108 protein-coding genes (1 of these 108 running past the window's edge) are annotated in these 114,379 nt (G+C 63.0%); 87 read left to right on the forward strand and 21 right to left on the reverse strand.

Annotated elements, in window-relative coordinates; genetic code table 11:
- Positions 1-174: 174 nt before the first annotated feature.
- Positions 175-588 (forward strand): alternative ribosome rescue aminoacyl-tRNA hydrolase ArfB, encoded by a 414-nt coding sequence (gene arfB, locus KCG88_RS27650; protein ID WP_011059943.1) that lies wholly within the window; start codon positions 175-177, stop codon positions 586-588.
- Here arfB and KCG88_RS27655 read toward each other — a convergent pair.
- From KCG88_RS27655 to KCG88_RS27670, 5 genes are all read right to left on the reverse strand, one after another.
- Positions 585-1,784 (reverse strand): MFS transporter, encoded by a 1,200-nt coding sequence (locus KCG88_RS27655; protein WP_047284463.1) that lies wholly within the window; start codon positions 1,782-1,784, stop codon positions 585-587. The genes arfB and KCG88_RS27655 overlap by 4 nt on opposite strands.
- Positions 1,785-1,900: 116 nt before the next feature.
- On the reverse strand, positions 1,901-2,083 hold the full coding sequence (locus tag KCG88_RS27660) for a hypothetical protein (RefSeq protein ID WP_210713565.1): 183 nt from the start codon (positions 2,081-2,083) through the stop codon (positions 1,901-1,903).
- A gap of 82 nt (positions 2,084-2,165) precedes the next feature.
- Positions 2,166-2,297, reverse strand: a complete 132-nt coding sequence (locus KCG88_RS31170; protein WP_015634613.1) for a hypothetical protein — start codon at positions 2,295-2,297, stop codon at positions 2,166-2,168.
- A 228-nt stretch (positions 2,298-2,525) separates the two neighbouring features.
- Complete coding sequence (locus KCG88_RS27665) at positions 2,526-2,843, reverse strand: cupredoxin family copper-binding protein (RefSeq protein ID WP_047284470.1); 318 nt, start codon at positions 2,841-2,843, stop codon at positions 2,526-2,528.
- A 12-nt stretch (positions 2,844-2,855) separates the two neighbouring features.
- Positions 2,856-3,827, reverse strand: a complete 972-nt coding sequence (locus KCG88_RS27670; protein WP_210713566.1) for a metallophosphoesterase — start codon at positions 3,825-3,827, stop codon at positions 2,856-2,858.
- A 148-nt stretch (positions 3,828-3,975) separates the two neighbouring features.
- Between KCG88_RS27670 and KCG88_RS27675 the strand changes: the two genes are divergently transcribed.
- Positions 3,976-4,482 (forward strand): sigma-70 family RNA polymerase sigma factor, encoded by a 507-nt coding sequence (locus KCG88_RS27675; protein ID WP_210713567.1) that lies wholly within the window; start codon positions 3,976-3,978, stop codon positions 4,480-4,482.
- Positions 4,482-5,252 carry an anti-sigma factor gene (locus tag KCG88_RS27680; protein WP_210713632.1) on the forward strand — a complete coding sequence of 257 codons (771 nt, stop codon included), beginning with the start codon at positions 4,482-4,484 and terminating at the stop codon, positions 5,250-5,252. The genes KCG88_RS27675 and KCG88_RS27680 overlap by 1 nt, the downstream gene beginning before the upstream one ends.
- 105 nt (positions 5,253-5,357) lie before the next feature.
- Here the strand turns inward: KCG88_RS27680 and KCG88_RS27685 are convergent, their stop codons facing one another.
- From KCG88_RS27685 to phhA, 3 genes are all read right to left on the reverse strand, one after another.
- Positions 5,358-6,554, reverse strand: coding sequence for an amino acid aminotransferase (locus tag KCG88_RS27685; RefSeq protein ID WP_210713568.1), 1,197 nt, complete (start codon positions 6,552-6,554; stop codon positions 5,358-5,360).
- Entirely contained in the window at positions 6,554-6,910 is a 357-nt protein-coding gene (locus KCG88_RS27690; protein ID WP_007930096.1) for a 4a-hydroxytetrahydrobiopterin dehydratase, read from the reverse strand. The genes KCG88_RS27685 and KCG88_RS27690 overlap by 1 nt, the downstream gene beginning before the upstream one ends.
- 70 nt (positions 6,911-6,980) lie before the next feature.
- A complete protein-coding gene (gene phhA / locus KCG88_RS27695; RefSeq protein WP_011059947.1) occupies positions 6,981-7,772 on the reverse strand; it encodes a phenylalanine 4-monooxygenase in 792 nt (263 codons plus the stop codon).
- Positions 7,773-8,079: 307 nt separating this feature from the next.
- On the opposite strand from phhA, the gene KCG88_RS27700 reads away from it, so the two are divergent.
- From KCG88_RS27700 to KCG88_RS28020, 65 genes are all read left to right on the forward strand, one after another.
- On the forward strand, positions 8,080-9,648 hold the full coding sequence (locus KCG88_RS27700) for a sigma-54-dependent phenylalanine hydroxylase transcriptional regulator PhhR (RefSeq protein WP_047284476.1): 1,569 nt from the start codon (positions 8,080-8,082) through the stop codon (positions 9,646-9,648).
- A gap of 204 nt (positions 9,649-9,852) precedes the next feature.
- A complete protein-coding gene (gene flgF, locus KCG88_RS27705; RefSeq protein ID WP_041116646.1) occupies positions 9,853-10,593 on the forward strand; it encodes a flagellar basal-body rod protein FlgF in 741 nt (246 codons plus the stop codon).
- Between the two features lie 45 nt (positions 10,594-10,638).
- Positions 10,639-11,424, forward strand: coding sequence for a flagellar basal-body rod protein FlgG (flgG, locus tag KCG88_RS27710; RefSeq protein ID WP_047284479.1), 786 nt, complete (start codon positions 10,639-10,641; stop codon positions 11,422-11,424).
- A 61-nt stretch (positions 11,425-11,485) separates the two neighbouring features.
- Positions 11,486-12,181: a flagellar basal body L-ring protein FlgH gene (flgH, locus tag KCG88_RS27715; RefSeq protein WP_047284481.1), complete on the forward strand. Its 696-nt coding sequence runs from the start codon at positions 11,486-11,488 to the stop codon at positions 12,179-12,181.
- 15 nt (positions 12,182-12,196) lie between these two features.
- The gene (locus tag KCG88_RS27720; RefSeq protein ID WP_011059952.1) at positions 12,197-13,306 is read left to right on the forward strand and encodes a flagellar basal body P-ring protein FlgI; all 1,110 of its coding nucleotides are present in this window, start codon (positions 12,197-12,199) and stop codon (positions 13,304-13,306) included.
- Between the two features lie 10 nt (positions 13,307-13,316).
- Positions 13,317-14,579 (forward strand): flagellar assembly peptidoglycan hydrolase FlgJ, encoded by a 1,263-nt coding sequence (flgJ, locus tag KCG88_RS27725; protein WP_047284483.1) that lies wholly within the window; start codon positions 13,317-13,319, stop codon positions 14,577-14,579.
- Positions 14,580-14,589: 10 nt separating this feature from the next.
- Positions 14,590-16,641, forward strand: a complete 2,052-nt coding sequence (flgK, locus tag KCG88_RS27730; RefSeq protein ID WP_047284484.1) for a flagellar hook-associated protein FlgK — start codon at positions 14,590-14,592, stop codon at positions 16,639-16,641.
- A 13-nt stretch (positions 16,642-16,654) separates the two neighbouring features.
- Positions 16,655-18,223, forward strand: a complete 1,569-nt coding sequence (locus KCG88_RS27735) for a flagellar hook-associated protein 3 (protein ID WP_047284486.1) — start codon at positions 16,655-16,657, stop codon at positions 18,221-18,223.
- A gap of 121 nt (positions 18,224-18,344) precedes the next feature.
- A complete protein-coding gene (locus KCG88_RS27740; protein ID WP_210713569.1) occupies positions 18,345-21,923 on the forward strand; it encodes a glycosyltransferase in 3,579 nt (1,192 codons plus the stop codon).
- Positions 21,924-22,189: 266 nt separating this feature from the next.
- On the forward strand, positions 22,190-22,963 hold the full coding sequence (gene rfbF, locus KCG88_RS27745; RefSeq protein WP_047284490.1) for a glucose-1-phosphate cytidylyltransferase: 774 nt from the start codon (positions 22,190-22,192) through the stop codon (positions 22,961-22,963).
- Positions 22,945-24,027, forward strand: a complete 1,083-nt coding sequence (gene rfbG / locus KCG88_RS27750) for a CDP-glucose 4,6-dehydratase (protein ID WP_047284493.1) — start codon at positions 22,945-22,947, stop codon at positions 24,025-24,027. The genes rfbF and rfbG overlap by 19 nt, the downstream gene beginning before the upstream one ends.
- Complete coding sequence (gene rfbC, locus KCG88_RS27755; RefSeq protein WP_047284495.1) at positions 24,024-24,584, forward strand: dTDP-4-dehydrorhamnose 3,5-epimerase; 561 nt, start codon at positions 24,024-24,026, stop codon at positions 24,582-24,584. Before rfbG ends, rfbC begins: the two co-directional genes overlap by 4 nt.
- On the forward strand, positions 24,581-25,807 hold the full coding sequence (locus KCG88_RS27760) for a class I SAM-dependent methyltransferase (RefSeq protein WP_210713570.1): 1,227 nt from the start codon (positions 24,581-24,583) through the stop codon (positions 25,805-25,807). Before rfbC ends, KCG88_RS27760 begins: the two co-directional genes overlap by 4 nt.
- 5 nt (positions 25,808-25,812) lie before the next feature.
- Positions 25,813-26,670, forward strand: a complete 858-nt coding sequence (locus tag KCG88_RS27765; RefSeq protein WP_047284677.1) for an NAD(P)-dependent oxidoreductase — start codon at positions 25,813-25,815, stop codon at positions 26,668-26,670.
- A complete protein-coding gene (locus KCG88_RS27770) occupies positions 26,660-27,730 on the forward strand; it encodes a class I SAM-dependent methyltransferase (RefSeq protein WP_047284500.1) in 1,071 nt (356 codons plus the stop codon). Before KCG88_RS27765 ends, KCG88_RS27770 begins: the two co-directional genes overlap by 11 nt.
- Positions 27,731-27,750: 20 nt before the next feature.
- On the forward strand, positions 27,751-28,488 hold the full coding sequence (locus KCG88_RS27775) for a cephalosporin hydroxylase family protein (protein ID WP_210713571.1): 738 nt from the start codon (positions 27,751-27,753) through the stop codon (positions 28,486-28,488).
- 51 nt (positions 28,489-28,539) lie between these two features.
- Positions 28,540-31,476, forward strand: a complete 2,937-nt coding sequence (locus KCG88_RS27780) for a TIGR00180 family glycosyltransferase (protein WP_210713572.1) — start codon at positions 28,540-28,542, stop codon at positions 31,474-31,476.
- Positions 31,477-31,486: 10 nt separating this feature from the next.
- Positions 31,487-32,488 (forward strand): UDP-N-acetylglucosamine 4,6-dehydratase (inverting), encoded by a 1,002-nt coding sequence (gene pseB / locus KCG88_RS27785; protein ID WP_047284508.1) that lies wholly within the window; start codon positions 31,487-31,489, stop codon positions 32,486-32,488.
- Entirely contained in the window at positions 32,485-33,648 is a 1,164-nt protein-coding gene (gene pseC, locus KCG88_RS27790) for a UDP-4-amino-4,6-dideoxy-N-acetyl-beta-L-altrosamine transaminase (protein ID WP_210713573.1), read from the forward strand. The genes pseB and pseC overlap by 4 nt, the downstream gene beginning before the upstream one ends.
- A 4-nt stretch (positions 33,649-33,652) precedes the next feature.
- On the forward strand, positions 33,653-34,360 hold the full coding sequence (pseF, locus tag KCG88_RS27795) for a pseudaminic acid cytidylyltransferase (RefSeq protein WP_210713574.1): 708 nt from the start codon (positions 33,653-33,655) through the stop codon (positions 34,358-34,360).
- Complete coding sequence (gene pseG / locus KCG88_RS27800; RefSeq protein ID WP_210713575.1) at positions 34,357-35,862, forward strand: UDP-2,4-diacetamido-2,4,6-trideoxy-beta-L-altropyranose hydrolase; 1,506 nt, start codon at positions 34,357-34,359, stop codon at positions 35,860-35,862. Before pseF ends, pseG begins: the two co-directional genes overlap by 4 nt.
- A complete protein-coding gene (gene pseI, locus KCG88_RS27805; protein ID WP_047284516.1) occupies positions 35,855-36,907 on the forward strand; it encodes a pseudaminic acid synthase in 1,053 nt (350 codons plus the stop codon). Before pseG ends, pseI begins: the two co-directional genes overlap by 8 nt.
- 232 nt (positions 36,908-37,139) lie before the next feature.
- Positions 37,140-38,066, forward strand: coding sequence for a ketoacyl-ACP synthase III (locus KCG88_RS27810; RefSeq protein ID WP_047284517.1), 927 nt, complete (start codon positions 37,140-37,142; stop codon positions 38,064-38,066).
- An 82-nt stretch (positions 38,067-38,148) separates the two neighbouring features.
- Positions 38,149-39,438, forward strand: coding sequence for a 6-hydroxymethylpterin diphosphokinase MptE-like protein (locus KCG88_RS27815; protein ID WP_210713576.1), 1,290 nt, complete (start codon positions 38,149-38,151; stop codon positions 39,436-39,438).
- A complete protein-coding gene (locus KCG88_RS27820) occupies positions 39,435-39,704 on the forward strand; it encodes a hypothetical protein (protein WP_047284522.1) in 270 nt (89 codons plus the stop codon). Before KCG88_RS27815 ends, KCG88_RS27820 begins: the two co-directional genes overlap by 4 nt.
- Before the next feature lie 238 nt (positions 39,705-39,942).
- The gene (locus KCG88_RS27825) at positions 39,943-40,794 is read left to right on the forward strand and encodes a flagellin domain-containing protein (RefSeq protein ID WP_047284524.1); all 852 of its coding nucleotides are present in this window, start codon (positions 39,943-39,945) and stop codon (positions 40,792-40,794) included.
- 73 nt (positions 40,795-40,867) lie between these two features.
- Positions 40,868-41,239 (forward strand): flagellar protein FlaG, encoded by a 372-nt coding sequence (locus KCG88_RS27830; RefSeq protein ID WP_047284526.1) that lies wholly within the window; start codon positions 40,868-40,870, stop codon positions 41,237-41,239.
- Positions 41,240-41,321: 82 nt separating this feature from the next.
- Positions 41,322-42,782, forward strand: a complete 1,461-nt coding sequence (gene fliD, locus KCG88_RS27835) for a flagellar filament capping protein FliD (RefSeq protein WP_047284528.1) — start codon at positions 41,322-41,324, stop codon at positions 42,780-42,782.
- A 128-nt stretch (positions 42,783-42,910) separates the two neighbouring features.
- On the forward strand, positions 42,911-43,306 hold the full coding sequence (gene fliS, locus KCG88_RS27840) for a flagellar export chaperone FliS (protein WP_210713577.1): 396 nt from the start codon (positions 42,911-42,913) through the stop codon (positions 43,304-43,306).
- 11 nt (positions 43,307-43,317) lie between these two features.
- On the forward strand, positions 43,318-43,614 hold the full coding sequence (locus tag KCG88_RS27845; protein WP_011059969.1) for a hypothetical protein: 297 nt from the start codon (positions 43,318-43,320) through the stop codon (positions 43,612-43,614).
- Positions 43,615-43,785: 171 nt separating this feature from the next.
- Complete coding sequence (locus tag KCG88_RS27850; RefSeq protein ID WP_011059970.1) at positions 43,786-45,261, forward strand: sigma-54 dependent transcriptional regulator; 1,476 nt, start codon at positions 43,786-43,788, stop codon at positions 45,259-45,261.
- 128 nt (positions 45,262-45,389) lie between these two features.
- Positions 45,390-46,583: an ATP-binding protein gene (locus KCG88_RS27855; RefSeq protein WP_161467054.1), complete on the forward strand. Its 1,194-nt coding sequence runs from the start codon at positions 45,390-45,392 to the stop codon at positions 46,581-46,583.
- Positions 46,584-46,588: 5 nt separating this feature from the next.
- Positions 46,589-47,995, forward strand: coding sequence for a sigma-54 dependent transcriptional regulator (locus KCG88_RS27860; RefSeq protein WP_210713578.1), 1,407 nt, complete (start codon positions 46,589-46,591; stop codon positions 47,993-47,995).
- A 128-nt stretch (positions 47,996-48,123) separates the two neighbouring features.
- Positions 48,124-48,450, forward strand: a complete 327-nt coding sequence (gene fliE, locus KCG88_RS27865) for a flagellar hook-basal body complex protein FliE (RefSeq protein ID WP_047284537.1) — start codon at positions 48,124-48,126, stop codon at positions 48,448-48,450.
- A gap of 15 nt (positions 48,451-48,465) precedes the next feature.
- Positions 48,466-50,253, forward strand: coding sequence for a flagellar basal-body MS-ring/collar protein FliF (gene fliF / locus KCG88_RS27870; RefSeq protein WP_047284539.1), 1,788 nt, complete (start codon positions 48,466-48,468; stop codon positions 50,251-50,253).
- On the forward strand, positions 50,246-51,265 hold the full coding sequence (gene fliG / locus KCG88_RS27875) for a flagellar motor switch protein FliG (protein WP_011059975.1): 1,020 nt from the start codon (positions 50,246-50,248) through the stop codon (positions 51,263-51,265). The genes fliF and fliG overlap by 8 nt, the downstream gene beginning before the upstream one ends.
- Before the next feature lie 9 nt (positions 51,266-51,274).
- A complete protein-coding gene (gene fliH, locus KCG88_RS27880; protein ID WP_047284541.1) occupies positions 51,275-52,120 on the forward strand; it encodes a flagellar assembly protein FliH in 846 nt (281 codons plus the stop codon).
- Positions 52,110-53,468 carry a flagellar protein export ATPase FliI gene (gene fliI / locus KCG88_RS27885; RefSeq protein WP_047284543.1) on the forward strand — a complete coding sequence of 453 codons (1,359 nt, stop codon included), beginning with the start codon at positions 52,110-52,112 and terminating at the stop codon, positions 53,466-53,468. The genes fliH and fliI overlap by 11 nt, the downstream gene beginning before the upstream one ends.
- A gap of 6 nt (positions 53,469-53,474) precedes the next feature.
- Positions 53,475-53,924 (forward strand): flagellar export protein FliJ, encoded by a 450-nt coding sequence (gene fliJ / locus KCG88_RS27890; RefSeq protein WP_011059978.1) that lies wholly within the window; start codon positions 53,475-53,477, stop codon positions 53,922-53,924.
- A gap of 87 nt (positions 53,925-54,011) precedes the next feature.
- Positions 54,012-54,317 carry an STAS domain-containing protein gene (locus KCG88_RS27895; RefSeq protein ID WP_011059979.1) on the forward strand — a complete coding sequence of 102 codons (306 nt, stop codon included), beginning with the start codon at positions 54,012-54,014 and terminating at the stop codon, positions 54,315-54,317.
- Positions 54,318-54,322: 5 nt separating this feature from the next.
- On the forward strand, positions 54,323-56,026 hold the full coding sequence (locus tag KCG88_RS27900; RefSeq protein WP_047284547.1) for a fused response regulator/phosphatase: 1,704 nt from the start codon (positions 54,323-54,325) through the stop codon (positions 56,024-56,026).
- A gap of 30 nt (positions 56,027-56,056) precedes the next feature.
- On the forward strand, positions 56,057-56,401 hold the full coding sequence (locus KCG88_RS27905; protein WP_210713579.1) for an Hpt domain-containing protein: 345 nt from the start codon (positions 56,057-56,059) through the stop codon (positions 56,399-56,401).
- A 98-nt stretch (positions 56,402-56,499) separates the two neighbouring features.
- Entirely contained in the window at positions 56,500-57,894 is a 1,395-nt protein-coding gene (locus KCG88_RS27910) for a flagellar hook-length control protein FliK (protein WP_210713580.1), read from the forward strand.
- Positions 57,895-58,084: 190 nt separating this feature from the next.
- Positions 58,085-58,585 (forward strand): flagellar basal body-associated protein FliL, encoded by a 501-nt coding sequence (gene fliL, locus KCG88_RS27915; RefSeq protein ID WP_047336048.1) that lies wholly within the window; start codon positions 58,085-58,087, stop codon positions 58,583-58,585.
- A gap of 9 nt (positions 58,586-58,594) precedes the next feature.
- Positions 58,595-59,563 carry a flagellar motor switch protein FliM gene (gene fliM / locus KCG88_RS27920; RefSeq protein WP_011059984.1) on the forward strand — a complete coding sequence of 323 codons (969 nt, stop codon included), beginning with the start codon at positions 58,595-58,597 and terminating at the stop codon, positions 59,561-59,563.
- Between the two features lie 55 nt (positions 59,564-59,618).
- Entirely contained in the window at positions 59,619-60,080 is a 462-nt protein-coding gene (gene fliN, locus KCG88_RS27925; protein WP_042940599.1) for a flagellar motor switch protein FliN, read from the forward strand.
- Positions 60,081-60,524 (forward strand): flagellar biosynthetic protein FliO, encoded by a 444-nt coding sequence (gene fliO, locus KCG88_RS27930; protein WP_011059986.1) that lies wholly within the window; start codon positions 60,081-60,083, stop codon positions 60,522-60,524. It begins immediately after the preceding gene.
- The gene (gene fliP, locus KCG88_RS27935) at positions 60,524-61,273 is read left to right on the forward strand and encodes a flagellar type III secretion system pore protein FliP (RefSeq protein WP_011059987.1); all 750 of its coding nucleotides are present in this window, start codon (positions 60,524-60,526) and stop codon (positions 61,271-61,273) included. Before fliO ends, fliP begins: the two co-directional genes overlap by 1 nt.
- Before the next feature lie 24 nt (positions 61,274-61,297).
- On the forward strand, positions 61,298-61,567 hold the full coding sequence (gene fliQ / locus KCG88_RS27940; protein ID WP_011059988.1) for a flagellar biosynthesis protein FliQ: 270 nt from the start codon (positions 61,298-61,300) through the stop codon (positions 61,565-61,567).
- Positions 61,568-61,571: 4 nt separating this feature from the next.
- The gene (fliR, locus tag KCG88_RS27945) at positions 61,572-62,354 is read left to right on the forward strand and encodes a flagellar biosynthetic protein FliR (protein WP_011059989.1); all 783 of its coding nucleotides are present in this window, start codon (positions 61,572-61,574) and stop codon (positions 62,352-62,354) included.
- 3 nt (positions 62,355-62,357) lie between these two features.
- Complete coding sequence (gene flhB, locus KCG88_RS27950; RefSeq protein ID WP_065363383.1) at positions 62,358-63,533, forward strand: flagellar biosynthesis protein FlhB; 1,176 nt, start codon at positions 62,358-62,360, stop codon at positions 63,531-63,533.
- Positions 63,534-63,749: 216 nt separating this feature from the next.
- The gene (gene flhA / locus KCG88_RS27955; protein WP_047284559.1) at positions 63,750-65,879 is read left to right on the forward strand and encodes a flagellar biosynthesis protein FlhA; all 2,130 of its coding nucleotides are present in this window, start codon (positions 63,750-63,752) and stop codon (positions 65,877-65,879) included.
- Between the two features lie 11 nt (positions 65,880-65,890).
- Positions 65,891-67,213, forward strand: a complete 1,323-nt coding sequence (gene flhF, locus KCG88_RS27960) for a flagellar biosynthesis protein FlhF (RefSeq protein WP_047284562.1) — start codon at positions 65,891-65,893, stop codon at positions 67,211-67,213.
- Between the two features lie 118 nt (positions 67,214-67,331).
- On the forward strand, positions 67,332-68,162 hold the full coding sequence (fleN, locus tag KCG88_RS27965) for a flagellar synthesis regulator FleN (RefSeq protein WP_016963180.1): 831 nt from the start codon (positions 67,332-67,334) through the stop codon (positions 68,160-68,162).
- Positions 68,159-68,899, forward strand: a complete 741-nt coding sequence (gene fliA / locus KCG88_RS27970; RefSeq protein WP_011060003.1) for an RNA polymerase sigma factor FliA — start codon at positions 68,159-68,161, stop codon at positions 68,897-68,899. Before fleN ends, fliA begins: the two co-directional genes overlap by 4 nt.
- Before the next feature lie 165 nt (positions 68,900-69,064).
- The gene (locus tag KCG88_RS27975) at positions 69,065-69,436 is read left to right on the forward strand and encodes a chemotaxis response regulator CheY (protein WP_003183998.1); all 372 of its coding nucleotides are present in this window, start codon (positions 69,065-69,067) and stop codon (positions 69,434-69,436) included.
- A gap of 30 nt (positions 69,437-69,466) precedes the next feature.
- Positions 69,467-70,255 carry a protein phosphatase CheZ gene (locus KCG88_RS27980; protein WP_047284566.1) on the forward strand — a complete coding sequence of 263 codons (789 nt, stop codon included), beginning with the start codon at positions 69,467-69,469 and terminating at the stop codon, positions 70,253-70,255.
- Positions 70,256-70,267: 12 nt separating this feature from the next.
- Positions 70,268-72,544 (forward strand): chemotaxis protein CheA, encoded by a 2,277-nt coding sequence (locus KCG88_RS27985; protein ID WP_210713581.1) that lies wholly within the window; start codon positions 70,268-70,270, stop codon positions 72,542-72,544.
- Between the two features lie 47 nt (positions 72,545-72,591).
- Positions 72,592-73,713: a chemotaxis response regulator protein-glutamate methylesterase gene (locus KCG88_RS27990; protein WP_011060006.1), complete on the forward strand. Its 1,122-nt coding sequence runs from the start codon at positions 72,592-72,594 to the stop codon at positions 73,711-73,713.
- Complete coding sequence (locus tag KCG88_RS27995; RefSeq protein ID WP_011060007.1) at positions 73,713-74,453, forward strand: flagellar motor protein; 741 nt, start codon at positions 73,713-73,715, stop codon at positions 74,451-74,453. The genes KCG88_RS27990 and KCG88_RS27995 overlap by 1 nt, the downstream gene beginning before the upstream one ends.
- Before the next feature lie 2 nt (positions 74,454-74,455).
- Positions 74,456-75,340 (forward strand): flagellar motor protein MotD, encoded by an 885-nt coding sequence (motD, locus tag KCG88_RS28000; RefSeq protein WP_011060008.1) that lies wholly within the window; start codon positions 74,456-74,458, stop codon positions 75,338-75,340.
- Between the two features lie 50 nt (positions 75,341-75,390).
- Positions 75,391-76,179, forward strand: coding sequence for a ParA family protein (locus KCG88_RS28005; protein WP_011060009.1), 789 nt, complete (start codon positions 75,391-75,393; stop codon positions 76,177-76,179).
- A gap of 84 nt (positions 76,180-76,263) precedes the next feature.
- The gene (locus KCG88_RS28010) at positions 76,264-77,142 is read left to right on the forward strand and encodes a CheW domain-containing protein (protein ID WP_047284573.1); all 879 of its coding nucleotides are present in this window, start codon (positions 76,264-76,266) and stop codon (positions 77,140-77,142) included.
- A 79-nt stretch (positions 77,143-77,221) separates the two neighbouring features.
- Positions 77,222-77,704, forward strand: coding sequence for a chemotaxis protein CheW (locus KCG88_RS28015; protein WP_011060011.1), 483 nt, complete (start codon positions 77,222-77,224; stop codon positions 77,702-77,704).
- Positions 77,705-78,097, forward strand: a complete 393-nt coding sequence (locus KCG88_RS28020; RefSeq protein ID WP_047284576.1) for a DUF2802 domain-containing protein — start codon at positions 77,705-77,707, stop codon at positions 78,095-78,097.
- 59 nt (positions 78,098-78,156) lie between these two features.
- Here the strand turns inward: KCG88_RS28020 and KCG88_RS28025 are convergent, their stop codons facing one another.
- Entirely contained in the window at positions 78,157-78,486 is a 330-nt protein-coding gene (locus tag KCG88_RS28025; protein ID WP_210713582.1) for an EscU/YscU/HrcU family type III secretion system export apparatus switch protein, read from the reverse strand.
- The gene (locus KCG88_RS28030) at positions 78,483-80,066 is read right to left on the reverse strand and encodes a flagellar hook-length control protein FliK (protein ID WP_210713583.1); all 1,584 of its coding nucleotides are present in this window, start codon (positions 80,064-80,066) and stop codon (positions 78,483-78,485) included. Before KCG88_RS28030 ends, KCG88_RS28025 begins: the two co-directional genes overlap by 4 nt.
- Positions 80,067-80,262: 196 nt before the next feature.
- Here KCG88_RS28030 and ccmA point away from each other — a divergent pair, with 196 nt between their 5' ends.
- The 11 genes from ccmA to KCG88_RS28085 all read left to right on the forward strand — a co-directional run bounded on the left by ccmA (position 80,263) and on the right by KCG88_RS28085 (position 88,897).
- Positions 80,263-80,898, forward strand: coding sequence for a cytochrome c biogenesis heme-transporting ATPase CcmA (gene ccmA, locus KCG88_RS28035; protein WP_047336053.1), 636 nt, complete (start codon positions 80,263-80,265; stop codon positions 80,896-80,898).
- The gene (ccmB, locus tag KCG88_RS28040) at positions 80,895-81,563 is read left to right on the forward strand and encodes a heme exporter protein CcmB (protein ID WP_210713584.1); all 669 of its coding nucleotides are present in this window, start codon (positions 80,895-80,897) and stop codon (positions 81,561-81,563) included. Before ccmA ends, ccmB begins: the two co-directional genes overlap by 4 nt.
- A gap of 78 nt (positions 81,564-81,641) precedes the next feature.
- On the forward strand, positions 81,642-82,397 hold the full coding sequence (locus KCG88_RS28045; protein ID WP_016965419.1) for a heme ABC transporter permease: 756 nt from the start codon (positions 81,642-81,644) through the stop codon (positions 82,395-82,397).
- The gene (gene ccmD, locus KCG88_RS28050) at positions 82,394-82,570 is read left to right on the forward strand and encodes a heme exporter protein CcmD (protein WP_016965418.1); all 177 of its coding nucleotides are present in this window, start codon (positions 82,394-82,396) and stop codon (positions 82,568-82,570) included. Before KCG88_RS28045 ends, ccmD begins: the two co-directional genes overlap by 4 nt.
- The gene (ccmE, locus tag KCG88_RS28055; protein WP_011060019.1) at positions 82,567-83,022 is read left to right on the forward strand and encodes a cytochrome c maturation protein CcmE; all 456 of its coding nucleotides are present in this window, start codon (positions 82,567-82,569) and stop codon (positions 83,020-83,022) included. Before ccmD ends, ccmE begins: the two co-directional genes overlap by 4 nt.
- 3 nt (positions 83,023-83,025) lie before the next feature.
- Positions 83,026-85,014 (forward strand): heme lyase CcmF/NrfE family subunit, encoded by a 1,989-nt coding sequence (locus KCG88_RS28060; protein ID WP_047284587.1) that lies wholly within the window; start codon positions 83,026-83,028, stop codon positions 85,012-85,014.
- On the forward strand, positions 85,011-85,547 hold the full coding sequence (locus tag KCG88_RS28065; protein ID WP_011060021.1) for a DsbE family thiol:disulfide interchange protein: 537 nt from the start codon (positions 85,011-85,013) through the stop codon (positions 85,545-85,547). Before KCG88_RS28060 ends, KCG88_RS28065 begins: the two co-directional genes overlap by 4 nt.
- On the forward strand, positions 85,544-86,014 hold the full coding sequence (locus tag KCG88_RS28070; protein ID WP_210713585.1) for a cytochrome c-type biogenesis protein: 471 nt from the start codon (positions 85,544-85,546) through the stop codon (positions 86,012-86,014). The genes KCG88_RS28065 and KCG88_RS28070 overlap by 4 nt, the downstream gene beginning before the upstream one ends.
- Positions 86,011-87,222, forward strand: coding sequence for a c-type cytochrome biogenesis protein CcmI (ccmI, locus tag KCG88_RS28075; RefSeq protein WP_015634649.1), 1,212 nt, complete (start codon positions 86,011-86,013; stop codon positions 87,220-87,222). The genes KCG88_RS28070 and ccmI overlap by 4 nt, the downstream gene beginning before the upstream one ends.
- A 14-nt stretch (positions 87,223-87,236) precedes the next feature.
- The gene (locus tag KCG88_RS28080) at positions 87,237-87,635 is read left to right on the forward strand and encodes a hypothetical protein (RefSeq protein WP_047284594.1); all 399 of its coding nucleotides are present in this window, start codon (positions 87,237-87,239) and stop codon (positions 87,633-87,635) included.
- A gap of 119 nt (positions 87,636-87,754) precedes the next feature.
- Positions 87,755-88,897 (forward strand): hypothetical protein, encoded by a 1,143-nt coding sequence (locus KCG88_RS28085; protein WP_210713586.1) that lies wholly within the window; start codon positions 87,755-87,757, stop codon positions 88,895-88,897.
- A gap of 79 nt (positions 88,898-88,976) precedes the next feature.
- Here the strand turns inward: KCG88_RS28085 and KCG88_RS28090 are convergent, their stop codons facing one another.
- Positions 88,977-90,185 carry an MFS transporter gene (locus KCG88_RS28090; RefSeq protein WP_047336058.1) on the reverse strand — a complete coding sequence of 403 codons (1,209 nt, stop codon included), beginning with the start codon at positions 90,183-90,185 and terminating at the stop codon, positions 88,977-88,979.
- A 245-nt stretch (positions 90,186-90,430) separates the two neighbouring features.
- On the opposite strand from KCG88_RS28090, the gene KCG88_RS28095 reads away from it, so the two are divergent.
- Positions 90,431-91,060, forward strand: coding sequence for a hypothetical protein (locus KCG88_RS28095; protein WP_011060026.1), 630 nt, complete (start codon positions 90,431-90,433; stop codon positions 91,058-91,060).
- Between the two features lie 134 nt (positions 91,061-91,194).
- On the forward strand, positions 91,195-91,644 hold the full coding sequence (locus KCG88_RS28100) for a Rid family hydrolase (RefSeq protein ID WP_210713587.1): 450 nt from the start codon (positions 91,195-91,197) through the stop codon (positions 91,642-91,644).
- Positions 91,645-91,709: 65 nt separating this feature from the next.
- Here the strand turns inward: KCG88_RS28100 and KCG88_RS28105 are convergent, their stop codons facing one another.
- The 8 genes from KCG88_RS28105 to gcl form a co-directional block, all read right to left on the reverse strand.
- A complete protein-coding gene (locus KCG88_RS28105; RefSeq protein ID WP_011060028.1) occupies positions 91,710-92,711 on the reverse strand; it encodes a sulfate ABC transporter substrate-binding protein in 1,002 nt (333 codons plus the stop codon).
- 90 nt (positions 92,712-92,801) lie between these two features.
- Positions 92,802-93,626, reverse strand: coding sequence for an ion transporter (locus KCG88_RS28110; RefSeq protein ID WP_047284604.1), 825 nt, complete (start codon positions 93,624-93,626; stop codon positions 92,802-92,804).
- Between the two features lie 21 nt (positions 93,627-93,647).
- Positions 93,648-94,568 carry an urea transporter gene (locus tag KCG88_RS28115; RefSeq protein WP_210713588.1) on the reverse strand — a complete coding sequence of 307 codons (921 nt, stop codon included), beginning with the start codon at positions 94,566-94,568 and terminating at the stop codon, positions 93,648-93,650.
- A gap of 103 nt (positions 94,569-94,671) precedes the next feature.
- The gene (gene pyk / locus KCG88_RS28120) at positions 94,672-96,087 is read right to left on the reverse strand and encodes a pyruvate kinase (protein WP_047284607.1); all 1,416 of its coding nucleotides are present in this window, start codon (positions 96,085-96,087) and stop codon (positions 94,672-94,674) included.
- Positions 96,077-97,357: a glycerate kinase gene (locus KCG88_RS28125; protein ID WP_210713589.1), complete on the reverse strand. Its 1,281-nt coding sequence runs from the start codon at positions 97,355-97,357 to the stop codon at positions 96,077-96,079. Before KCG88_RS28125 ends, pyk begins: the two co-directional genes overlap by 11 nt.
- Positions 97,358-97,510: 153 nt before the next feature.
- Complete coding sequence (locus KCG88_RS28130) at positions 97,511-98,404, reverse strand: 2-hydroxy-3-oxopropionate reductase (RefSeq protein WP_011060033.1); 894 nt, start codon at positions 98,402-98,404, stop codon at positions 97,511-97,513.
- Positions 98,405-98,509: 105 nt separating this feature from the next.
- Positions 98,510-99,292 (reverse strand): hydroxypyruvate isomerase, encoded by a 783-nt coding sequence (hyi, locus tag KCG88_RS28135; RefSeq protein WP_210713590.1) that lies wholly within the window; start codon positions 99,290-99,292, stop codon positions 98,510-98,512.
- Between the two features lie 117 nt (positions 99,293-99,409).
- Positions 99,410-101,185 carry a glyoxylate carboligase gene (gene gcl / locus KCG88_RS28140; protein WP_047336062.1) on the reverse strand — a complete coding sequence of 592 codons (1,776 nt, stop codon included), beginning with the start codon at positions 101,183-101,185 and terminating at the stop codon, positions 99,410-99,412.
- A gap of 268 nt (positions 101,186-101,453) precedes the next feature.
- Between gcl and KCG88_RS28145 the strand changes: the two genes are divergently transcribed.
- Positions 101,454-101,894 carry a heme-binding protein gene (locus tag KCG88_RS28145; RefSeq protein ID WP_011060036.1) on the forward strand — a complete coding sequence of 147 codons (441 nt, stop codon included), beginning with the start codon at positions 101,454-101,456 and terminating at the stop codon, positions 101,892-101,894.
- A 131-nt stretch (positions 101,895-102,025) separates the two neighbouring features.
- Here the strand turns inward: KCG88_RS28145 and KCG88_RS28150 are convergent, their stop codons facing one another.
- A complete protein-coding gene (locus KCG88_RS28150) occupies positions 102,026-102,634 on the reverse strand; it encodes a TetR/AcrR family transcriptional regulator (protein WP_041116727.1) in 609 nt (202 codons plus the stop codon).
- A gap of 274 nt (positions 102,635-102,908) precedes the next feature.
- Here KCG88_RS28150 and KCG88_RS28155 point away from each other — a divergent pair, with 274 nt between their 5' ends.
- The 5 genes from KCG88_RS28155 (at position 102,909) to KCG88_RS28175 (ending at position 112,719) form a co-directional block, all read left to right on the forward strand.
- Positions 102,909-104,039 carry an efflux RND transporter periplasmic adaptor subunit gene (locus KCG88_RS28155; RefSeq protein WP_047284615.1) on the forward strand — a complete coding sequence of 377 codons (1,131 nt, stop codon included), beginning with the start codon at positions 102,909-102,911 and terminating at the stop codon, positions 104,037-104,039.
- Positions 104,040-104,049: 10 nt separating this feature from the next.
- Complete coding sequence (locus KCG88_RS28160; protein ID WP_210713591.1) at positions 104,050-107,151, forward strand: efflux RND transporter permease subunit; 3,102 nt, start codon at positions 104,050-104,052, stop codon at positions 107,149-107,151.
- Positions 107,141-110,266, forward strand: coding sequence for an efflux RND transporter permease subunit (locus KCG88_RS28165; protein WP_210713592.1), 3,126 nt, complete (start codon positions 107,141-107,143; stop codon positions 110,264-110,266). Before KCG88_RS28160 ends, KCG88_RS28165 begins: the two co-directional genes overlap by 11 nt.
- A gap of 2 nt (positions 110,267-110,268) precedes the next feature.
- Positions 110,269-111,720 carry an efflux transporter outer membrane subunit gene (locus KCG88_RS28170; protein WP_210713593.1) on the forward strand — a complete coding sequence of 484 codons (1,452 nt, stop codon included), beginning with the start codon at positions 110,269-110,271 and terminating at the stop codon, positions 111,718-111,720.
- 75 nt (positions 111,721-111,795) lie between these two features.
- Complete coding sequence (locus KCG88_RS28175) at positions 111,796-112,719, forward strand: DUF808 domain-containing protein (protein ID WP_210713594.1); 924 nt, start codon at positions 111,796-111,798, stop codon at positions 112,717-112,719.
- Positions 112,720-112,726: 7 nt separating this feature from the next.
- Here the strand turns inward: KCG88_RS28175 and KCG88_RS28180 are convergent, their stop codons facing one another.
- A protein-coding gene (locus KCG88_RS28180; protein WP_210713595.1) for an FUSC family protein crosses the window boundary here: on the reverse strand, positions 112,727-114,379 show its 3' portion. 381 nt of this gene lie beyond the right edge of the window; the window shows 1,653 of its 2,034 coding nt (coding positions 382-2,034); the start codon falls outside the window, past its right edge; the stop codon is at positions 112,727-112,729.

A 114,379-nucleotide genomic window follows, 5' to 3' on the forward strand; every position in this document is an offset into this window, starting at 1 on the left:
CGGCCGGGTTTTTCATGGCCGGGATTTTTGTCGGGGGCTGAGATCGCTTTCGCCGGCAAGCCGGCTCCTACGGTGTGCCTGCCCGCTTTAGTGGGCTGGCTTGCTGGCGAAGAGGCCCGCAAGAGCGTAGGGAATGGGGGTATCCTATGCGCCCTGAAGACGGATTCCTGTTCCATGCTGGTGATTTCCAACAATGTGCATCTGCCGGATGCCGAGATCGAGCTGACCGCCATCCGCGCCCAAGGCGCCGGTGGGCAGAACGTCAACAAGGTGTCCAGCGCGGTGCATCTGCGCTTCGACATTCCGGCTTCGTCCCTGCCGCCGTTCTACAAGGAGCGCCTGCTGGCGCTGCGCGACAGCCGCATCACCAGTGACGGCGTGATCATCCTCAAGGCCCAGCAGTACCGCACCCAGGAGCAGAACCGCGCCGATGCCCTGGAGCGCCTCACCGAGCTGATTCTCAGCGCCATCAAGGTGGAGAAGAAGCGCCGCCCGACCAAGCCGACCCTGGGTTCGAAGAAGCGCCGTCTGGAAACCAAGGCCAAGCGCGGCAGCATCAAGGCCGGGCGCGGCAAAGTGGATTTCTAGCGCGCCTCGCGTTCCTGGCGCAGCTTGGGCGCCTGGTGGTACAGGTACAGGCTCAGCACCAGGCCCGCGCAGGCAGCGATGGCGGCGAACAGGAAGATCGAGGCAAAGCCGAAACCAGCAGCAATCGCCCCCGCCAGCGGGCCGGTGATGCCCAGCGACAGGTCGATGAACAGCGAGTAGGCCCCCACTGCCGCGCCGCGGCTGGAGGCTGGCACCAGGTTCACCGCTTCCACCCCCAGGGCCGGGAACACCAGGGAGAAGCCGAAGCCGCTCAAGGCCGCGCCGGCCAGTGCCCAATTGGCATCCGGTGCCAGCCACAGCAGCAACAGGCCGAGGGTTTCCACCGACAGGCAGGCAATTGCCACGCGAAAGCCGCCTAGGCGGTTGATCAGGTTGCCGAACAGCAGTCGCGCGCCGATGAAGCTGGCGCCGAACAGGCTCAGGCACAGTACGGCGTTGTCCCAGTGCCGGGTGGCGTAGTACAGGGTGATGAAGGTGGCGATGGTGCCAAAGCCGATGGAGCCCAGGGCCAGGCCGCAGCCGTGGGGAAACACCTTGCCCAGCACGTGGATGAATGGCAAGCGCTCGCCGGCAACGATCGGCGCGGCGAGTTTCGGCCAGGCCAGCAGTAGGCCGAGCAGCGCCAGCAGGATGATGCTCGCTCCCATGCTCCACAGCCCCAGCCGGCTTACCAGCCACACCCCCAGTGGCGCGCCGATGGCCAGGGCGCCGTAGCTGGCGATGCCGTTCCAGGAAATCACCTTGGCGGTGTTCTGCGCCCCGACCCGGCCGATGCCCCAGCCGATGGAACCCGAGCCCACCAGGCTTTCCGCGCTGCCCAGGACCAGGCGGCCGATCAGCAGGCTGATCAGGCTCAGGGTCGGCAGGTTGTGCAGCCAGGCCGAAAACAGCATGAACACCCCGCTCAAGCCGCAGCCGGCCAGGCCGTACATCACCGCGCGCTTGCTGCCCAGATTGTCGATGATGCGCCCGGCATAGGGTCGGCTGAGCAGGGTGGCCAGGTATTGCACGCTGATCACCAGGCCGGCGATCACCGCGCCAAAGCCCAGGTCGCTGTGCACGTAGCCCGGCAGTACTGCCAGCGGAATGCCGATATTCAGGTAGCCGATAAAGGTGAACAGGACGATGGAGACGACTTGCAGCGTGACCGTCAAGGGGCGCTGGGTATCTGGCATGGGAAGGGGACCACTGCGACAGCTCAATAGATAGGCTGCTTATGATACCGATGTGCAGGGAGGGGTTGTGGGAGAAATCGATGTGTAGTTCAGATTTTTACCTGACCGGAGTCCGTTCAGGCGTCATTGTTGCCCAGCAGCCGGGTGGTGACCAAGGCGGCCAGGGCATTTTCCTGGGTGCCGAAGCGGGCCAGCAGAGCGGCCTGTTTTTCTTCGCTGAGGCGATTCCACACGTCGATCATCTGTTCGGCAGTGCCGATCAGTACGCTGGCTTGGCTTTCGCTGAAGGATTCGGTCATGGTGCGGCGGGGCTCGGGAGAGGGTTTCAGGCGGTGTGGAAAGCGCTTGAGTAGCGCTTTCCACACGGTCTGGTTACAGCTTTCAGTCTTCGCTGTCGGCCTTGCGGCTGTCGGCGGCTTCTTGCACTACAGGCTTGTCGGCACTGGCTTGTGGCGGAGTTGTCTGCTCAGTTTCGTGCAGGCTTGGGAAGGGGAGATTCGGGATCTCATGCATGTCGTTGCTCCTCGCAAAGTCTGTTTTTTAAATCGCTGGGTAGATCCGCGCTTTTAAAAAGCCTGGGCAGGATACAGCAGTACAAATGACAGAAAGATTTTTATTTCCCCTGGGTCGAGGGTTATTCGTCAGGTTCTGGGTGCTTTGGCCGCGCATGAAACGGCATGGGCGGGCCGGCGATGGCGGCCCGGTGCAGCGCCGCATAAGGCGTTGCAACGGGCCTGTTGCCTAGGGTTGTGGCGGGTTGACGATGATCTTGCCGATCATCTGTGGGTGCAGCACACAGAAGTACTGGTAGGTGCCGGGGGTATCGAACTGGTAGGAAAAGCTGTCGTTGGTGTCCAGTGCGGCGGAACGGAACAGCTTGTGGGTCTCGGTCACCGTGTGCGGTATCTGGTCGTCATTGACCCAGGTGACCCGGGTGCCCGCGGTGATTTGCACATCCTGGGGGTTGTACATGAACGCGCGGATATCGATCTTCACCTCCTGGGCCCAGGCCGGCGTCGCCAGGCAACCCAGAAGCAGCAGCGTGAGCAATGTCTTCATCGCACGAGGACCTCAGACCAGAGTGGAATCGAGCAGCGCCAGGGGATGTTCACCCTGGGTTGCGCGAACATCGGTGATGCCCAGGTAATTGCGCAACTGGTCGGCAGCCACGGTCATCGGCCCGGGGTTGGCCGCAGCACCGGGAGCTGGTTGCGGGTAGGCCGTGCCGCGAGCGGTGTGGAAGGTGATGTTGCCCTCGACTTTCTGGATGACCTGGTGGATATGGCCGTTGAGGACGGTCACCGAGCCGAAGCGGCGCAGCAGGGCGATGGCCTGGTCGCCGTCCTCCGTGCCCCAGCCCCAGGGCTGGTAGATGGTCCACAACGGGATATGGGTGAAGACTACGATCGGCGTGCTGCTGGCCACTGCCCGCAGGTCGTCCGCCAGCCAGGTCAGTTGCTCGGCGCCCAGGGTGGCTTCATGGCCGGGTTGCAGGTTGAAGACATTCACCAGGGCAATGAAGTGCACACCCTGCTGGTCGAAGCTGTACCAGCCGTTACCCCGGGTGCCTTTGCCATAGCGCTGCAGATAGAGCTGGCCACCGCCTTCATCCAGGGTGTCATGCTCGCCCGGTACGTAGTGCACGGTGGATGGCAGGCCCTTGAGCAACTGGGCGGCCGTGTCGAACTCTTCGGCCCGGGACAGGTGGGTGATGTCCCCGGTATGGAGGATCAGTGCGGGCCGCTTGGGCAGGGCAATGACCTTGTCGATGGCCACTTGCAGGGTCTTCACCGGTTCCGGGTTGGCTTCCTTGTTGAAGCCGATATGCGAGTCGCTGATCTGTACGAAGTGAAAACTGCTGTTCAGTGCGGTGGGGTCGCTTGGCTGGCCTGCCTGGTCCAGGGCAAAGGCTCGCGGGATCCCTCCGCTCAAGGCCCAGATGACGCCGGCGCCGGCCCAGGCCGAGCACTTGAGCAAGGTGCGTCGGTCGGGGTTCTGCGGGCTGTCGGTGGCTCGGGTGTGCGATGTCGCATGGGTATCCATGGTGCGCCCTCGGTAGCGGTCTACAGTGATGGGTCTCACATCTGTAAAACCGTGCGGTGCGGGGCTTTATTCCAGGAAGGAAGTTTTTTATTTCGGGAATAAAACGCCGGCCTTCACCGTTATAGGGTGCAAAGGAAACGGAGCCACCATGACGCGATTCGAGGAACTGTTCCTGCCGCATCTGAATGCGGCCTATAACCTCGCGCGCTGGCTGACCGATAACGACAGCGCGGCCCAGGACGTGGTCCAGGAAAGCGCGTTTCGCGCAGTGAAGTTCCTCCATCGCTTTGACGGCGGTAATCCCAAGGCGTGGTTCCTGACCATAGTGCGCAACGAAAGCTACAACTGGCTCAAGGCATCGGCACGCCAGGGGGCGGTGGCTTTCGACGAGACTTGGGGCGAGGACGAGCCGGCCCTGGCCGATGGGTGCAACCCGGAATGGCAATTGATCCAGGGGCAAGAGGCGGCGCAGTTGCAACAGGCGCTGCAGGCCCTGGCTCCAGTGTTTCGTGAGGTGATAGTGCTCAAGGAGTTGGAAGACATGCCCTACAAGGACATTGCGAAGATCGTCGATATCCCCCTGGGGACGGTCATGTCGCGCCTGGCCAGGGCCCGCTCCATGCTCCGGCTGCAACTGCAGAAGTCCCGGCCATGATCAACGACATCGACTGCAAGACCTGTAGGGCGTGGCTGCATGGCTACCTCGACAACGAGTTGGAAACCAATGCCGCTGCCGAGGTGGCCGAGCACCTCGGCCACTGTGCCGAATGCGCCCGTGAGTATGCCGATGCCCGGCATCTGGTGGCACAGCTCAAGGCCCACATGCCCTATCACCAGGCGCCAGCAGGCTTGGTCCGGCACCTGCGGGCCAGTTTCGAGGCACCTGCCGCGCCTGCTGCAGGGTGGCTCCAGCGCTGGCTGGGAGGTGGCGGCTGGCGCTGGCTGGCCCCGGGGTTTTCGAGCCTGGCGCTGGCCCTGTCCCTGGTGTTCTACCTGGCAGCGCCCTCTGTCGAGCGGCCATGGCTGGATGAAGCGGTGTCCAGCCATGTGCGTTCGCTGATGGTCGATCACTTGAATGACGTGGTGTCCTCGGACCGGCACACGGTCAAGCCCTGGTTCACCGGCAAGCTGGATTTTGCCCCGCCGGTCTTCGACTTCAGTCAGCAGGGCTATCCGCTGCTGGGCGGGCGCCTGGACTACCTGCAGCAGCAAAGTACGGCAGCCCTGACCTATGGCCATGGGCGGCACTTGATCAATCTGTTCATCCTGCCCACGGCGGATGCCGACGCAGCCGCGCAAAACCTCTCCTTGCGTGGCTATAACCTGGTGGCATGGCGGCGCAATCACCTGCGTTTCATCCTGGTGTCCGACTTGGAGCAGGGCGAGCTGGCGGCGTTGGGGCAGTTGATCCGGAAAGATCTTTGAGGCGGGGGCGTTGTTGCGAGGGTGGGGCCAAGGCTTGCGAACTGGGGCAGCACGCCCGGCCCCGGCACCGCAGTGCAGAGGCCGGGCTTGCCGGCAGGGGAGGGATCAGCCCTTGCAGACGCTGGCGATGGCGCTAGCCAGCAAGTCCAGGCGCGTGGCGTCGATCCCGGCCACGTTGGCGCGGCCGGAACTGACCATGTACACGCTGTGCTGTTCACGCAGCGCCTGCACCTGAGCCGGGCTCAGGCCGGTGTAGGAGAACATCCCGCGTTGCACGCCGATATGGGCGAAGCGCTCGGCCAGGCCATGGGGTTGCAAGGCTTCCACCAGGCCGGCGCGCAGTTGCGCGATGCGCTGGCGCATGGCTTCCACTTCGTCGATCCACAGGCGCTTGAGTTCGGCATCGCCGAGGATGGTGGCGACCACCGCCGCGCCATGATCCGGTGGCGTGGACCACAGGTTGCGGGCGATATGGGCCAGTTGGCTGCGCACATCGAGCAGTTTCTCGGCATCCTGGGTGCAAACGATCAGGGCGCCGGTCCGGTCGCGGTACAGGCCGAAGTTCTTCGAACAGGAACTGGTGATCAGCACTTCCGGCAGTTCGGCGGCGAACAGCCGCACGGCCCAGGCATCCTGCTCCAGGCCGTCGCCGAAGCCCTGGTAGGCGAAGTCGATCAGCGGCAGCAGCTGGCGGCTGCGTACCACGTCCAGCACCCGCTGCCAGTCGGCGTGGCCGAGGTCGAAGCCGGTGGGGTTGTGGCAGCAGGCGTGCAGCAGCACCACGTCGCCCTCGGGCACCTGGTTCAGGGTCGCCAGCATGGCCTCGACGTCCAGGCGGTTGTCGCTGCCCACATAGGGGTAGTGACTGACCTTGACCCCGGCCGCGGCGAAGATCGTCTCGTGGATCGGCCAGGTCGGGTTGCTCAGCCACACGCCACGGCCCGGCAGGCAGTGGGCGATGAAGTCGGCGCTCAGGCGCAGGGCGCCAGTGCCGCCCGGGGTCTGGGTGGCGCCAGCGCGCTGGGTGGCGATCAGTTTCGAATCGCTGCCCAGCACCAGTTCATTGATCACCTTGCCGAAGGCCGCGTCGCCGTGGCCGCCGATGTAGATCTTGGTGTCCTGGCGATCCACCAGGCGCTGTTCGGCCAGCTTCACCGAGCGCGGGATCGGCGTCAGGCCCTGGGCGTCCTTGTAGACCCCCACGCCGAGGTCGAACTTGTTCGGGTTGGGATCGCTGGCGTAGGCCCCCATCAGGCCGAGAATCGGGTCGCCGGGAACCCGGCCGATGGCGTCGAAGTGCATTACTTGCGTCCTTCTGCGGTCTTGGCCACTTCATCGGTGCGGGCGGCCATGATGAAGTCGTTGCGGTGCAGGCCCTTGATCGAGTGGCTCCACCAGGTCACGGTCACCTTGCCCCACTCGGTGAGCAGGCCCGGGTGGTGGCCTTCGGCCTCGGAGATCTCGCCCATGGCGTTGGTGAAGGCCAGGGCGAACTTGAAGTTCTTGAACAGGAAGACTTTTTCCAGCTGCATCACACCATCGCGAACTTCGATGTTCCAGTCAGGGATCTGCTTGATCAGTACCGGCAGTTCTTCGTCGCTGACTTGAGGAGCATCGGCACGGCAGGCTTCGCAATGGGCTTGGTTCAGAGCGGTCATGGTGGGTTCCCAGGATTCAATTCTTGTTGGAAGTTACTATCTTTCGCAGCGGCTCGCGAGTGCGGGCCGCTCAGGCCGCCTTGGGTTTTGGCGGAAACTTGGGTGCATGCAGGCCCAGCTGCATGCCTTGGTGGACCAGGGCCATGATGTCTTCGTGGGCCAGGTCGAACAGGCGCTTGAGGTTGGGCAGGGTGAAATAGATCGGCTGCAGGATGTCGATGCGATACGGCGTGCGCATGGCTTCCAGCGGGTCGAAGGCCTGGTGTTCCGGCTCTTCGGACAGGCTGTACACGGTCTCCTTGGGCGAGGACAGGATGCCGCCGCCGTAGATGCGCCGCCCGGCCGGGGTGTCCACCAGGCCGAACTCGATGGTCATCCAGTACAGGCGCGCCAGGTACACCCGCTCTTCCTTGGTGGCTTGCAGGCCGAGCTTGCCATAGGTGTGGGTGAATTCGGCGAACCAGGGGTTGGTCAGCAGCGGGCAGTGGCCAAAGATCTCATGGAAGATATCCGGCTCTTGCAGGTAGTCGAGTTCTTCGCGGGTGCGAATGAAGGTCGCCACGGGAAAGCGCTTGCTGGCCAGCAGTTCGAAGAAGGTCTGGAAGGGGATCAGCGCCGGTACCCGGGCCACTTGCCAGCCGGTGGTTTCACCCAGGACCTTGTTGATTTCGCCCAGTTGCGGAATACGGTCGTGGGGCAATCCGAGCTTGTCGATGCCGTCCAGGTATTCCTGGCACGCACGCCCCTCGATCACTTTCAACTGGCGTGTGATCAAGGTGTTCCACACCGCGTGTTCTTCGGGTGGATAGTCGATAAAACCTTGCGCGTCGGGCTCGCGGGCCACGTACTGCGTCTGCTTCATGCTGCTCTCCTGCCAGGGGATGCGTTCTTGTTATGTGTGACCCCAGTGTTACCCGAGGGTGCGACGCTTTGCAGCAGGTAGCCGATGGCCACGGAAGGCCGTTGAGCGCATATTTGTAAAGTAATCGTTACGAAATAGCTGAAGGCTCCGCCCTGTTATGGGTTTTCAGGTTTGAAAAAGCCGTTTGCTGTCACATAATCTTGACGATTATCTGCGCCATGTCGCAGAAAGTTTGCAAAGGCCGATGCCATAAGCGTCGGTTTCCGGCGCTTATGCCTTTCACTGTCAGTCCCAGGGCCTTCCTTCTATGCGTATCAAAGTTCACTGCCAGAATCGCATCGGCATCCTGCGCGACATTCTCAACCTGCTGGTGGAATACGGGATCAACGTAGCCCGTGGCGAGGTGGGGGGCGAGCATGGCAATGCCATCTATCTGCACTGCCCGAACCTGATCAACCTGCAGTTCCAGGCGCTGCGCCCCAAGTTCGAGTCCATCGCCGGGGTGTTTGGCGTCAAGCGGGTCGGGTTGATGCCCAGCGAGCGCCGGCACATGGAGCTCAATGCGCTGTTGGGGGCCCTGGAGTTCCCGGTGCTCTCCATCGACATGGGCGGCTCCATCGTGGCGGCCAACCGCGCCGCAGCGCAGTTGCTGGGGGTGCGGGTGGACGAGGTGCCGGGCATTCCCCTGTCGCGCTACGCCGAAGACTTCGACTTGCCGGAACTGGTGCGGGCCAACCAGTCGCGGATCAACGGGCTGCGGGTCAAGGTCAGGGGCGATGTGTTCCTGGCGGACATCGCGCCGCTGCAATCGGAACATGACGACAGCGAAGCCATGGCCGGCGCGGTATTGACCTTGCACCGGGCGGATCGCGTTGGCGAGCGCATCTACAACGTGCGCAAGCAGGAGCTGCGGGGCTTCGACAGCATCTTCCAGAGTTCGAAGGTCATGGCGGCGGTGGTGCGTGAGGCCCGGCGCATGGCGCCGTTGGATGCGCCGCTGCTGATCGAGGGCGAGACCGGGACCGGCAAGGAGCTGCTGGCCCGTGCCTGTCACCTGGCCAGCCCGCGCGGGCAGTCGCCGCTGATGGCCCTGAACTGCGCCGGGTTGCCGGAGTCCATGGCCGAGACCGAACTGTTCGGCTACGGCCCCGGCGCCTTCGAGGGCGCTCGGGCAGAAGGCAAGCTGGGGCTGCTGGAGCTGACCGCCGGTGGCACCCTGTTTCTCGACGGGGTAGGGGAGATGAGCCCGCGCCTGCAGGTCAAGCTGCTGCGCTTTCTGCAGGATGGCTGCTTCCGTCGGGTCGGCAGCGATGAAGAGGTGTACCTGGATGTGCGGGTGATCTGCGCGACCCAGGTGGATCTTTCCGAGTTGTGCGCCAGGGGCGAGTTCCGCCAGGACCTCTATCACCGGCTGAATGTGCTGTCCCTGCACATTCCGCCGTTGCGCGAATGCCTCGATGGCCTGACCCCCCTGGTGGAGCATTTTCTCGACCAGGCCAGTCGGCAGATCGGTTGCCCGTTGCCGCGTCTGGCGCCGGCGGCCATGGAACGCCTCAGCCACTACCACTGGCCGGGCAATGTGCGGCAACTGGAGAACGTGCTGTTTCAGGCGGTTTCCCTGTGCGATGGCGGGACGGTGAAGACCGAACACATCCGGCTGCCGGACTACGGTGCGCGCCAGCCGCTTGGCGACTTTTCCCTGGAGGGGGGCCTGGAGCAGATTGTCGGGCGCTTTGAAAAGGCCGTGCTCGAGAGTCTGTACGCCGAACACCCCAGTAGCCGTCAGTTGGGCAAGCGGCTGGGGGTCTCCCACACCACCATCGCCAACAAACTGCGCGAATACGAGGTCGGCAAGAATGCCGGCGACAATCCCTAGGCTGTATCCGGGCCGTTACTTGCCGGTAGCGGCATAAGACCGCCGTTTTTCCGTCTTCTGTCAGCGCTGTTTTTTCCTCTGTAATCAGGCAAAGCCTTGCCCCGCCTGGGGATTAACGCTGCGTTAAAAAGTTGGTGCACTTATTGCTTATGGCTTCGCAGTACAGCGGTGGGCGGCAAACGTCCGGCAGACAGAGGAAAGACTGTGGACAAGTACCTTTATGTGGCAATGACCGGCGCCAGCCAGAATGCACTGGCGCAAAAGGCTCATGCCAACAATCTGGCGAACATCTCTACCAATGGTTTTCAGCGCGACCTGGAGCAGGCCCGTGCGATGCCGGTATTTGGTGACAGCTTTCCGGCGCGCGCCTTTGCCATGAGCGAGCGCCCGGCAACGGATTTCAGTGCCGGCTCGATGGTGGAGACCGGTCGTGACCTGGACGTGGCCGTCAGCGGCAACGGCTGGATCGCCGTGCAGAGCCCCGACGGCAGCGAAAGCTATGTGCGTACCGGCAGTTTGAATGTCGACGCCCTGGGTGTGCTGCGCGCCGGCAACGGCATGCCGGTGATGGGCAATGGCGGCCCGATCGCCGTGCCGCCCGAGCAGAAGATCGAAGTTGGCCAGGACGGCACCATCAGTATCCGTGCCATGGGCGAGGGCCCGCGGGTCATGGCCGAGGTCGACCGCATCAAGCTGGTCAACCCGGACATCAAGAACCTCACTAAAGGCCTGGACGGTTCGATCAAGACCAAGGACGGCCAGCCGGCACCCGCCGACGCTAACGTCCAGTTGGTCTCGGGTTTCCTTGAGTCGAGCAACGTCAACGCCGTGCAGGAAATGACCGCGGTGCTGGCCCTGTCCCGGCAGTTCGAATTGCACGTGAAGATGATGAACAGCGCCAAAGAAGACGACCAGGCCATGGCTCGGGTCTTGCAGATCAGCTAATTACCAGTATCTAGCGCCGTAAAACAGGCGCGAGAGGAGAATTGAATGCTTCCGGCTCTATGGGTTGCCAAAACCGGTCTGTCCGCCCAGGACACCAACCTGACCGTCATTTCCAACAACCTGGCGAACGTCTCGACCACAGGCTTCAAACGTGATCGCGCCGAGTTCCAGGACCTGCTGTACCAGATCAAGCGTCAGCCGGGGGCCCAGTCCACCCAGGACAGCGAGCTGCCAACCGGCCTGCAGGTCGGTACCGGTGTGCGCATTGTCGGCACCCAGAAGAACTTCACCGCCGGCAGTCTGCAGACCACCGAGCAGCCTCTGGACCTGGCCATCAACGGCCGCGGTTTCTTCCAGATCCTGCAGCCCGATGGCACCACGGCCTATACCCGTGACGGCACCTTCCACCTGAACTCCAATGGCCAGATCGTCACTGCCAGCGGTTTTGCCCTTGAGCCGGCGATTGTCGTGCCCAACGACGCGCAGACCTTCACCGTGGGCCAGGACGGCACCGTGTCTATCACCGTCGCCGGCAACCCGGCATCCCAGGTGATCGGCAACCTGCAAACCGCCGACTTCATCAACCCGGCCGGCTTGCAGGCCCAGGGTAACAACCTGTTCCTGGAAACCGCCTCCAGCGGCGCGCCGCAGATCGGTACCCCGGGCCTCAACGGTTTCGGCACCACGCTGCAGAACACCCTGGAAGCCTCCAACGTCAGCACCGTTGAGGAGATGGTCAACATGATCACTACTCAGCGCGCTTACGAGATGAACTCCAAGGTGATCTCCACCGCGGACCAGATGCTCTCGTTCATTACGCAGAAGCTGTAATCAAGTCTTGAGGTCGCCACGGGTCTGAAGTGGCGTACCGGCAACATCGTGAGGAAGGGTCATGAATCGGTTTATTTGTGTTCTAGCGCTGAGTGGGAGTGCCGTGCTCGCGGGCTGTGTCGCCCCGCCGCCCAAGCCCAATGACCCTTATTACGCGCCGGTGCTGCCGCGTACGCCGCTGCCTTCCGCGTCCAACAACGGTTCGATCTACCAGGCTGGCTTCGAGCAGAACCTGTACAGCGACCGCAAGGCGTTCCGGGTCGGTGACATCATCACCATCACCCTCAACGAGCGGACCAACGCCAGCAAGGGTGCCAACTCGGCACTGACCAAGACCAGTTCCAACAGCATTGGCCTGACCTCGTTGTTCGGTGCGGTACCCAACACCAACAACCCGCTGGGCAGCGGCGATCTGTCCTTGAATGCCGGCTACAATGGCAATCGCGCCACCAAGGGCGACAGCAAGGCAGCCCAGAGCAATAGCCTGACCGGTTCGATCACTGTGACCGTGGCCGACGTACTGCCCAATGGCATCATCGCGGTGCGTGGCGAGAAGTGGATGACCCTCAATACCGGCGATGAGCTGGTGCGGATTGCCGGCCTGGTGCGGGCGGACGACATCGCCACCGACAACACCGTGTCCTCGACCCGGGTCGCGGATGCGCGCATTACCTATTCGGGCACCGGTTCATTCGCCGATGCCAACCAGCCTGGCTGGTTCGACCGTTTCTTCCTCAGCCCGCTGTTCCCTTTCTAGGTGATGAAAAGACTCATGCTCAATTTCAAGCACCTGATGGCGGCGGCGTTGTTGCTGTCCACTTCCCTTGGCGTCCAGGCCGAGCGGTTGAAGGACATCGCCAGCATTTCCGGCGTGCGTTCCAACCAATTGATCGGCTATGGCCTGGTGGTCGGGCTTAACGGTACCGGCGACCAGACCACCCAGACGCCGTTCACCCTGCAGACCTTCAACAACATGCTGTCGCAGTTCGGCATCAAGGTGCCGGCCGGCTCCGGCAACGTGCAACTGAAGAACGTCGCGGCGGTGTCGGTGAGTGCCGATCTGCCGGCGTTCGCCAAGCCAGGCCAGCAGGTGGATATCACCGTGTCCTCCATTGGTAACTCCAAGAGCCTGCGCGGCGGCACCTTGCTGCTGACGCCGCTCAAGGGTATCGACGGCAACGTCTACGCCATCGCCCAGGGCAACCTGGTGGTCGGTGGTTTCGATGCCGAAGGGCGCGACGGTTCGAAGATCACCGTCAACGTACCGTCGGCCGGGCGGATTCCTGGTGGCGCCTCGGTCGAGCGTGCCGTGCCCAGTGGTTTCAACCAGGGCAACAGCCTGACCCTGAACCTCAACCGTTCGGATTTCACCACCGCCAAGCGCATCGTCGACAAGATCAACGACATGCTCGGCCCAGGCGTGGCCCAAGCCATCGACGGTGGCTCGATCCGGGTGACCGCGCCCCTGGACCCAAGCCAGCGTGTGGACTACCTGTCGATCCTGGAGAACCTGGAGATCGATCCGGGGCAGGCGGTGGCCAAGGTCATCATCAACTCCCGTACCGGCACCATCGTCATTGGCCAGAACGTCAAGGTCTCGCCGGCGGCGGTGACCCACGGCAGCCTGACCGTGACCATTACCGAAGACCCGATCGTCAGCCAGCCCGGCCCTCTGTCCAATGGCCAGACCGCGGTGGTGCCCCGCTCGCGGGTCAATGCTCAGCAGGAAGCCAAGCCGATGTTCAAGTTCGGCCCGGGCACCACTCTGGATGAGATCGTCCGGGCGGTGAACCAGGTGGGCGCGGCGCCAGGCGACTTGATGGCCATCCTCGAAGCCTTGAAACAGGCCGGCGCCTTGCAGGCCGACCTGATCGTGATTTGAGGTGAGCGCCATGGATATTCGTAAGAGCGGACTGATTGGCAGCGGCGACTCCGGGTCTTACTCGGACCTCAACCGCCTGCAGCAACTGAAGGTCGGCGACAAGGACGGCGAAGCCAACGTGCGCAAGGTGGCGCAGGAGTTCGAGTCGCTGTTTCTCAATGAAATGCTCAAGTCCATGCGCAAGGCCACTGACGTCATAGGCCAGGACAACCCGCTCAATACCCCGGCGGCCAAGCAGTACCAGGACATGTACGACCAGCAGTTGGCGGTGTCCCTGTCTCGCGAGGGGGGCGGTATCGGCTTGGCCAATGTGCTGATGCGCCAGATGATGAAGAACAAGCCGGCTCATCCGAATGCGGCCACCACGACTTTGCCGGCCGCGGCGCCGGTGGCGACTCCGACGCCGATCGCTGCCGGTACCACGGCCCAGGATGGTCCGTTGAGCCGGGTCAATGGCCAGCGCCCGATGTGGGCGTCGCGGGCCCACGATCCTTTGCGCACGAGCGTGGCGCATAACGACATGGTGCTGCTCAACCAGCGGCGTCTGTCCCTGCCCAGCAAACTCACCGATCGCCTGTTGACCGGCATCGTGCCGTCGGCCGGCGCCGTCGAGGGCGGTGTGCAGAACGCCGCGCCGACCCGCAACAGCCCGGCCGCCGATGCCGTGCTGCGGGGCGAGTGGCGGGTCAATCAGGGCTACGCCGCGTCCCAGGGCAAGATGCGGGTCTATGGCCGGGCCATGGCTCAGCCACCGCTGGCACCGGCCAAGCGTGCCTTCAGTTCCGCCGACGACTTCGTTGCCACCATGCTGCCGATGGCGCAGCAGGCGGCCCAGCGTATCGGGATCGATCCACGCTACCTGGTGGCCCAGGCCGCCCTGGAAACCGGTTGGGGCAAATCGGTGATGCGCCAGCAGGATGGCAGCAGCAGCCACAACCTGTTCGGCATCAAGGCCGGCAGCAGTTGGCAGGGGGCACAGGCCCGGGCGATCACCAGCGAGTTCCGCAACGGGCAGATGGTCAAGGAGACGGCGGCGTTCCGTTCCTACGATTCCTATCAGGACAGCTTCCACGATCTGGTGACCTTGTTGCAGAGCAACAATCGCTATCAAGAAGTGCTGAAGGTGGCCGATAAACCAGAACAGTTTGTTCGCGAGTTGCAAAAAGCCGGGTATGCAACGGACCCGGATTACGCAAGCAAGATTTCGCAGATAGCCAAGCAGATGAAGAATTACCAGAACTACGCTGCGGCTGGCGTTTCCACGAATTTATAAGGTCTGAATCATGAGTTTGCTCAATATCGGGATGTCGGGGCTGGCCGCCAGCCAAACGTCGTTGATGACCACGGGTAACAACATTGCCAACGCCGATACCGCCGGGTACTCGCGTCAGCAGACCGTGCAGGGCACCAAGGCCTCCAGCCAGAATGGCAATGTCTTCATCGGCACCGGCACCACCCTGGCGGACGTGCGCCGGGTCTATAACAGCTTCCTCGATGCCCAGTTGCGCACCGCCACCTCGCTCAACAGCGATGCCGCGGCGTTCCAGGGGCAGATCAGCCCGATCGACCAATTGCTCTCGGACAGCGGCACCGGCATGACCGGCGCCCTGACCAAGTTCTTCGCCTCGGTGCAGAACCTCAACGCCAAGCCTACCGACGAGGCTTCCCGGCAGTTGCTGCTCAGCGACACCCAGGCCCTGAGCAACCGTTTCAACTCGGTATCCAGCCAGCTCAACCAGCAGAACACCAATATCAACGGCAACCTGGCGAACATGGCGGACCAGGTCAACAAGCTGGCCAACACCGTGGCCCAGCTCAACCAGAAGATTTCCGAGCTGTCGACCAACGGCAATGGCATGCCCAACGACCTGCTCGATGCGCGTAATGAAACCGTGCGCCAGCTTTCGACCTTCATCGGCGTGCAGGTCTCGGAGCGTGGTTCCAGCGTCGATCTGTACCTGGGCAGCGGCCAGCCGCTGGTCATGGGTAACTCGGCCAATACCCTGGAAGTGGTGCAAGGCAAGAACGACCCTAGCCGCTCCGCGCTGCAGTTGAACCGGGGCTCGAGCAGCATCGACATCACCAACCTCACCACCGGTGGCGAGATCGGCGGCCTGCTGCGCTACCGCAGCGAAGTGCTGGATCCGGCGATGAACGAGCTGGGCCGCGTAGCCCTCGTGGTCGCCGACCAGATGAACAGCCTGATGGCTCAGGGCATCGACAAGAACGGTGATTTCGGCGGCAACCTGTTCAACGACATCAACAGTGCGCGGATGATCAGCCAACGCAGCATTGGCAGTGCCACCAACAGCGCAGGCTCGGGCAACTTCGATGTCACCATCAAGGACACCGGCAAGCTGAGCACCAGCGACTACACCGTGACCTTCAGCAGTGCCACCGACTACAGCGTCAAGCGCTCCGATGGCACCGACATGGGCAGCTTCAGCACCACCACCAGCCCGGCACCGGTGATCGACGGCTTCTCGCTGAAACTCAATGGTACGGTCGGTGCTGGCGACAGCTTCAAGATCACCCCGACCCGCAACGCCGCTACCACCATCCAGACCGAAATGACCGACCCCAAGCGCCTGGCCCTCGCGGCCCCGCTGAAGGCCGAGCTGGCCGCCGGGCTCAAGAGCTCCCTGAGCATTTCCGCGCAGCCTTCCTTGAGCGTGCCGATCGACAACTACGACGCCGCAGCCAAGCTTGAGATGCAGACCGCAATCAAGAACTCGGGTCCGGTCAAAGTGGTGTTCAATGCGCCGGCAGGCGGCAGCCAGAGCTACGACTATTTCGATGCCAAGGGCAACAAGATGGGCAGCGGCTCCATCGTGCCCGGGCAGACCAATACCCTCAATCTGCAGATCAACATGCTGGATGCCAACGGTGTGCCGATCACCGACGGCGGCACGCCACCGGTGACCAAGACGTTCGGCGTACAGATGACCGTGGCCGGCGCTCCCGCCGCCGGCGACAGCATGAACATCTCGGTGAATGGCGCCGGTTCTTCGGATAACCGCAACGGCCTGGCGCTGGCCGGTTTGCAGAGCAAGCAGACCGTCGATACAGGTTCTGCCAGCAAGGGCATCACCCTGGTGGATGCCTACGGCAAGCTGATCGAGAACGTCGGTGCCAAGGCCAGTCAGGGCAGCCTCGACAGCGCCGCTACCGGCACCATCCTGGCTAACGCCAAGGGCGCCCGGGACTCTCTGTCCGGGGTCAACCTGGATGATGAGACCGGCAACCTGGTCAAGTACCAGCAGTACTACACAGCGTCGTCGCAGATCATCAAGGCTGCGCAGGAAACCTTCAGCACGCTGATCAACAGCCTTTAAGGAGTCGTAGCCCATGCGCATTTCCACCTCCCAGTTTTACGAGTCCTCGGCTACCAACTACCAGAAGAACTTTTCCAAAGTGGTCCAGAGCAGCGAAGAGGCCAGCAGCCTGGTTCGCGTCAAGACCGCTGCCGACGATCCGGTAGGTGCCGCTCGCCTGCTGCAGCTGGGCCAACAGGCTTCGTTGCTGGACCAGTACAAGACCAATACCAACTCGATCAAGGCCTCCCTGGGCCAGACCGAATCGGTGATGACCAGCATCAACAACGTGCTGGCCCGCGCCAAGGAACTGGCCTCCGGTGCCGGCAACGCCGGTTACACCGACGCCGACCGCCAGGCCAATGCTTCGGAACTGGGGCAGATCGAAGAACAGTTGCTGAGCCTGATGAACTCCCAGGACGAAAACGGCAAGTACATCTTCGGTGGTTCCAAGGACGACGTTCCGCCGTTCAGCCGCAACTCCGATGGCACCTACAGCTACAACGGTGACCAGAGCAGCCTGCAACTGCCGGTGGGCGACACCATGATGATGGCCGCCAACAGCACCGGTTGGGACGTGTTCCAGCAGGCGCTGAACACCAGCCGCAGCCAGGTCACCATGACCGCGCCAGCCGTGGATGATGGGCGGATCTCCCTATCCAACGGCCAGGTGTCCAACAACGGTGCCTACAACAGCCAATTCCGCAGCGGCGAGCCTTACACCGTGTCCTTCGTGTCGGGCACCCAGCTGAAGATCGTCGACGGCAGTGGCAACGATGTAACGGCCGAGGCCAGCCAGGGCGGTGTTTTCGGCACTACACCGAACCAGACCGTGAGCTTCCGTGGGGTCGACCTGAGCCTGAACGTCAACCTCAAGTCCGGCGACGACGCCAACGCCGTGCTGCCTGGGCATACCTTCACCCTGGGCTCCAAGCCGGACACCTTCAACGTGGCGCGCTCGCCGGGCAACCCGAGCATGACTCAGGTCTCGAACACCAGCATTACCGACCCGGTGGCCTACAACTCCACCTTCCCCAGTGGTTCGGCGATCCTCAAGTTCACCAGCGCTACCAATTTCGATCTGTACGCTGCGCCACTGACCGCTGATAGCAAGCCGGTGTCCTCGGGCGTGGTCGGGCCGGGTAACGTCGCCACCGCGGCGGGCGTGAGCTTCACCCTGACCGGCGCGCCTTCTCCGGCGGCCAACGATCAGTTCAGTGTGTCGGTCAATACCCACGAGACCCAGAACATACTGGATACCGTGAGCCAGCTGAAAAACGCCTTGAACACGCCGACCGCCGGCAACACCCTGGCGACCCAGAAGCAACTGGCCGACCTCGCCTCGGGGATGGCCAACCTGGCCAGTGGCATCGACCAGTTGTCCATCGGTATCAGCTCAGTGGGTGGTCGTGGTTCGGCCCTGGACACCCAGAGCGAAATCAACGAAAGCCTGGCGGCTGCCAACACCAAGACCCGCTCGGCCATCAGCGACTCCGATCCGGCCGAAGTGATGACCCGCCTGACCCTGCAACAGACCATGCTGCAAGCCTCGCAGCTGGCCTTCAGCAAGATTGCCCAACTGGGGCTGTTCAACAAGGTCTGAGTGCGTGGCGTTCGGGCTGGCGCCCGGACGCCGCGATCTTCGAGCAGCCAGCCGTCTTTTTTAAGCGGTCTTGCAGCCCTGGCATCACTGGCCAGGGCTCGCCGCTCGAGAGTTTCCCGCCGTGAGCCAAGCCCCTCTAGTCAGCATCGTCATTCCCGCCTTCAACCCACGCTTCTTCAGCCAGGCTCTGGAAAGTGCCTTGGCGCAGACCTATCAGCCACTGGAGATCGTTGTTTGCGATGACAGTGCCGGCGATGAAATCCAGCAGATTGTCGAGAGCTTCGTCGAGCCGGTGCACCCTGTGCGTTATCTGCGCAATCCGCAGCGCCTTGGATTGCAGAAAAATATCCTGCGCTGCGTCGAGGAGGCTCGCGGTGAGCTGATCAAGGTCCTGTGTGACGACGATCGGCTGTTCGCTCCGAGTATCGCCCTGCAGGCTCCGGTGCTGCTCGATAACCCCGATGTCAGTCTGGTGTGCGCGCTGCGGGTGTTCAGTGATGCGGGGAATTTCATCCTGCCGTCGCGAGTCGATAACTGTCGCTTTACCCATGACAATGCGGTGCTCAAGGGCGATGACATGCTGGCGATTTTCGAGAGCACGCCGCGCAATTTCCTCGGTAACTTCAGTTCCGCGCTGATGCGTCGTGCCGATGTGCTGGAGCTGCTTCCGGCGTTGATCCAGGAAGGCGCCGGTTTTGTCGCGCTGCTGGATTTTGCCCTGTTCATCTGTCTGATGCGTCGCGGCAATCTGGCAGCGCAGGTGACGGTATTAGGTTGCGAGCGACTTTATTCTGGGCGTCTGAGTAATACGCCGGAAATGCTCAAACTGGCGAAGAATGAGTGGACCTGGTTGGTGCAGATGCTGGCCGCGCGCAGCGGTGAATCGGCGCCGGCGGCGGGGTGGGTGCGTTATGTCGATCTGTCGCGGGTAGCCGAGCAGCCGCGTAACTGGCAAGAGCTTTGCGTGACCCGTGTGCTGGGTAATCGCAGTACGGTGGTTGATGGTCGGGTCGGTGGCGAGTGCATCAGCTACGAGGGCTTCTATCGGGAATGGCTGTCAGTGCGCAAATTCTCGGCGGTGGAACAGCGGCTGATGCCTCAGCGCATCGACAGCTGGCCGCGACGGGTGCAGTTGGTAGTGGTGGTTCTTGATTTCGAAGGCGATAGCGAAGCGCTTGCGCGGACCCTGGACAGCATCGATGCTCAGTTGTACGCCCCTGCGGCGGTGCTGGTGTTGTCGAGGGGCGAAGCCCTAGTGGCAGAGCGAGAGCGAGTCCTGCTCCAGCCGTTGCGCGAGGACTGGGTGCAACAGCTTAATGAATTGATACCGCAGTTGGAGGGAGGGGATTGGTTTTATCTGCTGCAGGCCGGTGACCGATTGCAGCAGTCGGCCCTACTGATCCTTGCCGAGCGCATTGCCAATACTCCAGCCATGCTGTGTGCCTATAGCGACGAAGGTGCGCTGGTTGAAGGCGAGTCGTCGGAGCCGGTATTCAAGCCCGACTTCAACCTCGACCTGATGCGCTCCTATCCCTATGTCGGCCGCGCCCTGGCTTTTTCTCGCGCGCGCTTCATGGTCGAGGGCGGTTTTGATCCGGCCCGCGGTGAGCTGGCGCCCCATGATCTGCTGTGGCGGATGGTGGAGACCGCTGGGCCACAGACTATCGAGCATATTGCCGATATCCAGTTGGAGTCCGAGTTGAGCTTTGCCCAGTGGTTGTCACGGCCCCAGGTGATTGAGGGCAGTGAAGGGCTGGTGGCAGCGCATCTGCAGCGGATTGGCGTGGAGCACCGGATTGTTCATGATGATCTGCCCTTGCTCAATCGTATTGACTATCTGCATGGCAGCCGGCCACTGGTGTCGATTCTTCTGCCGTGCGGCGACTCTCTGGCGACGTTGCAGCGCTGTGTCGAAAGCCTGATCGAGCAGACTGCCTATAGCCACTACGAGATTGTGCTGGTGGATGCCGGCAGCCGAGATCCTGCGATGACGGATTGGTTGGCGGCCATGGCTCAGTTGGGCGGCGCAATGCTACGGGTTCTGCCTTATGCCGGTCCGAACAACCATGCAGCGCTGATCAACAGCGCGGCGAGCCAGGCTCGTGGCGACTACCTGTTGCTGCTTAATCCGAGGGCGTTGATCTGTAGCGGTGACTGGCTGGATGAGTTGCTCAATCAGGCCCAGCGTCCTGAGGTGGGGGTCGTTGGCGCGCGTCTGTTGGATGTCGACGGTTGCATTCTCCAGGCCGGTCAGGTGCTGGGGATGGCTGGGCCAGCAAGCTCGCCCTTTGTCGGTGAAGCCATGGGGGCCCGGGGTTACATGCAGCGGTTGCAGGTGGTGCAGAACTGGAGTGCGGTCAGTGGTGATTGCCTGATGGTACGCAAGGAGGTCTTCGATAGCCTGGGCGGTCTGGATAAGCAGGCATTCGCTGGCGAGCTCGGAGAAACCGATCTGTGCCTGCGGATCGACCGCAATGGCTATCTGGTGGTCTGGACGCCGTACGCCAGCCTGATTCTGACACCGGCCTCCGTCGTCAGTGATGACCGTGAACAGCAGCAGGCACGTGAGGTCGAGCAAGAGCGCTTCTATCGGCAGTGGATGCCCAAGGTTGCGCGCGATCCGGCCTATAACCCGGCTTTAAGCCTGGGCTACTCCAGCTTCAGCCTGGAGCCTTCGTTGCGCAACAACTGGAATCCGTTCTGCAGTCGGGCGTTGCCGTTGATCCTGGGTCTGCCAGTCAACAGTTCTGCAGTGGGGCATTACAGGGTGACGGGGCCGCTAACGGCGCTGGAGGAAGCGGGACGGGTAATTGGTCGAGTGGCCTACGAGTCGCCGTCCACGGTAGAGATCGAGCGTTTGTCGCCGGATACCATCATCCTGCAGTGTCGGTACAGCGATGGCGCGGCCAGTGACATTCTGCGGATGAAAAAGTACTCCAGTGCCCTGCGGGTTTTCGAACTCGACGACTACATCGTCAGTGCGCCGAAGAAGAACACCCATGCCCGTAACAAGCCTGTGAACACCGAGCAGATGCTGCGCGAGGGGATTGGCCTGTGCGATCGCGTAGTGGTGACTACCCAGCCTCTGGCTGATGCGTTGTCGAGTATGCACAGCGATATCCGCGTGGTGCCCAACATGCTGGCGCTCGACCCCTGGGCCAGCTTGACCAGTCGTCGTGGCACCTCCCGCAAGCCTCGGGTGGGCTGGGGCGGTGGCACCAGCCATACCGGAGACCTGGAGATCATTGCCGAGGTGGTGCGCGAGCTGGCCAACGAAGTTGAATGGGTATTCTTCGGTATGTGCCCCGATAATCTGCGTCCTTACGTGCACGAGTTTCATCCGGTCACCGGTCTGCAGAACTACCCGTTCAAGCTGGCGAGCCTGAACCTGGATCTGGCGCTGGCGCCCCTGGAGTTCCATATATTCAACGACTGCAAAAGCAACTTGCGGCTATTGGAGTACGGTGCCTGCGGTTATCCGGTGATCTGCACCGATACTGAGGCCTATCGCGGTTTCTTGCCTTGTACCAAGGTTCGCAGCAACAGCACCGAGGAGTGGTTGCAGGCTATCCGCATGCATTTGGCCGATCCGGTTGCCAGCTACCGCATGGGGGATGAGTTGCGCGAGGCGGTGCATCGCGACTTCATGCTGCGCGACGACAACCTGCGGCATTGGCTATGGGGATGGTTGGCGGATTGATCTGATCAGGGCTCGTGATCGCCTTGTCGCGAGCCGGTTTTCCCCATCGTCGCCCTGTCGGGGCTGCTGTATGTATCGTCCTCTGCCGTGCCCCAAGCGCCGCTTGCGTAATTGGCGCACTTCCTGCAGGTCCTCTTCATATCGCCATAAAACCTTCACTGCAACGTGGTGCAAGGTAGCCGTTGGCTGCGAATGAATATTTGCGTCTGGCGCTAAACCAGGCCTCAAGAGGGCTGATTCAGCCCACGAAGAGCAAGAGGACAGTGATGAAAGCAGTAATTCTGGCGGGTGGGCTGGGTACGCGAATCAGCGAGGAGTCTCACCTCAAGCCCAAACCCATGATCGAAATCGGTGGCAAGCCAATTCTTTGGCACATCATGAAGCAGTATTCCGCCCACGGGATTCATGACTTCGTGATTTGCCTCGGCTACAAGGGCTACGCGATCAAGGACTTCTTCGCCAACTACTTTCTGCACACCTCGGATGTGACCTTCGACATGCGTAACAACCGCATGGATGTGCATCAGAACTACAGCGAGCCCTGGAGCGTGACGCTGATCGACACCGGGGAGGAAACCATGACCGGTGGGCGCCTGCGCCGCGCCGGCCGCTACCTGCAGGATGAAGAGGCGTTCTGCTTTACCTACGGCGACGGTGTCTCCGACCTGAACATTGGAGCCCTGGTGGACTTCCACAAGGCCCACGGCAAGCTGGCCACCGTGACTGCGGTACAACCACCAGGCCGTTACGGGGCCCTGGAGCGTGATGGCGACCAGGTTCTGGGTTTCACCGAGAAGCCTCGTGGAGATGGTGGCTGGATCAACGGCGGGTTCTTCGTGCTCTCGCCCAAGGTGCTGTCTTATATCGCCGGCGACAGTACTACCTGGGAAGCCGACCCCCTGATTCAGTTGGCCAGGAACCAGCAATTACGCGCGTTCGAGCACAGTGGGTTCTGGCAGCCGATGGATACTCTGCGGGACAAGAATCATCTGGAACAGCTCTGGCAAAGCGGGGAGGCCCCGTGGAAGCAGTGGGACTGAGCTCGCAGTTCTGGCGTGGCAAACGTGTGCTGTTGACCGGGCATACCGGTTTCAAGGGCAGTTGGCTGAGCCTGTGGTTGCAGAGCTTGGGCGCCCAGGTCACGGGGTTTGCTCTGGACCCAGGCACCGACCCAAGCCTGTTCGATCTGGCGCGCGTCTACGAGGGCATGGATGACCAGCGCGGGGATCTGCGCGACCTGGGCCGCTTGTTGGAAGTACTGGCCCATGTACAACCGGAAATTGTCCTGCACCTGGCTGCCCAGCCACTGGTTCGCGAGGCTTACCGCGACCCCTTGGGTACCTATTCGAGCAATGTCATGGGCACCCTCAATCTGCTGGAGGCCATTCGCCAAGTGGGCGGAGTGCGTGCCTGCGTGCTGGTGACCACCGACAAGGTCTACGCCAACCAGGAGTGGTTGTGGCCCTATCGGGAAAATGAGCCCCTGGGTGGCCATGACCCCTATAGCAGCAGCAAAGCCTGCTGCGAGTTGTTGGCGCAATCCTATGCGTCCTCTTTCTTCGCAACTGGACGCTATGCCGAACACGGCCTGGCATTGGCCACGGCACGGGCGGGGAACGTCCTGGGTGGTGGCGACTTCGCCCCCGAGCGATTGATCCCCGATGTGCTCAAGGCCTGGTCCGCCGATGAACCGGTGACCTTGCGTTATCCCCAGGCTGTGCGCCCCTGGCAGCATGCCCTGGAGCCCCTGGCCGGTTATCTGCAACTGGCGGCTGGCCTGTACGAGCAAGGTCCGCAATACGCCGGGGCCTGGAACTTCGGTCCCGGCGAGCAGGACATGTGCAGCGTCGGTGACGTGGTGGAGTTGCTGGCCCGGCAATGGCCCGAAGCCCCGGGTTTGCGGATCGAGCCCAGTGAGTTGCACGAAGCCGGTCTGCTGCGCCTGGACAGCAGTCGCGCGCGACAGTTGCTCGGCTGGAAACCTCGCTGGAGTCTGGAGCAATGCCTGGCGCAGACCCTGGATTGGCACCTGGCCTGGAAGAGCGGCGCGGATATGCATGCGGTGACTCTGGGGCAGTTGAACCTGTATCGGGGGGCGCTGTGAGCGAATTCCGGGTACTGGCCCTGCCGTTGGCCGGCTTGTGCGAGGTGCGCCACAAACGCTTCGAGGATCAGCGTGGGCATTTCTCGCGCTTGTTCTGCGAAGGCAGCCTGAGCGCCTTTGGTCAGCCGTTTCATATTCGTCAGATCAACCATTCCTGCACACGTGAACGGGGCAGTGTGCGTGGCCTGCACTATCAGACGGCCGCGCGCCCCGAGGCCAAACTCATCACCTGTCTGCGGGGCGAGGTTTGGGATGTGGCGGTAGATCTGCGCCCCGAGTCGCCGACGTTCCTGCATTGGCACGCCGAGCACCTGAAAGCGGGCGACGGCCGCAGTTTGTTGCTGCCTGCAGGTTTTGCCCATGGTTTCCAGGCCCTGAGCGAGGATGCCGAACTGCTGTACCTGCACAGCGCCGACTATGCCCCGGAACATGAGGCCGGGTTATCGGTGCGGGACCCTCGGCTGGCAATCGACTGGCCGCTGCCTGTCAATAATCTGTCGAGCAGGGACGCCAACCACCCCTTGCTCGATGGCGCATTCGCTGGAGTGAAACTATGAATTGCCGCGGTTGTGGCGCTCGCCTGAGCCTGCCCTTGATCGACCTGGGCACCTCGCCGCCCTCCAACGCTTACGTGCGTGTAGAGCAATTGGACCAGGCGGAGCAATGGGTGCCGTTGAAGGTCCAGGTCTGCCAGCAATGCTGGCTGGTGCAGACCGAGGATTACACCCGAGCTGATCATCTGTTCGACGCTGATTACGCCTACTTCAGTTCGTTCTCCAGCACCTGGCTCAAGCATGCCCAGGATTATGTGGCGCGGATGGTCGAGCGCTTTGCCCTGGATGCCGGGAGCCGGGTGGTGGAAGTCGCGGCGAACGATGGTTATCTGCTGCAGTACGTGGCCCAGCGCGGCATTCCCTGCCTTGGAGTCGAGCCGACCCGCAGTACCGCACAGGCGGCGCGGGACAAGGGGCTGCTGATCCGTGAGTCGTTCTTCGGCCGTGATACCGCCGCGCAGTTGCTGGCAGAGGGCTGGGCCGCCGACCTGATGGCGGCCAACAATGTGCTGGCCCATGTGCCGGACATCAACGACTTCCTCTGTGGTTTTGCCGCCCTGCTCAAGCCCACTGGCGTGGCGACTTTCGAGTTTCCCCAACTGCTGACCCTGATGGCCGGCCAGCAGTTCGACACTCTGTACCACGAGCACTACTCCTACTTGTCGTTGACTGCGGTCCAGGGCTTGTGCCAGCGCAACGGCCTGGAAATCTTCGATGTCGAAACCTTGCCCACCCATGGCGGTTCGCTGCGGGTGTTTGTGCAGCGAGACGATGGCCAGCGCCGTCCCGTGCTGGACAGCGTGGCGCGTCAGTTAAGGCTGGAGCAGGAGGCCGGGGTGAGCACGCCCGACTACTACCAGACCCTGGCGCCGGCGGCAGAGCGGATCAAGCACGAACTGCTGCGTTTCCTGCTCCAGGCCAAGGCCGAAGGCAAGCGCGTGGTGGGTTACGGAGCGGCGGCCAAGGGCAATACCTTGCTCAATTACGCCGGGGTCAAGCCCGACCTCCTGGCCTGGGTTGCCGATGCCAGCCCGCACAAGCAGGGCAAGTACCTGCCGGGCAGCCGGATTCCAGTGGTCGCGCCTGAGCGTATCGATCTGGAGCGACCGGACTATGTGCTGGTACTGCCGTGGAACCTGCTCGGTGAAGTCAGTGAGCAATTGGCCCAGGTGCGGCAATGGGGCGGGCGCTTCGTGATCGCCGTGCCCGAGTTGAGGCTGCTGTGAAGGGGATGACGGTGCTGGTCACCGGCGCTACCGGTTTCGTCGGCCAGCATCTGGTTGCTGCCTTGCTGGCCCGGGGATGCCGCGTGCGCGCGGTGGCGCGGAATGCGGGTAAGGCGCGGCAGATGCCCTGGTTCGAGGCGGTGGAGTTTCGCGCCCTGGATGTGCACACCCCGCAGCTTGATGTTGCGGCCCTGGTAGAGGGAGTCGATGCCTTGGCTCATCTGGCCTGGCCCGGGTTGCCTGACTATCAGGCGCTGTTTCACCTCGAGCACAACCTGATGGCGGATTACCGCTTGATCAAGGCCGTGGTCGAGGCCGGGGTGAGCCAGGTGCTGGTCACCGGTACCTGCTTCGAGTACGGCCTGCAAAGCGGGCCTTTGAGTGAGGCGCTCGAGCCCCGTCCAAGCAATCCCTACGGATTGGCCAAGCACAGCCTGCATCTGTTTTTGCAAGCCCTGCAGCAGCAACTGCCCTTCAGTTTGCAGTGGGCACGGCTGTTCTATCTGCATGGCCCGGGACAGAACCCCAAGAGCCTGCTGGCGGCGCTGGATCGAGCGATCGATGCCGGTGACGAGGTTTTCAATATGTCGGGCGGCGAACAACTGCGGGACTACCTGGGCATCGAGGAGGCGGCTGGCTACCTGGCTGCGCTGCTCGGTCAGCGAGGATTTTCCGGAGTGGTCAATTGCTCCAGTGGCCAGCCGATCTCCGTGCGTTCCCTGGTGGAGCAGCGTATCGCTCAGCGCGGTGCTTCGATCCGCCTGAATCTGGGGCATTACCCGTACCCGGACTACGAACCCATGGCGTTCTGGGGCTTGAACCAGCGCCTGGAGCAAATAACAGGAGCCGAACATGGCGCATGAGTTGTATCGGGTCACCGATTTGCCGGTGCTGCAGAATCGCACCTTCGCCGATGCCCAGAGTGCCCGTGCCTCGGCGTCTGCGGATATCGTCCTGGTGCAGGACCTGCACAGCGGCCTGATCTTCAATCAGGCCTTCGATGCCGACAAGCTGAGCTACGACAGCGACTATCAGAACGAGCAGGCACACTCGGCGCAGTTCCAGCAGCATCTGAAGGATGTCGAGGGCATCATCGCCCGGCACTTCAAGGGGCGGGAACTGATCGAGGTCGGTTGCGGCAAGGGCTATTTCCTCGAACTGCTGCGCAGTGAGGGCTACGCGATCACAGGGATCGACCCGGCCTACGAAGGGACCAACCCCGAGGTGATCAAGGCGCCGTTCACCCGCGGTCTGGGGCTGGCTGCCGAAGCGATCGTACTGCGCCATGTGCTGGAGCATATCGCCGATCCCCTGGCCTTTCTGGCGGAGATCGCTGATGCCAACCAAGGCGGGCAGATCTACATCGAAGTGCCGTGTTTTGACTGGATTCTCGAACACCGTGCCTGGTTCGACGTGTTTTATGAACACGTCAATTACTTCCGTCTTGAAGACCTGCAGCGCATGTTCGGCATCGTGCATGAGGCCGGGCATCTGTTTGGCGGCCAGTACCTGTACGTGGTGGCGGACCTGGGCAGTTTGAAGTCGACCTTGTCGGCGCCGGCCCAGCCGTTGCGGATGCCGGCGGATTTCACCGCCAGCATCGAGTGTGCCAAACGCATTATCCAGTCGGCGCCGCAAACCGCAGCCGGCATCTGGGGCGCTTCCTCCAAGGGCGTGATCTATTCCCTGTTCCTGCAACGGGCAGGCGTAGCGGTAGATCAAGTGGTGGATATCAATCCGGCCAAGCAAGGCCGTTACTTGCCACTGAGCGGCATGCGAGTGTCATCACCGCAAGAGGCCATGGAAGCATTGCCCGTGGGCGCCAATCTGTTCGTGATGAACTCCAACTACCTCGAAGAAATCAAGCGCATGACCGATGGCCGTTATGTCTATCACGCCGTCGATAGCGCTTCATTCAGCTAATTTGTCAGTGAGAATCGAACATGACCGAGAAAAACGTCATCCAAGCGTTTGAAGAAGAATGCCAGGCACAGATCAGTGCCCAGGGCCAGGATGAGAAGCTCAAGGGCCTGGCCCGTGACTTTTTCAATGAGTCCGCGCAGCACAAATACAGCTATCACTTCTCCTGGATGGGGCGGCCGATCATTCAGTTGCCCCAGGACATGATGGCGATGCAGGAGATCATCTGGCGGGTCAAGCCGGACCTGGTGATCGAATGTGGTATCGCCCATGGCGGTTCGATCATCTACTACGCCTCGCTGCTGGAATTGCAGGGGCATGGTGAAGTGCTGGGCATCGACCTGGACATCCGCGCCCACAACCGTGAAGCCATCGAGCAGCATCCGATGAGCAAGCGCATTCGCATGATCGAAGGTTCGAGCATCGATCCGGTCATCGCCGAGCAGGTTCGCGCTGCCGCGCAGGGCAAGAAGGTCATCCTGGTCCTGGACTCCAACCACACTCACGATCACGTGCTCGAAGAGCTGCGTCTGTATGCGCCGTTGGTGTCGGTCGACAGCTATTGCGTGGTCATGGATACCGTGGTCGAGGACATGCCGCCGACCTTCTTCCCTGATCGCCCATGGGGGCCAGGGGACAACCCGAAAACAGCGGTCTGGGCCTATCTGAAAGAGAACGCTGACTTCGAGATCGACTACCAGATGCAGAACAAGTTGCTGATCACCGTGGCGCCGGATGGTTACCTGCGTCGGGTTCGCTGAATATCAATGGTTGCAGGTTCCGGGCGCTTGGCCGGTTGTGGGGAAGGGCATATGTGGGTTGAAGACAAAGCAATGAACAGTAGCGCAGCGCCGATGAGCGAACGTTTCACTCTGGTGGTGATGACCCACAATCGCAAGGCGTTCCTGCAACGCACCTTGCAGTACTACAGCACCTATCCCTGCTCGATCCTGGTTCTGGATTCTTCCCAGGAGGCGGACGAGTCTCTGGCCGAGCGCTATCCCGAGGTCGACTACCGGCATCTGCCGCAGTTCGGCTACAAGGGCCTGCAGGACAAGCTGACTTACGGTGTCAACCTGGTCAGCACGCCTTACATGGCGTTCGCTGCCGACGACGACTTCCTGATTCATGATGCCCTGAATGCATCGGTGGAGTTTCTTGAGGCCAATCCGGACTACGGTCTGTGCCATGGCTACGGGATGATGTACCTGGCCCGGGCAGCGGAAACCAACTACTACCGTCGAGATTGCCGGGTGATCGAGGATTATGCGTCCGACGATCCCCAGGATCGGGTCATGAGTTTCATGGGGCAGTTCCTGCCTCCGTTCTATGCCGTGACGCGCACCGACCTGCTGCGCCAGTGGTATAACCGGCTGCCGCCCGAAGTCAGTTTCGAGTGGCAGGAAATCGGCCACTGTTTCTATCTCCTGGCTTGTGCCAAGGCTCGGATCCTGCCGATTCCCTATGCCGTGCGCGAAGTCAATTATGGCGCTTCCGAGCACAATACCAACGTCTTGACGGTACTGACGTTCAAGGACGCCCGGTCGGTGCAGCAGCGTGAAGACTTTGCCGCGTTTCTCGCTACGCTGCCCAGCGGCTTCAGTGGCCGGGATCCGCAGCAGGTGAAGCAGATTGCCTTGGACAGTTTTGCGGCCATGGCCGAGTGCCTGCTTGCTGGACGCTCCCTCAGGGGGACGATGATTTTCCGTTCGGCCTGGGTCGAGGTGGGCGGTGAGCCGGTACGTTCCTTCGGTCCCGAGCAGTTTGTCGAAATGCCGTTCTACAACAAGCCGATGTTCGACCTTTTGACCCAGTTCGAATTTCTCATGCACGCCATGCCGGCGGGACGGGTCCAGCTCAAAGAGCTCGAAGGCGTGCTGTTGCGTCAGGAAGAGCTGATGCGGGTGCATTCCAACGACACTGTGCAGACCGTGCGCAGTCGTCTGTGGGAAGCCCTGACCTTGAACCTGTTCAACCGCGAGGTGGTCAAGCGCCTGGCCGAGTCGATGCGGGAGAGCGACGAGCCGGAGGAGGCCAGCAAGCTACAGGTCTGGGCCGAGCGGCTTGATTCGGTGCCTGGGCCGGACAGTCGTGCCCTGTTCAATGGCACGGAATCGGGACGTCTGCTCCGCTGGCTGGAGGCGCGTTCGCCGGAGCCGGCGCAGTTGAATGCCATCAATGCGCACCTGGCACGCCATGGCGGCGGTCCTCAAGTGCAGATCCTGCTGCTCGATCTCGACGCCGACATGGTCAAGCTGCAAGCCAGTCTTGACAGCCTGGTGGCTAGCCATTTCAAGGCTTTCAAGCTGGTGGTGCTGACCACCGGCGACTTGCCGGCCACCACCAGCGCTCAGGACGCCTTGCACTTCGTCAAGGTCACTGAGAGCAACTATGTAGAACGGATCAATCAGGCCCTGGCTCAGTCCCGTGCCGACTGGGTGCTGCTGGCCGAGGCCGGTGACCAGTTCACTGCCAGCGGCCTGTTGCGGGCCAGCCTCGAGCTGCTGGGTGCCGAAGGTATTCGTGCGGTTGCGATGGATGAAGTACAGCGCCGTAGTGATTTCACCCTGAGCCCGGTGTTCCGCCCAGGGTTCAACCTTGACCAGTTGCAAAGCGCGCCGGGATTGATGGCTCGGCACTGGCTGCTGCAGCGCGAAGCTCTGATGCAGATCGGCGGTTTTTCCAGCGATCTCAAGCAGGCATTGGAGTTCGATGTGCTGCTGCGATTGATCCAGGAGGGTGGCCTTGCTGGTCTGGCCCACCTGGCCGAACCGCTGTTGATCTGCCGTGTTCCGGCAGATGAGGCCAGCACCGAGGAGCGGCAGGTGCTGACCCGCCACCTGGCGGCACGGGGCTATCGCGCCCAGGTCAGTTCGGCGCAGCCGGGCACTTACCAGATCGACTATCAACATGCCGAACGGCCTCTGGTTTCCATCATCCTGGCGAGCCAGGATAACTTCGCCGAGTTGCAACGTTGCCTGGTCAGCGTACTGCAGCGCACCCGCTACCAGCGCTACGAAGTTCTGATCGCCGAAAACCATAGCCAGAACGCCGAGCTCGATAGCTGGCTGGCTAGCCTGGAGCGCCAGGGTGATCGTATTCGTGTGCTGCGCAGCGAGCAGCGCCTGAGCGTCTCGGCCCTGCACAACGCCGCGTGCCGTGAGGCCAAGGGCGAGTACCTGGTGCTGCTATCGTCGGATGCCGAGGTAGTCAACGCCAACTGGATCGAGAGCTTGCTCAATCAGGCCCAGCGCCCGGAGGTCGGAGTGGTTGGTGCACGATTGGTCAATGAGCGCGGCATGACCACCCAGGCGGGCCTGATCCTCGGCCTCAATGGTCATCTGGGCGCAGCCTTCGCCGGAGAGGCCAAGGATGCTCCGGGCTACATGAACAGCCTGTGGGTGGAGAAGAATTACTCGGCGGTATCCGGCGTCTGCCTGATGATCGCCAAGGCGTTGTTCGAGGCCGTAGGTGGTTTGGACGAGGAGCATTTCGACCAGGCCTTCGCCGATGTCGACCTGTGCCTGAAGGTGGCCGATGCCGGTTATTTGACCGTTGTGACTCCCCAGGCCCAGGTCATGCATCCGGGTACGCTGGCGGACAACCCGCAAGCGGCAGCGGCGCTGCGGGACAAGTGGGCGGTGCGCTTTGCGCAGGATACGGCCTACAACCAGAACCTGGCGCTGACTGGCAAGGGCTTTGCGCTGGGGGCCGCGAGCGCGGTGAACTGGAACCAGTTGCTGGGATAAGGAATCAGTGATGTTCAACGGCAAATCCATTTTCATTTCCGGTGGCACCGGCTCTTTCGGGCGCAACTTCATTCGACGCCTGCTGGAGCAGTATCAGCCCAAGCGGGTCGTGGTGTTCTCCCGCGATGAGCTCAAGCAGTACGAGATGCAGCAGACCTTCAATGCGCCCTGCATGCGTTACTTCCTCGGCGATGTTCGCGATGCCGAGCGCTTGCGCCAGGCGATGCGGGGTATCGACTATGTGGTGCATGCCGCGGCGCTGAAACAGGTGCCGGCGGCCGAATACAACCCCACGGAGTGCATTCGCACCAACGTCAATGGCGCTGAAAACATCATTGCTGCGGCCATCGACAACGGGGTACAGAAGGTCGTTGCCTTGTCCACCGACAAGGCTGCGAGCCCGATCAACCTGTATGGCGCCACCAAGCTGCTGTCGGACAAGCTGTTCGTGGCGGCGAACAATATCGCGGGTGAGCAGGCCACTCGATTTGCCGTAGTGCGCTATGGCAACGTTGCAGGTTCCCGAGGCTCAGTGGTGCCGTTCTTCAGCCAGCTGATTGCCCAGGGCGCAACGGAGCTGCCCATTACCGATGAGCGCATGACCCGCTTCTGGATCACCCTGGACCACGGGGTGCAATTTGTTCTGGACAGCTTCGCGCGGATGCACGGCGGGGAGATTTTCGTGCCGAAGATTCCGTCGATCCGCATCGTCGATCTGGCCTTGGGGATGGCCGCGCACTTGCCACACAAGCAGGTGGGGATTCGTCCGGGAGAGAAGCTCCATGAATTGATGGTGCCTCTGGATGATGCGCGCATGACCCTGGAGTTTGACGATCACTACACGATCCAGCCCTCCATCCGCTTTACCAGTGTCAACGTTGATTTTGCAGTTGACGGCAAGGGCGAGCAGGGCGTTTCGGTGCCCGAGGATTTCGAGTATCGCTCCGATACCAATCCGGACTTTCTGTCGGTGGGGCAGATAGCCGAACTGCATACCGGGATCGCACCATGATTCCCTATGGTCGCCAAAGCCTTGACCAGGAGGATATCGATGCCGTGCTGGGGGTCTTGCACTCCGACTGGTTGACCCAGGGGCCAGCAATCGAGGCTTTCGAGCAGGCAATGGCGACCGCCTGCAAGGCGGCCTATGGCGTAGCGGTGTGCAACGCCACTGCTGCCTTGCATATTGCTTGCCTGGCGGCGGGCCTGGGGCCGGGCGATAGGTTATGGACCACTCCTAACACGTTCCTCGCGTCGGCCAACTGTGGTCGTTACTGTGGTGCGGATGTGGACTTTGTCGATATCGACCCGCGGACCTGGAATCTCGACGCCGAGGCATTGGCCCTCAAGCTGCAAGCGGCCGAGGCCAGGGGGGCGCTGCCCAAGGTGGTGATTGCGGTGGCGTTCTCCGGGCAGAGCTGTGATATGCGACGCCTGGCGGAACTGGCCGAGCGTTATGCCTTCACCTTGATCGAGGATGCCTCCCACGCGGTGGGTGCCAGCTATGCGGGGCGTCCGGTTGGCTGTGGTGAATTCGCGGCGATGACGGTGTTCAGCTTCCATCCGGTGAAGATCATCACCAGTGCCGAAGGCGGAATGGTCATGACCAATAGTCCGGAGCTGGCGGAACACCTGCGTCGTCTGCGTAGCCATGGCATGACCCGCGACCCGGCGCAGATGGTGGGTCAGAGCCATGGCCCCTGGTATTACCAGCAGGTCGAGTTGGGTTTCAACTACCGCATGACCGATCTTCAGGCGGCGCTCGGGCGCTCGCAGTTGAATAAGCTGCCGGGCTTTTTACAACGCCGGCGCTACCTGGCGGATCGTTATCAGCATCTGTTGCAGGACCTGCCGTTGAGCTTGCCCCAGGCTCAACCTGATGCTCACTCGGCCTGGCACCTGTATGTCGTGCGCTTGCACCTCCAGCGAATCAAGCATTCTCACCGTGAGGTCTTCGAGGGGCTGCGCAAGGCTGGGATCGGGGTCAACCTGCATTACATCCCGGTGCACCTGCAACCCTACTACCGGGATCTGGGTTTTGTTGAAGGTGATTTTCCCGAAGCGGAAGATTATTACGCTCAAGCCATCAGCTTGCCGATGTATCCCGGGCTGACGGATGACCAGCAAGACTACGTTGTACAGCAATTGCGGCATTGGATTCAGGAGCTGTAGCACCATGAGCTCAATCGCGATTATCCCCGCCCGAGGTGGCAGCAAGCGAATTGCGAGGAAGAACCTCAAGCCCTTCGATGGCGTGCCGATGCTCGCCCGCTCCATCGATAAGGCGCTGGGGTCGGGGTTGTTCCAGCGCGTGGTGGTCAGCACCGACGATCCCGAGATCGCCGAGCTGGCCATTGCCTGTGGCGCAGAGGTGCCTTTTGTCCGACCGCAGGCTCTGGCGGATGACTTCACCGGCACTGCGGCGGTGATCGTGCATGCCTTGCAAACCTTGCGGGAGCTGGGGCAGCAATTCGAATATGCCTGTTGCATCTATGCCACCGCCCCCCTGTTGCAACTGCGTTTTTTGCGCCAGGGGCTGGCGTTGCTGGAGCAGCATCAGGACAGGTCGTTTGCCTTTTCGGTGTGCAGTTTTGGTTTTCCGGTGCAACGGGCGCTGACGCTCGACGAGCAGGGCGCTCTGGGCGCGCTGTATCCGGAGTTCAGTCAGGCCCGCTCCCAGGATTTGCCCGTGGCCTATCAGGATGCGGCGCAGTTCTACTGGGGCAGAAGCCAGGCCTGGCTGGAGGGGGAGGCGTTATTCTCGTCTCGCAGCTTGCCGGTGATCCTGCCGCGTCACCTGGTGCAGGATATCGACACCGAGGAGGATTGGCGGCGGGCGCAATACCTGTACGCCGCGCTCAAGGCCGCAGGAGAGCTGGAATGAGGGTGCTGATCCGGGCTGACGCCTCGCCGGCGATCGGCAGCGGCCACGTGGCCCGCTGCCTGACCCTGGCTCAGGTGCTGCGCCAGCAGGGTGCCGAAGTTGCGTTCGCCTGTCGTCGCCTGCCCGGCAATCGTCTGGCGGCCTTGCAAGCCGAAGGTTTTTCGACCTTTGCATTGCCTGAGTTCTATACCGGTGAGAATCCTCGGTTGGGCATCGAAGCGCCCTTGCCCTGGCAGGCCGATATCGCGGCACTGCAGGAAGCCCTGGTAGATCAGCCGGCCTTCGACTGGGTGCTGGTGGATCACTACGGCCTTGATCATCAGTGGCAAAGCGCCGCTCGCCGATGGGCGCCGCGGATCGCCGCGATCGATGATCTGGCCAACCGCCGGCATGCCGCGGACCTGTTGCTGGACCAGAACTTCAGTGGTTCGCCCGAGGCGTATGCCGGGTTGTACGGCGCGCAATGCCGGACCTTGTTCGGGCCGCACTTTGCCTTGCTGCGTGAGGAGTTCCGGCGCCCTCCGATCCTGATTCGGCCGCAGGCCCAGCGGCTGCTGGTGAACTTCGGAGGCTTCGATGCTGCCGGCCAGACCCACAAGGCCATGCTGGCGCTGGCGGACCTGCATGAACTGCAGGTGGATTTTGTTGCTGGCAGTGGCAACCCGGATTGGCAGGCCATGCAGGTGCTGGCAGCAGACCGGCCGAACTGGCACCTGCACAGTTATGTGAACGACTTCGCCGGGTTGCTGGCCGAAGCAGACCTGTGCCTGGGGGCCGGGGGCGGTACCAGTTGGGAACGTGCAGTGCTGGGCGTGCCTACGTTGTGCATCACTGTGGCCGGCAATCAGCAGGCCAACGCCCGGCTGTTGGCTGAAACGGGTGCCCACTTGTACCTGGGGCCTTGTGAGCAGGTGGAAGTCGAACAACTGCGCGATGCCGTGAAGCTCATGCTGGGCAACCCTGGGCTGCGCCATAGCCTGGCTGCTCGTGCCCGGAAACTGGTCGATGGCCTGGGCTCGCAGCGGGTGGCTGCGGCGATGTTCGAGGCCGCAGTGTGTCTGCGACCGGCGACCCTTGACGATGCCCGGCTGCTATTCGACGGGCGCAATAGCGATCTGGTCAGGCGCTGGTCGCAGCAGCCCGAGGCCATCGACTGGTCGAGCCATGTGCAGTGGCTGGACGCTTGTCTGAACGACCCGCGGCGTTTATTGCTGATCGCCGAGTTGCCTGATGGCCCGCTGGGAATGCTGCGTTATGACCGGGAGGGAGGGCAGGCCGAGGTGTCGATCTACCTGTTTGCCGGACGCTTGGGGCTAGGCTGGGGGCAGGTTCTACTGGAGCAGGGGGAGGCCTGTCTGCTGCGCCATTGGCCCGATGTGCAGCGCCTGCGGGCACAGGTCTTGTCGGATAACCAAGTGTCGCTGAGTTTGTTTCGCCGGGCTGGCTATCGCCAAGGCGCCTGCGAATTCACCCGTATGTTGAAGGAACATCTGGATGACTAGTTTCAAGATTGGCTCGCGCTTCGTGGGCGCCGGCCATGGGCCGTTGATCATTGCGGAAATGAGCGGCAACCATAACCAGTCGCTGGATGTGGCCTTGCAGATTGTCGAGGCTGCGGCCAGGGCGGGAGCCCATGCACTGAAGTTGCAGACTTATACCGCCGATACCATGACGCTGGACCTCGATCAGGGCGAGTTCTTCATCAAGGACCCGGACAGCCTCTGGGCCGGCTCATCGCTCTACCAGCTGTACCAACAGGCCCATACACCCTGGGAATGGCATCAGCCGATCTTTGCCCGGGCCAAGGCCCTGGGCATGCTGGCCTTTTCCACGCCATTCGATGAGAGCGCCGTGGATTTTCTGGAAAGCCTCGACGTTCCGGCCTACAAGATCGCCAGTTTTGAAAATACCGACCTGCCGTTGATTCGTCGGGTGGCCGCCACCGGCAAGCCGCTGATCATCTCCACTGGCATGGCCAGCATCGCCGAGCTGGACGAAAGTGTCCGGGCTGCACGACAGGCGGGTTGCCGCGATCTGGTGCTGCTCAAGTGCACCAGTACCTATCCGGCATCACCGATCAACAGCAATCTGCTGACCATTCCGCATCTGCGGGAGCTGTTCGGCTGTGAGGTGGGCTTGTCCGATCACAGCATGGGCGTCGGTGTGTCCGTGGCGGCGGTGGCGCTAGGTGCCACGGTGATCGAGAAACATTTCACCCTGGATCGAGCTGCCGGTGGGGTTGACGCCAGCTTCTCCCTTGAGCCTGCAGAGATGGCCAGCCTGGTGCTGGAAACCGAGCGGGCCTGGCAGGCCATGGGGCAGGTCAGCTATGGCGCCACCCAGGCCGAGAGCAAATCGCTGGTTTACCGCCGGTCGCTGTATGTCACCCAAGACATGCAGGCCGGAGAGCTGTTCAGCGCCGACAACGTGCGGGCCATCCGTCCGGGCTTGGGGCTTGCTCCCAAGCACTATGAGGCCCTGCTTGGTCGTCGCGCGCGCCAGGCCCTCAAGCGCGGCACCGCGCTGGACTGGGCATTCGTCGAGTAGCCCTTTGTATGGCAGTTTCGGCAAAATAGCGTGACCTGTGAGTCATAACGTGCATCTTCACTGTATTGTATCGCCCGGGAAGATGGCGCCAGCCCTGTATGACAGGTCCAGTGATAGCCCTTGGTTCTTTCCGATACCGCCGTGTTTTGGCGCAAGTATCTGTGTTTTTTTCGGCAGCCCCTGCTCGGTCATCGTGCGGGGGTATTGAGCTGTTTATTATTGGGAAGCCGTAATGATTGGCATAAAAAGCATTGCGAGCTACGTGCCTGTAGCCGGCGTGGACAATTACGCACAAGGTGCAAAATTCGCCAAGGATGAAGAGTTCATCCTGGGCAAGATCGGTTCGGCCTTCCTGCCGCGCAAAGACGCCGGGCAAGAAACCTCCGATCTGTGTGTCGAAGCAGTCAATGCATTGTTTGCCGCTAACCCGGAACTCAAGCGCGAAGCCATCGATGTGTTGATCGTGGTTACCCAGAATGGTGACGAAGAAGGTTTGCCCCATACCGCGGCGATCGTACAGGACAAGCTGGGCCTGCCCACCACCGTCGCGGCCTTTGATATTTCCCTGGGGTGCTCCGGGTACGTCTACGGCATCTATGCCATCAAGGGGTTCATGGAAGCTGCTGGCCTGAAGAATGGCCTGCTGGTCACCGCTGACCCTTACTCGAAGATTGTCGATCCCGAAGATCGCAATACCACCATGCTGTTCGGTGACGCCGCCACGGCCACCTGGCTGGGCGAGGACGCCACCTGGCAGCTGGGCAAGGCCAAGTTCGGTACCGATGGCTCGGGGGCTGCGCATCTGAAGGTCACCGATGGTGTGTTCTTCATGAATGGCCGCCAGGTGTTCAACTTCGCTCTGCTGAAAGTGCCGGCACACCTGCACGAGTTGCTGGATGAGTCGGGGCTGAAGTCTGACGATATCGATGCCTTCTGCATTCACCAGGGCAGCGCCGCGATCGTCGATGCGGTGGCTCGGCGTTTCGAAGGCAACCCCGACAAATTCATCAAGGACATGGTGGAGACCGGCAATACCGTGTCCTCCAGCATTCCGCTGCTGCTGGAAAAGCACATGTTCGATTCCAGCTGGAAGCGCGTTGCCCTCAGTGGCTTCGGCGTTGGTCTGTCCTGGGGATCGGCGATCATCTACCGCTCCTGAGTTTCAGCTCGCGGCGGCACAGATAGCGCTCAAGGTGTAATCTTGAGCGCTATTTTTTTGCACGAGTGATAAGCGAGGCGGCATGAGTGACAGCTTTGAAGACAACGCCCGGGTGATTGGCGAGCGCTGGCCGGCGCTGCTGGCACGGGTGCAGGCTGAGGATGCTGCTGCGCTGCAGGCGGATCTGGTGGAAGGCCTTGGCTCGACCCTGAGCATTGGCGGGGTCCAGTTGACCAGTCGCCATGATCGCAGTCGCGAGGCTCAGGTCCAGGCCGCCAGCCTGCCTGAGGCGGCGGTATTGCATCTTTACGGCTGTGGCTTGGGTGACCTGCAAATGGCGTTGCTGCAGCGGCCGGGGCTGGAGCGTCTGTATGTGCACATTCTCAATGGCGCGCTATTCAAACTGGTATTGCAACTGCTGGAACAGCAGGCCTGGCTGGCCGATCCGAGGGTCGAGTTGTTGTATGCCGGCGACCTGCCGGAGATTGCATTGCCGTTTTTCGCCCTGCCGGCCGAGCTGGTGCTGGCCGATGACTACAACGCGAAGATCCGTGATCGGTTGATCAGCGAGACTCATCTGTCCTTCAATAATCGCTTGTTTGCCGCAGATGCAGCGGATATCGCCGAGCGCCTGGCTGCCATTGAGCCTTGGGTTGGGATGGATCGCGATGTTGCCGAGCTGTTTGATCGACATCCCGGGAGTGAAGTCTTTGTTATCGCTACGGGGCCGAGCCTGGAGCGCCACTACGCGGCATTGCGCGCCGTGGCCGGCCAGGCGCAGCGGCCGCTGCTGATCTGTGTCGACACGGCTTATCAGCCGCTGGTCAAAGAGGGCATCCGGGTGGATCTGGTGGTGAGTGTCGACCAGCGTATTTCCACCCGGCACCTGCCCGCTCAAGGCAGCGACGGCACCGCTCTGGTGTATATGCCGCTGGCGGACCCGCAGGTACTCGAAGGCTGGCTCGGGCCGCGGTATGTGGCGTATTCCGCCAGCCCGGTGTTCCAGGCATTGCGCCAGCGCATACCCCGGGCACAGCTGCATGCCGGCGGCAGCGTTATTCATCCGGCCGTGGATCTGGCGGTGAAGATGGGAGGGCGACGGATCACCCTGTTTGGTGCGGACTTCGCGTTCCCCATGAATCGTACCCATGCCGGTTGGCATGACGGCGATCTTGGCCCGCAACTCGGCGCGGCCCGACACTGGGTGCTGGATGGGCATGGGCAACGAGTCAAGACCCAGCTTAATTTCCGCAGCTACCTGTGCGAACTGGAGCGCTATATCAGCAGTCAGCCTGAGGTGGCGTTTTTCAATACCAGCCGTGATGGCGCGATGATCATCGGTACCACCTTTCACCCGGGTTTTGCTCAATGAATCAGCTAGAGCCTGTGTTTTGCCGAGCCAGAGAAGTCGCCGATCTGTTTCGCCTGGGGCGCGATGTCGAGGCGGTGGGTGTCATGGTTGAGCTGTTCGATCCCATCCAATCATTGGTGGATGGAGCTGCGCTGCCTGTCCAGCAGGATTGGGCGAAATTGCTGACCCTGATGCTGGCATGCCAGGAAGGGCAGAACTGGTTGGGGTTGGCCGACTATCTGGAGTACGAGCTGTTGGACTGGTTGCAGGCCGAGTTTGGTGGCTGAGGCGGGGGCGACAGGCTGGGCGAGTGTTTTTGCAGGGTGTTTTCTGGCGTCAGTTTTTCGTTCGGTGTTGGCTTAACCCCTTGTTTTCCAAGGGATGGCCGGGTGATGGCAAATATTTTTGAAAAAGCCCTAAAGCAACTTGCATTACCGACGATAACTATTACGAAGGTTCTCTAGGCCATTACCCGGCGGTTGCCAGGGCCGGAAGCCGCAGTACCCAACCAACGAGGAATTCGTCATGGCTTTAACAGTAAACACTAACGTCACGTCGTTGAACGTTCAGAAAAACCTGAACCGCGCTTCCGACGCTCTGTCGACTTCGATGACTCGCCTGTCTTCCGGCCTGAAGATCAACAGCGCAAAAGACGACGCTGCCGGCCTGCAGATCGCTACCCGTATGACTTCGCAGATCCGTGGTCAGACCATGGCGATCAAAAACGCCAACGACGGTATCTCCATCGCCCAGACCGCTGAAGGCGCGATGCAAGAATCCACCAACATCCTGCAGCGTATGCGTGAACTGGCTGTTCAGTCGCGAAACGACTCCAACGGTACTCAAGACCGTGTTGCTCTGAACAAAGAATTTGCTCAGATGTCGGACGAACTGACCCGTATCGCCAAGTCGACCAACCTGAACGGCAAGAACCTGATCGACGGTACTGCTGGCACCATGACCTTCCAGGTCGGTTCCAACACCGGTGCTACCAACCAGATCACCATCACTCTGGCCAGCGGCTTCGACGCTGCAACCCTGAGCGTGGATTCCGCGACCATCGCCATCACCGGTACTGACAGCACCACTGCTGAAGCCAGCACCAAGGCTGCAATGGACGCAATCGACAAGGCTCTGCAGACCATCAACTCCAGCCGTGCCGACCTCGGTGCTGCACAAAACCGTCTGACCAGCACCATCTCCAACCTGCAGAACATCAACGAAAACGCCAGTGCTGCACTGGGTCGCGTACAAGATACCGACTTCGCTGCTGAAACTGCCCAGCTGACCAAGCAGCAGACTCTGCAACAAGCTTCGACCGCAGTTCTGGCCCAGGCCAACCAACTGCCATCCGCTGTACTGAAGCTGCTTCAGTAATAGCTGGCTAAGCTTTGGCGGGGGAGTGCGCTGGTCGTGCTCTCTCGCTTTTTTACTTTAAGAGGTGGTGGACATGGATATGAGCGTGAAGCTGAACTTGTCTTATCCCGCGGCCAAGCCGGCGACGCCCGTCGCTGACAAGCCCGTGGAAAAGCCTCGAGAGGTTGTTCCTGCAGTTGCCAAGACTGAAACTCAGGACAGTAAGAAAGAAGCTCAGACCGAGCAGGAAAAGTTGAAAATGGCCGTTCAGGAAATTGAAAAATTCGTCCAGTCGGTCAAGCGCAATCTAGAATTCTCGATCGACGAGCCTTCCGGAAAGGTCGTGGTCAAAGTCATTGCCAGTGATTCGGGAGAAGTGGTTCGCCAGATCCCCAATGAAGAAGTGCTGAAACTGGCCAATAGCTTGAATGATGCGAGTAGTCTGTTGTTCAGTGCCAAGGCCTGACAGCTGGCATGAAAATTGTTGCTGGTTACGTTTGAGCGCTGTAGTGGTCAAAAGACTGGCGGCACACTGAAGGGAGAGACACATGGCAAGTCCAATTCTACCGGGTACCGGCCTGGGTTCCGGCCTCGACACCGGTGCTATCGTCAAGGCGCTGGTAGCTGCTGACAAGGCGGCCAAGCAAGGTCAGATCGATCGCGCGACCACCACCAACAGCGCCAGTATTTCTGGTATCGGGACCTTGCAGTCTCTGCTGTCTACCTTCCAGAGCACGTTGTCGGTTACCGGGTTGGGGAGTGCTGTCAATCCTGCCTTTGCCGGCTTTGCTGCTACTTCCAGCGATAGCAAGACCGTGGACGCCACTGCAGATAACAGTGCAGTTGCGGGCAAGTACACGGTGACGGTTACCAACCTTGCAACCTCTTCAAAAGTAGCGAGTGCGGCTTTTGCCGGAGGCAATACCAGTGCCATTCCGAGTGGTACGTTAAACATCACTCAAAATGGCATTAACTACCCGTTGACTATCGGGGCGAATGCAACACTGCAATCGGTGCGTGATTCGATCAACGCCGATTCGAAGATGAACCTGGCCGGGCTCAGCGCGAACATTGTGACTGACTCGTTCGGTTCGCGACTGGTGATCGGCTCTGACAAGACGGGGGCAGGCTCTGATATTTCTGTCAGTGGTATTGCCGGGTTGGAGATCGACGGTACTCAGTCGATGTCGAGTGACACCAGTCCAGCCACTGCAACCTCATCCGGTAATATCGGAGGGCTGGCCAAGGACGCGGTTTTCACCGTCGATGGTATGCAACTGACCAGCAAGACCAACACGGTTACACAGGCGATTTCCGGCCTGAAGCTCAACCTGGTTGCTCCGACCGCCACGAACACCTCGGTAACGGTGACAGTCGCCACCAACACCGATGGCCTTAAAACCTCGATCCAGAAGTTTGTCGATGCCTATAACGCTGTGGCCAACGGCATTACAACGCTGACCAAGCCTTCCCTGGATGACAGTGGCAATCCGACAATTCCGGCCCAGTTGACCGGCGACTCGCTGCCTCGTTCGATTCTGGCGGCTATTCGTGCGCCACTGTCCGAAACCGGCGCCGGCGACAAGTTGACAGTGCTGGCGCAGTTGGGGATCACCACCAACCAGAAGACCGGTGCGCTGGATTTCGACGACAAGAAGTTCACGGCTGCCATGACCGACAAGAAGCTCGGTGGTGAAGTGCAGAAGCTGTTTACCGGTGATGGCACCAACCTGGGCCTGCTGGATCGCATGACTAACGCGATCAAGCCGTTTACCCAGGGGGTCGGTAGCATGACCGAGGGGATCTTGACCACTCGTACCAAGACCCTGGATATCACCAAGAAAAAGCTCAGTGATCAACAGGATGCCCTGGATCGCCGAGTAGCTACCCTGACAGCGGTGCTGACCAAGAAGTACAACGACATGGACACCCTGGTGGGCAAGCTGAAGGCCACCGCCAGCAACATCACGTCGATGTTTGAAGCCTTGACCGCCCAGCAAAAAGGCTGATATTCACTCAGCGCCAAAAGCCCGGCAGCGTTTTACAACGCTCCGGGCTTTTGTATTTGGCCTAAAGTTTTTTGACGTTGCGTCGATATATTGCTTATACGAACCCTTGAGTTTTGAAGAGGTATTACATGAATCCGATGTTAGCCCTTCGGCAGTACCAGAAGATCGGTGCGCAGGCGCAGACCTCCGAAGCCAGTCCCCACCGTCTGGTGCAGATGCTGATGGAAGGCGGCCTGGATCGTATTGCACAGGCCAAGGGGGCGATCGAGCGCAAGGATGTCGCCAACAAAGGCATATTTATCAGCAAGGCCATCGGCATTATTGGTGGTCTGCGTGAAGGTCTGGACCTGGAAAACTCCATGGATACCCTGGGGGATCTGGACGGCCTCTATACCTACATGATGAAGCGTCTGGCTGAAGCCAATATCAAGACCGACCCGAAGATTCTCGATGAGGTCGCCGATCTGCTGCGTACGGTCAAGGAAGGCTGGGATGCCATCGCCGCGCCAGGTCCGCAGTTTTAAGGAGGAACACCATGAGTGCTGTCCTGCAACGCATTGAAGAAACCCGTGAGGCGCTGGTCGGCGCCCTGGCCGAGCGCAACTGGCAAGCCATTGGCGAGCTGGACCTGGCGTGCCGTTCATGCATGGAGGACGTGCTCAGCGAGGCTGAGGTCGACGAGGCGGCACTGCGCGACAATCTGGAGGAGTTGTTGGGGGTCTACCGGCAGCTGCTAGAGGTGGCAACAGGGGAGCGCCAGGCGATAGTCGACGAGATGTCGCAGATCCAGCAAGCACAGAACGCAGCAAAGGTTTACCATTTGTTCGGTTGATGTTGAGTTGATCCCGAACACTGCGCGCCATAAATTTGACTGTGCACGCTTTTTTGACTTAACTAGTGGCTGTTTTCAGATTTCAGGCGTCTATAAGGCAGAAAATGCCTACAAGCGCGTCTAGCTTGCCCCTTATCTGGGCATTGAGTTGACTAGGGAAGTTGCTATTGCATGTGGCGTGAAACCAAAATTCTGCTGATCGATGACGATAGCGTGCGCCGCCGCGACCTGGCGGTGATTTTAAATTTTCTTGGCGAAGAAAATTTACCCTGCGGTAGCCATGACTGGCAGCAGGCTGTCGGCTCTTTGTCGTCAAGTCGCGAAGTAATTTGCGTCCTCATCGGGACCGTAAATGCTCCTGGTGCACTTCTGGGCCTGTTAAAGACACTCTCAACCTGGGATGAGTTCCTTCCAGTGCTGTTGATGGGCGAAAATTCTTCCATTGATCTGCCTGAAGACCAGCGTCGTCGTGTGCTTTCCACCCTGGAAATGCCTCCCAGCTACAGCAAATTGCTGGATTCCCTGCACCGGGCCCAGGTCTATCGTGAGATGTACGATCAGGCCCGTGAGCGCGGTCGTCACCGTGAACCCAATCTTTTCCGCAGCCTGGTAGGCACCAGTCGCGCCATCCAGCATGTGCGGCAGATGATGCAGCAGGTGGCGGATACCGACGCCAGCGTGCTGATCCTGGGCGAGTCGGGAACAGGCAAGGAAGTGGTAGCGCGTAACCTGCACTATCACTCCAAGCGGCGCGACGCGCCTTTCGTACCGGTCAATTGCGGTGCCATTCCGGCAGAGCTGCTGGAAAGCGAGCTGTTTGGCCATGAAAAGGGCGCGTTCACGGGTGCTATCACCAGTCGTGCCGGACGTTTCGAGCTGGCTAATGGCGGCACCCTGTTCCTCGACGAAATCGGCGACATGCCACTGCCGATGCAGGTCAAGTTGTTGCGGGTGCTGCAGGAGCGCACGTTCGAGCGCGTGGGCAGCAACAAGACCCAGGGTGTTGATGTGCGAATCATCGCTGCCACCCATAAGAACCTGGAAAGCATGATCGAGGTAGGCAGTTTCCGTGAGGATCTGTACTACCGCCTCAACGTGTTCCCCATTGAAATGGCGCCGCTGCGTGAGCGAGTGGAAGACATTCCGCTGCTGATGAATGAGCTGATTTCGCGAATGGAGCACGAGAAGCGCGGTTCGATCCGCTTCAACTCTGCCGCCATCATGTCGCTGTGCCGGCATGGCTGGCCGGGTAACGTCCGTGAGCTGGCCAACCTGGTGGAGCGCATGGCGATCATGCACCCCTACGGTGTGATTGGTGTCGTCGAGTTGCCGAAGAAGTTCCGCTATGTGGATGACGAAGACGAGCAGTTGGTGGACAGCCTGCGCAGCGATCTGGAAGAGCGCGTAGCGATCAACGGCCATGCGCCAGACTTCGCGGCCACGGCCATGCTGCCGCCCGAAGGCCTGGACCTGAAGGACTATCTCGGCAGCCTGGAGCAAGGGCTGATCCAGCAGGCGCTGGACGACGCCAATGGCATCGTGGCGCGGGCCGCAGAGCGCTTGCGCATCCGTCGCACCACCCTGGTGGAGAAGATGCGCAAGTACGGCATGAGCCGTCGTGAAGGTGATGAACAGGCGGATGATTGACGCCGGTTTTTCAAGTCGTTGAAAACTGGGTGGTTTTTTTTAGGCACGGGTATTGCTAAGTCTCTTGCAACGTTCCGTTTAACTGACGGTCAGCCACGCGAGAGAGCACGATGCCCCAAGCCGCCCAGATGTCTCCTGCCCCTGATGCACAGGGGCAATCGTCGTCCGTAGAGCAGGCAAGCCGGCTAGGTCTTGAGCAGGCCTTCGCCTTGTTCAACCAGATGTCGAGCCAACTTACTGACTCCTACAGCATGCTTGAGGCCCGGGTGACCGAGCTCAAGGGCGAGTTGGCGGTGGTCAGCGCCCAGCGCATGCAGGAGCTGGCGGAAAAGGAGCGTCTGGCCAATCGTCTGCAGAACCTGCTGGACCTGTTGCCGGGCGGGGTCATCGTGATTGATGGTCATGGCATCGTCACCGAGGCCAACCCGGCAGCGTGCGAGCTGCTGGGGCTGCCGCTGGAAGGGCAGCTGTGGCGCAACATCATCGCCCGCAGCTTTGCCCCTCGCGAAGACGATGGCCATGAAATTTCCCTGCGCGACGGTCGACGCCTGTCGATTGCCACGCGCTCGCTGGATGCCGAGCCCGGGCAGTTGGTGCTGCTCAATGACCTGACTGAAACCCGTCATCTGCAAGACCAGTTGGCTCGTCATGAGCGCCTGTCCTCCCTGGGCAAGATGGTTGCCTCCCTGGCCCACCAGATTCGCACACCGTTGTCCGCGGCTCTGCTGTACGCCAGCCATCTCACTGAACAGGAACTGCCGGTAGCTACCCATCAGCGCTTTGCCGGGCGGCTCAAGGAGCGTTTGCACGAGCTGGAGCATCAGGTGCGCGACATGCTGGTGTTCGCCCGTGGCGAATTGCCCCTGACCGATCGCCTGACACCCAAGTCGCTGTTGCAGTCGTTGCAGGCTGCGGCCCTGACCCATGTGCAGGACGTTGCCGTGCGCTGGCAGTGCGATAGCCATCACGGTGAGTTGCTGTGCAATCGCGACACCCTGGTGGGCGCCTTGCTCAATCTGATCGAGAACGCGGTGCAGGCCAGTGCCGGCGCGGCGCGACTCAAGGTGCACCTGTACAGCCGCGGCGACACCTTGCGGCTGTGCATCAGTGACAGTGGCAGTGGGATCGATGCTGCGGTCCTGGAGCGCTTGGGAGAGCCGTTCTTCACCACCAAGGCCAATGGAACCGGGCTGGGCCTGACCGTGGTCAAGGCGGTAGCCCGTGCTCACCAGGGAGAATTGTCGCTGCGCTCGCGTCCTGGGCGCGGTACTTGTGCGCTGGTGACTCTGCCTCTGTTCTCCAGCGTGCATGGAGTGGAGTGAAAGTAATGGCAATCAAGGTTCTACTGGTTGAAGACGACCGCGCCTTGCGCGAGGCCCTGGCGGATACCCTGCTGCTGGCCGGTCATGACTACAAGGCTGTCGGCAGTGCTGAGGAAGCTTTGGAAGCGGTGGCCGCCGAGCCCTTCAGTCTGGTGGTCAGCGACGTCAACATGCCGGGCATGGACGGTCATCAATTGCTTGGCCTGCTGCGTGCTCGCCAGCCACAACTGCCGGTGTTGCTGATGACTGCCCATGGTGCCGTCGAGCGCGCCGTGGAAGCCATGCGCCAGGGGGCGGCCGACTATCTGGTCAAGCCTTTCGAGCCGCGGGCCCTGCTGGATCTGGTGGCGCGCCATGCCTTGGGCAGCCTGGGTGTCTGCGAAGATGAGGGGCCGGTGGCCTTCGAACCGGCCAGCGCCCAGTTGCTGGAGTTGGCGGCGCGGGTGGCCCGCAGTGATTCCACGGTGCTGATTTCCGGTGAGTCCGGCACTGGCAAGGAGGTGCTGGCGCGCTATATCCATCAGCATTCCCATCGGGTCAATCAGCCGTTTATTGCGATCAACTGCGCGGCCATCCCGGACAACATGCTCGAAGCCACTTTGTTCGGGCACGAAAAGGGTTCTTTCACAGGGGCCATCGCTGCCCAGCCCGGCAAGTTCGAGCAGGCCGATGGCGGCACCATCCTGCTGGACGAGATTTCCGAAATGCCTCTGGGCTTGCAGGCCAAACTGCTGCGGGTCTTGCAGGAGCGCGAAGTGGAGCGGGTGGGTGCGCGCAAGCCGATCACCCTGGATATCCGCGTGGTCGCCACCACCAACCGCGATCTGGCGGGAGAGGTGGCGGCTGGCCGTTTCCGCGAGGACTTGTATTACCGTTTATCGGTATTTCCTCTGGCCTGGAAACCGTTGCGCGAGCGTACCGCCGATATCCTGCCGCTGGCCGAGCGCCTGCTGGCCAAGCACGTCAATAAAATGAAGCACGCGGCGGCCAGGCTGTCGGTCAAGGCCCAGGACTGCCTGCTGGCCTACCCATGGCCAGGCAACGTTAGGGAGCTGGACAACGCATTGCAGCGCGCATTGATCCTGCAGCAGGGGGGCTTGATCCAGCCGGAGGATTTCTGTCTTGCCGGTCCTGTGGCTTGTGCTCCGCTGCCGGCGCTGGCGCCCGTGGTGCAGATGGCGGCGCGTGGCACGGCTGCCGAGGTGGAGGTGCCGGCTCAAGAATCCGGCGGCCTGGGCGATGACCTGCGGCGCCGGGAGTTTCAGATGATCATCGATACCCTGCGCTCCGAGCGCGGGCGACGCAAGGAAGCCGCGGAACGCCTGGGTATCAGCCCGCGGACCTTGCGCTACAAGTTGGCGCAGATGCGCGATGCCGGGATGGACGTCGAGGCGTATCTGTTCGCGACCTGATCTGTGAGAGGCAAGCCCGGGATGGGCTTTTGTCGATAAGGGCCATGGAGCTGGCACCCTTGTTGCTAACACCTCACTAACCGCTGAGTGAGCGTCAAAAAATTGCGGGTCGTCAGAGAGAGTAGACCATGAGCCAAGGTGTTGAATTTAATCGGTTGATGCTGGATATGCGTGCCATGCAGATGGACGCAATGTCGCAGCCTAAAACCGCCGCGGTGGCAGAAGTCAGCGGCAGCAGCTTTGCTGACATGCTGGGCCAGGCCGTGAACAAGGTCAATGACACTCAGCAGGCGTCCAATCAGCTGTCCAGTGCCTTTGAAATTGGCAAGAGCGGTGTCGACCTGACGGACGTAATGATTTCCTCGCAAAAGGCCAGCGTGTCTTTTCAAGCCTTGACCCAGGTGCGCAATAAACTGGTTCAAGCGTATCAAGACATCATGCAGATGCCGGTTTAAGGACGAGATTGAGTCATGGCAGAAGCAGTCGCCGATAACGTTCCGGCCAAGGCCGCCCCGATCGACGGTAAACCGCCGCTGTTCGGTTTGTCCTTCCTGGAAAACCTGTCCCAGATGACCATGCTGCGTCAGGTCGGCCTGTTGGTGGGCCTGGCCGCCAGCGTGGCGATTGGTTTTGCCGTGGTGCTGTGGTCCCAGCAACCCGATTACCGGCCGCTGTATGGCAGCCTGGCGGGTATGGACGCCAAGCAGGTCATGGATACCCTGGCCTCTGCCGACATTCCTTACACCGTCGAGCCCAATTCCGGCGCCTTGCTGGTCAAGGCCGATGACCTGTCCCGAGCCCGCCTGAAGCTGGCCGCTGCTGGCGTAGCGCCGGGCGACGGCAACATCGGTTTCGAGATCCTCGATAAAGAGCAGGGCCTGGGTACCAGTCAGTTCATGGAAGCGACCCGTTACCGTCGCGGCCTGGAGGGCGAGCTGGCTCGTACCATCTCCAGCCTGAACAACGTCAAGGGTGCCCGGGTGCACCTGGCGATTCCCAAAAGCTCGGTGTTCGTGCGTGATGAACGCAAGCCCAGTGCCTCGGTCCTGGTGGAACTCTACTCTGGCCGTTCCCTGGAACCTGGCCAGGTCATGGCCATCGTCAACCTGGTGGCGACCAGTGTTCCCGAACTGAACAAGTCCCAGGTCACTGTGGTTGATCAGAAGGGCAACCTGCTGTCCGATCAGGTGGAAAACTCCGCGCTGACCATGGCCGGCAAGCAGTTCGACTACAGCCGCCGCCTGGAAGGCATGCTGACCCAGCGGGTGCACAACATCCTGCAACCGGTGCTGGGTAACGATCGCTACAAGGCTGAAGTCTCGGCGGACGTCGACTTCAGTGCCGTGGAATCCACTTCCGAGCAGTTCAACCCCGACCAGCCGGCCCTGCGCAGCGAACAGTCGGTGAATGAGCAACGCTCCAGCAGCAACGGCCCGCAAGGCGTGCCGGGTGCCCTGAGCAACCAGCCGCCCGCGCCGGCTTCTGCGCCACAAACCACCGGTGGCGCCACTGCCGCCGCCGGCATGGTGCAACCGGGCCAGCCACTGCTGGACGCCAACGGCCAACAGATCATGGACCCGGCCACCGGCCAACCGATGCTCGCGCCTTACCCGTCGGACAAGCGTCAACAATCCACCAAGAACTTCGAGCTCGATCGTTCCATCAGCCATACCAAGCAGCAGCAAGGTCGCTTGAATCGTCTGTCGGTAGCGGTAGTGGTGGATGACCAGGTCAAGGTCAACCCGGCCAATGGCGAAACCAGCCGAGCGCCGTGGAGCGCCGACGAATTGGCGCGCTTCACCCGCCTGGTGCAGGACGCCGTGGGCTTCGATGCCAGCCGTGGCGACAGCGTCAGCGTGATCAACGTGCCGTTCTCCGCCGAACGCGGGGAAGTGATCGCCGATATTCCGTTCTACTCGCAGCCCTGGTTCTGGGACATCGTCAAGCAAGTGCTCGGCGTGCTGTTCATCCTGGTGCTGGTGTTTGGCGTGTTGCGTCCGGTGCTCAACAACATCACTGGCGGCGGCAAGAATAAAGAACTGGCAGGCCTGGGCAGTGACGTCGAACTGGGCGGCATGGGTGGCCTGGACGGTGAGCTGGGCAACGACCGCGTGAGCCTCGGCGGCCCGCAGAGCATTCTGCTGCCGAGCCCGAGCGAGGGTTATGACGCTCAGTTGAACGCAATCAAGAGTCTGGTGGCTGAAGACCCGGGTCGAGTGGCTCAGGTCGTGAAAGAGTGGATTAACGCAGATGAGTGATAACCGAGCCGCTACCGCCAAACTGACCCGGGTCGACAAAGCCGCGATTCTGCTGCTGTCCCTGGGTTCCACCGATGCTGCGCAAGTGTTGCGCCACATGGGCCCCAAAGAGGTCCAGCGTGTGGGCGTGGCCATGGCGCAGATGGGTAACGTGCACCGTGAACAGGTCGAGCAGGTGATGAGCGAGTTCGTCGACATTGTCGGCGATCAGACCAGCCTCGGCGTCGGTTCCGATGACTACGTGCGCAAGATGCTCACCCAGGCCCTGGGCGAAGACAAGGCCAACGGCCTGATCGACCGCATTCTGCTGGGTGGCAATACCAGCGGCCTGGACAGCCTGAAGTGGATGGAGCCGCGGGCCGTTGCCGACGTGATCCGCTACGAGCACCCGCAGATCCAGGCCATCGTGGTGGCCTACCTTGATCCCGACCAGGCCGGTGAAGTGCTCGGCAACTTCGACCACAAGGCGCGCCTGGACATCATCCTGCGGGTTTCCTCGCTCAACACCGTGCAACCCGCGGCGCTCAAGGAGCTCAACCAGATTCTTGAGAAGCAGTTCTCCGGCAACTCCAACGCATCGCGGACCACCCTGGGTGGTATCAAGCGTGCAGCCGACATCATGAACTTCCTCGACAGCTCGATCGAAGGCCAACTGATGGATTCGATCCGCGAAGTGGACGAAGACCTGTCGGGCCAGATCGAAGACCTGATGTTCGTCTTCAACAACCTCGCCGATGTCGACGATCGCGGCATCCAGGCGTTGCTGCGCGAAGTCTCTTCCGACGTGCTGGTGCTGGCCCTCAAGGGCTCGGACGAAGGGGTCAAGGAAAAGATCTTCAAGAACATGTCCAAGCGTGCGGCGGAGCTGCTGCGCGACGACCTGGAAGCCAAGGGCCCGGTTCGCGTCAGCGATGTGGAAACCGCGCAGAAGGAAATCCTCACCATTGCCCGCCGTATGGCCGAAGCCGGAGAAATCGTTCTCGGCGGGAAGGGCGGCGAAGAAATGATCTAAGGTCGCTTTATGTCGTCCAGCAGTGATGAGTCCCAAAGCGAGCTGATTCGCGCCCGGGACGTCGAGGGTTTTGACGTCTGGGCGCTGCCCAGTTTCGATCCCGAGCCGCCCGAGCCTGAACCCGAGCCGGAAGAGGTGCAGGAGGAGATCGAGGAGGTGCCGCTGGAGGAAGTCCAGCCGCTGACCCTTGAAGAGCTCGAGAGTATCCGCCAGGAAGCCTATAACGAAGGGTTCGCCACCGGCGAGAAAGAGGGCTTTCACAGCACCACCCTCAAGGTGCGCCAGGAAGCCGAAGTGGCACTGACCGCCAAGTTGCAGGCTCTCGAGCAACTGATGGCCAACCTGTTCGAGCCCATTGCCGAGCAGGACACCCAGATTGAAAAGACCTTGGTGGAGCTGGTGCGGCACATTACCCGCCAGGTGATCCAGCGCGAGCTGGCGATGGACTCCACGCAGATCGAACATGTCATGCGCGAAGCGCTCAAGCTGCTGCCCCTGGGCGTCGGTAATGTGCGCCTGTACGTCAATCCGCAGGATTTCGAGCAGGTCAAAAGTCTGCGCGAGCGCCATGAGGAAAGCTGGCGCATCGTCGAGGACGAAGCGCTGCTGCCCGGCGGTTGCCGGGTCGAGACCGAACACAGCCGTATCGACGCCAGCATGGAAACCCGGATCGCCCAGGCCATGGACCAGCTGTCCGACCAGTTGCACGAACAATCGCTGCATCCGGCTGCGGCGGACCTTGGCCTGGACCTGGGGCCGTTGACGCCGTCGGCGCCGCAGAGCGACATCGCCGACCCCGTTATTGACCCTGACGCCGCCGCGCACGAGCCAGCGGACCCTAGCCATGCGCCTTGAACGCACCAGCTTCGGCAAGCGCCTGGGGGGCTATGCCGAGGCCATCAGCCTGCCGGGCCAGCCGATCCTTGAGGGCCGCCTGCTGCGCATGGTCGGCCTGACACTGGAAGCCGAAGGCTTGCGCGCGGCCATGGGCACCCGGTGCATGGTGATCAACGATGACAGCTACCACCCGGTCAAGGTCGAAGCCGAGGTCATGGGGTTCTCCGGGAGCAAGGTATTCCTGATGCCGGTGGGCAGCGTGGCCGGGATCGCTCCGGGCGCGCGGGTGGTGCCCCTGGCCGACACCGGCCGTTTGCCCATGGGCATGAGCATGCTCGGGCGTGTGCTGGACGGCGCCGGCAGGGCGCTGGATGGCAAGGGCGCGATGCGTGCCGAAGACTGGGTGCCGATGGATGGCCCCACCATCAACCCCCTCAAGCGCGACCCCATCAGCCAGCCGCTGGATGTGGGTATTCGCAGCATCAACGGTTTATTGACGGTAGGGCGCGGTCAGCGTCTCGGCCTGTTCGCCGGTACCGGCGTGGGCAAGAGTGTGCTGCTGGGCATGATGACCCGCTTCACCGAGGCCGACATCATTGTGGTCGGGCTGATCGGCGAGCGGGGACGTGAGGTCAAGGAGTTCATCGAGCACATCCTGGGTGAAGAAGGCCTCAAGCGTTCGGTGGTGGTGGCCTCGCCAGCGGACGATGCTCCGCTGATGCGTCTGCGAGCTGCGATGTACTGCACGCGGATCGCTGAATATTTTCGCGACAAGGGCAAGAACGTCCTGTTGCTGATGGATTCCCTGACACGTTTTGCCCAGGCCCAGCGGGAAATCGCCCTGGCCATCGGCGAGCCGCCGGCCACCAAGGGCTATCCGCCTTCGGTGTTCGCCAAGCTGCCCAAGCTGGTGGAGCGTGCCGGCAATGCCGAGGCCGGCGGCGGTTCGATCACTGCCTTCTACACGGTATTGTCCGAAGGCGATGACCAGCAGGACCCGATCGCCGACTCGGCGCGGGGCGTGCTCGACGGGCATATCGTGCTGTCCAGGCGCCTGGCGGAAGAGGGGCACTACCCGGCCATCGACATCGAGGCCTCCATCAGTCGGGTCATGCCGGCGGTGATCAGCCCTGACAACATGGCGCGGGCGCAGTACTTCAAACAGCTGTGGTCGCGTTACCAGCAGGCTCGGGACCTGATCAGCGTCGGTGCCTATGTGGCCGGCGGCGACCGGGATACCGATACGGCCATTTCCCTGCATCCGGCCATGGTTGCGTACCTGCGCCAGGGGCTCAACGACAACATCAGCCTGGGCCATAGCCAGACCCACCTGGAAATGCTTTTCGCTCCGGCAGCGGGCGGGTAACCGGCCATGGCCGATAGCCGTGCGGCGCGCTTGGCGCCGGTGGTGGACATGGCGGAGAGTGCCGAGCGTACGGCCGCCCAGCGCCTGGAGTACTTTCACGGCCAGGTGCGCGTGGCCGAGAGCAAGCTGGGGGACCTGGAGCGTTTTCGTGGCGACTACCAGGAACAGTGGGTCGAGCGCGGCAAGTTGGGGGTCAGTGGCCACTGGCTGATGAACTACCAGTATTTTCTCAGCCAGCTGGATACCGCCGTCGGTCAGCAGCGCCAGAGCCTGGCCTGGCACCAGAACAACCTCGATCGCGCCCGAGAGGCCTGGCAGCAGGCCTATGCCCGGGTCGAGGGGCTGCGCAAGCTGGTGCAGCGCTATATCGACGAGGCGCGGGCGCTTGAGGACAAGCGTGAGCAGAAGTTGCTGGATGAACTTTCCCAGCGCTTGCCTCGTCAGAGCCCATACTGATAGTGCTCATTTGCCCCGCGCGGGTTGTCCCCCCGGCGAGTGGGTGCTAAACCTTTTAGACGTCGTCAATGACAAGGAAGCAGTCACATGTCGGTCGTTACAGAAATATCCCCGGACGGGCAAAAACTCACGATCTCCATCAGAGGCCGTTTCGATTTCGGGCGCCACCAGGAGTTTCGCGAATCCTACGAGCGACTCAACCGGACACCGGAGTCCATCGTGGTGGATCTCAAGGAAGCCACCTATCTCGACAGTTCTGCCCTGGGCATGCTGCTGTTGCTGCGTGACCACGCCGGCGGCGACAACGCCGATGTCCGGGTAATCAACAGCAACTCGGATGTGCGCAAGATTCTGGCCATCTCCAACTTCGACAAGCTTTTCGACATCAGTTGACCGGTATGCGGTCGATGCTCGAGCCCCTGTGTGTGCTGATCGCCGAAGATGGCGCAGCGGACCGCATGCTGCTGTCCAGCATCATCCGGCGCCAGGGGCATCAGGTGCTGGCGGCAAGCAACGGCGCCGAGGCGGTGCAGCTGTTCCAGCAACAGCGCCCGCACATCGTGCTGATGGATGCATTGATGCCGGTGATGGACGGTTTCGAGGCTGCCCGGCAGATCAAGGCCCTGGCCGGCGAGACCCTGGTGCCCATCATCTTTCTCACCTCCTTGAGCGGCGGCGAGGCCCTGGCCCGCTGCCTGGAAGCGGGTGGCGACGACTTTCTGGCCAAGCCTTACAACCCGGTGGTGCTGGGGGCCAAGATCAACGCCATGGACCGCCTGCGCCGTCTGCAAGAGACCATACTGCACCAGCGTGACCAGATCACTCGCCACCACGACTACCTGCTCAACGAGCAACGGGTGGCCAAGGCGGTGTTCGACAAGGTCGCCCATGCCGGCTGCCTGGATGCCCCGAATATCCGCTACCTGCAATCGCCCTATGCCCTGTTCAACGGCGACCTGTTGTTGGCGGCCTACACCCCGGCCGGAGACATGCACGTACTGCTGGGGGATTTCACCGGCCACGGGCTGCCTGCGGCGGTAGGCGCCATGCCGCTGGCGGAGGTGTTCTACGGCATGACCGCCAAGGGTTACGGCCTGCCGGAAACCCTGCGGGAGATGAATGCCAAGCTCAAGCGCATCCTGCCTGTGGATATGTTCTGCTGTGCCACCTTTCTGTGCCTGAGTTCCCAGCGGCGGGCGGTGGAGGTGTGGAACGGCGGCATGCCCGAAGGGTATCTGTATCGGCGCGCCAGTGGCGCACGCACGCCGCTGGTGGCTCGCCACTTGCCTCTGGGTGTGCTGAGCGCCGAGGCCTTCGAGGACAGTACCGAAGTGTTTTCCATGGCGCCGGGAGACCGGGTGTTCCTGCTGTCGGATGGGGTGATCGATACCTGTAACACCGAGGAGCAGCTGTTTGGCGTCGAGCGATTGCACCAGGTGTTTGCCGCCAATCGCGAGCAAGAGCAGCTGTTCGATGAGATCCAGCAGGCCCTGGAGCGCTTTGGCGGCGGTGCCCGAGATGATGTGAGCATGGTCGAGGTGAGGTTGCCGGAGTTTCCCCAGTTGGCGCCGCCTCTGGTGTACTCCGACAGTGGCCAGTCCTGCCCGCTGGACTGGTCGGTGAGTTTCGAGTTTCGGGCTGCTACCCTCAAGCGTTTCAACCCCTTGCCCTATCTGCTGCAGCTGTTGCTTGAGGTACATGGCCTACGCTCCCAGAGCGGGGCGCTGTACAGCGTTTTGGCAGAGCTGTACTCCAATGCTCTGGAGCATGGCGTGCTCAAGCTCGATTCGCGGCTCAAGCGCGATGCCGAGGGGTTTACCCGCTATTACCGTGAGCGCTCGACCCGACTTGCGCAATTGCAGGAGGGCTTTGTCCGGGTGCATCTGCAAGTGCAGCCCCTGGAAGCGGGAGGGCGCCTGGTGGTGCGCGTCGAGGACAGTGGCGAGGGCTTCGATGTGGCTGCGGTCCTGGCGCGGCCCAATGATATGGAGCGTCTGTCGGGGCGTGGCGTCAGTCTGATCCGGCAGATGAGCCGGCAGGCCGTGTGGGCGGATGATGGGCGCAGTGTCTGCGTGGAGTTTTCTTGGGAGGCTCTGGCATAATTCCCCGGTTGTTGATCAAGGAGTGAACAAGTGGCTGAGATTCATCTGGACCACGCCGTGCTCAATGCTTTGCAAGAGGTCATGGAGGATGAATATCCCGTCCTTCTGGATACCTTCGTCTGCGATTCCGAGGAGCGTGTGCGGCTGCTGCATAAGTCCGAGGATACGATTTTGCTGGTAGCCACCGCCCACAGCCTCAAGGGCAGCAGCAGCAACATGGGCGCCACTCGCCTGGCCGAACTCTGCCATCAGCTGGAATTGCGGGCCGGGCAGTCGGCCGCAGATGGCATTCGACAATTGGTGGGTGAGATCGACGGCGAGTTCGCTATCGTGCGGCGTTTGTGTGAGCAGGAGCTGCAGCGCTTTCATTGTTGAGAAACAGCTTTTTATCTGCAGATTGATAAAGCTGGCCCGGCCTTTGCAAACAAGTCTTCCAACTGTACCTATGATCCCCGTGCAGCGGAGACTGTCCCATGGCTGTTACCCCTAATTCGCTTCTTCAGGCCACTGCCCAGGCCAGCCCTAAGTCCAAGACTCAAGCGGCACCTGTCAGCCCCCTGGCAAGCATTGCCGAGCCTGGGGACAAGGCTTCCAGCTTCGCGCAGCTCTACGCCAAGGAATCCCAGAATCAGCCGCAGGCCAAGCCTCCAAGCTTTGCCGATAACTCGCCCAAGCCAGTGCGCGACCAGGGGGCTGACAACAGCCCGAAGAAGGAGCTCAGCAAGGACTCTTCTGCCGCGCCGCAGCCAGCCGTTGCCGATAGCGGCAAATCCTTGCCTGCCGACAAACCGGCCAGCAGCGATAGCAAAACAGCCTCCACTGACACAGCCAAGCCGGCTGATACCGCACAAGCCGACACCCCGCCCCCCAGCGACCCCGTACTGGATCCAAGCCTGGTACAGGTCGCGCCGCCACAGCCTGTGGTGCCGGCTGAGGCGGCACCGGCGACTCCGGTGCCGCCTCAGGTCGAGGCGGCTCCCGTCGCCCCTGCGCCGGCCATTGTTGCCGCAGTGGTGGCGCCGCCCGTCGAGCCGGCCAAGCCTGAGTTCGACCCCGAGGCTGATCCTCTGGATGCCTTGCCTGCGGTGCGCCTGGCCATGGAGCAGGGCGGCCATGTGTCGGCGTCCAGCCAGAGCCAGCCGAAGGCCGCGCCAGGCAATGCCGGCAATGAAGGGCAGCTGGCCTCGGTGCAGAACTTCGCCAATGGCATGGCAGGCATGCTTGAGCAGCAGGCGGGCAAGAGCGGCACCGAGCAGGGCGGTGAAAAGGCCTTTAGCGGACTGATCGCCGATGGCTTGAAGGACCTCAAGGGGGCTTCCAGTGATACCCGCGTGGATGATTTCGCCAATCGCCTGGCGGCCTTGACCCAGGCCGCGACGCCCAAGACGGCCAACGCGGTGCCGGTCAACCAGCCGCTGGCCATGCACCAGAATGGCTGGACCGAAGAGGTGGTCAACCGGGTGATGTACCTGTCCAGCACCAACCTCAAGTCGGCAGACATCCAGTTGCAGCCGGCCGAGTTGGGGCGCCTGGACATTCGCGTGCACATGATTCCGGACCAGCAGACCCAGGTCACCTTCATGAGTGCCCATGCTGGCGTTCGCGAAGCCCTGGAAGGGCAGATGCACCGCATGCGCGACATGTTCAACCAGCAGGGCCTGGGGCAGGTGGACGTCAACGTCTCCGATCAGTCCCGTGGCTGGCAGGGCCAGGAGCAGGCGCAGCAGGAGCAGAATCGCCGCAGCGGTTCCAGCACCAGCGGCGGGCGCCTGGACAATGGCGATGATGAGTTGTCACCAGCCGTGGCGGAAGTGCAGGCCCCGGTACAGACCGTGATCGGCAGCAGCGCCGTCGACTACTACGCCTGACCTGTGGCGGGGGTCGCTACCGGCCCCCGCACTGATCCTCGCGGTGTCACTGCAACAGCTTGCACCGCAGGTTTCCCTTCGCAGCGTTGCCCTTCGCTGTTGATCCCTGCCTTTCTGACAAATCTGGCATAACACTTGCTCTTGCCTAGCCGTGCGACTGTGAACCCCCGATTAGTGACGGATTATTGGCATGGCGAAGAGCGAAGCAGCAGAAAAACCCACCGCAGGGAAAAGCAAACTCAAGCTTATCCTCTTGATTGTCCTGGCGTTGTTGCTGGCCATCGGCCTGTCGGTCGGCGCCACCTGGTACTTCATGCACAGTGCTCAGAGCAAGCCGGCCCCGGCTGCGGAGACCGCCAGCAACGTCAAGCCTGCGGCGATCTACGAGCCCATGGCCCCCGCCTTTGTTGCCAACTTCACGCAGAACGGCCGGCAGCGCTACATGCAGGTGAGCATTACCCTGCTGGCGCGCAATCAGGCCGACCTGGATGCGCTGAAAGTGCACATGCCGGTGATCCGCAACAACCTGGTCATGCTCTTCTCCGGGCAGAGTTTCGACGCCCTGGCCACTCCGGTCGGCCAGGAAATGCTCCGCCAGAAGGCCACCGCCAGCGTTCAGGAAGTGGCGCAGAAAGAGGTGGGCAAAGTGGTGGTCGAGCAGTTGCTCTTTACTAACTTCGTACTGCAGTAGGAACACGACATGGCCGTGCAGGACCTGCTGTCCCAGGATGAGATCGATGCGCTGTTGCATGGCGTCGACGACGGTCTGGTACAGACCGAACACGCTGCCGAGCCCGGCAGTGTCAAAAGCTACGACCTGACCAGCCAGGATCGCATCGTCCGCGGACGCATGCCGACCCTGGAAATGATCAACGAGCGTTTCGCCCGCTATACCCGTATCAGCATGTTCAACATGCTGCGCCGTTCGGCTGACGTGGCAGTGGGTGGCGTGCAGGTCATGAAGTTCGGCGAGTATGTGCACTCGCTGTACGTACCCACCAGTCTGAACCTGGTGAAGATCAAGCCGCTGCGCGGTACCGCGCTGTTCATTCTTGACGCCAAGCTGGTATTCAAGCTGGTGGACAACTTCTTCGGCGGCGATGGCCGCCACGCGAAGATCGAAGGGCGTGAATTCACCCCGACCGAACTGCGGGTGGTGCGCATGGTGCTGGAGCAGGCCTTCGTCGATCTCAAGGAGGCATGGCAGGCGATCATGCCGGTCAACTTCGAGTACATAAACTCGGAAGTGAACCCGGCGATGGCCAACATCGTCGGTCCCAGCGAAGCCATTGTGGTGTCGACGTTCCACATCGAACTCGATGGCGGTGGCGGCGACCTGCACGTGACCATGCCGTATTCGATGATCGAGCCGATCCGCGAAATGCTCGACGCCGGCTTCCAGTCCGACCTGGACGACCAGGACGAACGCTGGAGCAAGGCTCTGCGCGAGGACGTGCTGGATGTGGCCGTGCCGCTGAGCGCCACTGTCGCCCGTCGTCAGTTGCGCCTGCGGGACATCCTGCACATGCAGCCTGGCGATGTGATCCCGGTGGAGCTGCCCGAAGACATGATCATGCGCGCCAATGGCGTGCCGTCGTTCAAGGTCAAGCTGGGTTCCCACAAGGGCAACCTGGCGCTGCAAGTGATCGAGCCGATCGAGCGCCGTTGAGCGGCGCTCCAACCTGTTTGCTGTTCAATGAATTTTTGCCCGTCGAGGACCCATGATGGCTGACGAAATTAACTCCCAGGACGACCAGGCGCTGGCCGACGAGTGGGCTGCTGCGCTGGAAGAAACCGGTGATGCCGGTCAAGCGGATATCGATGCCCTGCTGGCGGCGGACGCCGGCGCCGCGTCAAGTTCCGGGCGCTTGCAAATGGAAGAGTTCGGCAGCGTGCCGAAGAGCCATGAACCGGTCACCCTGGACGGCCCTAACCTGGACGTGATTCTGGATATCCCGGTCTCGATCTCCATGGAAGTGGGCAGCACCGATATCAACATTCGCAACCTGCTGCAGCTCAACCAGGGCTCGGTGATCGAGCTCGATCGCCTGGCCGGCGAGCCGCTGGACGTGCTGGTCAACGGCACCCTGATCGCCCATGGCGAGGTGGTTGTGGTCAACGAAAAGTTCGGCATTCGCCTGACTGACGTGATCAGCCCCAGCGAACGCATCAAGAAGCTGCGCTAAGTGAACAAGCTGCTTGGCATTGCATTCGCGCTGCCCCTGAGCGCCCTGGCCGCGGAACCGGCGGCCACCGCTGCGGTGGCTGCGGCCGCGCCCGTGACCGGCAGTGTCAGCGGCCAGTTGACCCAGCTGGTACTGGGCCTGTTGCTGGTGATCGGCGTGATCTTCTTCCTGGCCTGGCTGTTGCGCCGGGTGCAGCAGGCCGGTCCAGCCGGCAAGGGGCAGGTGATCGAACTGATCGGCTCCCGGGCGCTGGGCCCGCGCGATCGCCTGGTGCTGGTGCAGGTTGGCAACGAGCAGATCCTGCTGGGCCTGACCCCGGGCACCATCACCCCGTTGCATGTACTCAAAGAGCCGGTGCAGGTGCCCAGTGCCGAGCAGGCGACGCCCGAGTTCGCCCAGCGCCTGATGGAGCTGTTGGGCAAGGATCAGAAGGATAAGAAGTAATGCCGTTGCGCATCATCTTGACGTTGGCACTGATGCTGGCGGCGCCGCTGGCGTTGGCGGCAGACCCGTTGTCGATCCCGGCGATCACCCTTGGCACCAATGCCAGCGGCCAGCAGGAGTATTCGGTCAGCCTGCAGATCCTGCTGATCATGACGGCGCTGAGCTTCATCCCGGCGTTCGTCATGCTGATGACCAGCTTCACCCGGATCATCATCGTCTTCTCGATCCTGCGTCAGGCCCTGGGCCTGCAGCAGACCCCGTCGAACCAGATCCTCACCGGCATGGCGCTGTTTCTCACCATGTTCATCATGGCGCCGGTGTTCGACCGGGTGAACCAGGACGCCTTGCAGCCTTACCTGGCGGAAAAACTCACCGCCCAGGACGCCGTGGCCAAGGCTCAGGTGCCGATCAAGGACTTCATGCTGGCGCAGACCCGCAGCAGCGACCTGGAGCTGTTCATGCGCCTGTCCAAGCGCACCGACATCGCCAGCCCTGACCAGGCGCCGCTGACCATCCTGGTCCCGGCCTTCGTCACCTCCGAGCTCAAGACGGCGTTCCAGATCGGCTTCATGATCTTCATTCCGTTCCTGATCATCGACCTGGTGGTGGCCAGTGTGCTGATGGCCATGGGCATGATGATGCTCTCGCCCCTGATCATTTCCCTGCCGTTCAAGATCATGCTGTTCGTCCTCGTGGACGGCTGGGCGTTGATCATCGGTACCCTGGCGGGCAGTTTCGGTGGTGTTTAAAACCTTGTTTGCGGGTGATCGACAATGACTCCGGAAGTCGCGGTAGACCTGTTTCGCGAAGCGCTCTGGCTGACCACCATGATGGTGGCGGTGCTGGTGGTGCCCAGCCTGTTGGTGGGCCTGATGGTGGCCATGTTCCAGGCCGCCACCCAGATCAACGAACAGACCCTGAGCTTCCTGCCGCGCCTGCTGGTGATGCTGGTGACCCTGATTGTCGCCGGGCCCTGGCTGGTGCAAACCTTCATGGAATACATCCGTCAGTTGTACGGCAGTATTCCGCAGTTGATCGGCTGAGCCCATGTCCCTGCTGGCGTTGACCGACACCCAGATCAGTACCTGGGTGGCGAGCTTCATGTTGCCTTTGTTCCGGGTCACCTCGCTGCTGATGGTGATGCCGGTCTTCGGGACCACCCTGGTGCCGCGGCGGGTGCGTTTGTACTTTGCCCTGGCAATCACCGTGGTGATAGCGCCGGGGCTGCCGCCCATGCCCGAAGTGCACGCCCTGGATCTCAGTGGCCTGTTGCTGGTCGCCGAACAGATCCTGATCGGCGCGGTACTGGGGTTTTCCCTGCAGTTGTTCTTCCAGGCCTTCGTGGTTGCCGGACAGATCGTGGCGATCCAGATGGGCATGGGTTTCGCTTCCATGGTCGACCCCACCAACGGTGTGTCGGTGGCGGTGATCGGCCAGTTCTTCACCATGCTGGTGACCCTGTTGTTCCTGGCCATGAACGGCCACCTGGTGGTGTTCGAGGTGCTTACCGAGAGCTTTACCACCCTGCCGGTGGGTGGCGGGCTGATGGTCAACCACTACTGGGAGCTGGCGGGCAAGCTCGGTTGGGTGCTGGGGGCGGCGCTGCTGCTGGTATTGCCGGCGATCACCGCGCTGCTGGTGGTGAACATCGCCTTTGGCGTCATGACTCGCGCGGCGCCGCAATTGAACATCTTCTCCATCGGCTTCCCCCTGACCCTGGTGCTGGGCATGGGCATCGTCTGGATCAGCCTGGCTGACATTCTCAATCAGTATCAACCGCTGGCCTCCGAGGCCCTGCAGTTCTTGCGCGAACTGGCGAGGGCACGCTGAGCCATGGCAGAGAGCGAGAGCGGTCAGGACAAGACAGAAGAGCCCACGGAGAAACGTAAAAAGGACTCCCGGGAAAAGGGCGAGATTGCCCGCTCCAAGGAGCTCAATACCCTGGCCATCATGCTGGCGGGGGCGGGTGGCCTGCTGGTCTATGGTGGTGGCCTGGCCCTGGACCTGCTGGAAATCATGCGCCTGAACTTCTCCCTGCCCCGTGAAGTGCTGCTCAGCCCCGGGGCCATGGGCCTGTACCTGCTGCATTCGGGCAAGATCGCCATCCTGGCAGTGCAGCCGGTACTGCTGACCCTGCTGCTGGCGGCGGTCATCGGCCCCATTTCCCTGGGCGGATGGTTGTTCGCCGGCAAGAGCCTGGCGCCCAAGTTCAGTCGGATGAACCCGGCCAACGGCCTCAAGCGGATGTTTTCCCCCACGGCGCTGATCGAGCTGCTCAAGGCCCTGGCCAAGTTTGCCCTGGTGCTGTTCGTAGCGCTCTCGGTGCTCTCGGCAGATATCGACGACCTCTTGCGTATCGCCCATGAGCCCCTGGAGAAGGCGATCATCCACAGCATCCAGGTGGTGGGTTGGAGCACCTTGTGGATGGCCTGCGGGCTGATCCTGATTGCCGCAGTGGATGTGCCGGTGCAGCTGTACCAGGCCCACAAGAAGTTGCTGATGACCAAGCAGGAAGTGCGCGACGAGCACAAGGACCAGGAAGGGCGGCCCGAGGTCAAGCAGCGGATTCGCCAGTTGCAGCGCGAGATGTCCCAGCGGCGGATGATGGCGGCGATCCCGGAGGCCGATGTGGTCATCACCAACCCGACCCACTACGCCGTGGCGCTCAAATACGATGCCGAGAAGGGCGGGGCGCCGGTGCTGCTGGCCAAGGGCAGTGATTTCCTGGCCTTGCAGATTCGCGAGATCGCCGTGGCCCACGAAGTGATGCTGCTGGAGTCGCCGGCCCTGGCGCGTTCGATCTTCTATTCCACCGAGCTTGAGGAAGAGATTCCTGCCGGGCTTTACCTGGCGGTGGCCCAGGTACTGGCCTACGTCTATCAGATCCGCCAGCACCGCGCGGGCAAGGGCAAGCGCCCCGATCCGCTCAAGGACCTGCCGATTCCGCCGGATCTGCAGCGCGATACTTCTGGCAAGCAGGCCCCACCCGGGCCCGTTACGCCGGTATAAGCCTGGCCATAGCGTCTCTAAAAAACACACCTCGTCAGAAAAGTGGCTTATTGCCATTATTTTCCTTGCTTGTGCATGACCGGGCTGGCCGGTGCGGCTGATAGGGCACGCGGCCCTCTGCTTCCGGCTCCGGGGCAAAGTTGGAAGGTTTCTTGCAGTAGCAGCCCCGTGCCGCTTCAGGCGTCAAAAGTTTGCTTTACGGAACGGGGTAAATCGGTGGATCGCTCTCAGTTAATCAACACGGCTCGCAGCAACCTGGCTGACCTCGGTCGAGGCAATCTGGGTGTGCCGGTGCTGCTGTTGGTCATGCTGGCCATGATGATGTTGCCGGTCCCGGCGTTCCTGCTGGACGTGTTCTTCACGTTCAACATCGCTTTGTCGATCGTGGTTCTGCTGGTGTGCGTGTACGCCCTGCGGCCGCTGGACTTTGCCGTATTCCCCACCATTCTGCTGGTGGCCACGTTGCTGCGCCTGGCGCTCAACGTGGCCTCGACCCGGGTGGTGATGCTCCATGGCCAGGAGGGCCACGCCGCTGCCGGTAAGGTGATCCAGGCCTTCGGTGAGGTGGTGATCGGCGGCAACTACGTGGTCGGTATCGTGGTCTTTGCGATCCTCATGATCATCAACTTCGTGGTGGTGACCAAGGGTGCCGGCCGTATTTCCGAGGTGAGCGCGCGCTTCACCCTGGACGCCATGCCCGGCAAGCAGATGGCCATCGATGCTGACTTGAACGCCGGCCTGATCGACCAGAACCAGGCCAAGCTGCGCCGTCTCGAAGTGGCCCAGGAGGCCGAGTTCTACGGTTCCATGGACGGTGCCAGCAAATTCGTGCGCGGTGACGCCATCGCCGGTTTGCTGATTCTGTTCATCAACCTGATCGGCGGCATGGCCGTCGGTATCTTCCAGCACAACATGAGCTTTGGCGATGCGGGCCGGGTATACGCTTTGCTGACCATCGGTGACGGTTTGGTGGCGCAATTGCCGTCACTGTTGCTGTCCACGGCGGCGGCGATCATGGTGACCCGGGCTTCGGGTTCCGAGGAGATGGGCAAGCAGATCAACCGGCAGATGTTCGCCTCGCCCAAGGCGCTGGCGGTGGCAGCCGGCCTGATGGCGGTGATGGGGCTGGTGCCGGGCATGCCGCACTTCTCCTTTCTCAGCCTGGCGGCCGTGGCCGGTGGCGCGGCTTACCTGGTCTGGAAAAAACAGAACCAGGTCAAGGTCAAGGCGCTGGAAGAGGTCCAGCGTCAACAGGACCTGCTGCCTTCCCCGGCCCGTGCCCTGGAAACCAAGGAGTTGGGTTGGGACGACGTGACGCCGATCGACATGATCGGCCTGGAAGTCGGTTACCGCCTGATTCCCCTGGTGGATCGCAACCAGGGCGGGCAATTGCTGGCGCGGATCAAGGGGGTGCGCAAGAAGCTCTCCCAGGACCTGGGCTTTCTCATGCCCACGGTGCATATCCGCGACAACCTGGACCTGGCGCCGAGCGCCTACCGCCTGACCCTGATGGGGGTAATCCTGGCCGAAGCGGAGATCTATCCGGATCGCGAGTTGGCGATCAACCCGGGGCAGGTCTATGGCACGCTCAACGGCATCTCCGCTCGGGATCCGGCCTTTGGTCTGGAAGCGGTGTGGATCGAAATCAGCCAGCGGCCGCAGGCGCAGTCCCTGGGCTACACCGTGGTGGACGCCAGTACCGTGGTCGCCACCCACTTGAACCAGATTCTGTATAAGCACTCCAGCGAACTGATCGGCCACGAAGAGGTCCAGCAGTTGCTGCAAGTGTTGTCCAAGAGTTCGCCGAAACTGGCCGAGGAATTGGTGCCGGGCGTGCTGTCGCTGTCGCAGCTGCTCAAGGTCCTGCAAGCGCTGCTGGCCGAACAGGTGCCGGTACGCGACATCCGCAGCATTGCCGAAGCCATCGCCAACAATGCCGCCAAGAGTCAAGATACTGCCGCTTTGGTTGCCGCGGTACGCGTCGGATTGTCTCGTGCCATCGTCCAAAGCATTGTAGGTACTGAGTCTGAGCTGCCTGTGATCACCTTGGAGCCAAGGTTGGAACAAATTTTGCTCAGCAGTCTGCAGAAGGCAGGACAAGGCCAGGAAGAAGGCGTTCTGCTGGAGCCAAGCATGGCAGAGAAGCTGCAGCGTTCGCTGATCGATGCGGCGCAGCGTCAAGAGATGCAAGGTCAACCGGTGATTCTGTTGGTAGCGGGTCCGGTCCGCGCCATGCTCTCGCGGTTCGGCCGTCTCGCCGTCCCGGGTTTGCATGTGCTGGCGTACCAGGAAATTCCGGACAACAAGCAAGTGACCATCGTTGCGACAGTAGGGCCCAACGGCTGAGGTAGTGGGTTATGCAAGTTAAGCGTTTTTTCGCCGCCGATATGCGTCAGGCCATGAAACTGGTTCGTGATGAGTTGGGCGCTGAAGCCGCCATCATCGGCAACCGGCGGATCGCCGGGGGTGTCGAGCTGACGGCTGCGCTGGATTACAAGTTGTCGGCCTTGTCGCCACGGGTTCCGAACATGGAACTCGAGGACGAGCTGCGCAAGACCCAGTCGCGGATTGTCACCGCCCAGGCCGAACTGAGCCTGCGGGGCGAGGGCGACAGTGCCTCGATCACCAATCGCCAGCTGTTCGCCGGGCTGCCGTTGACCGCGGCCGAACCCCTGATCGAGCCGACCCTGACCGAGCGTCCGCGCCCGGCGCCGGCTCCTGCAGCGCCAGCAGCCGATACGCGGGCGCTGGACTCGATGCGTTTCGAGCTCAACGGCTTGCGTGAGCTGCTGGAAGTGCAGCTCGGCTCCCTGGCCTGGAGCCAGTTGCAGGGCAGCCGTCCGGAACAGGCCAACCTCTGGCGTCGCCTGCAGCGCATCGGTCTGTCGGGCCCGCTGGCCCGCGACCTGCTGGCACTGATTACCGAAATCAACGAACCTCGTCAGGCCTGGCGCATGTTGCTGGCGCACCTGGCGCGGATGATCCAGACCCCGGAAGTCGAGCCTCTGGAAGAGGGCGGCGTGATCGCCATGGTCGGTCCGGCCGGCATGGGCAAGACCACCACCCTGGCCAAGCTGGCGGCGCGCTACGTGCTCAAGTACGGGGCGCAGAACATTGCCCTGGTGAGCATGGACAGCTACCGCATCGGCGCCCAGGAACAGCTCAAGACCCTGGGGCGCATCCTCAATGTCTCGGTGACCCATGTGGACCCGGGCCAGTCCCTGGCCCAGGCGCTGGATCCGCTGCTGCGCAAGCGCGTGGTGCTAATCGATACTGCCGGCCTTCAGGCCAGCGATCCGGCGTTGCGCATGCAACTGGAGAGCCTGGCCGGTCGTGGCATTCGTGCGAAGAACTATCTGGTACTGGCCACCACCAGCCAGAAGCAGGTGCTGACCGCGGCCTACCACAGCTACAAACGCTGCGGCCTGGCCGGTTGCATCCTGACTAAACTGGATGAAACAGCCAGTCTTGGCGAGGTGTTGAGCCTGGCCATCAGTCATGAACTGCCGGTTGCCTATCTTACCGATGGTCCGCGGATTCCTGATGATCTGCACCTGCCTCGCCGGCATCAGCTGGTGAGTCGCGCGGTAAGCGTACAGATGCAGGAAGAACCCAGCGAGGAAGCCATGGCCGACATGTTCGCTGACCTTTACCACAGCCCGTCCAAACGGGTTGGCTGAGGTAATCATGAATAGATTGCAGTGTATCTACATCGATGGTCTGCCATGCATTGTTCCAATGGTGAACGCGCAGCCAGTTATGTGGCCCCGTCTAAGTAAGACAAGGTAAAGAAAGAACATGGGCAGCATGCATCCCGTACAGGTGATTGCGGTGACCGGCGGCAAAGGTGGCGTCGGCAAGACTAATGTGTCAGTGAACTTGTCCCTGGCTCTGGCTGAGCTCGGCCGGCGGGTCTTGCTGCTGGATGCCGACCTGGGACTGGCCAATGTCGATGTCCTGCTGGGCCTGACGCCCAAACGCACCCTGGCCGACGTCATCGAGGGCCGTTGCGAGTTGCGCGATGTGCTGCTCCAGGGCCCTGGAGGCATCCGTATCGTACCGGCCGCCTCGGGCACCCAGAGCATGGTGCACCTGAGCCCCGCGCAGCACGCCGGCCTGATCCAGGCCTTCAGCGATATCGGCGACAATCTCGATGTGCTGGTGATCGACACCGCTGCGGGTATTGGTGACTCGGTAGTCAGCTTTGTCCGCGCGGCCCAGGAAGTGCTGCTGGTGGTGTGTGACGAGCCGACCTCGATCACGGATGCCTACGCGCTGATCAAGCTGCTCAACCGCGACTACGGCATGAACCGTTTCCGGGTCCTGGCCAACATGGCTCAGAGCCCTCAGGAAGGTCGCAACCTGTTTGCAAAATTGACCAAGGTCACGGATCGCTTCCTGGACGTGGCCTTACAATACGTCGGCGCAGTTCCCTACGACGAAAGCGTGCGCAAGGCCGTGCAAAAGCAGCGTGCGGTCTATGAAGCCTTTCCTCGTTCGAAGTGTGCATTGGCGTTCAAGGCCATCGCGCAAAAAGTCGATACCTGGCCGTTGCCGGCGAACCCACGCGGGCACCTGGAGTTTTTTGTCGAGCGGCTAGTGCATCAAACAGCGGGACCGGTGCTATGACTGCCAGTGGCTACAACCTCTACAAGAAGTCGGCGCGTGACAGCCAGTACGAGTTGATCGAGCGCTACGCGCCTCTGGTCAAGCGTATTGCCTATCACCTGCTGGCGCGGTTGCCGGCCAGTGTTCAGGTAGAAGACCTGATTCAGGCCGGGATGATCGGTTTGCTCGAAGTGTCGACCAAATACGATGCGAGCAAGGGGGCGAGTTTCGAAACCTACGCGGGTATCCGTATCCGTGGGGCGATGCTCGACGAGGTTCGTAAAGGCGACTGGGCACCGCGTTCGGTGCACCGTAATACGCGCATGGTCAGTGATGCGATTCGCGCAATTGAAGCTAAAACCGGTCGTGACGCTAAAGATCATGAAGTTGCGGCCGAACTTCAATTGAGTCTCGACGATTATTACGGGATTTTGAACGACACCTTGGGCAGCCGCCTGTTCAGTTTCGACGACCTGTTGCAGGACGGCGAGCATGAAGGGCTGCATGAGGATGGCGCCAGTGCTCATCTCGAGCCGTCACGGGACCTGGAGGATGAACGCTTCCAGGCTGCGTTGGCGGATGCGATTGCCAATTTGCCGGAGCGCGAGCGACTGGTGTTGGCGCTGTACTACGACGAAGAGCTGAACCTCAAGGAAATCGGTGAGGTCCTGGGGGTCAGCGAATCGCGGGTCAGCCAGTTACACAGCCAGTGCGCAGCCCGTTTGCGGGGGCGTTTGGGGGAGTGGCGAGCGCGCTGACAGGCAGTGTGGGGACACTGCGTTCAGGACCGGTGAAGCAAGCGCTGCACCGGTCTTGCAGTATGTGCTCCATGCAGTCGTTGTGTGTTATGCCGGATTGATTGAATGGCGCGTTCAGGTGCTGGATGCGTTTAAGACTGCTTGGAGGTCGAATTGGACAAGAACATGAAAATCCTCATCGTTGACGATTTTTCAACGATGCGGCGGATCATTAAGAACCTGTTGCGTGATCTGGGATTCACCAACACGGTCGAGGCCGACGATGGCACTACCGCCATTCCGGTACTCAACAGCGGGAGCATCGACTTTCTGGTAACGGACTGGAACATGCCGGGCATGACCGGTATCGACCTGCTGCGCCACGTGCGCGCCGATGAAAAGCTCAAGCACCTGCCGGTACTGATGGTGACTGCAGAAGCCAAGCGCGAGCAGATCATCGAAGCCGCCCAGGCCGGCGTGAACGGCTATGTGGTCAAACCATTCACGGCTCAGGCGTTGAAAGAGAAGATCGAAAAGATCTTCGAACGCATCGGTTGAGATGCGTAGCCATTCCGCCACGGGGGAGCTATGGAGCATAACGAATCTTCACTGGGCGACTTTGAGTCGACCCTGAAAAAACATGCGCTGGAACTGGTCGAGAGCCTTGAAAAGGGCAAGTTCGGCGAAGCGGTGCAATTGATCCATGAGCTCAATCAGACCCGTGACCGCGGCCTGTACCAGGAAGTGGGCAAGCTCACCCGCGAGCTGCATAGCGCGATCGTCAATTTCCAGATTGACCCGCACATGCCGCAAGCCGAGGAAGTTTCACAGATCACGGATGCCACTGAGCGCCTGTCCTATGTGGTCCGGCTGACGGAAGCCGCAGCCAACCGCACCATGGACCTGGTGGAGAGCAGCACCCCGCTGGTCAACGGCCTGAGCACTGAAGCCCAGGCCTTGAGCGCAGACTGGGGGCGCTTCATGCGGCGCGAGGTCGGCGCTGAAGAGTTTCGCGAGCTGGCACGCCGGGTCGACAGTTTCCTGACGCGCAGCGAACAGGAAACCCGTACCGTTTCCGGCCACCTCAACGACATTCTGCTAGCGCAGGATTACCAGGACCTGACCGGTCAGGTGATCAAGCGTGTGACCCAGTTGGTCACGGAAGTCGAAAGCAATCTGCTCAAACTCGTCTTGATGGCCAGCCAGGTCGATCGTTTCGCCGGTATCGAACATGACCGTGAATCGATCCTCGCTGAAAAAGATCCGCAAAAACATCTCGCCAAGGGTGAAGGTCCGCAGATTCATGCCGATAAACGGGAAGACGTTATGTCCGGTCAGGACGATGTAGACGATTTGCTTTCCAGCCTTGGATTCTAGGAGCACCCATTAATGAGCTTCGGCGCCGATGAAGAGATCCTTCAGGATTTCCTGGTTGAGGCCGGCGAGATTCTAGAGCAACTGTCCGAACAACTGGTCGAGCTGGAAAGCCGGCCGGATGATGCGGACTTGCTCAATGCAATTTTTCGCGGTTTTCACACTGTTAAAGGGGGCGCCGGCTTCCTCCAGCTCAATGAGCTGGTGGAGTGCTGCCACATCGCCGAGAACGTCTTCGACATCCTGCGCAAGGGTGAGCGGCGAGTCGACTCGGAACTGATGGACGTGGTGCTTGAAGCTCTGGACGCGGTGAACGGCATGTTCAGCCAGGTCCGTGAGCGCACTGAAATCACCGCTGCCACACCGGAGTTGCTGGCGGCCCTGGCGCGCCTGGCCGAACCTGCCGGTGCCGAGCCTGCTGCACCTGCTGTGGAAGAGGTGGTTGAGCCGGTTGCCGAGCCTGTGGCTGAAGAAAGCCGGGCAGGGGACATCACCGATAACGAATTCGAGCTGTTGCTCGACTCGCTGAATGCCGCCAAGGCCGAAGCCGAAGCAGCGCCTGCCGCGGCACCTGCGGCCCAGGGCGAGCCGGCCAGCGATGAAATCACCGACGCCGAGTTCGAATCCCTGCTCGATCAGTTGCACGGCAAGGGCCAGTTCGCCCCGGACGCCGTGGCACCGGCCGCGGCCAGTGCCACCAGTGGTGCGGCTGGCGCAGGTGATGAGATCACCGACGATGAATTCGAAGCATTGCTGGACCAGTTGCATGGCAAGGGCAATTTCGCCGTGGACGCCCTGGATTCGGCCGTGGCCGCGGCGCCTGCCGCCGCCGCACCAAGCGCAGCCGCCGCCGGCAGCGACCTGATCACCGATCACGAATTCGAATCCCTGCTGGATGAGTTGCACGGCAAGGGCAAATTCTCCGAAACCCCGGGTGCGGCCAAGCCTGCCGCGGCTACGGCGGCTCCGGCTGCGGCGGCCACTGCTGCTGTTGCCAAGCCGGCGGCGAAGAAGCCCGAGCCCAAGGCCGAGGCGCCGAAAGCTGCCGCTGCTCCTGCTGCGGCACCGGCACCGGCCCGCGCCGCCGCTGCGGCCCCGCCGGCGGAAAAACCTGCCAGCGAAGCGGAAACCACGGTGCGGGTCGATACCGCGCGCCTGGACGAAATCATGAACATGGTGGGCGAGCTGGTGCTGGTGCGTAACCGCCTGGTGCGCCTGGGCCTCAACAGCGGCGACGAAGCCATGTCCAAGGCCGTGTCGAACCTCGACGTGGTGACTGCCGACCTACAGACCGCGGTGATGAAGACCCGCATGCAGCCGATCAAGAAGGTCTTCGGGCGCTTCCCGCGCCTGGTTCGCGACCTGGCCCGGCAGCTCAAGAAAGAGATCAACCTGGAACTGGTGGGGGAAGAAACCGACCTCGACAAGAACCTGGTAGAAGCCCTGGCCGACCCGCTGGTGCACTTGGTGCGCAACGCGGTGGACCACGGCATCGAATCGCCGGAAGAGCGCGAAGCCTCGGGCAAGTCCCGTGGCGGCAAGGTGGTGCTGGCGGCGGAACAGGAAGGCGACCACATCCTGCTGTCGATCTCCGATGACGGCAAGGGCATGGACCCTAACGTGTTGCGCGCCATCGCCGTCAAGCGCGGCGTGATGGACAAGGACGCCGCCGATCGCCTGAGCGATACCGAATGCTACAACCTGATCTTTGCCCCGGGCTTCTCCACCAAGACCGAGATTTCCGATGTGTCCGGTCGCGGTGTGGGCATGGACGTGGTGAAGACCAAGATTTCCCAGCTCAATGGTTCGATCAACATCTATTCGACCAAGGGCCAGGGTTCGAAGATCGTCATCAAGGTGCCGTTGACCCTGGCGATCATGCCGACCCTGATGGTCATGCTGGGTAACCAGGCATTCGCTTTCCCGCTGGTCAACGTCAACGAGATCTTCCATCTCGACCTGTCGCGCACCAACGTGGTGGACGGCCAGGAAGTGGTGATCGTGCGCGACAAGGCGTTGCCCCTGTTCTACCTCAAACGCTGGCTGGTCAGTTCCGCCGCTCATGAAGAGCAGCGCGAGGGCCACGTAGTGATCCTTTCGGTGGGCACCCAGCGGATCGGCTTTGTCGTCGATCAACTGGTGGGCCAGGAAGAAGTGGTCATCAAGCCCTTGGGCAAAATGCTTCAGGGAACCCCGGGCATGTCCGGCGCCACCATTACCGGTGACGGCCGCATTGCTCTGATCCTCGATGTTCCGAGCATGCTCAAGCGTTACGCCGCACGGCGTATTTGATTCGGCGGGGAGGGGCGGTTGGCCTCGCCCCACCTAACGGAGTGTTTATGGCAGTCAAAGTCCTGGTGGTGGACGATTCGGGTTTTTTCCGCCGCCGCGTCTCGGAAATTCTTTCAGCGGATTCGAATATCCAGGTCGTCGGCACGGCGACCAATGGTAAAGAGGCGATCGATCAGGCCCTGGCGCTCAAGCCGGACGTGATCACCATGGACTACGAGATGCCGATGATGGATGGCATCACCGCAGTGCGGCACATCATGCAGCGCTGCCCGACGCCGGTCCTGATGTTCTCCTCCCTGACCCACGAAGGCGCCCGAGTGACCCTCGATGCGCTGGATGCGGGGGCGGTGGACTTTCTGCCGAAGAACTTCGAGGACATCTCGCGCAATCCCGAGAAGGTCAAGCAGTTGCTGTGCGAGAAGGTCCACAGTATCTCGCGCAGCAATCGGCGCTTCAGCAGCTACAGTGCTCCGGCGCCGCAGCCGGCGAGTGCGCCGGCACCTGCTCCTTCGAGCTTCGCCAGCTCGCGCTCGCCAGCTCCCGCACCGGCTCCGGCCCGCGCAGCGGCGCCGGCGGCCAGTGCGAATTCGCCGGCGCCCAAGCGCAAGGCCTACAAGCTGGTGGCCATTGGTACGTCCACAGGCGGCCCGGTGGCGCTGCAGCGGGTCCTGACCCAGCTGCCGGCCAACTTCCCGGCCCCCATCGTCTTGATCCAGCACATGCCTGCGGCCTTCACCAAGGCCTTTGCCGAGCGTCTGGACAAGCTCTGCCGCATCAGTGTCAAGGAAGCCGAGGATGGCGACATCCTGCGTCCGGGCCTGGCGCTGCTGGCGCCTGGCGGCAAGCAGATGATGGTCGACGGTCGCGGTGCGGTGAAGATTCTTCCGGGCGATGAGCGCTTGAACTACAAGCCGTGCGTGGATATCACCTTCGGCTCTGCGGCCAAGTCCTACAGTGACAAAGTTCTGGCGGTGGTGCTCACCGGCATGGGCGCCGACGGTCGCGAAGGCGCGCGTCTGCTCAAGCAGGGCGGCAGTGCGGTCTGGGCCCAGGACGAGGCCAGCTGCGTGATCTATGGCATGCCCATGGCCATCGTCAAGGCCAACCTGGCGGATGCGGTGTACAGTCTGGACGACATCGGCCGGCACCTGGTCGAGGCCTGTCTCTGATGGATGTGCTCAGCCTTATCGGGATCATCATGGCGTTTGTCGCCATCATCGGTGGCAACTACCTGGAGGGGGGGCACCTGTCGGCCCTGGCCAATGGGCCGGCGGCACTGATCGTGCTCGGCGGGACCATCGGCGCGGCGCTGCTGCAGTCGCCGCTGAGCGCCTTCAAGCGGGCCATGCAGATCCTTGCCTGGATCCTGTTCCCGCCCCGGGTCGACCTGCCGGGCGGCATCGACCGGGTGGTCAACTGGAGCCTCACCGCGCGCAAGGAAGGCCTGCTGGGCCTGGAAGGCGTGGCGGATGCCGAGCCTGACAGCTATGCGCGCAAGGGCTTGCAGTTGCTGGTGGACGGTGCCGAACCCGAAGCCATCCGCAGCATTCTCGAAGTGGATTTCTATACCCAGGAAAGCCGTGATATCGAGGCCGCCAAGGTGTTCGAGAGCATGGGCGGCTATGCGCCGACCATCGGCATCATCGGCGCGGTAATGGGCCTGATCCACGTGATGGGCAACCTGGCCGATCCATCCCAGCTGGGTAGCGGCATCGCCGTGGCCTTCGTCGCCACTATCTATGGGGTGGCCAGTGCCAACCTGGTGCTGCTGCCGATCGCCGCCAAGCTGAAATCCGTTGCCTTGCGCCAGTCGCGTTACCGGGAAATGCTCCTCGAAGGCATCCTGTCGATCGCCGAAGGCGAAAACCCCCGCTCCATCGAGCTGAAGCTGCAAGGCTTCATGGACTGATTATGGCCCGTCGTCGCCAGCAAGAAGAACACGTCAACCATGAGCGCTGGTTGGTTTCCTACGCCGACTTCATTACCTTGCTGTTCGCGTTTTTCGTGGTCATGTACTCGATTTCCTCGATCAACGAGGGCAAGTACAAGGTCATTTCCGAAGCCTTGATCGGGGTCTTCACCGACTCCGATCGTAGCCTGAAGCCGATTCCTATCGGTGACGAGCGTCCCAAGACCGTGACCCCGGCCAAGCCCCTGGTCAAGGACAGCGACCAGACCGACGCCGGCATCGCCGGGGCCAGCGACCCGCTGAAAAGCATCGCCGATGACATCAGTGCAGCCTTTGGCGATCTGATCAGCTCCAACCAGATGACCGTGCGCGGCAATGAACTGTGGGTGGAGATCGAACTCAACTCCAGCCTGCTGTTCGGCAGTGGCGATGCCATGCCCAGCGACCAGGCGTTCACCATCATCGACAAGGTGGCGAAGATCCTCAAACCTTTCGACAATCCGATCCATGTCGAGGGCTTCACTGACAACCTGCCGATCCAGACCGCGCAGTACCCGACCAACTGGGAGCTGTCCTCGGCCCGTTCGGCGAGCATCGTGCGCATGCTGGCGATGCAGGGGGTGAACCCGGCGCGCATGGCCTCGGTGGGCTACGGTGAGTTCCAGCCAGTGGCCAACAACGCCACCGCCGAAGGCCGGGCGCGCAATCGCCGGGTGGTGCTGGTGGTGTCGCGCAACCTGGATGTGCGACGCAGCCTGACCGGTACCGGCACCGCCCATGCAACACCGGATGCGGCACTCAAGCGTGCTGGCACACAAACTGCACCAACCCCGGTCAAAACGCCGGTACAGGGAAGCGCCGTCAATTCTCCGTCACCTGCTTTATAACTAAGCGCTATGTCTCGCCCCGCTGTGGCCGGGCGGGAGGAACCAACCGAATGAGAGTCTGGGCAGTTGCCAATCAAAAGGGTGGTGTCGGTAAAACCACCAGTTCCATCGCTTTAGCCGGCTTGCTGGCCGAGGCGGGCAAGCGTGTGGTCGTGGTCGATCTCGACCCCCACGGCTCCATGACCAGCTACTTCGGCTATGACCCGGACAGCCTGGAGCACAGCAGCTACGACCTGTTCCTGCACAAGGGCAATGTGCCCCAGGACCTGCCGGGCCAGTTGTTGCTGGGTACCAGCCACGAGCGTATTTCGCTGTTGCCGTCCAGCACCGCGCTGGCCACCCTGGAGCGCCAGTCGCCGGGGCAGAGCGGCCTGGGCCTGGTGATCGCCAAGAGCCTGGCGCAGCTGTGGCAGGATTTCGACTATGCAGTGATCGACAGCCCACCGTTGCTCGGGGTGCTGATGGTCAATGCCCTGGCGGCCAGCCAGCAGTTGGTGATCCCGGTGCAGACCGAGCACCTGGCGGTCAAGGGCCTGGAGCGCATGGTCAATACCCTGGCCATGGTCAATCGCTCGCGCAAGCAACCCTTGCCGTTCACTATCGTGCCGACCCTGTTCGACCGCCGTACCCAGGCCTCCCTGGGCACCTTGCGGGTACTGCGGGACAAGTTTCCCGAGGAGATCTGGCAAGGCTACATTCCGGTGGATACCCGCCTGCGCGACGCCAGCCGGGCCGGGGTCACCCCTTCGCAATTCGATGGCAAGAGCCGTGGCGTACTGGCCTACAAGGCCTTGCTCAAGCACTTGCTGGCCCAGCAGCTCGTGGCGCAGGTGGCTTGACGTGAAGCGTTATTCAAGTCGCCACGCCGCTCGGCCGATAACCCCTACAGGTCACTGTATCGGGGTTTTAGCGTGGGCATCCTCATGAACCGTCCTTTGGATGTAAAGAGCCGGCCGCAGTTGGCGCTGCAGTCGTACCTGGACGCCTTGCTGCAGGACGCCACCGACGAGGAGTTGCTGCCCGAGCCGCCGATCCCGGTGCCCGCCCCGGTCGTGGTCGAAGCCTCCAGTGAAGTGCTGGATGAATTCCAGGCCGCGGTACTGGAAGAGCAGGCCCGTGACGCCGAGCTCCAGCAACACTCGGCGCCTGCGGTTGCTGCGCCAGAGCCCGTTGCCGCCCCGGTGCTGGAAGCGCCGGAGCCCATGCCAAGTACCCTCTCGCCCGTGGTGCCGATGCTCCAGGCCCTGGTGCCGCCCGTGGTGGAAGTGCACTTGCCGCCGAGCAATACGCCGCCTCCGGTCACCGGCAGCGATCGTCCCGCCTGGGCGGCAGAGCCGTTCGAGTGCCTGTTGTTCGATGTTGCGGGCCTGACCCTGGCGGTGCCCCTGGTGTGCCTGGGCTCGATCTATTCCCTGGCCGGGCAGGAGCTGACGCCGCTGTTCGGCCAGCCGGAATGGTTCCTCGGTATCCTGCCGAGCCAGGCTGGCAACCTGAAGGTGCTGGATACCGCACGCTGGGTCATGCCGGATCGCTACCGCGACGATTTCCGCCAGGGCCTGCAGTACGTGATCTCGGTCCAGGGCTATGAGTGGGGGCTGGCGGTGCATCAGGTCAGCCGCTCGCTGCGCCTAGACCCCAATGAAATCAAGTGGCGCAGTCACCGTGGCCAACGCCCGTGGCTGGCCGGCACGGTGATTGAACATATGTGCGCCTTGCTCGATGTTGCCGAACTGGCGGAATTGATCGCCACCGGTGGCGCCAAGCAGATGGCGATCAGTCAAGCGGCCCACAAGCCGAAGTAAACCAACAACAGGCCGCGTCCGTCGGGCGTGGCCACACAGAACACACGCCGTTTTCAACGGTTATTTGAGGGGTCAGGGTATGAATAAGTCGTCGTCTGCACAGGGTTCCGAAGATCCGATCCTGCAATGGGTCACCTTCAAGCTGGATAACGAGTCCTACGGCATCAACGTGATGCGGGTCCAGGAAGTGCTGCGCTACACCGAGATCGCTCCGGTGCCGGGCGCACCCAGCTACGTGCTGGGGATCATCAACCTGCGCGGCAACGTGGTGACCGTGATCGATACCCGCCAGCGCTTCGGCCTGGTACCCACCGAAGTCAACGACAACACCCGGATCGTCATCATCGAAGCCGACAAGCAAGTGGTCGGGATCATGGTGGACAGCGTCGCCGAAGTGGTTTACCTGCGCCAGTCGGAAGTCGAGACCGCGCCGAACGTCGGCAACGAAGAGTCGGCCAAGTTCATCCAGGGCGTGTGCAACAAGAACGGCGAACTGCTGATTCTGGTTGAGCTGGACAAGATGATGAGCGAAGAGGAATGGTCGGAACTGGAGAGTATCTGATTGATCCTCGAGGTAGCGGTAATTGTCCTGGCGATCCTTTGGGTCGCCACTCTGGCTCTGTTCCTGTCCTACACCCGCAACCAGCGGCAGATTGCTGCCCAGCAGGCTGAGGGCGATGCCTTGCGCGACCAGCGGATCAAGGAGCTGGCCAAGCGCGTCGACCATTACCAGAGCGGTACGGTGCGCATGGGCGAGGACCTGCACGAGTTGCGCGCTGTGGTAGCGCCTTTGCCGGACAAGTTGGCCCAGCTGGAGCAGCGTGACCCTTCCAGCCTGTCGTTCGCCCAGGCCGCGCGCCTGGTGGGCATGGGCGCCAGCGTCGACGAACTGACCCAGTCCTGCGGCCTCACCCAGGCCGAAGCGGAACTGGTCAGCAAGCTGCACAAAGGCTGATGTAGCCGCGAACGCCCGCTGCAAAAAGGCCCCTGGGGCCTTCATGCGGCCGGGCTGTATCAGTAATCGTCGCCGCGCTCGGTGACGTCCTTCTCCAGTTCCGCCCGTTGCGGATCATGCCCCGCCGGGAACTTGCCCTTGAGGTTCCAGGCGAAGGCGATGATCTCGGCGATGGTGCGGTACAGCTCCGGCGGAATGCTCTCGCCCAGTTCCAGTCGCGCCAGCAGTTTCACCAGCTCGGCGTTCTCGTAGATCGGTACTTCATAGTCCCGGGCAATCTTCAGGATGGCTTCGGCCAGTTCGTCGTCGCCCTTGGCGGTGAGGGTCGGAGCTTGCTGGCCATCGTATTTGAGGGCGATGGCCTGGAGTGGTGGTGCAGAGTGCTTCATGCGGTTTCGTCCACCCAGCGTTGTTCCAATCGGGTTTGCGGGCCCTGGGGCGGAGTGCCGAGGTGGCAATCCAGGTCGCCGACATTCAGTCCCGAGGCCAGCAGGCGTTCACGCAGGTTGCCCAGGTGGCTTTCAATCAGGTTCGCGGTGTAGGGGCGCTCGGCCCAGAGCTGGCTGGACAGCCGGCCCTGGATCAGCTGCGCCTGGACTTGCAGCGGGCCCAGCGGCTCCAGGTCGAAGGCCAGTTCGACCCGCCACAGGGCCTGCTTGGGCTCACGTTCTTCGCGTTTGTGTTCCGGCTCCGGTTCCGGTGGTTCTTCGCGCTGCAGCTTGACCTGCAAGGGCACGACGTCCTGCAGGTTGCGCATGGGGATTTCCAACTGCCAGGTACTCAACAGCCGGCCATCGTCGGTCAGGCCGCTTTGCTCCAGGCTCGACAGTTGATGGCTCTGCAAACGCGATACGGCCGCGGCGGCCAGGCGCAGCAGTTGTTCCAGGTCACCTTCGCCTTCCAGGCTCTGCAGCAGCCGTTCCGGCAATGGAAAGCCGGTGGGCGAAGCCTTGGCGCTGACCTGGCCGAGGGTACCCAGGGCGCTGCGCACGAAGCTGGGCAGCGACTGGGCCAGGGTGTTGGCGGCCAGGATGGCGTTGAAGCTGGTGGAAGCGGGCAGGCCCGGGGTCAGCTGGGCGATCAGGCGCAGCAGGTCGGCCTTCATGTCTGGCACCTGCCCCGGGTTGGCGCCGGCCAGCAGCCGGGCTTCCAGGAACAGGCCGCTGCCCAGCAAGGCCTGGGCCACGCCGCGGGGGGTGCTCAGTTGCTGTATGTCGGGCAGGCCGGCCAGCAGGCGCTCGACGGCGGCGCGCAGGTCGGTGGAGGTGGCCGAGGGGTCACTATCGGCGGGCAGGTTCTGCAGGGCGTTGATCAAGCTGCTGAGGGAACCCTGGCGGCTTTGCTGGCTGGCCAGTTGGGCGGCGATGGCCAATTGCTCCTGACGGCTGCTCAGGGGGACGAAACTCAGGGTCTGGGCATCCGAGACCAGGGCGCTGAGCAGGCTGCCGATGCGCAGCGGCTGCGGGCTTTCGATGCTCAGGGTGGCGCCGCTCTGTGCGGTGTTGAGCAGGCTCACCAGGGAGCGATAGATCGCCGGCTGGCTGGAGCCCTGGGGCAGCACCTGGCTGGTCAGCACCTTGGCCTGGATCAGGGTGCCGGGGGGCAGTTGGCTGGTGTCCAGGCGGGTCAGGGCGGCGACACTGGAGGCGATGGCCTGTTGCACGGTGATCGCCAGGTTGCCCGCCGAGGGTTGGGTGACCGCCAGGCTGGTGCCTTGGGGCAGGGGCTGATTGCTGGTGGCCTGCAAAGTGGTTTGCCGGCCATTGTCGAGGGTCACTTTGAGCAGCAACTGGAACGTCTGGTCGGTCTGCTTGAGCGACAGCACTTCGGCCTTGGCGCTCTGGCCGGCGGCAATCAGGCCTTCCAGGGGCGGCACCAGCTTCAGCAGTTCCCCGCTGATCGCCTGGGGGCGCGAGGCGCCGGGCGCGGGCACCTGGGGCGCAGGCAGGATGTTCATTTCGCCTGTCATTCGGACACAACCTGTGGAAATTAGCCCTCATAAGCGTAGGGCTTCGCATGTATAATGCCGCCCGTCTTTGGGGGAGTGGTGAAAACATTGCAATTGTTTGACGCAGCTCTCTAGAACAGGCCGCCAATGCATTTATCCTGCATCTCTTTAACGGCCGCTCCGTTGCCGACTTGAACCCGTAAAGGCCCGCTATCCCTTGACCAGCCCTCTTCTCGAAGCCGTAGCCCTCGCCTGTGAGCGCGATTGGCGGATGCTATTTGAACACCTCGAGTTGCGACTGACGGGCGGCGACATGGTGCAGATCAGCGGTCCCAACGGCAGCGGCAAGACCAGCTTGCTGCGTCTGCTGGCCGGGTTGATGCAACCCACCAGTGGCCAGGTACTGCTCAATGGCCAGCCCTTGCATGCCCAGCGCGCGGAACTGGCCCGCAACCTGTTGTGGATCGGCCATGCCGCCGGGATCAAGGATGTCCTGACTCCCGAGGAAAACCTCAACTGGCTCTGCGCGCTGCACCAGCGGGCCACGCGCGACGCTATCTGGCAGGCCCTGGCGGCCGTCGGCCTGAGCGGTTTCGAGGATGTTGCCTGTCACACCCTGTCCGCGGGCCAGCAGCGTCGTGTAGCCCTGGCCCGGCTGTATCTGAACGGCCCGCCACTGTGGATCCTCGACGAACCCTTCACCGCCCTGGACAAACAGGGGGTAGCCCAGCTCGAGGAACACCTGGCCAATCATTGCGAACGTGGCGGCATGGTGGTCCTGACCACTCACCACACACTGACCCGCATACCCTCGGGCTACCGCGATCTGGACCTGGGGCGGTGGGCAGCATGAGCGTCTTTGCCCAATTGCTGGCCCGTGAGGCGCGCTTGCTGTTCCGACGCCCGGCGGAGTTGGCCAACCCCCTGGTGTTCTTCGCGATCGTCGTCGCACTGTTCCCTCTGGCCGTGGGACCTGAGACAAGTCTGTTGCAAACCTTGTCTCCGGGGCTGGTCTGGGTCGCGGCCTTATTGTCCGTCCTGCTCTCGCTGGACGGGCTTTTTCGCAGTGATTTCGAGGACGGATCCCTGGAGCAGTGGGTCCTTTCGTCGCACCCCCTGGCTCTTCTGGTTTTGGCCAAGGTACTGGCACACTGGGTCTTTTCCGGCCTGGCACTGGTATTGCTTGCCCCCTTGCTGGCCTTGATGCTCGGCTTGCCCGCGGCCTGCCTGCCGGTGTTGCTGCTGTCATTGCTGCTGGGCACTCCGGTGCTGAGCCTGCTGGGCGCAGTGGGTGCGGCGTTGACGGTGGGTTTGAAACGCGGCGGCTTGCTGCTGGCGCTGCTGATCCTGCCTTTGTATATCCCGGTACTGATTCTTGGCAGCGGCGCCCTGCAGGCCGCGTTGCAGGGCATGCCGGCGACAGGTTATCTGCTGTGGCTTGGGAGCCTGACCGCCCTGGCAGTGACCCTTACACCCTTTGCAATAGCTGCTGGCCTGAAGATCAGCGTCGGCGAATAATGAGGTCTGGTTGTTTTTTGACCAGTAAAGACCCTGGCTGTTCGTGAATGCGAAGAGCAACCGTGATGGAAACAACGAATGAACTGGACCTGGTTTCACAAGCTCGGCTCGCCTAAATGGTTCTATGGCATCAGCGGAAAAATGCTGCCCTGGCTTAGCGTCGCGGCGTTCTTGCTGATTGCTGTCGGCGTGGCCTGGGGCCTGGCCTTCGCGCCACCGGACTACCAGCAGGGCAACAGCTTCCGCATCATCTATATTCATGTCCCGGCGGCCATGCTGGCGCAGTCCTGCTACGTGATGCTGGCGGTCTGCGGCGTGGTTGGGCTGGTGTGGAAGATGAAGCTGGCGGACGTGGCGCTGCAATGCGCGGCGCCAATCGGTGCCTGGATGACCGCCGTGGCGCTGGTGACCGGTGCCATCTGGGGCAAGCCGACCTGGGGTTCATGGTGGGTCTGGGATGCACGACTTACGTCGATGCTCATTCTTCTGTTTCTGTACTTCGGTCTGATTGCCCTGGGCAACGCCATCAGCAATCGTGACAGCGCCGCCAAGGCCTGCGCGGTACTGGCCATTGTCGGCGTGGTGAACATCCCGATCATCAAGTACTCGGTGGAGTGGTGGAACACCCTGCACCAGGGCGCGACCTTCACCCTGACCGAAAAGCCGGCGATGCCGGTGGAAATGTGGTTGCCGCTGCTGCTCACGGCCCTTGGTTTCTACTGCTTCTTCGGCGCCGTGCTGTTGCTGCGCATGCGCCTCGAAGTGCTCAAGCGCGAAGCCCGGGCCAGTTGGGTCAAGGCCGAAGTACAAGGTTGCCTGGAGACCGTTCGATGAGTTTTGCATCCTTCAGCGACTTTCTTGCCATGGGCCATCACGGCCTCTATGTGTGGTCGGCTTATGGCATCTGCCTGGCAGTCCTGGCCATCAACGTGGCGGAGCCGATCCTGGCCCGCAAGCGCTATCTGCAACAAGAGGCGCGTCGTCTGCGCCGGGAGAACGGTAAGTGAATCCGCTGCGTAAAAAGCGTCTTTTGATCATCCTGGCGATTCTGGTCGGTGTCGGCATTGCCGTGGGCCTGGCCCTCAGTGCGCTGAAGGAAAACATCAACCTGTTCTACACCCCGACCCAGATCGCCAATGGCGAAGCACCACTGGACACGCGGATCCGCGCCGGCGGCATGGTCCAGGCCGGTTCCCTGCAGCGTTCCGCCGACTCCCTGGACGTGAAATTCGTGGTCACCGACTTCAACAAGTCGGTGACCATCACCTACCGCGGCATCCTTCCGGACCTGTTCCGCGAAGGGCAGGGCATCGTCGCCCTGGGCAAGCTCAACGCCGATGGCGTGGTGGTGGCCGATGAAGTGCTGGCCAAGCACGACGAGAAATACATGCCGCCGGAAGTCACCAAGGCCCTGAAAGACAGCGGCCAGTCGGCACCGACACCAGCGAAAGAGGGTTAAGCCATGAGTTCCGCACTGTTCGTTCCCGAACTCGGTCACCTGGCGATGATCCTCGCCCTGTGCTTCGCCCTGGTCCAGGCCGTGGTGCCTCTGCTGGGCGCCTGGCGCGGTGATCGCCTGTGGATGAGCCTGGCCCAGCCGGCTGCCTGGGGCCAGTTCGCGTTCCTCGCGTTTGCCTTCGGCTGCCTGACCTACGCTTTCATGAGCGACGATTTCTCGGTGGCCTATGTCGCCAGCAACTCCAACAGCGCCTTGCCCTGGTACTACAAGTTCAGCGCCGTGTGGGGGGCTCACGAAGGCTCGCTGCTGCTCTGGGCACTGATCCTCGGTGGCTGGACCTTCGCCGTGTCGGTGTTCTCGCGCCAGTTGCCCCAGGTGATGCTGGCCCGGGTGCTGGCGGTGATGGGCATGATCAGCACCGGCTTCCTGCTGTTCCTGATCATGACCTCCAACCCGTTTTCGCGGATCCTGCCCCAGGTGCCGGCCGATGGTCGCGACCTCAACCCGCTGTTGCAGGACATTGGCCTGATCGTTCACCCGCCGATGCTCTACATGGGCTATGTGGGTTTTTCGGTGGCCTTCGCCTTCGCCATCGCCGCCTTGCTCGGCGGTCGCCTGGACGCCGCCTGGGCTCGCTGGTCGCGGCCCTGGACCATCGTGGCCTGGGCCTTCCTCGGCATCGGCATCACCCTGGGCTCCTGGTGGGCCTACTACGAACTGGGTTGGGGTGGCTGGTGGTTCTGGGACCCGGTGGAAAACGCCTCGTTCATGCCCTGGCTGGTGGGCACGGCGCTGATCCACTCCCTGGCGGTCACGGAAAAGCGCGGGGTGTTCAAGAGCTGGACCGTGCTGCTGGCGATTGCCGCCTTCTCCCTGAGCCTGCTGGGGACTTTCCTGGTGCGTTCCGGCGTCCTGACTTCGGTGCATGCCTTCGCCTCCGACCCTGAGCGCGGCGTGTTCATCCTGATTTTCCTGCTGTTCGTGGTGGGTGGTTCGCTGACCCTGTTCGCCCTGCGCGCGCCGGTGGTCAAGAGCCAGGTGGGCTTCAACCTCTGGTCCCGGGAAACCCTGCTGCTGGGCAACAACCTGGTGCTGGTGGTGGCGGCCTCGATGATTCTCCTCGGCACCCTGTACCCGCTGGTGCTGGACGCCCTGACCGGCGCCAAGCTGTCGGTGGGCCCGCCGTACTTCAACGCGCTGTTCATTCCGCTGATGGCCCTGCTGATGGTGGTGATGGCGGTGGGCGTCCTGGTGCGCTGGAAAGACACCCCGGTGAAATGGCTGGTGGGCATGCTCGGCCCGGTACTGCTGGGCAGCGTGGCCCTGGCCGTGGTCGCGGGCATTGCCTACGGCGATTTCAACTGGGCGGTGCTGGCGACTTTCCTGCTGGCGGCCTGGGTGCTGCTGGCCGGGGTACGCGACATCGTCGACAAGACCCGGCACAAGGGCCTGATCAAGGGCCTGTCCGGCCTGACCCGCAGTTACTGGGGCATGCAGCTGGCGCACCTGGGCATTGCGGTCTGCGCCTTGGGCGTGGTGCTGTCGAGCCAGAACAGCGCCGAGCGTGACTTGCGCCTGGAGCCGGGCGAATCCATGGAACTGGCCGGCTATCACTTCATCTTCGAAGGTGCCAAGCACTTCGAAGGGCCGAACTTCACCTCCGACAAGGGCACCGTGCGTGTGGTGCGCAATGGCAAGGAAGTGGCGGTGTTGCATCCGGAAAAACGCCTGTACACCGTACAGAGCTCGATGATGACCGAGGCCGGGATCGATGCCGGCTTCACCCGCGACCTGTATGTGGCCCTGGGCGAACCCCTGGGCGATGGCGCCTGGGCGGTGCGGGTGCACGTCAAGCCGTTCGTGCGCTGGATCTGGTTCGGCGGCCTGCTCACCGGTTTCGGTGGCTTGCTGGCGGCCCTGGACCGGCGTTACCGGGTCAAGGTTAAAAGCCGCGTGCGCGAAGCGCTGGGCATGACAGGAGCTACGGCATGAGACGCTGGATGATGATGCTGCCCCTGGCGGTGTTCCTGGTGGTAGCGGTGTTCCTCTATCGCGGGTTGTACCTGGACCCGGCCGAACTGCCGTCGGCGATGATCGGCAAGCCGTTCCCGGAGTTCTCCCTGCCGTCGGTGCAGGGCGACAAGACCCTGACCCGCGCCGACCTGCTGGGCAAGCCGGCGCTGGTCAACGTCTGGGGCACCTGGTGCATTTCCTGCCGGGTCGAGCACCCGGTGCTGAACAAGCTGGCCGAGAAGGGCGTGGTGATCTACGGCATCAACTACAAGGACGTCAACGCCGATGCCCTGAAGTGGCTGGCCGAATTCCACAATCCCTACCTGCTGGACGTGCGTGACGAGGAGGGCTCCCTGGGGCTGAACCTGGGCGTCTACGGTGCTCCGGAAACCTTTTTCATCGACGCCAAGGGCATCATCCGCGACAAGTACGTCGGGGTGATCGACGAAGTGGTGTGGCGCGAGCAACTGGCCGCCAAGTACCAGGCCCTGGTCGACGAGGCCAAGCCATGAAGCGCTGGTTAGCCGCCGCCATCCTTGGCCTGGGCATCGCCGGCATGACCCATGCCGCCATCGACACCTACCAGTTCGCCAACGACACCGATCGTGAACGGTTCCACGAGTTGACCAAGGAACTGCGCTGCCCCAAGTGCCAGAACCAGGACATCGCCGATTCCAACGCGCCGATTGCCGCCGACCTGCGCAAAGAGATTTTCCGCATGCTCGGCGAGGGCAAGGACAACCAGCAGATCATCGACTTCATGGTCGATCGCTACGGTGACTTCGTGCGCTACCGTCCGGCCCTGACCGGCAAGACTGCCTTGCTCTGGTTCGGCCCCGCCGGGCTGCTGCTGGGCGGGTTGGTGATCATTGTCGTGATTGTCCGGCGTCGGCGCGTGCAGCGCACTGACAGCCCGAACACGCTTTCCGTCGAAGAGCGTCAGCGCCTCGACCAACTGCTGGATAAAAACCACCCATGATTGATTTCTGGCTTGCGGCAGGCCTGCTGCTCCTGATTGCCCTGAGTTTCCTGTTGATCCCCGTATTGCGTGAGCGTCGCGCTCAGCGTGAAGAGGATCGTACCGCGCTGAACGTGGCGCTTTATGAAGAGCGTGTGGCCGAACTGCACAGCCAGCAGCAGGAAGGCGTGCTCAGTGCCGAACAGATGGACAGCGGCCGTGCCGAAGCCGCGCGCGAACTGCTGGCCGATACCGAAGGCAGCGCTAACGTGCGCACTTCACGCCTGGGCAAGCCGCTGCCGTTGCTGGCCGCGCTGCTGGTGCCGGTACTGGGCCTGGGCCTGTACCTGCATTTTGGTGCCAGCGACAAGGTCGAGCTGACCCGGGAGTTCGCCCAGGCGCCCCAGTCCATGGAGGAAATGACCCGGCGCCTGGAGCGTGCGGTAGCGGCCCAGCCGGATTCCGCCGAAGGCCTGTACTTCCTCGGCCGTACCTACATGGCCCAGGACCGGCCGGCGGACGCGGCGAAGATCTTCGAACGCACCGTGGCCCTGGCCGGGCGCCAGCCCGAGCTGCTGGGGCAATGGGCCCAGGCGCAGTACTTTGCCGACAACAAGCAATGGTCGGACAAGGTCCAGGGCCTGACCGACGAAGCCCTGAAAGCCGACCCCAATGAAGTCACCAGCCTCGGGCTGCTAGGGATCGCCGCCTTCGAGGGCGGGCGTTTCCAGGAAGCCATCGACTACTGGAAGCGCCTGCAGGCGCAACTGCCGCCGGACGACAACTCCCGCGCCGCGTTGCAGGGCGGTATCGACCGCGCCAGCGAGAAGCTGGTGGCCAGTGGCGGCAAGGTTGCCAGCGAACCTGCGGCCAAGGCTCAGGCCAAGGGCGCGGTGCTCAAGGTCAGGGTCGACCTGGCGGCCGAGCTCAAGGCCAAGGTCCAGCCGGGCGACAGCGTGTTCATCTTCGCTCGCGCCACCCAGGGCCCACCCGCGCCGCTGGCGGCCAAGCGCCTGACCGTGGCCGACTTGCCGGCCACGGTCGAGCTGGCGGATGCCGACGCGATGATGCCGCAGTTGAAACTGTCGAACTTCCCTGAAGTCCAACTGGTTGCGCGCGTGTCCCGCGCCGGCCAGCCGACGGCCGGCGAGTGGGTCGGGCGCAGCCAGCCTCTGGCCAGCAGCACCACCGCTGCCCAGCAGCTGACCATCGACAGCCCGGATCAATAATCAGAGAAGCCGCCATGACCGCCATCGCTCGTATCACCCTGTTATCACTGGTCCTGGGGTTGAGCGCATGTACGGTCCATCGGCCGGTGCCCACCAGCTCCGAGCCGATCCCGCCAGGGCCGAGCACACGCCCGGCCCCGTCCACGGCGCCGGGTACGCCCAGCGCGCCGATCCCCGCCGCCAAGCCCCTGCCACGCACCTCCGCCAGCTTCGCGCCACCACCGGGCGGGCACAGCCATTGGGATGCGCGGTTGGGGGTCTATGTGCTGGATGACCAGAGCAACACCTTCTACCGCCAGCGCACCTACTACCGCTGGAACAATGGCTGGAGCCGTTCCATCAGCCCCGACGGGCCCTGGGAAGACACCGATATCCACGGTGTGCCCGCCGGGCTTGGTCGCCAGTTCCAGTAACCCTGTCCGATAAGCGCACAGGCGCAGGCCAGAGCCTGCGCCCGGGCTGGATTATTTAAGCCTCGGGATGCCTGGCCGATACAGCGGGGTGTTCCCGAGTATCAGCCGTTGAGCGCCCGATGAAGAATGACCTGAACAAACCCTATTTCACGCCGATGGTGTTCTGGCTTGCGCTGATCTGTGTGCTGTTGCTGGTGTATGGCTTTGGCCCGGCCGAGGTGCCGGAGCTGATCTACCTCTCGCTGGAGCCGGTGTGCCTGCTGCTGGCATTCGCCTTCATGTACTACTTCTTCTGCTGGAGCTTCATATCGGTCTTTCCCTTGGGCGAGATCGGCTGGAAGCGCGTGGACTACGCCTGGCTGCTGCTGGCGTCCCTGGCCCTGATCAGCGCCACCCAGGCGGTGCGCGTGGACTGGTTCCAGACCGATTACCAGTTGGCGCAGCAGGCCCAGGCCGGGCTGCAGCGGCGCGTGGCCACGGAGATCGAGGACATGCTGGGCGTGGAGCACTGCAAGGCGGCCATCGCTCGCTACGAGCCCCAGGATGCGGCCCAGGTCAGCAGCCTGTGCGAGCGTTTTGCAGCGCTGGAACGCACCGCGGACGGGCGCCTTTCGGCCTTGGCAGAGGCCAAGGTGCAGCAGGCGCTGGGGGAGATCCGCGGCGAATACACGGCGGCTCCCATCCGCCAATGGCTGCAGGGCTTGAGTGAAAGCCTCAAGGAACTGGAGCAGCAGCGGGCCGAGGTACGGCGCCTGTACGGGTTGGTAACGGTCAGCGCTACCGAGAGGCTCTACAGCTACTTCGTGCCTTTGCTGCTGGTGATCGCCCTGGCATTGCGTGCCTCCAAGGTCACCGGCGAAGTGCTGCTCAAGGCACCACGGCGGCGCAAGCTGTGGCTGATCATCAACCGTCGCGTGGTCATCGATGGCCTGGGCTTTGCCCGTGGCGCCCGGGCACGGCTGGATGAAGCCCTGGGCAATTGGCGGGTCGCCCGATGGGGCGTGGTGCACCTGGGCTGCGACTTCATCGGCGCGCCCGGCCCCCAGGACACCCCGGTCCCGGTCACCCCGGGCTTCTATGAAAGTGAATTCCGATTGACCAGCCTGGCCGACTTCGACAGCAGCGAGTTCGTCGAATGGGCCGCGACCCAGACCATCGACACTCTGTACCTGGTGGGGGAAACCGATGCCGGCCTGATCGGGCGCCTGCGGCTCTGGGGAGCGGCGGCCAATATCGAAGTCCTGGTGCGCGAACGCATCTGAGGCGCCCGCCCCGGTGCAGCTTGCCTGCCCGGCCAATGCCGGGCAGGGGCGGGGCGGGGCGGGGCGCCCCGCCTATTCCTCAGCCCCGGGCCGGGCGGCGGTTGTCCCGCACCAGCAGGAAGCGCATCAAGGCCAGCAGCGGGAAGGCGCTGCCCACCAGCACGATGCCCAGCCAGCCGCCATGCTCGTACACCGCACTGGCAATCGAGGAGCCAAAGGCCCCGCCGATGAAGATGCTGGTCATGTACAGCGCATTCAGGCGGCTGCGGCTGTGGGCGTCGAGGGCGTACACGGCGCGCTGGCCGAGCACCATGTTCATCTGCACGCAGAAATCCAGGACTACGCCGGTCACGGCCATGCCGATCACGCTGTAGGCCGGATGCACCAGGCTGGGGATGAAGCTCAGGGCTGCCAGCAGCATGGCCAGCAGTGAGGCGATGCGGGTATGGCCGGCATCCGCCAGGCGCCCGCTGATGGGCGCGGCGATGGCGCCGATGGCGCCCACCAGGGCAAAGATCGCGATCTGGCTTTGGCTCAGGCCGTGCTGGCGCGCCAGCTCCAGCGGTGCGGCGGTCCAGAACAGGCTGAAGGTGGCGAACAGGCAACCCTGGTAGAAGGCGCGCTGGCGCAGTACCGGTTGCTGGCGCAGCAAGTTGCCCAGGGAATGCAGCAGTTGGCCATAGGTGGCGCTGTGGGCCGGCTGGCGCTTGGGAATGGTGAGCATCAGCACCAGGCTGATGGCCGCCATCAGCAGCGCCGCGGCGATGAACATCGCCCGCCAGCCGAAGTGGTCGGCCACCACGCTGGACACCGGCCGGGCCAGGAGAATCCCCAGCAGCAGGCCGCCCATGATCCCACCCACCACCCGGCCCCGGGTTTCCTCGGGGGCCAGGTGCGCGGCCAGGGGAATCAGGATCTGCACCGACACCGAACTGAAGCCGATCAACAGCGACACCAGGAGAAAGGCATTGGGCTGCTGGATAAAGGCCGCGCCCAGCAGGCTGGCAATCGCCACCAGGGTGGTGCAGATCATCAGCCGGCGGTTTTCCAGCAAATCGCCCAGGGGCACCAGGAAGAACAGGCCCAGGGCGTAGCCGATCTGGGTCAGCGACACGATCAGGCTGGCCAGGGCGCTGGACAGGCCGAGGTCCGGGGCAATCAGCTCGATGATCGGTTGTGCGTAGTAGATGTTGGCGACGATGGCCCCGCAGCAGAAGGCGAACAGTAGCACCATGCCTCGGGTCATTGTCGCGCTGCCGGTGGGCAGAGCCTGGGTCGTGGAATTCATTGGCGATCTCTGGGGCAAGCGCAAGGAGCGAGGTCGGCAAGACCCCGTGGCACAGCGATGGAGCGGGCCGGGTGGCAAAGGTCAGCGATCGAATGATGAAGGCCCGTTGAGTACCGGGGCGTGTCGCTGTCGAGGGGCGATGATACATTTACTTACATCCTGTTCGATAGCATGCTCATGCTCCCCCGGGGCCTTGCAGTCGACTGACGGGCTCTGTGCACCCATTGCCTTGAGGAATCCGTTCCATGAATCGGTCTTTGCCTGGTTTGTTGTGCAACCTTCAGTGCCTGGCCCTGGCGTTCCTGCTGGGCAGCACCACGGCCCTGGCCCAGGATGCGCCGGGCATGCGCATTGGCGTACGCGGGGAAATCACCGGGGTTGGCGGCGACGTGGTGCGGGTGCACGTCAACAGTGGGGAGAATGTCAGCGTCGAGCTGACGCCCCAGACCCAGGTGCGTGCCGTGACCCTGGCCAATATCGAGGACATCAAGCCCGGCAGCTACATCGGCTCGGCGGCCATGCCCATGGCCGACGGCACCCTCAAGGCGCTGGAAGTGCATGTGTTTCCACCGCAGTTGGCCGGTACGGGTGATGGCCACCGGCCTTTCGACCTGGCCAAGGGCAGCAGCATGACCAACGGCAGCGTCGGCGACCTGGTGGTGAGCAACGGCCGCACCCTGACCGTCAACTACAAGGGCGGCCAGCAGAAGATCCTGGTGCCGGACGATGTGCCCATCGTCAACCTGACTCCCGGCGACCGCAGCCTGCTCAAGGTCGGGGTCAAGGTGGTGATGTTCGTTACCCAGAGCGATGACGGCAAACTCACCGCGCAGTCGATCTCCGCCGGCAAGGATGGGGTCGCGCCGCCGATGTAGGCCGCTGCTGCACAGGGTTGCCACCAGGCGGGCGGGGGCTTGCATTGCCAAATGTTGCTGCGCGCGGGTTGCAGTGGAAGTCGGCAAAGGCTTGGTTTACGGTTTCCGGTCGTTCAATGCGCCGGGAGTGCCTTATGGAAAAGTCGACGTTCAACCCAGCCAGTGTGTTCAATTCCCTGCAATACGGTTTCAGCCAGGCGGTGGAGGTGCGCGGTGGGCGGCGCCTGCTGCTTTCCGGCCAGGTGGGTGTGGATGAGCAGGAGCGCACCGTGGGCCCGGGCCTGCGGGAGCAGACCGAGCAGGCCTTCGACAATATCGCCCGGGTCCTGGCCGAGGCGGGTGGCCGGCTGGCGGATGTGGTGATGCTGCGGATCTACATCGCCGAAGTGGCCCGCAACCAGCAGGAGCACATCAGCGCAGTCTTGCTCGAACGCTTCGCCAGCCAGCCGCCGGCGTCTTCGTGGATCATCGTCAGCGGGCTGTCGCTGCCAGAGTGGCTGATCGAAGTCGAGGCGGAGGCGGTGCTGGAGGAGCGCCATCAGGTCGCCGAAGCGGCGCTGTTCACTCCGGCGCGAGCCCTCTGAGCGCCATGCCTGGGGCATAAAAAAAGCGACCCCAGAGGTCGCTTTTTTCATTCACCCGCGAGGGGTCACTTGGCGTTGGTGTAGATCTGGTCGAAGATCCCGCCGTCGTTGAAGTGGGTCTTCTGCACGCTGCGCCAGTCGCCGAAGGTCTTTTCCACCGAGAGGAAGTCGACTTTCGGGAAGCGATCGGTGTACTTGGCCAGCACTTTCGGGTCCCGTGGGCGCAGGTAGTTGTTGGCGGCGATTTCCTGGCCTTCCGGCGACCACAGGTACTTGAGGTACTCCTCGGCGGCGGCGCGGGTGCCTTTCTTCTCTACCACCTTGTCCACCACCGATACCGGCGGCTCGGCTTCGGCGGACACACTCGGGTAGATCACCTCGAACTGGTCGCGACCGAATTCGCGGGCGATCATCTCCGCTTCGTTCTCGAAGGTCACCAGCACGTCGCCGATCTGGTTGGTCATGAAGGTGGTGGTGGCGGCGCGGCCACCGGTGTCGAGCACCGGCGCCTGCTTGAACAGCTTGCCGACGAAGTCCTTGGCCTTGTTCTCATCGCCGCCGTTCTTGAGCACATAGCCCCAGGCCGAGAGGTAGGTGTAGCGGCCGTTACCCGAGGTCTTGGGGTTGGGCACTATCACCTGCACGCCGTCCTTGAGCAGGTCCGGCCAGTCCTTCAGGGCCTTGGGGTTGCCCTTGCGCACGATGAACACAGTGGCCGAGGTGAACGGCGCGCTGTTGTTCGGCAGGCGGGTCACCCAGTTGTCCGGCACCAGCTTGCCGTTGTCCGCCAGGGCGTTGATGTCGGTGGCCATGTTCATGGTGATGACATCCGCCGGCAGGCCGTCGATGACCGAGCGCGCCTGTTTGCTGGAGCCGCCGAAGGACATCTGCAGGGTGATGTTCTCGTTGTGCTCGGCTTTCCAGTGTTTCTGGAAGGCGGCGTTGTAGTCCTTGTAGAAGTCGCGCATCACGTCGTAGGAAACGTTGAGCAGGGTCGGTGCGGCCTGGGCGACGCTGCCCAGGGCCAGGCCGGCGGCCAGTAGCGAGGCGCTGAAGAGTTTTTTCACTGCACATTCCTTTTGTTCGAGAGTGAAGGCAATTTGCCGCCGACTATAGCCGGGGCGCTATATCTCTTTAAAGATTAAAAAGTACTTTGCTTATTCCAGTTTCTTGAATAGCGCATTGCCGCAGCGGGAACAGAAGGCCGCGGCGGGTTCGTGGGTGTTCTTGCGGCACACCGGGCAGTCGTGCTTGAGCTGCTCGCCGCGCATGGCGCTGGCCAGTTCCGCGGTGAAGATCCCGGTGGGCACGGCGATGATCGAGTAACCGGTGATCATCACCATGGACGAGATTACCTGGCCGATCACGGTCTTGGGCACGATGTCGCCGTAGCCCACCGTGGTCAGGGTGACGATGGCCCAGTAGATGCCCTTGGGAATGCTGGTGAAACCGTGCTCCGGGCCTTCGACCACGTACATCAGGGTGCCGAACACCGTGACCAGGGTGCAGACGCTGAGCAGGAACACCAGGATCTTCTGCTTGCTGCCGCGCAGGGCGTCCAGCAGGTAGTGGGCCTGCTTGAGGTAGGGCGCCAGCTTGAGCACGCGAAAGATCCGCAGCATGCGGATGATGCGGATGATCAGCAGGTATTGGGCGTCGCTGTAATACAGGGCGAGGATCCCCGGAACGATCGCCAGCAGGTCCACCAGGCCATAGAAGCTGAACGCATAGCGCAGCGGCCGGGGAGAGCAGTACAGGCGCAGCCCGTACTCGATGGCGAAGATCAGGGTAAAACCCCATTCGATGTAGGCCAGGACGTTGGCGTAGTTGCGATGCACCTCGTCGATGCTGTCGAGGATCACGATCACCAGGCTGGCGAGGATGATCAGCAGCAGGGTGCTGTCAAAGCGCCGCCCCGCCACCGTATCGGTCTGGAAGATCATTACGTAGAGGCGCTGCCGCCAGTTGTCGCTGTTGCCCATGGAAATCGCCTGAATCGAAAGTCAGCGAAGCCTAGGGGGATTTGCCGGGGGAGCGCAAGGCGCGTCGCCCCGCACGTTGCGGCCCAGCACCCGGTCGACGGTGTGCACCAGCCAGCAGGCCAGGACAAAGGGCGCGGTCAGGGGCGCAAGACCCAGGGCGACCAGCCCCGGGCTGATCAGCAGTGCCAGCAGCATCCCCAGTAGCGGCCGCCAGGGCTGCCGGGCCTGCTGGCCCAGGGCCAGGGCGACCAGGGCGCAGTTGTAGCCGCCCAGGCCCTGCAGGGCCTGGGCATGTTCCTGCTGCAGCAGGGCAAAGAGCAGGCCGCAGGCGGAGCCGAACAGGGCCCAGGCTGCCGCGCGGCGGCTGGCCAGCAGCAGGCCGAGCAGAATCAGTAGGCCGGCCAGGGGCTGGCCGAGGAACATGATCTGCCCCAGGCCCTGGAACAGCCCACCCAGCAGGTTCGCCAAGGACAGCCCGGGCACGCCCTGGGTGGCCGCGGGCAGCGGCTCGATCAGGCTCAGCAGCAGCCAGCCGAGGCCGACGAAGGGCGCGGTGTAGGCCGGCAGGCTGGCGGGGTTGCGGGCACGTTTGAGCCAATGCTGGGTAATGATCGCGCTGAGGCCGCCGGCGGCGATGATCAGCGGCGGCAGCAATACCGACCAGGGCAGGTACAGGCCCAGCAGCAGGCCCAGCAATACGCCGTTGTAGCTGAACAGCCCGGCCTGGCGGTCGGCTTTGGCGTACCCCCGGCGTTGGGCGGTCAGCAGCCCGGCCAGGGCACCCAGCAGGGCAGCGCCGAGCAGTGCCGGGGCACTGACCAGGATCGCCAGCAGGCACAGCAGGCCGCACAGCGGATGGCGCTGGAGAAAGATCTGACTGAAGCCGTTAAGCAGGGCAGTGGCCCAGTCGGGGCAGAAGGCATTGAAAGACTGTGAAGGCATGATGCAAATCAGTGGGTGCAGCCCATGGGCGAGGGTTGCGCTTGACCGCCCAGGCCTTCTCTGCGGGAGGCTCTGGCCGGTCAGCGGCGCCATGGGCTGCGGGTCAGAGAAGGGTTTCGACGCGCAACGAATTGGTGGTGCCCGGCTGGCCGAACGGCACACCGGTGGTGATCACCACGGTGTCGCCGCGCTTGGCCAGGCCCTGGGCCTGGGCGATTTCCAGGGCCGTGGCGCACACCTCGTCCACCTGGCGCAGCCGGTCGTTGACCACCGAATGCACGCCCCAGGCCACTGTCAGGCGGCGCGCAGTGGCAAGGTTCGGCGTCAGGTTGAGGATCGGCACCGAAGGCCGCTCGCGGGCGGCGCGCAGGGTCGAACTGCCGGATTCGCTGTAGTTCACCAGCACCGCCACCGGCAGGATGCTGCACACCCGGCGGATCGCACAGCTGATGGCGTCCGAGACCGTGGCCTCGGCCTGGGGCCGGCTGACGTCCAGCTGGGCCTGGTAGTCCGGGCCGGTTTCCACCTGGCGGATAATCTTGCTCATCATCTGTACGGCCTCCAGCGGGTATTCGCCGGAAGCGGTTTCCGCCGACAGCATCACGGCGTCCGCACCCTCGGCCACAGCGTTGGCGACGTCGGTGACCTCGGCCCGGGTCGGCGCAGGGGAGAAGCGCATGGATTCGAGCATTTGGGTGGCCACCACCACCGGCTTGCCCAGCTGGCGGCAGGTGCTGATGATGTTTTTCTGGATCTGCGGCACGCTTTCTGCCGGTACTTCCACCCCCAGGTCGCCCCTGGCCACCATGATCGCGTCGCTCAGCTCGGCGATTTCCCGCAGTTGGGTGACGGCCGAAGGCTTCTCGATCTTGGCCATCAGGTAGGCCTTGTCGCCGATCAGCGCACGGGCTTCACGGATGTCTTCGGGGCGCTGCACGAAGGACAGGGCCACCCAGTCCACCCCCAGTTCCAGACCGAAGCTCAGGTCGCGACGGTCCTTGGCCGTCAGCGGGCTGAGGTCGAGCACCGCCTGGGGCACGTTGACGCCCTTGCGGTCCGACAGCTCGCCGCCGTTGAGCACGGTGGTCTCGATGGCATCGGCGTGCTTGGCGATCACCCGCAGGCGCAGCTTGCCGTCGTCCAGCAGCAGGTCCATGCCCGGCTCCAGGGCGGCGATGATCTCCGGGTGCGGCAGGCTGACCCGCTGGGCGTTGCCCGGGGTCGCGTCGAGGTCCAGGCGCAGGGCCTGGCCGCGCACCAGTTGCACCTTGCCTTCGGCGAAGGTGCCGACCCGCAGCTTCGGCCCTTGCAGGTCCATGAGGATGCCCAGGGGGTAGTTCAGTTCGCGCTCTACCTGGCGGATCCACTCGTAGCGCTGGGCGTGGTCGGCATGGGCGCCGTGGCTGAAATTGAGCCGGAAGATGTTCACCCCGGCTTGCACCAGCTCACGGATGTCCTCGATGCCGTCGATGGCCGGGCCCAGGGTGGCGAGGATTTTGACCTTCTTGTCAGGCGTCATGTTTGGGGGTCTCGAGAATGAGGATGGCGCGGAAGTCGTTGACGTTGGTGCGGGTCGGCTCGGTGACGATCAGGTCCCCCAGCGCCGCGAAGTAGCCATAGCCGTTGTTGTTGTCCAGCTCGTCGCTGGCGCTCAGGCCCAGGGCCGCGGCGCGGGCGTAGCTGTCCGGGGTCATGATGGCCCCGGCATTGTCCTCGGAACCGTCGATGCCGTCAGTGTCGCCGGCCAGGGCATAGATGCCCGGGTAGCCCTTGAGGCTGTCGGTGAGGCTCAGGAGGAACTCCGCGTTGCGCCCGCCACGGCCATTGCCGCGCACGGTGACCGTGGTTTCACCGCCGGAGAGGATCACGCAGGGCGCCGCCAGGGGCTGGCCGTGCAGGGCGACCTGGCGGGCGATGCCGGCGTGAACCTTGGCCACCTCCCGGGATTCGCCCTCCAGGTCGCCGAGGATCAGTGGGCTGAAGCCGGCCTGTCGCGCCTTCACGGCTGCCGCCTCAAGGGACTGCTGGGGCCGGGCGATCAGCTGGAAGTGGCTGCGGTCCAGGCACGGGTCGCCGGGCTTGACGGTTTCCGACTCGGGGCTCTGCAGCCAGCTGCGGACTGCGGCCGGTACGTCGATGCCATAGCGCTTGAGAATCGCCAGGGCTTCGGCCGAGGTGCTGGGGTCGGCCACGGTGGGGCCGGAGGCGATGACCGTGGCCAGGTCGCCGGGTACATCGGAAATCGCATAGGTGTAGACCGTGGCCGGCCAGCAGGCCTTGGCCAGGCGTCCACCCTTGATCGCCGAGAGGTGCTTGCGCACGCAGTTCATCTCGCCGATGGTGGCGCCGGATTTGAGCAGGGCTTTGTTGATGGCCTGCTTGTCCGCCAGGGTGATACCGGCGGCGGGCAGGGCCAGCAGCGCCGAACCGCCACCGGACAGCAGGAAGATCACCCGATCCTGTTCCGACAGGTTGCTGACCAGTTCCAGCACGCGCTTGGCCACGGCCAGGCCGGCGGCGTCGGGTACCGGGTGGGCGGCTTCGACCACTTCGATCTTGGTGCAGGGGGCGCCGTGGCCGTAGCGGGTGACCACCAGCCCGGAGACTTCGCCCTGCCAGCTGCGCTCGACCACCTGGGCCATGGCCGCGGCGGCCTTGCCGGCGCCGATGACGATGACGCGGCCGCTGCGGTCGCTGGGGAGATGGGCTTGCAGAACCTGTTGCGGGTGGGCGGCGTCGATGGCTGTGGCGAACAGCTCACGGAGGAATTTTTGCGGATCGACCGACATGGCGGGCTCCCGGATTTCTTGTTATGGGGGGCTTGAAACGGGTGTAGCCGCCACCTCAGGCGGCGGCAAGGTCAGCAGGGCCTGTCCCTGGCCCGCCGTGAGGCGTTTCCTGCGAACCTTGGCGCAGCCTGTGGCGGCGGCTACGGATGCTGCTTATTTCTTCTCGCGGATCGAGAAGTTGGCCATGTGTTCCAGGCCCTTGATCAGGGCCGAGTGGTCCCAGTTGGCGCCACCGATGGCGGTGCAGGTGCTGAACACTTGCTGGGTGTTGGCGGTGTTGGGCAGGTTGATGCCCAGCTCGCGGGCACCGCTCAGGGCCAGGTTCAGGTCCTTCTGGTGCAGGTTGATGCGGAAGCCCGGGTCGAAGGTGCCCTTGATCATCCGCTCGCCGTGCACTTCGAGGATCTTCGAGGAAGCGAAGCCACCCATCAGTGCTTCACGCACCTTGGCCGGGTCGGCGCCGTTCTTCGAGGCGAACAGCAGGGCTTCGGCCACGGCCTGGATGTTCAGGGCGACGATGATCTGGTTGGCCACCTTGGCAGTCTGGCCGTCACCGTTGCCACCCACCAGGGTGATGTTCTTGCCCATGCTCTGGAACAGCGGCAGGGCGCGTTCGAAGGCCTGGCTGTCGCCACCGACCATGATGCTCAGGGTGGCGGCCTTGGCCCCGACTTCACCGCCGGACACCGGGGCGTCCAGGTACTGGGCGCCGGTCTCGTTGATCTTGGCGGCAAAGGCCTTGGTAGCGGTGGGCGAGATCGAGCTCATGTCGATGACGATCTTGCCCTTGCCGATCCCGGCGGCCACGCCGTCGGCACGCAGCAGCACGTCTTCGACCTGGGGGGTATCGGGGACCATGATGATGACGAATTCGGCTTCCTGGGCGACGTCCCGGGGCGAGGCCAGGGCGATGGCGCCGGCGGCGATCAGGTCGGCCGGAGCCTTGCCGTGGTGTTCCGAGAGCAGCAGGCTGTGACCGGCCTTCTGCAGGTTGGCGGCCATGGGGTGGCCCATGATGCCGGTGCCGATAAATCCGATTTTAGCCATGATAAAAATCCTCTATTCAACGGGACCTTGTAGGCGCTGGCAGGCCAGCGAAGGCGGTCTTGCGGACCTCTTCGCCGGCAAGCCGGCTCCTACGCAGGTGCGGGTTCAGATTGCGTTGTGGGTTTTCAGCCAGCCAAGGCCGGCTTCAGTGGTGGTCAGCGGCTTGTACTCGCACCCGACCCAGCCCTGGTAGCCGATGCGGTCCAGGTGCTCGAAGAGGAAGCGGTAGTTGATCTCGCCGGTGCCCGGCTCGTTGCGCCCGGGGTTGTCCGCCAGCTGGATGTGGTTGATCTGGCCCAGGTGGTTGGCCATGGTCCGCGCCAGGTCTCCCTCCATGATCTGCATGTGGTAGATGTCGTACTGCAGGTACAGGTTGTCGCTGCCCACCTGCTCGCGAATCGACAGCGCCTGGGCGGTATTGTTGAGGTAGAAGCCGGGAATGTCGCGGGTGTTGATGGCTTCCATCACCAGCTTGATGCCCACGGCCTGGAGCTTGTCGGCGGCGTACTTGAGGTTGGCGACGAAGGTCTTTTCCAGCAGCGCCTCATCGGCGCCTTGTGGACGGATGCCGGCCAGGCAGTTGACCTGGGTATTGCCCAGGATCTGGGCGTAGGCAATGGCCAGGTCGACCCCGGCGCGGAACTCCTCGACCCGGTCGGGCAGGCAGGCGATACCGCGTTCACCCTTGGCCCAGTCGCCGGCCGGCAGGTTGAACAGCACCTGGCTCAGGCCGTGGGCGTCAAGTTGCGCCTTGATCTCGGCAGAGCTGAATTCGTAGGGGAACAGATATTCGACGCCGCTGAAGCCGGCATCGGCGGCCGCCTTGAAGCGGGCGAGGAAGTCCTGTTCGGTGAACAGCATGGACAGGTTGGCAGCAAAACGCGGCATGGTGGTCTCCTGTGGTTCGGTCAAGCCTGGGGCTGGCGCCAGGGGGCGGGCGGCCCGGGCGCCACCTCTGGCGGGAGGTTGCGCGCGGGGCCCGGCCGGTGCCAGCGGCCAGGGGGATCAGTCGAGCAGGGAAATCGCGGTAGGGGCGTCGTTGCCCACCAGCGCCAGGTCTTCGAACTCGTTGACCGCGTTGATTTCGGTGCCCATGGAAATGTTGGTCACGCGCTCCAGGATGATTTCCACCACCACCGGTACCTTGAAGGTCTGGAGCATTTCCTGGGCCTGGCGCAGGGCCGGCTGGATGTCCTTGGGTTCGAACACCCGCAGGGCCTTGCAACCCAGGCCTTCGGCAACGGCCACGTGGTCGACGCCATAGCCGTTGAGTTCCGGCGCGTTGAGGTTGTCGAAGGACAGCTGCACGCAGTAGTCCATGTCGAAACCACGCTGTGCCTGACGGATCAGCCCCAGGTAGGAGTTGTTCACCACCACGTGGATGTACGGCAGGTTGAACTGCGCGCCCACCGCCAGTTCTTCGATCATGAACTGGAAGTCGTAGTCGCCGGACAGCGCCACCACCTGGCGGTTCGGGTCGGCCTTGACCACGCCCAGGGCCGCGGGGATGGTCCAGCCCAGCGGGCCGGCCTGGCCGCAGTTGATCCAGTGGCGTGGCTTGTAGACGTGAAGGAACTGCGCGCCGGCAATCTGCGACAGGCCGATGGTGCTGACGTAGCAGGTGTCCTTGCCGAATACCTGGTTCATTTCTTCGTACACGCGCTGCGGCTTGACCGGCACGTTGTCGAAGTGGGTCTTGCGGTGCAGGCTGGCCTTGCGCTGCTGGCAGTCATGCAGCCAGGCGCTGCGATCCTTGAGCTTGCCGGCGGTCTGCCATTCGCGGGCCACTTCCAGCAATACGGTCAGGGCGCTGCCGGCATCGGAAACGATGCCCAGGTCCGGGGTGAAGACACGGCCGATCTGGGTCGGTTCGATGTCCACGTGGATGAACTTGCGGCCTTCGGTGTAGACGTCCACCGAACCGGTGTGGCGGTTGGCCCAGCGGTTGCCGATGCCCAGCACGGTGTCGGACTTGAGCAGGGTGGCATTGCCGTAGCGATGGGAGGTCTGCAGGCCGACCATGCCCACCATCTGTGGGTGATCGTCAGGGATGGTGCCCCAGCCCATCAGGGTCGGGATCACCGGAATGCCGGTCAGTTCGGCGAACTCCACCAGCAGCTCGCTGGCGTCGGCGTTGATCACGCCGCCACCGGCCACCAGCAATGGACGTTCGGCCTGGTCCAGCAGGGCCAGGACCTTTTCCGCCTGCAGGCGGGTCGCCGCCGGCTTGGCCAGGGGCAGGGGCTGGTAGGCATCGATGTCGAATTCGATTTCCGCCATCTGCACGTCGAACGGCAGGTCGATCAGCACCGGGCCGGGACGGCCGGAGCGCATTTCATAAAAGGCTTTCTGGAAGGCGTAGGGCACCTGGCCCGGTTCCAGCACGGTGGTGGCCCACTTGGTCACCGGCTTGACGATGCTGGTGATGTCCACGGCCTGGAAGTCTTCCTTGTGCAGGCGGGCGCGGGGGGCCTGACCGGTGATGCAGAGGATCGGGATGGAGTCGGCCGAGGCGCTGTACAGGCCGGTGACCATGTCGGTGCCGGCGGGGCCCGAAGTACCGATGCACACGCCGATGTTACCGGCCTGGGTGCGGGTGTAGCCCTCGGCCATGTGCGAGGCGCCTTCGACGTGGCGAGCGAGCACGTGATCGATGCCACCGACCTTCTGCAGCGCGGAATACAGCGGGTTGATGGCGGCACCCGGGATGCCAAAAGCGGTATCGACCCCTTCACGGCGCATCACCAGAACGGCGGCTTCGATTGCTCTCATTTTGCTCATGGTTTTGTGCCTCTTGCGTTTTGTAATTGTATACAAGTGGTTTTGCGCAAAGTGTATTCACGGCGGATGGCGCAGGTCAATCCATTTTCTTGAGCGGCAGCGGCTTTCATAAAAGCCCCGATAAACCGGCGTCCTTTTGTCGCAGGGGCTGCCTTTCGCGAATTATTGTATACAAAAAATAAATTCATTGTGTTCTATTTGTTGTATCGGACTTCTCCTACAAGAAGCTTCCCCAGGCTTTCTCAATAACAAGATAAGGACGGCACCCATGAGCGCTTTAACCTTGAAAGTCGCAGTCAACCTGGCCAACCAGGCCATCAATGCGGGGCGCAAGATCAATGCGGCCCCGCTGACCATCGCGGTGCTGGATGCCGGCGGGCACCTGGTGACCCTGCAACGGGAGGACGGCGCCAGCCTGCTGCGTCCGCAGATCGCCATCGGCAAGGCCTGGGGGGCGGTGGCCCTGGGCAAGGGCTCGCGCCTGCTGGCCCTGGATGCGCAGCAGCGCCCGGCCTTCATCGGCGCATTGAACGGTCTGGGGCAGGGCAGCGTGGTGCCTGCCCCGGGCGGAGTGTTGATTCGGGATCAGGCGGGGGCAGTGATTGGGGCGATCGGCATCAGTGGCGATACCTCGGACATCGATGAGCAGTGCGCCATCAGCGCGATCGAAGCCCAGGGCCTGGCGGCGGACGCCGGCGTCAGCGCATAGCCCTCGACCTCGCGGGCCCGGCCTGTAGTCACTGCCGAGCCCGCGAGGTTGCAAAATGCCGCGCAGGATCTTGATTGGAACTATTGCGCCCTTGCGGGCCGGGAAACAAACCGGAAAGTACCCAAACGCTATCAGCGATCCAGTTCACAGCCCTTGAGCACCAGCCGGATGATGGTCTGCGCCGCAGCTTCGTAGTCGTCTTCGTCGAGCTTGGTCTTGCCGGTAACCACCGAGATCTGCCAGTCGAAGTCGGCGTAGGTCTGGGTCGCGGCCCAGATGCTGAACATCAGGTGGTTGGGGTCGAGCGGGGCGATCAGGCCGCGATCGATCCAGGTCTGGATGCACTCGATGTTGTGCTTGGCCTGGGCGTTGAGCTGTTCCACCTGGTCCGGGCTCAGGTGCGGCGCGCCATGCATGATCTCGCTGGCAAAGACCTTGGAAGCGAACGGCAGGTCGCGGGAGATGCGGATCTTCGAGCGGATGTAGCCGCTGAGCACTTCGCTGGGCACGCCATCGGCATTGAACGGGGTGGAGGCCTGGAGGATGGGTTCGATGATGCTTTCCAGCACCTCGCGATAGAGGTTTTCCTTGGACTTGAAGTAGTAGTAGACGTTGGGTTTGGGCAAGCCGGCCTTGGCGGCGATGTCGCTGGTCTTGGTCGCCGCAAAGCCCTTGTCGGCAAACTCTTCACTGGCGGCCCGCAGGATCAGTTCTTTATTGCGCTCGCGGATGGTGCTCATAAACCAGGGGATTCCTTGCCTGTTCGGGCGGTTGCGCATGGTAGCACCGGCCTTGTGCGAGGCTCAAGAATGCCGGCTCGGGCCCGGTTTGCCGGCACTTTGGCGGTTTTGCCTGTCCCGTGGCTGAACAAAAATACGCATCGGCGGGCGCCCGTGAGGGCGGCTGCTAGAGTTCAGGACAGTGCTTGGCTCGCCGGCCTGTGATCAGCCTGTGGTGGGGCGTTCATCGCGCTGCGCAACCGGGTCCGGACCCGCCTGAATCGGATGCTCGCTCGTGGACAAAGGCAGACGCGGCAAAGTTTCTCTGTGGCTCATCCTCTTGGCACTGGCAGCTCTGGCCCTGGGGTTGTGGTTCTACCTGTCCGGCCCGCGGCACCCGGTCAAGCCGGCACCCGTGGGTGAGCCGGTGGTGGCGGTGGCGGTGCAGTTGCAGGATGTGCCGGTCTACATCGACGCCCTGGGCACGGTGACGCCGACCCGCAGCGTGACGGTGATCACCCAGGTGGACGGGATTCTTTCCAGCGTCGAGTTCAAGGAAGGCCAGCCTGTGCGCAAGGGCCAGGTCATTGCGCGGATCGATGATCGCGCGCTCAAGGCGCAGCTGGCCCAGGCCCGGGGCGTGCTGGCCCATGATCAGGCGGTGCTGGACAACGCCCGGCGCGACCTGGCCCGCTACCGTGAATTGATCAAGGCCGGTTCGGTCAGCCAGCAGACCCTCGACACCCAGGTTTCCACGGTGCAGCAACAGGCCGGCACCGTGGCTGCCGACCAGGGCAGCGTGCAGAACCTGGAAGTGCAGTTGAGCTACTGCACCATCATCTCGCCGGTGGACGGCGTGGTCGGGCTGCGCCTGGTGGACCCGGGCAACTACGTGACCACCGCCAGCACCACCGGGATCGTGGTGATCACCCAGATGGAGCCGGCCGAGGTGGTGTTCGCGGTGCCCGAGGATGACCTGGGGGCGATCAGCCAGGCCATGGCCAAGGGGGCAGTGCCGGTACTCGCCTATGACCGCAACAAGCACAACCTGCTGGCCAGCGGCAGCCTGCTGGCGCTGGACAATCAGGTCAACACCAGTACCGGGACCATCAACGTCAAGGCTCGCTTCGAGGGGGCGGGCAAGGCCCTGTTTCCCAATCAGTTCGTCAACGCCAGGCTCAGGGCCGACACCCTGATGCAGGTGCCGGTGGTGCCCACCCGGGCCATTCAGCATGGCAGCAAGGGCGACTTCGTGTTCGTCGTTGACGGCGGTACCAAGGCCAGCCTGCGCAACATCAAGAGCGGGCCGGCCAGCGGCGAGGTCACGGCGGTGCTGGACGCCGGGGTCAAGGCTGGCGAGCAGGTGATTACCGAGGGCGCGGACAAGCTGGACAACGGCTCGGCCATCAAAGTCGTGGCTCAATAGGCCGGCGCCGATGAACGTCTCGCGCCCCTTTATCGAACGGCCGGTGGCCACCACCTTGTTGATGGTGGCGGTGCTGTTGCTGGGCCTGCTGGGCTATCACCTGCTGTCGGTCTCGGCCCTGCCGGAAGTCGATTACCCCACCATCCAGGTCTATACCCAGTACCCGGGGGCCAGCCCGGAGGTGATCAGTTCGTCGATCACCGCACCTCTGGAGCGCCAGCTGGGGGAGATGCCGGGGCTCAAGTCCATGAGTTCCACCAGCTCCAACGGTGCTTCGGTGGTCACCTTGCAGTTCGACCTGGCGCTGTCCCTGGACGTGGCCGAGCAGGAGGTGCAGGCGTCGATCAACGCTGCGGGCACCTTCCTGCCGAGCAACCTGCCTTACCCGCCGGTGTACAGCAAGGTCAACCCGGCGGACGCACCGGTGCTGACCCTGTCCCTGACCTCCGACGTGCTGCCCCTGACCAAGGTCGAGGACCTGGCCGACACCCGCCTGGCGCAGAAGATCTCGCAGATCTCCGGGGTCGGCCTGGTGACCATCAGCGGCGGCCAGCGCCCGGCGGTGCGGGTCGAGGCCAATACCTCGGCGCTGAACAACCTGGGCCTGTCCCTGGATGACCTGCGCACGGCCCTGGGCACCGCCAACGTCAACCAGGCCAAGGGCAATATCGACGGGCGCTACCAGGCCTATTCCATTGGTGCCAACGACCAGTTGCAGTCGGCGCAGGAATACCGCGACCTGGTGATCGCCTACAAGAACGGCGCGCCGATTCGCCTGGCGCAGATCGCCAGTTCCGTGCAAGGCCCGGAAAACCCGCGTCAGGCCGCCTGGACCAACAGCACGCCATCCATCGTTCTGAACATCCAGCGCCAGCCCGGGGCCAACGTCATCGATGTGGTGGACCGGGTCCAGCAACTCTTGCCCAAGCTGCGGGCCAGCCTGCCGGGCACCCTCAAAGTCGAGGTGCTCACCGACCGGACCCAGACCATCCGCGCTTCGGTCACCGACGTGCAGTTCGAACTGGCGGTGGCGGTGCTGCTGGTGGTGCTGGTGATCTTCCTGTTCCTGCGCAACGTCGCGGCCACCCTGATTCCCGCGGTGACCGTGCCCCTGACCCTGGTGGGTACCCTGGCGGTGGCCTATGCGCTGGGCTTTTCCCTGAACAACCTGACCCTGATGGCCCTGACCATCGCCATCGGTTTCGTGGTGGACGATGCCATCGTCATGATCGAGAACATCACCCGCTACATCGAGGCGGGCGAGCCGCCGTTGCAGGCAGCGCTCAAGGGCGCGGAGCAGATCGGCTTCACCATCATCTCGCTGTCGGTGGCGCTGATCGCGGTGATGATCCCGCTGCTGTTCATGGGCGATGTGGTGGGCCGGCTGTTTCGCGAGTTCGCCATGACCGTGGCGGTGACCATCGTGATCTCGGCGCTGATCTCCCTGACCCTGACGCCGATGATGTGCGCACGCATGCTCAAGAGTCGCCACCAGGAGCGCCGGGCGGATTTCTTCGACCGTATCAACCGGCATTATGTGCGTGGCCTGGACTGGGTGCTGGCCCACCGCACCCTGACCCTGCTGTCGGTGATGCTCACGGCGGTGCTGACCCTGGCGACCCTGATGATCATGCCCAAGGGCTTTTTCCCCGAGCAGGACACCGGGCTGATCCAGGGCATCTCCCAAGCGGCGCCGAGCATTTCCTTCCAGCAGATGCAGGAGCAGCAGCAACGCCTGGCGGCGCGTATTCTCAAGGATCCTGCGGTAGAGAGCCTGTCGTCCTTCGTCGGCATCGACCAGACCAACCCCACCCTCAACCAGGGCAACCTGCTGATCAACCTCAAGCCCCACGGGCAGCGCGATAGCAGTGCGGTGGTGATCCGCCGGCTGGCCGATGCCAACGCCGATGACGCCGGGATACGCCTGTACCTGCACGGGGTCCAGGACCTGACCCTGGATGCCACGGTGTCCACCACCAGCTACCGCCTGGGCCTGCAGGCCACCGACCCGGACCTGCTGGAGCTGTGGACCGGCAAGATGCTGGCGGCGCTGAAGCAGGATCCGATGTTCACCGATGTGCAGAGCCAGGCGATGCAGTTCGGCAACCAGATCCAGCTGAACTTCGACCGCGCCACCGCCTCGCGCCTGGGCATCACTCCCCAGGCTATCGACGATGTGCTCTACGACGCCTTTGGCCAGCGCCAGGTGTCGACCATTTATACCCAGCTCAACCAGTATCACGTGGTCATGGCCACCGACCGGCCACCGCGTAATCTGGCGGACCTGCTCACCGGGCTCTACGTGAACATCCCCGGCGGCGGGGTGGCGCCGCTGTCCAGCATGGCCACCCAGCAGGTGCAGCGGGCGCCGCTGACCATCAACCGCCTGGGGCAGTTTCCCTATGCCGATGTCTCGTTCAACCTGGCCCCCGGGCAGAGCCTGGGAGCGGCGGTGACCCGGCTGCAACAGATCGAGGCCCGGGTCGGCCTGCCGGCCTCGGTGCAGGCGTCGCTGGAAGGGGCGGCGGCGACCTTCGAGGCTTCGCTGTCGAACCAGGTGTTCCTGGTGCTGGCGGCGATCGTGGTGGTGTACCTGATGCTGGGGGTTCTCTACGAGAGTTTCGTGCACCCGGTGACCATTCTCTCGACCCTGCTTTCGGCGGCCCTGGGCGCCTTGCTGGCGCTGCTGATCACCGGAACCCAGTTCGACATCATCGGCCTGATCGGCATCGTGCTGCTGATCGGCATCGTCATGAAGAACGGCATCATGATGGTGGACTTCGCCCTTGAGCTGGCACGCAAGGGCGGCCTGACGCCACTGGCGGCGATCCGCCAGGCGGCGGAGCTGCGTTTTCGGCCGATCCTGATGACCAGCATGGCCTCGCTGTTCGGCGCGGTGCCCCTGGCCCTGGGCACCGGCATCGGCTCGGAACTGCGCCACCCGCTGGGTATCGCGATCATCGGCGGCCTGTTGCTCAGCCAGTTGCTGACGCTGTTTTCAACCCCGGTGATCTTCCTCGCCCTGCACGGCCTGGGCGAGCGGCTGGCTGGGCGCCGCACTGCCAAGGAGGGCGACGGGGAAGGGCCGCAGGGGATCGGCGATGAACCTTAGCGCGCCGTTCATCCAGCGCCCCATCGCCACCACGTTGCTCGCCGCCGGGCTGGCGCTGTTTGGCATCCTGGCCTTCAAACTGCTGCCGGTGGCGCCACTGCCGGAGGTGGACTTTCCCACCATCAGCGTGCGTGCCTCCCTGCCGGGGGCCGACCCGCACACCGTCGCCAGCTCGGTAGCCACGCCCCTGGAACGGCAGTTCGGGCAAATCGCCGGGGTTACCCAGATGACCTCGTCGAGCACCCTGGGGGCGACCCGGATCAACCTGCAATTTGACCTCAACCGTGACATCGACGGCGCCGCCCGGGACGTGCAGGCAGCGATCAACGCTGCGCGTACCAACCTGCCCAGTGACCTCTCCGGCAACCCCACTTACCGCAAGGTCAATCCGGCCGACTCGCCGATCCTGATCATCAGCCTGACCTCCGACAGCGCCTCGCCGGGGCAGATGTACGACGTGGCCTCGACCTTGCTGGAGCAGCGGCTGTTGCAGACCTCCGGCGTCGGCGATGTGACCGTCGGCGGAGGCGCCTTGCCGGCGGTGCGGGTCGAGCTCAACCCGGACCGGCTCAATCACTACGGGGTCAGCCTGGAGCAGGTGCGCCAGGTGATCGCCGCGGCCAACGTCAACCTGCCCAAGGGCTCGATCATCCTCGGCCAGCAGAACCATGTGCTCGGTGCCAACGACCAGCTGTACCAGAGCGCCGACTACGCCGACCTGGTGGTCAAGCAGAACAACGGCAGTCTGGTGCGCATCGCCGACCTGGGCTACGTCCACGAGGACGTCGAGGACCTGCGCAACTTCGGCCTGTTCAACGGCAAGCCGGCGGTGCTGCTGGTGATCTTCAAGCAGCCGGGGGCCAACGTCATCGACACCGTGGACGCGGTGAAGGCCGAGCTGCCGTTTCTCCAGGAGTCGATCCCGGCCTCGATCCGCCTGAATATCCTGATGGACCGCACCACCACCATCCGTGCCTCGCTGCGGGACGTAGAACTGAGCCTGATTGCCTCGATCGTGCTGGTGACCCTGGTGACCTTCGCTTTCTTCCGCGACTGGCGCAGCACCCTGGTGCCGGCCATCGTCGTGCCGCTGTCGCTGCTGGGCACCTTTGGCGCCATGTATTTTCTGGGCTACAGCCTGAACAACCTGTCGCTGATGGCCCTGACCATCTCCACCGGGTTCGTGGTGGACGACGCCATCGTCGTGGTGGAAAACATCATGCGCCACCTGGAGCGGGGCGAATCGCGGCTGCAGGCAGCGCTGGCCGGGGCCCGGGAAGTGGGCTTCACCGTGCTCAGCATCAGCGTGTCGCTGGTGGCGGTGTTCATTCCACTGCTGTTGATGGGGGGCATCGTCGGGCGTCTGTTCCGCGAGTTCTCGGTGTCGCTGTCGGTGTCCATCGGCATCTCGATGCTGATCTCGCTGACGGTGACGCCGATGCTCTCCAGCGTGCTGCTGCGCCCCCGGCAGAAGGCGCCCGAAGGCGCCGAGACCGTGGATTCACCGGTGCACCGCTTCTATGACCGGACCTTGAGCTGGGTCATCGGCCATTCACGGCTGATGGGCCTGGTGACGGTGCTGGTGATCCTGCTCGCCGGTGTGCTCTACGTGCTGGTACCCAAGGGCTTCTTTCCCCAGGAAGACACCGGGCGCTTGTCCGGTAGCATCCTGGCGGCCCAGAGCATTTCCTATGACGCCATGCAGAAGGATTTCATGGAGATCAACCGCAAGGTCATGCACAACCCCAATATCGACACGGTCGGCGGCTTTGTCGGGGGTGGGGGCGGCGGTGGCGGGGCGATCAACAGTGCGCAACTGTTCATTGCCCTCAAGCCCCTGAACCAGCGCCACGACGGCGCCGACCAGGTGATCGCGCAGATCCGTCGGACCCTGGGCGACATGCCCGGCACCCGGCTGTACCTGCAATCGGTACAGGACATCACCGTGGGCGGGCGCCAGAGCGGCGCGCAGTACCAGTACACCCTGACCGCCGATGACCAGGCCGACCTCGATGAATGGGTGCCCAAGGTGGTAGCGGTGCTGCGCGGCCTGCCCCAGCTCAAGGATCTCAATACCGACCAGCAGGACAACAGCCTGCTGGCCAATGTCCAGGTCAACCGCGACACCGCGGCGCGCCTGGGCGTAAGCATGGCGGCCATCGACCAGACGCTGTACGACGCCTTCGGCCAGCGCCAGGTATCGACCCTGTACCGGGCAGCCAACCAATACCATGTGGTGATGGAGATCGCCCCGCAGTACTGGACCGATCCTTCGACCCTGAACTCGATCTACCTGCCCACCGGGGCGGTGGCCAGCGGCAAGGGCGGCGCGGCCAGCCCGGACCTGGCGGCCGATGCGCAACGGACCTTGATTCCGCTGTCGTCGGTGGCCCAGCTGTCGGTGCAGCGCACGGCCATCGCCATCAGCCACCAGGGCACATTTCCGGCAGTGACCGCTTCGTTCAACCTGGCGCCGGGGGTGTCCATCGGCCAGGCCACGGCCCTGGTGGACCAGGCCGTGGCGCAGTTGCGCATGCCGGCCAGCGTGGTCGGGCAGTTTGCCGGCACGGCCCAGGTGTTCCAGTCCTCGGTGGCCAGCGAGCCCTTGCTGATCGTTGCCGCGCTGGTCTCGGTGTACCTCGTGCTGGGCATTCTCTACGAGAACCTGATGCACCCGCTGACCATCCTCTCGACCCTGCCTTCGGCTGGGGTAGGGGCCCTGATCGCCTTGTTGCTGACCGGCACCGAGCTGTCGATCATTGCCCTGGTGGGGGTGATCCTGCTGATCGGCATCGTCAAGAAAAACGCCATCATGATGATCGACTTCGCCATCACCGAGGCCAGGGAGCAGGGGCTCAGTGCCCAGGATGCGATCCGCCGGGCCTGCCTGATCCGCTTCCGGCCGATCATGATGACCACCCTGGCGGCGATACTCGGCGCCTTGCCATTGGTGCTGGGCAGCGGTTACGGCTCGGAGCTGCGCCGCCCACTGGGGATTTCGATCATCGGCGGCCTGCTGCTCAGCCAGGTGCTGACGCTGTACACCACCCCCGTTATCTACCTGTGGCTCGACCGGGCGTCCCAACGCCTGCGCCGGGTGGTCAAGGAGGCATGACTATGCGTGGCCAACCTGTACCGGGGCCTCTGGCCGTGGCACTGCTGTGTATGTTGCTCGGCGGCTGCATGGTCGGGCCGGACTACCAGAAGCCCGAGATGCCGTTGCCCATGGCCTTCAAGGAAGGCGGGCAGTGGCAGCGCGCCGTAGCTAACCCCCAGGGTGCCCTGAACAGCCAGTGGTGGCTGGCGTATCAGGACCCGGTGCTCAACGATCTGATCCAGCGCTCGGCCAGCGCCAACCAGTCGATCGTCGCCGCCGAGGCGGCCTATCGCCTGGCGCAGGCCCAGGTGGCGTCGAGCCGCTCGGGGCTGTTTCCCACGGTTAGCGCCGGGCTTTCCGGTTCGCGGGGTGTGGGCGGTGCCAGCGCTGGCAGCGGTTCGAGTACCGGCACCAGCGGTTCCGGTGGCGTCGAGCAGAGTGTCAGCGCGACTCTGGGGGCCAGCTGGGAACCGGATCTGTGGGGCCAGGTGCGCCGCGGCATCGAGTCGAGCCAGGCCCTGGCCCAGTCGTCCGACGCGCTGCTGGCCGGGGTACGGCTGTCCATCAGCGCCAGTGTGGCGAGCAACTACTTGAGCCTGCGTCAGCTGGATATGGATATCCGCCTGCTCCAGGAGCAGCAGCGGATCACCCAGCGCCTGCAGGACATGACCCAGGCCGCCTATGTCCAGGGCACGGCCTCCAACGATCAGTTGCTGCTGATCCAGGATCAGTTGGGCAGTGTGGTGGCGGCCCTGCAGACGGCGCAGATCTCCCGCGAGCAATTCGAGCATGCCCTGGCGGTGCTGCTGGGCGTGGCTCCGGCCCAGTTCAGCCTGGCGCCGCAGGCCGACTACCGTTTCAATGCGCCGCAGCCGCCTCTGAGCCTGCCTTCGACCCTGCTGCTGCGCCGCCCCGACGTGGTCTCGGCGGAGCGCACCGCGGCGGCGGCCAATGCGCGGATCGGCGTGGCCGAGGCGGCATTCTTCCCGACCCTGGACCTGACCGCCGAAGTGGGCTTTCGCGGCAGCGCCCTGGGCGGGCTGTTCTCGGTACCGAACCGGATCTGGACCCTGGGCCCGGCGCTGGCCGCCACCCTGTTCGACGGCGGTGCCCGGGAAGCGGCGGTGCAGCAGGCCCGGGCCAGCTATGACCAGGACGTGGCCAACTACCGCGGCACGGTGCTGGGCGCCCTGCAGAACGTCGAGGACCAGTTGTCCTCGGTCAATCACCTGCAGCGCCAGGTGCAGACCTACCAGCAGATGTACCAGCGCAACCAGCAACTGTTCGGCAGCCAGCAAGCCCAACTGCGGGCCGGCACCGTCAGCGAGCAGAACGTGCTGACCCAGCAACTGGTGCTGCTGCAGGCCGAGCAGAGCCTGCGCGATTCCCAGGGCCAACTGAGCCTGGGCAGCGTGGCCCTGTTCCAGAGCCTGGGTGGCGGCTGGCACGAGCCGGGCGTGAGCCCGCCCTGACACGCGGGATCTCGCGTGGCACAAGCCCGGCACGCTATGCTGCGCGCCTTATTTCCATGCAGGGAAGCCAGGTTCATGGCCGGAAGCAGTTTGCTGGTGTTGATCGATGACATCGCCGCGGTACTCGATGACGTGGCCTTGATGACCAAGATGGCGGCGAAGAAGACCGCCGGTGTGCTGGGCGACGATCTGGCGCTCAATGCCCAGCAGGTCTCCGGGGTCCGCGCCGAACGGGAAATCCCGGTGGTCTGGGCGGTGGCCAAGGGGTCGTTTCGCAACAAGCTGATCCTGGTGCCGGCGGCGCTGGCCATCAGCGCCCTGGCGCCGTGGTTGGTGACCCCGCTGCTGATGCTGGGTGGCGCCTACCTATGTTTCGAGGGCTTCGAGAAGCTGGCGCACAAATACCTGCACCACGCCGAAGTGGCGGCCGAACATACCCAGACCCTGCAAGCCCTGGCCGACCCCCAGGTGGATCTGGTGGCTTTCGAGAGGGACAAGATCAAGGGGGCGGTGCGCACCGATTTCATCCTTTCCGCGGAAATCATCGCGATCACCCTGGGCACCGTGGCCGGGGCCTCCCTGACCCAGCAGGTGGTGGTGCTCTCGGGTATCGCCATTGTCATGACCGTCGGCGTCTACGGCCTGGTGGCCGGCATCGTCAAGCTCGATGACCTGGGGCTGTGGCTGGTGCACAAGCCCACCGCCCTGGCCAAACGCATCGGTGGGGCGATCCTGCGGGCAGCGCCGCTGATGATGAAGAGCCTGTCGGTGATCGGTACGGCGGCGATGTTCATGGTCGGCGGCGGCATCCTGACCCACGGTGTGCCCGTCGTGCACCACCTGATCGAAGGGCTGGCCGAGCGCAGCGCCGGGGTCATAGGCCCGGTATCGGCGTTGATGCCGACCCTGCTCAATGCCGTGGCCGGGATCATTGCCGGTGCCGTGGTGCTGCTGGCGGTCACCCTGGCAGGCAAGGCCTGGCGCGCACTGCGCGGCTGACAGGCGCTCAGCCCGCTGCCGGCGCTGGGGTCGGCTGCGCGACCGCTTGTTGCTGGCGGCACCAGCGGCGCCAGGTGAACTGCAGTTGCAGGATCGCCGCTCGGGCCATCTCCCGGGCTTGCAGGGGCAGGTCGCGGTCGCCATCCAGGGCCTTGAGCAGGGCCACCGAGATCGCATCCAGCTGTTCGCTGCGGTTGGCGCTGGGGCCGCCGTGCCTGAGCAGCTTTGCCAGGTGCGCGAGATAATGCTCGCGTTCCGTGGCCAGGGTGCCCCAGGCCGGGTCCAGGCAACTGCGCAATTGCAACAGCTCATCTCCCAGGTCCAGCCCAAGCAGGCCATTGTCCCAGTGACTGCGGCGGTTCTCGGGCTGCATCTGCCAATACCGCGACACCCGGATCAGCCGATCGGCCATGCGCCCGCCGAACCAGCTTTCGGCTTGCTCCGGCGGGCGTGAGGTGAGCTGCGCCAGATCGAACAGCGAAGCCTTGAACATCCGCCGGTAGTGCTGCTCGCCCGGGTTGAGGCTGACCAGGCGCAGCACCACCACGGCGATGCCGACACCGATCAGGGTGGCCATGGCCTTGTTCAGGAACGCCCCGAGGTCGTAGCTCATCAGGTTGCTGGGGCCGACGTTGTTGATGAAAAAGATGCAGAACGCCGAGGCGACGGGCGCGAGCTTCGGCCGGCTCATGCACAGCGAAGCGCAGAACAGCGGCACTGCCAGCCCCAGGCACAGCAGGGGAAAGCCGTCCCAGCCCGGCAGCAGGCCAAGGCCGACGAAGGCCGCCACGGGAATGGACAGGGCAATGCCCTTGAAGAAATTCAGGCAGGACGCGGCAGGGTTCTCACGCCCGGCGAACAGGCTCAGCACCACGCCACAGATGGAGACGGCCCCCAGCCCCGAGGGCCAGGCGGATAGCAGCCAGAAACCGGCGACGGCGAGAAAGGCCAGGGCGCTGCGCAAGCCTCCCAGCACCCCTTGCTGGATATCCCGGTGCCAGGAAAGGGCGCCGGGAGCGCCGGGCGGGACGCGGCCCTGTTCCACGGCGCTGACACTCAGGGCGCTCTGTTCCGCCCGCTCCAGTACCTGGGCCAGTTGCACCAGGCACAGATGGCCTTCGGCGGACAGCGAAGGGTCCTGCAGTGCCTGTTGCAGGCGCTGGAGCAAGGGCGGCAGGGCGGCGTCATGCTCGGCCTGCAGGGCCTGGATGGTCTCGCTGAGCAAGGGTTGGAGTTGCTGCGCGGTGGCGGCGTCGAGCATCTGCCGTTGCCGCGCCACGCCGCGGGCGGACCGGAGCAAGCCCAGCAGGTCGCGGCTCAGCACCCGCAGCGCCTGGGAGCGACGGCGCCCCTGCGGGCCTTCGAACCAGGCGTGATCGCGTTGGGCATCCACGGTGACGATACGCCCCAGGGCTTCCAGCAGCCCCTTGCGCTGGTCTTCCCCCAGCAGCTCCGAAGCGGCGGCCCGGCGCCCGGCCAGCCAGGCGGCGCGGCCCTGGACCGCCAGCGCCTGTTCCACCCGGCGCGGCCAGAGCAGTTGGCTGGCCACGGCGGCGCAGATGATCCCCAGGCCGATCTCCGAACAGCGCGCCACCGCCTGGTCGAACACCTGCAGGGGCGCTGCGGTGGCGGGCAGGGCGATGATGGCAGTGGTGTAGCC

It is taken from the genome of Pseudomonas sp. MWU349, assembly GCF_017947325.1.
GTDB classification, from domain to species: domain Bacteria; phylum Pseudomonadota; class Gammaproteobacteria; order Pseudomonadales; family Pseudomonadaceae; genus Aquipseudomonas; species Aquipseudomonas protegens.

Bases quoted from the DNA above. Each gene is read 5' to 3' on its own strand.
- arfB (WP_011059943.1), top strand. From the start codon at position 175: ATGCTGGTGATTTCCAACAATGTGCATCTGCCGGATGCCGAGATCGAG.
- KCG88_RS27655 (WP_047284463.1), bottom strand. From the start codon at position 1,784: ATGCCAGATACCCAGCGCCCCTTGACGGTCACGCTGCAAGTCGTCTCC.
- KCG88_RS27660 (WP_210713565.1), bottom strand. From the start codon at position 2,083: ATGACCGAATCCTTCAGCGAAAGCCAAGCCAGCGTACTGATCGGCACT.
- KCG88_RS31170 (WP_015634613.1), bottom strand. From the start codon at position 2,297: ATGCATGAGATCCCGAATCTCCCCTTCCCAAGCCTGCACGAAACTGAG.
- KCG88_RS27665 (WP_047284470.1), bottom strand. From the start codon at position 2,843: ATGAAGACATTGCTCACGCTGCTGCTTCTGGGTTGCCTGGCGACGCCG.
- KCG88_RS27670 (WP_210713566.1), bottom strand. From the start codon at position 3,827: ATGGATACCCATGCGACATCGCACACCCGAGCCACCGACAGCCCGCAG.
- KCG88_RS27675 (WP_210713567.1), top strand. From the start codon at position 3,976: ATGACGCGATTCGAGGAACTGTTCCTGCCGCATCTGAATGCGGCCTAT.
- KCG88_RS27685 (WP_210713568.1), bottom strand. From the start codon at position 6,554: ATGCACTTCGACGCCATCGGCCGGGTTCCCGGCGACCCGATTCTCGGC.
- KCG88_RS27690 (WP_007930096.1), bottom strand. From the start codon at position 6,910: ATGACCGCTCTGAACCAAGCCCATTGCGAAGCCTGCCGTGCCGATGCT.
- phhA (WP_011059947.1), bottom strand. From the start codon at position 7,772: ATGAAGCAGACGCAGTACGTGGCCCGCGAGCCCGACGCGCAAGGTTTT.
- KCG88_RS27700 (WP_047284476.1), top strand. From the start codon at position 8,080: ATGCGTATCAAAGTTCACTGCCAGAATCGCATCGGCATCCTGCGCGAC.
- flgG (WP_047284479.1), top strand. From the start codon at position 10,639: ATGCTTCCGGCTCTATGGGTTGCCAAAACCGGTCTGTCCGCCCAGGAC.
- flgH (WP_047284481.1), top strand. From the start codon at position 11,486: ATGAATCGGTTTATTTGTGTTCTAGCGCTGAGTGGGAGTGCCGTGCTC.
- KCG88_RS27720 (WP_011059952.1), top strand. From the start codon at position 12,197: ATGCTCAATTTCAAGCACCTGATGGCGGCGGCGTTGTTGCTGTCCACT.
- flgJ (WP_047284483.1), top strand. From the start codon at position 13,317: ATGGATATTCGTAAGAGCGGACTGATTGGCAGCGGCGACTCCGGGTCT.
- flgK (WP_047284484.1), top strand. From the start codon at position 14,590: ATGAGTTTGCTCAATATCGGGATGTCGGGGCTGGCCGCCAGCCAAACG.
- KCG88_RS27735 (WP_047284486.1), top strand. From the start codon at position 16,655: ATGCGCATTTCCACCTCCCAGTTTTACGAGTCCTCGGCTACCAACTAC.
- rfbF (WP_047284490.1), top strand. From the start codon at position 22,190: ATGAAAGCAGTAATTCTGGCGGGTGGGCTGGGTACGCGAATCAGCGAG.
- KCG88_RS27760 (WP_210713570.1), top strand. From the start codon at position 24,581: ATGAATTGCCGCGGTTGTGGCGCTCGCCTGAGCCTGCCCTTGATCGAC.
- KCG88_RS27765 (WP_047284677.1), top strand. From the start codon at position 25,813: ATGACGGTGCTGGTCACCGGCGCTACCGGTTTCGTCGGCCAGCATCTG.
- KCG88_RS27770 (WP_047284500.1), top strand. From the start codon at position 26,660: ATGGCGCATGAGTTGTATCGGGTCACCGATTTGCCGGTGCTGCAGAAT.
- KCG88_RS27775 (WP_210713571.1), top strand. From the start codon at position 27,751: ATGACCGAGAAAAACGTCATCCAAGCGTTTGAAGAAGAATGCCAGGCA.
- KCG88_RS27780 (WP_210713572.1), top strand. From the start codon at position 28,540: ATGTGGGTTGAAGACAAAGCAATGAACAGTAGCGCAGCGCCGATGAGC.
- pseB (WP_047284508.1), top strand. From the start codon at position 31,487: ATGTTCAACGGCAAATCCATTTTCATTTCCGGTGGCACCGGCTCTTTC.
- pseC (WP_210713573.1), top strand. From the start codon at position 32,485: ATGATTCCCTATGGTCGCCAAAGCCTTGACCAGGAGGATATCGATGCC.
- pseF (WP_210713574.1), top strand. From the start codon at position 33,653: ATGAGCTCAATCGCGATTATCCCCGCCCGAGGTGGCAGCAAGCGAATT.
- pseG (WP_210713575.1), top strand. From the start codon at position 34,357: ATGAGGGTGCTGATCCGGGCTGACGCCTCGCCGGCGATCGGCAGCGGC.
- pseI (WP_047284516.1), top strand. From the start codon at position 35,855: ATGACTAGTTTCAAGATTGGCTCGCGCTTCGTGGGCGCCGGCCATGGG.
- KCG88_RS27810 (WP_047284517.1), top strand. From the start codon at position 37,140: ATGATTGGCATAAAAAGCATTGCGAGCTACGTGCCTGTAGCCGGCGTG.
- KCG88_RS27815 (WP_210713576.1), top strand. From the start codon at position 38,149: ATGAGTGACAGCTTTGAAGACAACGCCCGGGTGATTGGCGAGCGCTGG.
- KCG88_RS27820 (WP_047284522.1), top strand. From the start codon at position 39,435: ATGAATCAGCTAGAGCCTGTGTTTTGCCGAGCCAGAGAAGTCGCCGAT.
- KCG88_RS27825 (WP_047284524.1), top strand. From the start codon at position 39,943: ATGGCTTTAACAGTAAACACTAACGTCACGTCGTTGAACGTTCAGAAA.
- KCG88_RS27830 (WP_047284526.1), top strand. From the start codon at position 40,868: ATGGATATGAGCGTGAAGCTGAACTTGTCTTATCCCGCGGCCAAGCCG.
- fliD (WP_047284528.1), top strand. From the start codon at position 41,322: ATGGCAAGTCCAATTCTACCGGGTACCGGCCTGGGTTCCGGCCTCGAC.
- fliS (WP_210713577.1), top strand. From the start codon at position 42,911: ATGAATCCGATGTTAGCCCTTCGGCAGTACCAGAAGATCGGTGCGCAG.
- KCG88_RS27845 (WP_011059969.1), top strand. From the start codon at position 43,318: ATGAGTGCTGTCCTGCAACGCATTGAAGAAACCCGTGAGGCGCTGGTC.
- KCG88_RS27850 (WP_011059970.1), top strand. From the start codon at position 43,786: ATGTGGCGTGAAACCAAAATTCTGCTGATCGATGACGATAGCGTGCGC.
- KCG88_RS27855 (WP_161467054.1), top strand. From the start codon at position 45,390: ATGTCTCCTGCCCCTGATGCACAGGGGCAATCGTCGTCCGTAGAGCAG.
- KCG88_RS27860 (WP_210713578.1), top strand. From the start codon at position 46,589: ATGGCAATCAAGGTTCTACTGGTTGAAGACGACCGCGCCTTGCGCGAG.
- fliE (WP_047284537.1), top strand. From the start codon at position 48,124: ATGAGCCAAGGTGTTGAATTTAATCGGTTGATGCTGGATATGCGTGCC.
- fliF (WP_047284539.1), top strand. From the start codon at position 48,466: ATGGCAGAAGCAGTCGCCGATAACGTTCCGGCCAAGGCCGCCCCGATC.
- fliG (WP_011059975.1), top strand. From the start codon at position 50,246: ATGAGTGATAACCGAGCCGCTACCGCCAAACTGACCCGGGTCGACAAA.
- fliH (WP_047284541.1), top strand. From the start codon at position 51,275: ATGTCGTCCAGCAGTGATGAGTCCCAAAGCGAGCTGATTCGCGCCCGG.
- fliI (WP_047284543.1), top strand. From the start codon at position 52,110: ATGCGCCTTGAACGCACCAGCTTCGGCAAGCGCCTGGGGGGCTATGCC.
- fliJ (WP_011059978.1), top strand. From the start codon at position 53,475: ATGGCCGATAGCCGTGCGGCGCGCTTGGCGCCGGTGGTGGACATGGCG.
- KCG88_RS27895 (WP_011059979.1), top strand. From the start codon at position 54,012: ATGTCGGTCGTTACAGAAATATCCCCGGACGGGCAAAAACTCACGATC.
- KCG88_RS27900 (WP_047284547.1), top strand. From the start codon at position 54,323: ATGCGGTCGATGCTCGAGCCCCTGTGTGTGCTGATCGCCGAAGATGGC.
- KCG88_RS27910 (WP_210713580.1), top strand. From the start codon at position 56,500: ATGGCTGTTACCCCTAATTCGCTTCTTCAGGCCACTGCCCAGGCCAGC.
- fliL (WP_047336048.1), top strand. From the start codon at position 58,085: ATGGCGAAGAGCGAAGCAGCAGAAAAACCCACCGCAGGGAAAAGCAAA.
- fliM (WP_011059984.1), top strand. From the start codon at position 58,595: ATGGCCGTGCAGGACCTGCTGTCCCAGGATGAGATCGATGCGCTGTTG.
- fliN (WP_042940599.1), top strand. From the start codon at position 59,619: ATGGCTGACGAAATTAACTCCCAGGACGACCAGGCGCTGGCCGACGAG.
- fliP (WP_011059987.1), top strand. From the start codon at position 60,524: ATGCCGTTGCGCATCATCTTGACGTTGGCACTGATGCTGGCGGCGCCG.
- fliQ (WP_011059988.1), top strand. From the start codon at position 61,298: ATGACTCCGGAAGTCGCGGTAGACCTGTTTCGCGAAGCGCTCTGGCTG.
- fliR (WP_011059989.1), top strand. From the start codon at position 61,572: ATGTCCCTGCTGGCGTTGACCGACACCCAGATCAGTACCTGGGTGGCG.
- flhB (WP_065363383.1), top strand. From the start codon at position 62,358: ATGGCAGAGAGCGAGAGCGGTCAGGACAAGACAGAAGAGCCCACGGAG.
- flhF (WP_047284562.1), top strand. From the start codon at position 65,891: ATGCAAGTTAAGCGTTTTTTCGCCGCCGATATGCGTCAGGCCATGAAA.
- fleN (WP_016963180.1), top strand. From the start codon at position 67,332: ATGGGCAGCATGCATCCCGTACAGGTGATTGCGGTGACCGGCGGCAAA.
- fliA (WP_011060003.1), top strand. From the start codon at position 68,159: ATGACTGCCAGTGGCTACAACCTCTACAAGAAGTCGGCGCGTGACAGC.
- KCG88_RS27975 (WP_003183998.1), top strand. From the start codon at position 69,065: ATGAAAATCCTCATCGTTGACGATTTTTCAACGATGCGGCGGATCATT.
- KCG88_RS27980 (WP_047284566.1), top strand. From the start codon at position 69,467: ATGGAGCATAACGAATCTTCACTGGGCGACTTTGAGTCGACCCTGAAA.
- KCG88_RS27985 (WP_210713581.1), top strand. From the start codon at position 70,268: ATGAGCTTCGGCGCCGATGAAGAGATCCTTCAGGATTTCCTGGTTGAG.
- KCG88_RS27990 (WP_011060006.1), top strand. From the start codon at position 72,592: ATGGCAGTCAAAGTCCTGGTGGTGGACGATTCGGGTTTTTTCCGCCGC.
- KCG88_RS27995 (WP_011060007.1), top strand. From the start codon at position 73,713: ATGGATGTGCTCAGCCTTATCGGGATCATCATGGCGTTTGTCGCCATC.
- motD (WP_011060008.1), top strand. From the start codon at position 74,456: ATGGCCCGTCGTCGCCAGCAAGAAGAACACGTCAACCATGAGCGCTGG.
- KCG88_RS28005 (WP_011060009.1), top strand. From the start codon at position 75,391: ATGAGAGTCTGGGCAGTTGCCAATCAAAAGGGTGGTGTCGGTAAAACC.
- KCG88_RS28010 (WP_047284573.1), top strand. From the start codon at position 76,264: ATGAACCGTCCTTTGGATGTAAAGAGCCGGCCGCAGTTGGCGCTGCAG.
- KCG88_RS28015 (WP_011060011.1), top strand. From the start codon at position 77,222: ATGAATAAGTCGTCGTCTGCACAGGGTTCCGAAGATCCGATCCTGCAA.
- KCG88_RS28025 (WP_210713582.1), bottom strand. From the start codon at position 78,486: ATGAAGCACTCTGCACCACCACTCCAGGCCATCGCCCTCAAATACGAT.
- KCG88_RS28030 (WP_210713583.1), bottom strand. From the start codon at position 80,066: ATGACAGGCGAAATGAACATCCTGCCTGCGCCCCAGGTGCCCGCGCCC.
- ccmB (WP_210713584.1), top strand. From the start codon at position 80,895: ATGAGCGTCTTTGCCCAATTGCTGGCCCGTGAGGCGCGCTTGCTGTTC.
- KCG88_RS28045 (WP_016965419.1), top strand. From the start codon at position 81,642: ATGAACTGGACCTGGTTTCACAAGCTCGGCTCGCCTAAATGGTTCTAT.
- ccmD (WP_016965418.1), top strand. From the start codon at position 82,394: ATGAGTTTTGCATCCTTCAGCGACTTTCTTGCCATGGGCCATCACGGC.
- KCG88_RS28060 (WP_047284587.1), top strand. From the start codon at position 83,026: ATGAGTTCCGCACTGTTCGTTCCCGAACTCGGTCACCTGGCGATGATC.
- KCG88_RS28065 (WP_011060021.1), top strand. From the start codon at position 85,011: ATGAGACGCTGGATGATGATGCTGCCCCTGGCGGTGTTCCTGGTGGTA.
- KCG88_RS28070 (WP_210713585.1), top strand. From the start codon at position 85,544: ATGAAGCGCTGGTTAGCCGCCGCCATCCTTGGCCTGGGCATCGCCGGC.
- ccmI (WP_015634649.1), top strand. From the start codon at position 86,011: ATGATTGATTTCTGGCTTGCGGCAGGCCTGCTGCTCCTGATTGCCCTG.
- KCG88_RS28080 (WP_047284594.1), top strand. From the start codon at position 87,237: ATGACCGCCATCGCTCGTATCACCCTGTTATCACTGGTCCTGGGGTTG.
- KCG88_RS28085 (WP_210713586.1), top strand. From the start codon at position 87,755: ATGAAGAATGACCTGAACAAACCCTATTTCACGCCGATGGTGTTCTGG.
- KCG88_RS28090 (WP_047336058.1), bottom strand. From the start codon at position 90,185: ATGAATTCCACGACCCAGGCTCTGCCCACCGGCAGCGCGACAATGACC.
- KCG88_RS28095 (WP_011060026.1), top strand. From the start codon at position 90,431: ATGAATCGGTCTTTGCCTGGTTTGTTGTGCAACCTTCAGTGCCTGGCC.
- KCG88_RS28100 (WP_210713587.1), top strand. From the start codon at position 91,195: ATGGAAAAGTCGACGTTCAACCCAGCCAGTGTGTTCAATTCCCTGCAA.
- KCG88_RS28110 (WP_047284604.1), bottom strand. From the start codon at position 93,626: ATGGGCAACAGCGACAACTGGCGGCAGCGCCTCTACGTAATGATCTTC.
- KCG88_RS28115 (WP_210713588.1), bottom strand. From the start codon at position 94,568: ATGCCTTCACAGTCTTTCAATGCCTTCTGCCCCGACTGGGCCACTGCC.
- pyk (WP_047284607.1), bottom strand. From the start codon at position 96,087: ATGACGCCTGACAAGAAGGTCAAAATCCTCGCCACCCTGGGCCCGGCC.
- KCG88_RS28125 (WP_210713589.1), bottom strand. From the start codon at position 97,357: ATGTCGGTCGATCCGCAAAAATTCCTCCGTGAGCTGTTCGCCACAGCC.
- KCG88_RS28130 (WP_011060033.1), bottom strand. From the start codon at position 98,404: ATGGCTAAAATCGGATTTATCGGCACCGGCATCATGGGCCACCCCATG.
- hyi (WP_210713590.1), bottom strand. From the start codon at position 99,292: ATGCCGCGTTTTGCTGCCAACCTGTCCATGCTGTTCACCGAACAGGAC.
- gcl (WP_047336062.1), bottom strand. From the start codon at position 101,185: ATGAGCAAAATGAGAGCAATCGAAGCCGCCGTTCTGGTGATGCGCCGT.
- KCG88_RS28145 (WP_011060036.1), top strand. From the start codon at position 101,454: ATGAGCGCTTTAACCTTGAAAGTCGCAGTCAACCTGGCCAACCAGGCC.
- KCG88_RS28150 (WP_041116727.1), bottom strand. From the start codon at position 102,634: ATGAGCACCATCCGCGAGCGCAATAAAGAACTGATCCTGCGGGCCGCC.
- KCG88_RS28160 (WP_210713591.1), top strand. From the start codon at position 104,050: ATGAACGTCTCGCGCCCCTTTATCGAACGGCCGGTGGCCACCACCTTG.
- KCG88_RS28165 (WP_210713592.1), top strand. From the start codon at position 107,141: ATGAACCTTAGCGCGCCGTTCATCCAGCGCCCCATCGCCACCACGTTG.
- KCG88_RS28170 (WP_210713593.1), top strand. From the start codon at position 110,269: ATGCGTGGCCAACCTGTACCGGGGCCTCTGGCCGTGGCACTGCTGTGT.
- KCG88_RS28175 (WP_210713594.1), top strand. From the start codon at position 111,796: ATGGCCGGAAGCAGTTTGCTGGTGTTGATCGATGACATCGCCGCGGTA.